Annotated in this window: 115 protein-coding genes and 4 pseudogenes; 35 read left to right on the top strand and 84 right to left on the bottom strand. The window is 39.4% G+C overall.

Annotated features, from left to right (window positions below; all coding sequences use genetic code 11):
* Nucleotides 1-783 precede the first annotated feature (783 nt).
* From rplQ to H5126_RS16380, 18 genes are all read right to left on the bottom strand, one after another.
* On the bottom strand, nucleotides 784-1,185 hold the full coding sequence (gene rplQ / locus H5126_RS16465; protein ID WP_002959450.1) for a 50S ribosomal protein L17: 402 nt from the start codon (nucleotides 1,183-1,185) through the stop codon (nucleotides 784-786).
* Between the two features lie 39 nt (nucleotides 1,186-1,224).
* Nucleotides 1,225-2,211, bottom strand: a complete 987-nt coding sequence (locus tag H5126_RS16460; RefSeq protein WP_002959452.1) for a DNA-directed RNA polymerase subunit alpha — start codon at nucleotides 2,209-2,211, stop codon at nucleotides 1,225-1,227.
* Between the two features lie 24 nt (nucleotides 2,212-2,235).
* A complete protein-coding gene (rpsD, locus tag H5126_RS16455; RefSeq protein ID WP_002959461.1) occupies nucleotides 2,236-2,856 on the bottom strand; it encodes a 30S ribosomal protein S4 in 621 nt (206 codons plus the stop codon).
* Nucleotides 2,857-2,877: 21 nt separating this feature from the next.
* Nucleotides 2,878-3,264, bottom strand: coding sequence for a 30S ribosomal protein S11 (gene rpsK, locus H5126_RS16450; RefSeq protein WP_002959471.1), 387 nt, complete (start codon nucleotides 3,262-3,264; stop codon nucleotides 2,878-2,880).
* Nucleotides 3,265-3,276: 12 nt separating this feature from the next.
* Nucleotides 3,277-3,633, bottom strand: coding sequence for a 30S ribosomal protein S13 (rpsM, locus tag H5126_RS16445; RefSeq protein ID WP_002959473.1), 357 nt, complete (start codon nucleotides 3,631-3,633; stop codon nucleotides 3,277-3,279).
* Between the two features lie 125 nt (nucleotides 3,634-3,758).
* Nucleotides 3,759-3,872 carry a 50S ribosomal protein L36 gene (gene rpmJ / locus H5126_RS16440; RefSeq protein ID WP_002959476.1) on the bottom strand — a complete coding sequence of 38 codons (114 nt, stop codon included), beginning with the start codon at nucleotides 3,870-3,872 and terminating at the stop codon, nucleotides 3,759-3,761.
* 22 nt (nucleotides 3,873-3,894) lie between these two features.
* Nucleotides 3,895-5,223: a preprotein translocase subunit SecY gene (secY, locus tag H5126_RS16435; protein ID WP_002959478.1), complete on the bottom strand. Its 1,329-nt coding sequence runs from the start codon at nucleotides 5,221-5,223 to the stop codon at nucleotides 3,895-3,897.
* 10 nt (nucleotides 5,224-5,233) lie between these two features.
* Nucleotides 5,234-5,668, bottom strand: a complete 435-nt coding sequence (gene rplO, locus H5126_RS16430; RefSeq protein ID WP_002959480.1) for a 50S ribosomal protein L15 — start codon at nucleotides 5,666-5,668, stop codon at nucleotides 5,234-5,236.
* A 4-nt stretch (nucleotides 5,669-5,672) separates the two neighbouring features.
* The gene (gene rpmD / locus H5126_RS16425) at nucleotides 5,673-5,855 is read right to left on the bottom strand and encodes a 50S ribosomal protein L30 (protein ID WP_002959482.1); all 183 of its coding nucleotides are present in this window, start codon (nucleotides 5,853-5,855) and stop codon (nucleotides 5,673-5,675) included.
* Nucleotides 5,856-5,857: 2 nt separating this feature from the next.
* A complete protein-coding gene (gene rpsE, locus H5126_RS16420; RefSeq protein ID WP_002959485.1) occupies nucleotides 5,858-6,364 on the bottom strand; it encodes a 30S ribosomal protein S5 in 507 nt (168 codons plus the stop codon).
* A 9-nt stretch (nucleotides 6,365-6,373) separates the two neighbouring features.
* Entirely contained in the window at nucleotides 6,374-6,724 is a 351-nt protein-coding gene (gene rplR, locus H5126_RS16415) for a 50S ribosomal protein L18 (protein ID WP_002959486.1), read from the bottom strand.
* A 9-nt stretch (nucleotides 6,725-6,733) separates the two neighbouring features.
* Complete coding sequence (rplF, locus tag H5126_RS16410) at nucleotides 6,734-7,267, bottom strand: 50S ribosomal protein L6 (protein WP_002959488.1); 534 nt, start codon at nucleotides 7,265-7,267, stop codon at nucleotides 6,734-6,736.
* Between the two features lie 13 nt (nucleotides 7,268-7,280).
* Complete coding sequence (rpsH, locus tag H5126_RS16405) at nucleotides 7,281-7,673, bottom strand: 30S ribosomal protein S8 (protein ID WP_002959491.1); 393 nt, start codon at nucleotides 7,671-7,673, stop codon at nucleotides 7,281-7,283.
* Between the two features lie 21 nt (nucleotides 7,674-7,694).
* Nucleotides 7,695-8,000, bottom strand: coding sequence for a 30S ribosomal protein S14 (gene rpsN, locus H5126_RS16400; RefSeq protein ID WP_006794245.1), 306 nt, complete (start codon nucleotides 7,998-8,000; stop codon nucleotides 7,695-7,697).
* Between the two features lie 10 nt (nucleotides 8,001-8,010).
* Complete coding sequence (gene rplE / locus H5126_RS16395) at nucleotides 8,011-8,550, bottom strand: 50S ribosomal protein L5 (RefSeq protein ID WP_010554915.1); 540 nt, start codon at nucleotides 8,548-8,550, stop codon at nucleotides 8,011-8,013.
* 16 nt (nucleotides 8,551-8,566) lie between these two features.
* Nucleotides 8,567-8,881 carry a 50S ribosomal protein L24 gene (rplX, locus tag H5126_RS16390; RefSeq protein ID WP_002959496.1) on the bottom strand — a complete coding sequence of 105 codons (315 nt, stop codon included), beginning with the start codon at nucleotides 8,879-8,881 and terminating at the stop codon, nucleotides 8,567-8,569.
* Nucleotides 8,882-8,891: 10 nt separating this feature from the next.
* On the bottom strand, nucleotides 8,892-9,260 hold the full coding sequence (rplN, locus tag H5126_RS16385) for a 50S ribosomal protein L14 (protein WP_002959498.1): 369 nt from the start codon (nucleotides 9,258-9,260) through the stop codon (nucleotides 8,892-8,894).
* A 272-nt stretch (nucleotides 9,261-9,532) separates the two neighbouring features.
* Nucleotides 9,533-11,503: an AsmA family protein gene (locus tag H5126_RS16380; protein WP_182721409.1), complete on the bottom strand. Its 1,971-nt coding sequence runs from the start codon at nucleotides 11,501-11,503 to the stop codon at nucleotides 9,533-9,535.
* Nucleotides 11,504-11,735: 232 nt separating this feature from the next.
* Between H5126_RS16380 and H5126_RS16375 the strand changes: the two genes are divergently transcribed.
* From H5126_RS16375 to H5126_RS16340, 8 genes are all read left to right on the top strand, one after another.
* Nucleotides 11,736-12,155 carry a hypothetical protein gene (locus tag H5126_RS16375; RefSeq protein ID WP_002959502.1) on the top strand — a complete coding sequence of 140 codons (420 nt, stop codon included), beginning with the start codon at nucleotides 11,736-11,738 and terminating at the stop codon, nucleotides 12,153-12,155.
* A gap of 8 nt (nucleotides 12,156-12,163) precedes the next feature.
* The gene (locus H5126_RS16370; protein ID WP_002959505.1) at nucleotides 12,164-12,364 is read left to right on the top strand and encodes a helix-turn-helix transcriptional regulator; all 201 of its coding nucleotides are present in this window, start codon (nucleotides 12,164-12,166) and stop codon (nucleotides 12,362-12,364) included.
* A gap of 155 nt (nucleotides 12,365-12,519) precedes the next feature.
* On the top strand, nucleotides 12,520-13,683 hold the full coding sequence (locus H5126_RS16365) for a hypothetical protein (protein ID WP_182716544.1): 1,164 nt from the start codon (nucleotides 12,520-12,522) through the stop codon (nucleotides 13,681-13,683).
* 276 nt (nucleotides 13,684-13,959) lie between these two features.
* Nucleotides 13,960-14,646 (top strand): TorF family putative porin, encoded by a 687-nt coding sequence (locus H5126_RS16360; protein WP_182693254.1) that lies wholly within the window; start codon nucleotides 13,960-13,962, stop codon nucleotides 14,644-14,646.
* Between the two features lie 192 nt (nucleotides 14,647-14,838).
* A complete protein-coding gene (locus H5126_RS16355; protein ID WP_182720094.1) occupies nucleotides 14,839-15,552 on the top strand; it encodes a YIP1 family protein in 714 nt (237 codons plus the stop codon).
* A gap of 55 nt (nucleotides 15,553-15,607) precedes the next feature.
* The gene (locus H5126_RS16350) at nucleotides 15,608-16,774 is read left to right on the top strand and encodes an efflux RND transporter periplasmic adaptor subunit (RefSeq protein ID WP_182693252.1); all 1,167 of its coding nucleotides are present in this window, start codon (nucleotides 15,608-15,610) and stop codon (nucleotides 16,772-16,774) included.
* Nucleotides 16,774-17,481 (top strand): ABC transporter ATP-binding protein, encoded by a 708-nt coding sequence (locus H5126_RS16345; RefSeq protein WP_024594267.1) that lies wholly within the window; start codon nucleotides 16,774-16,776, stop codon nucleotides 17,479-17,481. Before H5126_RS16350 ends, H5126_RS16345 begins: the two co-directional genes overlap by 1 nt.
* Nucleotides 17,474-18,712: an ABC transporter permease gene (locus H5126_RS16340; RefSeq protein ID WP_182720095.1), complete on the top strand. Its 1,239-nt coding sequence runs from the start codon at nucleotides 17,474-17,476 to the stop codon at nucleotides 18,710-18,712. Before H5126_RS16345 ends, H5126_RS16340 begins: the two co-directional genes overlap by 8 nt.
* Nucleotides 18,713-18,724: 12 nt before the next feature.
* Here the strand turns inward: H5126_RS16340 and H5126_RS16335 are convergent, their stop codons facing one another.
* The 4 genes from H5126_RS16335 to H5126_RS16320 form a co-directional block, all read right to left on the bottom strand.
* Nucleotides 18,725-19,054: a Bor/Iss family lipoprotein gene (locus tag H5126_RS16335; protein WP_182720096.1), complete on the bottom strand. Its 330-nt coding sequence runs from the start codon at nucleotides 19,052-19,054 to the stop codon at nucleotides 18,725-18,727.
* Nucleotides 19,051-19,362, bottom strand: a complete 312-nt coding sequence (locus H5126_RS16330; RefSeq protein ID WP_182693249.1) for a Bor family protein — start codon at nucleotides 19,360-19,362, stop codon at nucleotides 19,051-19,053. The genes H5126_RS16335 and H5126_RS16330 overlap by 4 nt, the downstream gene beginning before the upstream one ends.
* Before the next feature lie 183 nt (nucleotides 19,363-19,545).
* Entirely contained in the window at nucleotides 19,546-23,124 is a 3,579-nt protein-coding gene (locus tag H5126_RS16325; protein ID WP_182720097.1) for a M1 family aminopeptidase, read from the bottom strand.
* A 9-nt stretch (nucleotides 23,125-23,133) separates the two neighbouring features.
* Nucleotides 23,134-24,015 (bottom strand): ABC transporter ATP-binding protein, encoded by an 882-nt coding sequence (locus H5126_RS16320; RefSeq protein ID WP_002959519.1) that lies wholly within the window; start codon nucleotides 24,013-24,015, stop codon nucleotides 23,134-23,136.
* Nucleotides 24,016-24,202: 187 nt separating this feature from the next.
* On the opposite strand from H5126_RS16320, the gene H5126_RS16315 reads away from it, so the two are divergent.
* Nucleotides 24,203-24,880: a nitroreductase family protein gene (locus H5126_RS16315; protein WP_024604482.1), complete on the top strand. Its 678-nt coding sequence runs from the start codon at nucleotides 24,203-24,205 to the stop codon at nucleotides 24,878-24,880.
* On the opposite strand, the gene H5126_RS16310 is transcribed toward H5126_RS16315, so the two are convergent.
* On the bottom strand, nucleotides 24,873-25,181 hold the full coding sequence (locus tag H5126_RS16310; protein WP_182720098.1) for a helix-turn-helix transcriptional regulator: 309 nt from the start codon (nucleotides 25,179-25,181) through the stop codon (nucleotides 24,873-24,875). The two genes, H5126_RS16315 and H5126_RS16310, sit on opposite strands and share 8 nt — an antisense overlap.
* 285 nt (nucleotides 25,182-25,466) lie before the next feature.
* On the opposite strand from H5126_RS16310, the gene H5126_RS16305 reads away from it, so the two are divergent.
* Nucleotides 25,467-25,811, top strand: a complete 345-nt coding sequence (locus tag H5126_RS16305) for a rhodanese-like domain-containing protein (protein WP_002959525.1) — start codon at nucleotides 25,467-25,469, stop codon at nucleotides 25,809-25,811.
* 15 nt (nucleotides 25,812-25,826) lie between these two features.
* Here the strand turns inward: H5126_RS16305 and H5126_RS16300 are convergent, their stop codons facing one another.
* The 5 genes from H5126_RS16300 to H5126_RS16280 all read right to left on the bottom strand — a co-directional run bounded on the left by H5126_RS16300 (nucleotide 25,827) and on the right by H5126_RS16280 (nucleotide 28,094).
* Nucleotides 25,827-26,228 carry a DUF1801 domain-containing protein gene (locus tag H5126_RS16300; protein ID WP_182720099.1) on the bottom strand — a complete coding sequence of 134 codons (402 nt, stop codon included), beginning with the start codon at nucleotides 26,226-26,228 and terminating at the stop codon, nucleotides 25,827-25,829.
* Nucleotides 26,229-26,265: 37 nt separating this feature from the next.
* A complete protein-coding gene (locus H5126_RS16295) occupies nucleotides 26,266-26,811 on the bottom strand; it encodes a PH domain-containing protein (protein ID WP_182716547.1) in 546 nt (181 codons plus the stop codon).
* Nucleotides 26,812-26,877: 66 nt separating this feature from the next.
* Entirely contained in the window at nucleotides 26,878-27,495 is a 618-nt protein-coding gene (locus H5126_RS16290) for a LysE family translocator (RefSeq protein ID WP_182720100.1), read from the bottom strand.
* Nucleotides 27,496-27,678 (bottom strand): hypothetical protein, encoded by a 183-nt coding sequence (locus tag H5126_RS16285; protein WP_024599480.1) that lies wholly within the window; start codon nucleotides 27,676-27,678, stop codon nucleotides 27,496-27,498.
* A gap of 17 nt (nucleotides 27,679-27,695) precedes the next feature.
* The gene (locus tag H5126_RS16280) at nucleotides 27,696-28,094 is read right to left on the bottom strand and encodes a DUF3224 domain-containing protein (RefSeq protein WP_024604489.1); all 399 of its coding nucleotides are present in this window, start codon (nucleotides 28,092-28,094) and stop codon (nucleotides 27,696-27,698) included.
* Nucleotides 28,095-28,183: 89 nt separating this feature from the next.
* Between H5126_RS16280 and H5126_RS16275 the strand changes: the two genes are divergently transcribed.
* Nucleotides 28,184-29,962 carry an ABC transporter transmembrane domain-containing protein gene (locus tag H5126_RS16275; RefSeq protein WP_182695858.1) on the top strand — a complete coding sequence of 593 codons (1,779 nt, stop codon included), beginning with the start codon at nucleotides 28,184-28,186 and terminating at the stop codon, nucleotides 29,960-29,962.
* Here the strand turns inward: H5126_RS16275 and H5126_RS16270 are convergent, their stop codons facing one another.
* Nucleotides 29,963-30,595 carry an OmpA family protein gene (locus H5126_RS16270; RefSeq protein ID WP_002959537.1) on the bottom strand — a complete coding sequence of 211 codons (633 nt, stop codon included), beginning with the start codon at nucleotides 30,593-30,595 and terminating at the stop codon, nucleotides 29,963-29,965.
* Nucleotides 30,596-30,785: 190 nt separating this feature from the next.
* Here H5126_RS16270 and chrA point away from each other — a divergent pair, with 190 nt between their 5' ends.
* Nucleotides 30,786-31,940 carry a chromate efflux transporter gene (gene chrA / locus H5126_RS16265; RefSeq protein ID WP_182720124.1) on the top strand — a complete coding sequence of 385 codons (1,155 nt, stop codon included), beginning with the start codon at nucleotides 30,786-30,788 and terminating at the stop codon, nucleotides 31,938-31,940.
* On the opposite strand, the gene H5126_RS16260 is transcribed toward chrA, so the two are convergent.
* Genes H5126_RS16260 through speA form a run of 4 tightly spaced genes read right to left on the bottom strand, consistent with a single transcriptional unit; the run spans nucleotide 31,897 to nucleotide 36,918 of the window.
* Nucleotides 31,897-33,156, bottom strand: coding sequence for a mechanosensitive ion channel family protein (locus H5126_RS16260; RefSeq protein ID WP_002959539.1), 1,260 nt, complete (start codon nucleotides 33,154-33,156; stop codon nucleotides 31,897-31,899). The two genes, chrA and H5126_RS16260, sit on opposite strands and share 44 nt — an antisense overlap.
* A complete protein-coding gene (locus H5126_RS16255; protein ID WP_002959541.1) occupies nucleotides 33,153-34,073 on the bottom strand; it encodes an acetyltransferase in 921 nt (306 codons plus the stop codon). Before H5126_RS16255 ends, H5126_RS16260 begins: the two co-directional genes overlap by 4 nt.
* A gap of 25 nt (nucleotides 34,074-34,098) precedes the next feature.
* On the bottom strand, nucleotides 34,099-34,977 hold the full coding sequence (locus H5126_RS16250; protein ID WP_182720125.1) for an acyltransferase: 879 nt from the start codon (nucleotides 34,975-34,977) through the stop codon (nucleotides 34,099-34,101).
* Between the two features lie 60 nt (nucleotides 34,978-35,037).
* Nucleotides 35,038-36,918 (bottom strand): biosynthetic arginine decarboxylase, encoded by a 1,881-nt coding sequence (speA, locus tag H5126_RS16245; RefSeq protein WP_002959544.1) that lies wholly within the window; start codon nucleotides 36,916-36,918, stop codon nucleotides 35,038-35,040.
* Between the two features lie 198 nt (nucleotides 36,919-37,116).
* Between speA and speE the strand changes: the two genes are divergently transcribed.
* Nucleotides 37,117-37,980, top strand: a complete 864-nt coding sequence (gene speE / locus H5126_RS16240) for a polyamine aminopropyltransferase (RefSeq protein WP_010554937.1) — start codon at nucleotides 37,117-37,119, stop codon at nucleotides 37,978-37,980.
* Nucleotides 37,981-38,160: 180 nt separating this feature from the next.
* Here the strand turns inward: speE and H5126_RS16235 are convergent, their stop codons facing one another.
* The 3 genes from H5126_RS16235 to H5126_RS16225 form a co-directional block, all read right to left on the bottom strand.
* Entirely contained in the window at nucleotides 38,161-39,762 is a 1,602-nt protein-coding gene (locus tag H5126_RS16235) for a methyl-accepting chemotaxis protein (protein WP_182720101.1), read from the bottom strand.
* Between the two features lie 65 nt (nucleotides 39,763-39,827).
* A complete protein-coding gene (locus H5126_RS16230) occupies nucleotides 39,828-41,060 on the bottom strand; it encodes a hypothetical protein (RefSeq protein ID WP_182720102.1) in 1,233 nt (410 codons plus the stop codon).
* On the bottom strand, nucleotides 41,050-41,673 hold the full coding sequence (locus H5126_RS16225) for a methylamine utilization protein (protein WP_182716555.1): 624 nt from the start codon (nucleotides 41,671-41,673) through the stop codon (nucleotides 41,050-41,052). The genes H5126_RS16230 and H5126_RS16225 overlap by 11 nt, the downstream gene beginning before the upstream one ends.
* A 158-nt stretch (nucleotides 41,674-41,831) precedes the next feature.
* On the opposite strand from H5126_RS16225, the gene H5126_RS16220 reads away from it, so the two are divergent.
* Nucleotides 41,832-43,874 carry a glycoside hydrolase family 97 protein gene (locus H5126_RS16220; protein WP_182720103.1) on the top strand — a complete coding sequence of 681 codons (2,043 nt, stop codon included), beginning with the start codon at nucleotides 41,832-41,834 and terminating at the stop codon, nucleotides 43,872-43,874.
* A 19-nt stretch (nucleotides 43,875-43,893) separates the two neighbouring features.
* On the opposite strand, the gene envZ is transcribed toward H5126_RS16220, so the two are convergent.
* Nucleotides 43,894-45,210, bottom strand: a complete 1,317-nt coding sequence (gene envZ, locus H5126_RS16215) for a two-component system sensor histidine kinase EnvZ (RefSeq protein ID WP_182720104.1) — start codon at nucleotides 45,208-45,210, stop codon at nucleotides 43,894-43,896.
* Between the two features lie 5 nt (nucleotides 45,211-45,215).
* Nucleotides 45,216-45,935, bottom strand: coding sequence for a two-component system response regulator OmpR (ompR, locus tag H5126_RS16210; protein ID WP_002959552.1), 720 nt, complete (start codon nucleotides 45,933-45,935; stop codon nucleotides 45,216-45,218).
* Nucleotides 45,936-46,130: 195 nt separating this feature from the next.
* On the opposite strand from ompR, the pseudogene H5126_RS16205 reads away from it, so the two are divergent.
* A pseudogene (locus H5126_RS16205) lies at nucleotides 46,131-46,271 on the top strand (transcription elongation factor GreB); the annotation flags it as partial.
* Between the two features lie 95 nt (nucleotides 46,272-46,366).
* Here the strand turns inward: H5126_RS16205 and H5126_RS16200 are convergent.
* From H5126_RS16200 to H5126_RS16180, 5 genes are all read right to left on the bottom strand, one after another.
* Nucleotides 46,367-47,653 (bottom strand): hypothetical protein, encoded by a 1,287-nt coding sequence (locus H5126_RS16200; RefSeq protein WP_165724145.1) that lies wholly within the window; start codon nucleotides 47,651-47,653, stop codon nucleotides 46,367-46,369.
* Nucleotides 47,654-48,169: 516 nt separating this feature from the next.
* Complete coding sequence (gene hsdR, locus H5126_RS16195; RefSeq protein ID WP_165724147.1) at nucleotides 48,170-50,680, bottom strand: EcoAI/FtnUII family type I restriction enzme subunit R; 2,511 nt, start codon at nucleotides 50,678-50,680, stop codon at nucleotides 48,170-48,172.
* Nucleotides 50,680-51,867, bottom strand: a complete 1,188-nt coding sequence (locus H5126_RS16190) for a restriction endonuclease subunit S (RefSeq protein ID WP_240915905.1) — start codon at nucleotides 51,865-51,867, stop codon at nucleotides 50,680-50,682. Before H5126_RS16190 ends, hsdR begins: the two co-directional genes overlap by 1 nt.
* Nucleotides 51,867-53,333, bottom strand: coding sequence for an N-6 DNA methylase (locus tag H5126_RS16185; RefSeq protein ID WP_165724150.1), 1,467 nt, complete (start codon nucleotides 53,331-53,333; stop codon nucleotides 51,867-51,869). The genes H5126_RS16190 and H5126_RS16185 overlap by 1 nt, the downstream gene beginning before the upstream one ends.
* Before the next feature lie 151 nt (nucleotides 53,334-53,484).
* Nucleotides 53,485-53,721 (bottom strand): helix-turn-helix domain-containing protein, encoded by a 237-nt coding sequence (locus H5126_RS16180; RefSeq protein ID WP_004588153.1) that lies wholly within the window; start codon nucleotides 53,719-53,721, stop codon nucleotides 53,485-53,487.
* Between the two features lie 100 nt (nucleotides 53,722-53,821).
* Between H5126_RS16180 and H5126_RS16175 the strand changes: the two genes are divergently transcribed.
* The 3 genes from H5126_RS16175 to H5126_RS16165 all read left to right on the top strand — a co-directional run bounded on the left by H5126_RS16175 (nucleotide 53,822) and on the right by H5126_RS16165 (nucleotide 56,314).
* On the top strand, nucleotides 53,822-54,346 hold the full coding sequence (locus tag H5126_RS16175; protein WP_165724152.1) for a hypothetical protein: 525 nt from the start codon (nucleotides 53,822-53,824) through the stop codon (nucleotides 54,344-54,346).
* Nucleotides 54,343-55,776: a DEAD/DEAH box helicase gene (locus H5126_RS16170; protein WP_165724154.1), complete on the top strand. Its 1,434-nt coding sequence runs from the start codon at nucleotides 54,343-54,345 to the stop codon at nucleotides 55,774-55,776. Before H5126_RS16175 ends, H5126_RS16170 begins: the two co-directional genes overlap by 4 nt.
* An 88-nt stretch (nucleotides 55,777-55,864) precedes the next feature.
* Nucleotides 55,865-56,314 carry an antitoxin Xre/MbcA/ParS toxin-binding domain-containing protein gene (locus H5126_RS16165; protein WP_165724156.1) on the top strand — a complete coding sequence of 150 codons (450 nt, stop codon included), beginning with the start codon at nucleotides 55,865-55,867 and terminating at the stop codon, nucleotides 56,312-56,314.
* Between the two features lie 197 nt (nucleotides 56,315-56,511).
* On the opposite strand, the gene H5126_RS16160 is transcribed toward H5126_RS16165, so the two are convergent.
* The 10 genes and pseudogenes from H5126_RS16160 to gmtY form a co-directional block, all read right to left on the bottom strand.
* Nucleotides 56,512-57,528: a hypothetical protein gene (locus H5126_RS16160; RefSeq protein ID WP_138764487.1), complete on the bottom strand. Its 1,017-nt coding sequence runs from the start codon at nucleotides 57,526-57,528 to the stop codon at nucleotides 56,512-56,514.
* A gap of 358 nt (nucleotides 57,529-57,886) precedes the next feature.
* Nucleotides 57,887-58,084 (bottom strand): annotated as a pseudogene (locus H5126_RS21555) (protein CapI); the annotation flags it as partial.
* A 15-nt stretch (nucleotides 58,085-58,099) separates the two neighbouring features.
* Nucleotides 58,100-58,258 (bottom strand): annotated as a pseudogene (locus H5126_RS21550) (UDP-glucose 6-dehydrogenase); the annotation flags it as partial.
* The gene (locus H5126_RS16150) at nucleotides 58,258-59,979 is read right to left on the bottom strand and encodes a glycosyltransferase family 39 protein (protein ID WP_024603946.1); all 1,722 of its coding nucleotides are present in this window, start codon (nucleotides 59,977-59,979) and stop codon (nucleotides 58,258-58,260) included. The gene H5126_RS16150 and the pseudogene H5126_RS21550, both read right to left, overlap by 1 nt.
* 12 nt (nucleotides 59,980-59,991) lie before the next feature.
* The gene (locus tag H5126_RS16145; RefSeq protein ID WP_024603947.1) at nucleotides 59,992-60,645 is read right to left on the bottom strand and encodes a TVP38/TMEM64 family protein; all 654 of its coding nucleotides are present in this window, start codon (nucleotides 60,643-60,645) and stop codon (nucleotides 59,992-59,994) included.
* On the bottom strand, nucleotides 60,641-61,378 hold the full coding sequence (locus tag H5126_RS16140) for a glycosyltransferase family 2 protein (protein WP_024603948.1): 738 nt from the start codon (nucleotides 61,376-61,378) through the stop codon (nucleotides 60,641-60,643). The genes H5126_RS16145 and H5126_RS16140 overlap by 5 nt, the downstream gene beginning before the upstream one ends.
* A gap of 452 nt (nucleotides 61,379-61,830) precedes the next feature.
* Nucleotides 61,831-62,301: a transcription elongation factor GreB gene (gene greB, locus H5126_RS16135; RefSeq protein ID WP_039489102.1), complete on the bottom strand. Its 471-nt coding sequence runs from the start codon at nucleotides 62,299-62,301 to the stop codon at nucleotides 61,831-61,833.
* A 435-nt stretch (nucleotides 62,302-62,736) separates the two neighbouring features.
* Entirely contained in the window at nucleotides 62,737-63,342 is a 606-nt protein-coding gene (gene gmtX, locus H5126_RS16130) for a gamma-mobile-trio protein GmtX (RefSeq protein ID WP_039489168.1), read from the bottom strand.
* A gap of 2 nt (nucleotides 63,343-63,344) precedes the next feature.
* A complete protein-coding gene (locus H5126_RS16125; protein WP_039489104.1) occupies nucleotides 63,345-66,077 on the bottom strand; it encodes a VPA1269 family protein in 2,733 nt (910 codons plus the stop codon).
* Nucleotides 66,074-67,393 (bottom strand): gamma-mobile-trio recombinase GmtY, encoded by a 1,320-nt coding sequence (gene gmtY, locus H5126_RS16120; RefSeq protein WP_039489106.1) that lies wholly within the window; start codon nucleotides 67,391-67,393, stop codon nucleotides 66,074-66,076. The genes H5126_RS16125 and gmtY overlap by 4 nt, the downstream gene beginning before the upstream one ends.
* A 106-nt stretch (nucleotides 67,394-67,499) precedes the next feature.
* Here gmtY and H5126_RS16115 point away from each other — a divergent pair.
* The 4 genes and pseudogenes from H5126_RS16115 to H5126_RS16100 all read left to right on the top strand — a co-directional run.
* Nucleotides 67,500-67,838: pseudogene (locus H5126_RS16115) on the top strand (GreA/GreB family elongation factor); the annotation flags it as partial.
* Nucleotides 67,839-67,954: 116 nt separating this feature from the next.
* Nucleotides 67,955-68,266 carry a hypothetical protein gene (locus tag H5126_RS16110; protein WP_138489777.1) on the top strand — a complete coding sequence of 104 codons (312 nt, stop codon included), beginning with the start codon at nucleotides 67,955-67,957 and terminating at the stop codon, nucleotides 68,264-68,266.
* Nucleotides 68,267-68,316: 50 nt separating this feature from the next.
* The gene (locus H5126_RS16105; RefSeq protein WP_002959556.1) at nucleotides 68,317-68,898 is read left to right on the top strand and encodes a CBS domain-containing protein; all 582 of its coding nucleotides are present in this window, start codon (nucleotides 68,317-68,319) and stop codon (nucleotides 68,896-68,898) included.
* Between the two features lie 168 nt (nucleotides 68,899-69,066).
* Complete coding sequence (locus tag H5126_RS16100; RefSeq protein ID WP_182675475.1) at nucleotides 69,067-71,394, top strand: Tex family protein; 2,328 nt, start codon at nucleotides 69,067-69,069, stop codon at nucleotides 71,392-71,394.
* Between the two features lie 71 nt (nucleotides 71,395-71,465).
* On the opposite strand, the gene H5126_RS16095 is transcribed toward H5126_RS16100, so the two are convergent.
* The 3 genes from H5126_RS16095 to bioH all read right to left on the bottom strand — a co-directional run bounded on the left by H5126_RS16095 (nucleotide 71,466) and on the right by bioH (nucleotide 73,461).
* Nucleotides 71,466-72,320: a putative metalloprotease CJM1_0395 family protein gene (locus tag H5126_RS16095; RefSeq protein ID WP_182720105.1), complete on the bottom strand. Its 855-nt coding sequence runs from the start codon at nucleotides 72,318-72,320 to the stop codon at nucleotides 71,466-71,468.
* 4 nt (nucleotides 72,321-72,324) lie between these two features.
* Nucleotides 72,325-72,633, bottom strand: coding sequence for a hypothetical protein (locus H5126_RS16090; protein ID WP_002959563.1), 309 nt, complete (start codon nucleotides 72,631-72,633; stop codon nucleotides 72,325-72,327).
* Nucleotides 72,634-72,723: 90 nt separating this feature from the next.
* Nucleotides 72,724-73,461, bottom strand: coding sequence for a pimeloyl-ACP methyl ester esterase BioH (bioH, locus tag H5126_RS16085; RefSeq protein WP_182720106.1), 738 nt, complete (start codon nucleotides 73,459-73,461; stop codon nucleotides 72,724-72,726).
* A gap of 74 nt (nucleotides 73,462-73,535) precedes the next feature.
* On the opposite strand from bioH, the gene H5126_RS16080 reads away from it, so the two are divergent.
* Nucleotides 73,536-74,213 (top strand): ComF family protein, encoded by a 678-nt coding sequence (locus tag H5126_RS16080; RefSeq protein ID WP_182720107.1) that lies wholly within the window; start codon nucleotides 73,536-73,538, stop codon nucleotides 74,211-74,213.
* 223 nt (nucleotides 74,214-74,436) lie between these two features.
* On the opposite strand, the gene H5126_RS16075 is transcribed toward H5126_RS16080, so the two are convergent.
* The gene (locus H5126_RS16075; RefSeq protein ID WP_182720108.1) at nucleotides 74,437-76,992 is read right to left on the bottom strand and encodes a M14 family zinc carboxypeptidase; all 2,556 of its coding nucleotides are present in this window, start codon (nucleotides 76,990-76,992) and stop codon (nucleotides 74,437-74,439) included.
* Nucleotides 76,993-77,138: 146 nt separating this feature from the next.
* Here H5126_RS16075 and nfuA point away from each other — a divergent pair, with 146 nt between their 5' ends.
* Nucleotides 77,139-77,714, top strand: a complete 576-nt coding sequence (gene nfuA / locus H5126_RS16070; protein ID WP_002959571.1) for a Fe-S biogenesis protein NfuA — start codon at nucleotides 77,139-77,141, stop codon at nucleotides 77,712-77,714.
* Between the two features lie 9 nt (nucleotides 77,715-77,723).
* Entirely contained in the window at nucleotides 77,724-77,993 is a 270-nt protein-coding gene (locus H5126_RS16065; RefSeq protein WP_002959572.1) for a hypothetical protein, read from the top strand.
* 9 nt (nucleotides 77,994-78,002) lie between these two features.
* Here H5126_RS16065 and H5126_RS16060 read toward each other — a convergent pair whose 3' ends face one another.
* The gene (locus H5126_RS16060; RefSeq protein ID WP_182720109.1) at nucleotides 78,003-79,274 is read right to left on the bottom strand and encodes an MATE family efflux transporter; all 1,272 of its coding nucleotides are present in this window, start codon (nucleotides 79,272-79,274) and stop codon (nucleotides 78,003-78,005) included.
* A 42-nt stretch (nucleotides 79,275-79,316) separates the two neighbouring features.
* On the opposite strand from H5126_RS16060, the gene H5126_RS16055 reads away from it, so the two are divergent.
* Entirely contained in the window at nucleotides 79,317-80,354 is a 1,038-nt protein-coding gene (locus tag H5126_RS16055; RefSeq protein ID WP_182720110.1) for a polysaccharide deacetylase family protein, read from the top strand.
* Here the strand turns inward: H5126_RS16055 and H5126_RS16050 are convergent.
* The 13 genes from H5126_RS16050 to H5126_RS15990 all read right to left on the bottom strand — a co-directional run bounded on the left by H5126_RS16050 (nucleotide 80,344) and on the right by H5126_RS15990 (nucleotide 92,427).
* Nucleotides 80,344-81,375, bottom strand: coding sequence for a chemotaxis response regulator protein-glutamate methylesterase (locus H5126_RS16050; RefSeq protein ID WP_024596107.1), 1,032 nt, complete (start codon nucleotides 81,373-81,375; stop codon nucleotides 80,344-80,346). The two genes, H5126_RS16055 and H5126_RS16050, sit on opposite strands and share 11 nt — an antisense overlap.
* 8 nt (nucleotides 81,376-81,383) lie before the next feature.
* The gene (cheD, locus tag H5126_RS16045) at nucleotides 81,384-82,001 is read right to left on the bottom strand and encodes a chemoreceptor glutamine deamidase CheD (protein WP_039489124.1); all 618 of its coding nucleotides are present in this window, start codon (nucleotides 81,999-82,001) and stop codon (nucleotides 81,384-81,386) included.
* Nucleotides 81,991-82,815: a protein-glutamate O-methyltransferase CheR gene (locus H5126_RS16040; protein WP_033020851.1), complete on the bottom strand. Its 825-nt coding sequence runs from the start codon at nucleotides 82,813-82,815 to the stop codon at nucleotides 81,991-81,993. The genes cheD and H5126_RS16040 overlap by 11 nt, the downstream gene beginning before the upstream one ends.
* A gap of 83 nt (nucleotides 82,816-82,898) precedes the next feature.
* Nucleotides 82,899-85,205 carry a methyl-accepting chemotaxis protein gene (locus H5126_RS16035; protein WP_182720111.1) on the bottom strand — a complete coding sequence of 769 codons (2,307 nt, stop codon included), beginning with the start codon at nucleotides 85,203-85,205 and terminating at the stop codon, nucleotides 82,899-82,901.
* 45 nt (nucleotides 85,206-85,250) lie between these two features.
* On the bottom strand, nucleotides 85,251-85,736 hold the full coding sequence (locus H5126_RS16030; protein ID WP_002959588.1) for a chemotaxis protein CheW: 486 nt from the start codon (nucleotides 85,734-85,736) through the stop codon (nucleotides 85,251-85,253).
* Nucleotides 85,733-87,823: a chemotaxis protein CheA gene (locus H5126_RS16025; RefSeq protein ID WP_182720112.1), complete on the bottom strand. Its 2,091-nt coding sequence runs from the start codon at nucleotides 87,821-87,823 to the stop codon at nucleotides 85,733-85,735. Before H5126_RS16025 ends, H5126_RS16030 begins: the two co-directional genes overlap by 4 nt.
* A gap of 10 nt (nucleotides 87,824-87,833) precedes the next feature.
* Nucleotides 87,834-88,196 (bottom strand): response regulator, encoded by a 363-nt coding sequence (locus H5126_RS16020; protein WP_007584956.1) that lies wholly within the window; start codon nucleotides 88,194-88,196, stop codon nucleotides 87,834-87,836.
* An 8-nt stretch (nucleotides 88,197-88,204) separates the two neighbouring features.
* On the bottom strand, nucleotides 88,205-88,477 hold the full coding sequence (locus H5126_RS16015) for an STAS domain-containing protein (RefSeq protein ID WP_002959595.1): 273 nt from the start codon (nucleotides 88,475-88,477) through the stop codon (nucleotides 88,205-88,207).
* A 151-nt stretch (nucleotides 88,478-88,628) separates the two neighbouring features.
* Nucleotides 88,629-89,246: an SCO family protein gene (locus tag H5126_RS16010; protein ID WP_182720113.1), complete on the bottom strand. Its 618-nt coding sequence runs from the start codon at nucleotides 89,244-89,246 to the stop codon at nucleotides 88,629-88,631.
* Nucleotides 89,243-90,172, bottom strand: coding sequence for a heme o synthase (gene cyoE / locus H5126_RS16005; protein ID WP_182720114.1), 930 nt, complete (start codon nucleotides 90,170-90,172; stop codon nucleotides 89,243-89,245). The genes H5126_RS16010 and cyoE overlap by 4 nt, the downstream gene beginning before the upstream one ends.
* Before the next feature lie 12 nt (nucleotides 90,173-90,184).
* Nucleotides 90,185-91,174 carry a heme A synthase gene (locus tag H5126_RS16000; protein ID WP_024595086.1) on the bottom strand — a complete coding sequence of 330 codons (990 nt, stop codon included), beginning with the start codon at nucleotides 91,172-91,174 and terminating at the stop codon, nucleotides 90,185-90,187.
* Between the two features lie 28 nt (nucleotides 91,175-91,202).
* On the bottom strand, nucleotides 91,203-91,697 hold the full coding sequence (locus tag H5126_RS15995) for a hypothetical protein (protein WP_024595087.1): 495 nt from the start codon (nucleotides 91,695-91,697) through the stop codon (nucleotides 91,203-91,205).
* Nucleotides 91,687-92,427 (bottom strand): SURF1 family protein, encoded by a 741-nt coding sequence (locus H5126_RS15990; protein ID WP_182720115.1) that lies wholly within the window; start codon nucleotides 92,425-92,427, stop codon nucleotides 91,687-91,689. Before H5126_RS15990 ends, H5126_RS15995 begins: the two co-directional genes overlap by 11 nt.
* A gap of 14 nt (nucleotides 92,428-92,441) precedes the next feature.
* Between H5126_RS15990 and H5126_RS21670 the strand changes: the two genes are divergently transcribed.
* Complete coding sequence (locus tag H5126_RS21670) at nucleotides 92,442-92,750, top strand: DUF2909 domain-containing protein (RefSeq protein ID WP_182693455.1); 309 nt, start codon at nucleotides 92,442-92,444, stop codon at nucleotides 92,748-92,750.
* Here H5126_RS21670 and H5126_RS15980 read toward each other — a convergent pair.
* The 5 genes from H5126_RS15980 to lexA form a co-directional block, all read right to left on the bottom strand.
* The gene (locus H5126_RS15980; protein ID WP_002959610.1) at nucleotides 92,653-93,528 is read right to left on the bottom strand and encodes a cytochrome c oxidase subunit 3; all 876 of its coding nucleotides are present in this window, start codon (nucleotides 93,526-93,528) and stop codon (nucleotides 92,653-92,655) included. The genes H5126_RS21670 and H5126_RS15980 overlap by 98 nt on opposite strands.
* 35 nt (nucleotides 93,529-93,563) lie before the next feature.
* Nucleotides 93,564-94,094, bottom strand: coding sequence for a cytochrome c oxidase assembly protein (locus H5126_RS15975; protein WP_182693454.1), 531 nt, complete (start codon nucleotides 94,092-94,094; stop codon nucleotides 93,564-93,566).
* Nucleotides 94,094-95,686: a cytochrome c oxidase subunit I gene (gene ctaD, locus H5126_RS15970; protein ID WP_182720116.1), complete on the bottom strand. Its 1,593-nt coding sequence runs from the start codon at nucleotides 95,684-95,686 to the stop codon at nucleotides 94,094-94,096. Before ctaD ends, H5126_RS15975 begins: the two co-directional genes overlap by 1 nt.
* The gene (gene coxB, locus H5126_RS15965; protein WP_182720117.1) at nucleotides 95,686-96,828 is read right to left on the bottom strand and encodes a cytochrome c oxidase subunit II; all 1,143 of its coding nucleotides are present in this window, start codon (nucleotides 96,826-96,828) and stop codon (nucleotides 95,686-95,688) included. The genes ctaD and coxB overlap by 1 nt, the downstream gene beginning before the upstream one ends.
* A gap of 483 nt (nucleotides 96,829-97,311) precedes the next feature.
* Entirely contained in the window at nucleotides 97,312-97,929 is a 618-nt protein-coding gene (lexA, locus tag H5126_RS15960) for a transcriptional repressor LexA (protein ID WP_024595093.1), read from the bottom strand.
* Nucleotides 97,930-98,096: 167 nt separating this feature from the next.
* Here lexA and H5126_RS15955 point away from each other — a divergent pair, with 167 nt between their 5' ends.
* Nucleotides 98,097-98,537, top strand: coding sequence for a PaaI family thioesterase (locus H5126_RS15955; protein WP_149603343.1), 441 nt, complete (start codon nucleotides 98,097-98,099; stop codon nucleotides 98,535-98,537).
* Here the strand turns inward: H5126_RS15955 and H5126_RS15950 are convergent, their stop codons facing one another.
* The gene (locus H5126_RS15950) at nucleotides 98,538-98,918 is read right to left on the bottom strand and encodes a hypothetical protein (protein ID WP_024595094.1); all 381 of its coding nucleotides are present in this window, start codon (nucleotides 98,916-98,918) and stop codon (nucleotides 98,538-98,540) included.
* Between the two features lie 313 nt (nucleotides 98,919-99,231).
* Between H5126_RS15950 and H5126_RS15945 the strand changes: the two genes are divergently transcribed.
* The gene (locus tag H5126_RS15945; RefSeq protein ID WP_182720118.1) at nucleotides 99,232-99,957 is read left to right on the top strand and encodes a hypothetical protein; all 726 of its coding nucleotides are present in this window, start codon (nucleotides 99,232-99,234) and stop codon (nucleotides 99,955-99,957) included.
* Between the two features lie 62 nt (nucleotides 99,958-100,019).
* Here H5126_RS15945 and H5126_RS15940 read toward each other — a convergent pair whose 3' ends face one another.
* Nucleotides 100,020-100,340 carry a chaperone modulator CbpM gene (locus H5126_RS15940; protein WP_182720119.1) on the bottom strand — a complete coding sequence of 107 codons (321 nt, stop codon included), beginning with the start codon at nucleotides 100,338-100,340 and terminating at the stop codon, nucleotides 100,020-100,022.
* A complete protein-coding gene (locus tag H5126_RS15935; RefSeq protein ID WP_138489795.1) occupies nucleotides 100,340-101,308 on the bottom strand; it encodes a DnaJ C-terminal domain-containing protein in 969 nt (322 codons plus the stop codon). Before H5126_RS15935 ends, H5126_RS15940 begins: the two co-directional genes overlap by 1 nt.
* A 231-nt stretch (nucleotides 101,309-101,539) precedes the next feature.
* Between H5126_RS15935 and H5126_RS15930 the strand changes: the two genes are divergently transcribed.
* From H5126_RS15930 to H5126_RS15920, 3 genes are all read left to right on the top strand, one after another.
* A complete protein-coding gene (locus H5126_RS15930; protein ID WP_149603346.1) occupies nucleotides 101,540-102,193 on the top strand; it encodes an endonuclease in 654 nt (217 codons plus the stop codon).
* 100 nt (nucleotides 102,194-102,293) lie between these two features.
* Nucleotides 102,294-103,901, top strand: coding sequence for a S41 family peptidase (locus H5126_RS15925; RefSeq protein WP_182692764.1), 1,608 nt, complete (start codon nucleotides 102,294-102,296; stop codon nucleotides 103,899-103,901).
* Nucleotides 103,901-104,272: a hypothetical protein gene (locus H5126_RS15920; protein ID WP_024605009.1), complete on the top strand. Its 372-nt coding sequence runs from the start codon at nucleotides 103,901-103,903 to the stop codon at nucleotides 104,270-104,272. Before H5126_RS15925 ends, H5126_RS15920 begins: the two co-directional genes overlap by 1 nt.
* A gap of 71 nt (nucleotides 104,273-104,343) precedes the next feature.
* On the opposite strand, the gene hmpA is transcribed toward H5126_RS15920, so the two are convergent.
* On the bottom strand, nucleotides 104,344-105,525 hold the full coding sequence (hmpA, locus tag H5126_RS15915; RefSeq protein ID WP_182720120.1) for an NO-inducible flavohemoprotein: 1,182 nt from the start codon (nucleotides 105,523-105,525) through the stop codon (nucleotides 104,344-104,346).
* A 20-nt stretch (nucleotides 105,526-105,545) separates the two neighbouring features.
* Nucleotides 105,546-106,778 carry an NnrS family protein gene (locus tag H5126_RS15910; RefSeq protein ID WP_182720121.1) on the bottom strand — a complete coding sequence of 411 codons (1,233 nt, stop codon included), beginning with the start codon at nucleotides 106,776-106,778 and terminating at the stop codon, nucleotides 105,546-105,548.
* Nucleotides 106,779-107,057: 279 nt separating this feature from the next.
* On the opposite strand from H5126_RS15910, the gene norR reads away from it, so the two are divergent.
* Nucleotides 107,058-108,614, top strand: a complete 1,557-nt coding sequence (norR, locus tag H5126_RS15905; RefSeq protein ID WP_182720122.1) for a nitric oxide reductase transcriptional regulator NorR — start codon at nucleotides 107,058-107,060, stop codon at nucleotides 108,612-108,614.
* 21 nt (nucleotides 108,615-108,635) lie between these two features.
* Here norR and H5126_RS15900 read toward each other — a convergent pair whose 3' ends face one another.
* A complete protein-coding gene (locus tag H5126_RS15900; RefSeq protein ID WP_154904117.1) occupies nucleotides 108,636-109,535 on the bottom strand; it encodes a LysR family transcriptional regulator in 900 nt (299 codons plus the stop codon).
* A 119-nt stretch (nucleotides 109,536-109,654) separates the two neighbouring features.
* On the opposite strand from H5126_RS15900, the gene H5126_RS15895 reads away from it, so the two are divergent.
* Nucleotides 109,655-110,221 carry an NADPH-dependent FMN reductase gene (locus H5126_RS15895; RefSeq protein WP_008138682.1) on the top strand — a complete coding sequence of 189 codons (567 nt, stop codon included), beginning with the start codon at nucleotides 109,655-109,657 and terminating at the stop codon, nucleotides 110,219-110,221.
* Between the two features lie 21 nt (nucleotides 110,222-110,242).
* On the opposite strand, the gene H5126_RS15890 is transcribed toward H5126_RS15895, so the two are convergent.
* Complete coding sequence (locus H5126_RS15890; protein WP_154904115.1) at nucleotides 110,243-110,683, bottom strand: TerB family tellurite resistance protein; 441 nt, start codon at nucleotides 110,681-110,683, stop codon at nucleotides 110,243-110,245.
* 99 nt (nucleotides 110,684-110,782) lie between these two features.
* Here H5126_RS15890 and H5126_RS15885 point away from each other — a divergent pair, with 99 nt between their 5' ends.
* Nucleotides 110,783-111,163, top strand: a complete 381-nt coding sequence (locus H5126_RS15885; protein WP_039489163.1) for a hypothetical protein — start codon at nucleotides 110,783-110,785, stop codon at nucleotides 111,161-111,163.
* Between the two features lie 2 nt (nucleotides 111,164-111,165).
* Here H5126_RS15885 and H5126_RS15880 read toward each other — a convergent pair whose 3' ends face one another.
* Nucleotides 111,166-111,756 (bottom strand): hypothetical protein, encoded by a 591-nt coding sequence (locus H5126_RS15880; protein ID WP_182720123.1) that lies wholly within the window; start codon nucleotides 111,754-111,756, stop codon nucleotides 111,166-111,168.
* Nucleotides 111,757-112,148 lie beyond the last annotated feature (392 nt).

The following is a 112,148-nucleotide window of genomic DNA, read 5'->3' as shown; positions in this document are numbered from 1 at the left end:
CTAAAAAGATTCAATCTAAGTTTTACTTAACACCCTGAGTTGTTCGTGCCTCGCTATGCGTTGCTGTTTCCCGTCTCAGTGGGGTCGCATTATAGGGAGATCCGAAAACAGATCAACCCTTTTTTGAAGAAAACTTGAAATAATGTGTTGTTCGCTGAGTATTTGAGCTAAACGCTCAAAAACACAACTAAACCTCCTGTATTGAGGGGTTTAAAGAGCTATTTAAAGTCAAAGTTATGGTAACTAGTGATCAGTAGAGACATATTTGGATCATCAATGCTGAAAAAGCCAACCAATAAGTTAAGAGTCGTGTTACTAAAATCATTTGAAATAGTCAAAAGCTGAGATTTAAATTCATTGGGCTATATTTTTATTTGAGAAGTGAGTTTACTAAGGCCCCAATGGTTAGCTTTACTATGAGGTTCTTAGTACCGGTATATAGATAAGAGAGCGACCCCATATATCTTCTGAGCAGCTCTAATCACTAAAAACTTCGTTAGGGATTGCTTAATGGTAGTTAAATTCGAAGTGCTATTATTAATAACTGTAAATCACTATATAAAGTGAAAATACTCTTTAACTAAAACCGGATAGGCTATTTTGGATGAATGGTAAGTAAAGGTAACTAGGCTAAGTTATTAAAACAGCAGTCAAAACAACCTATCGATTCAGAATCTATGAGTCGATGCACATAATAGAAGGTAATTACTGGTTCATATAGTTTGACAAATTTTAGGCAAGAAAAAGCCGAGCATAAGCTCGGCTTTTAGGTTTCTTTAAGACTTACTCTGCAGACTGTGCGTCTTCTTGAACTGCTTCGCTAGTCGCTGGGCGACCAACTAGTTCAATATAAGCCATTGGTGCATTATCACCAGTACGGAAGCCACACTTAAGAATACGAGTGTAACCACCTGGACGATCCGCGTTACGTGGACCGATTTCACTGAATAATTTACCAACAACTTCATTATCACGCGTGCGAGCAAACGCTAAACGGCGATTTGCTACACTGTCAGTCTTAGCCAGTGTGATTAAAGGTTCAATTACACGACGTAACTCTTTCGCTTTTGGCAAAGTAGTTTTGATGATTTCATGTTTCACCAAAGAACCTGCCATATTGCTAAACATCGCTTTACGATGGCTACTGTTACGGTTTAATTGACGACCACTCTTACGATGGCGCATGACCCTATCCTTCTAACTAAACTAATATAGTGATTTAGATTATTCAGCTAAGCTTGCAGGTGGCCAATTTTCTAGGCGCATACCTAGAGAAAGTCCACGTGAAGCTAGCACGTCTTTAATTTCAGTTAGAGACTTCTTACCTAGATTAGGCGTTTTAAGAAGCTCAACTTCAGTGCGCTGAACTAAATCACCGATATATTGAATTTGCTCGGCTTTCAAACAATTTGCTGAGCGTACTGTTAATTCAAGATCATCAACTGGACGAAGTAGAATAGGATCGAATTCTGGCTTCTCTTCTTTCTCTTCTGGCTCAGTTACATCACGTAAATCTACGAATGCATCTAATTGCTCAGCTAAGATAGTAGACGCACGGCGGATCGCTTCTTCTGGATCTAAAGTGCCGTTTGTTTCCATATCAATGATTAACTTGTCTAAATCTGTACGTTGCTCAACTCGAGCTGATTCAACCGAGTACGCAATACGTTCAACTGGGCTAAATGATGCATCAAGCAACAATCTACCAATTGGACGCTCATCGTCATCAGAGGATAAACGACTAGATGCCGGCACATAACCACGACCACGTTCAACACGAATACGCATGCTGATCTCGCTGTTATTTGTAGTTAAATTACAAATAACGTGATCTGGATTAGCAATTGTTACATCGCCATCGTGCTGAATATCAGCCGCAGTAACAGGGCCTACACCAGATTTAGTCAGGGTCAGAAAAACTTCATCTTTGCCTTCTAACGTTACTGCTAAACCTTTAAGGTTTAATAGTATTTCAATGATGTCTTCTTGAACGCCTTCTTTCGCGCTGTACTCATGTAATACACCGTCGATTTCAACTTCAGTTACTGCACATCCAGGCATAGATGAAAGTAATATACGGCGTAAAGCATTACCCAGAGTATGGCCAAAGCCACGCTCTAATGGTTCTAAAACTATTTTAGAACGCGTTGGGTTGATAGCGTCGATGTCGACTAACCTTGGTTTTAGAAATTCTGTAACAGAACCCTGCATTTTATCCTCTCTTAACTCTTAACTTTACTTAGAGTAAAGTTCGACGATTAGTTGTTCATTAATGTCCGCAGACAGGTCTGAACGCTCAGGTAGACGCTTAAAGCTGCCTTCCAATTTCTTACCGTCAACTTCAACCCAAGTCGGCTTTTCACGTTGCTCAGCCAACTCTAGAGCAGCGATGATACGTGCTTGCGTCTTAGACTTCTCACGGATTACAACAGTATCTTCTGGAGTAATTACGTATGAAGGAATGTTCACAACACGACCATTAACTAAAATCGCTTTATGGCTTACTAACTGACGTGCTTCTGCACGTGTGCTAGCAAAACCCATGCGATATACAACATTGTCTAAACGTTGCTCTAAAAGCTGTAACAAGTTTTCACCTGTGTTGCCTTTAAGGCGAGCAGCTTCTTTGTAGTAGTTACGGAATTGCTTTTCTAATACACCGTAGATACGACGTACTTTTTGCTTTTCACGTAATTGTAAACCGTAATCAGATAAGCGACCTTTACGAGCGCCGTGCTGACCAGGTGCAGTCTCAAGTTTACACTTAGAGTCGATAGCTCTTACGCCGCTCTTAAGGAACAGGTCAGTACCTTCACGACGACTCAGCTTGAGCTTAGGGCCCAAATATCTTGCCATGTTATTTCTCCTAACCTATTGTTAAACGCGACGTTTCTTCGGTGGACGACAACCATTATGTGGTATTGGCGTCACGTCAGTAATGTTGGTAATACGGTAACCAGCAGCATTCAAAGCACGTACAGCAGACTCACGACCTGGACCTGGACCTTTAATGAAAACTTCTAGATTTTTTAAACCGTATTCTTGAGCAGCAGTACCTGCACGCTCTGCAGCAACCTGAGCAGCAAATGGTGTAGATTTACGTGAACCACGGAAACCTGAACCACCGGCAGTAGCCCATGATAGTGCATTACCTTGACGGTCGGTAATCGTTACAATAGTGTTGTTGAAAGACGCATGAACATGAGCCATACCATCAGCAACTTGTTTTTTAACCTTTTTACGACGAATTGGTGTCTTAGCCATAATACTATCCCCTTATCGCTTAATAGGCTTACGAGGACCCTTACGGGTGCGCGCGTTAGTCTTAGTTCTTTGACCACGTAATGGTAAAGAGCGACGGTGACGTAGGCCACGATAACAACCAAGGTCCATTAGGCGCTTGATATTTAAAGTAACTTCACGACGAAGATCACCTTCAACAGTGTACTTGCCAACTGCATCACGCAGTACGTCAAGAATTTCGTCTGAAAGTTCACCGATTTTTGTGGTTTCGGCGATACCAGTCGCTTCTAAGATAGCCTTAGAGCGAGTCTTACCTATGCCATAAATAGCTGTTAAACCAATAACTGCATGTTTATGATCAGGGACGTTAATGCCAGCAATACGGGCCACTAACACATCTCCTATATTCGAATTTGGTAATCAAAAGTTTGAAAAGCCCGTAAGGATACTCAAACGAAGACCAAATCACTACTAAAAACACAGGCCGAGAAAACTCAGCCTGCACGACTGTTTACTTAGCCTTGCCTTTGCTTATGCTTAGGCTCACTGCAAATTACGCGTACTACACCAGCACGTTTAATAACTTTACAGTTACGGCATATTTTCTTAACGGAAGCACGTACTTTCATTGCTCAACTCCGTAAACTGACCTTATCGACCGTAGCCTTTAAGGTTCGCTTTTTTCAGCACAGAATCATACTGATGAGACATCAGGTGAGTCTGTACTTGTGCCATAAAGTCCATGATTACTACAACGATAATCAAAACTGATGTACCGCCGAAGTAGAATGGCGTTTGCCACGCCATCGTCATGAATTCAGGCACCAGACAGATAAAGGTTATATACAAAGCACCTGCCAATGTCAGGCGTGTCATCACTTTATCAATGTATTTAGATGTCTGCTCACCTGGACGAATACCTGGGATAAATGCGCCAGATTTCTTAAGGTTATCTGCTGTTTCACGTGGGTTAAAAACCAACGCTGTGTAGAAAAAGCAGAAGAAGATAATGGCCGCAGCTAAAACAAGCGAGTACAACGGTTGACCTGGAGTCAACGTAGTAGCAACAGCTTGTAATACATCAGCGACTGGACCTTCACCTTGGCCGAACCAGCTAGCAATTGTACCAGGGAACAGAATTATACTGCTAGCGAAGATTGGTGGAATAACACCCGCCATATTTACTTTTAGTGGTAAATGCGTGCTTTGGGCAGCAAATACTTGACGACCTTGTTGGCGTTTAGCGTAGTTAACAACAATACGACGTTGTCCACGTTCGAAAAACACTACAAGATAAGTAACAGCGAATACGATTACCGCAACCATCAACAGTACAAAAACATTCAAATCACCTTGGCGCGCCATTTCGACTGTCGAACCAATAGCAGACGGCAAGTTAGCTACAATACCAACAAATATTAGAACAGAGATACCGTTACCGATACCACGCTCTGTTATTTGTTCACCCAACCACATAAGGAACATAGTACCAGTAACTAAACTCACCACTGCGGTGAAATAGAAACCCATACCAGGGTTAACAACTAACCCCTCCATCATGCCCGGTAAGCTAGTAGCAATACCGATTGATTGAATAGTAGCTAGCACAAGCGTGCCATAGCGTGTGTACTGGCTAATTTTTTTACGCCCTTGCTCACCTTCTTTCTTAAGCTCTATAAACGGAGGATACATATGCGTTAATAGTTGCGTAATAATCGAAGCCGAGATATACGGCATAATACCCAGTGCTAACACTGAAGCTCGCTCAAGTGCACCACCACTGAACATGTTGAACATTTCAACAATGGTGCCCTTTTGTTGCTCGAAGAAATCGGCAAGTACAGCGGCGTCAATCCCAGGGATCGGCACAAATGAACCTAGACGGTAAATTATGATAGCACCCAATACGAAGAGTAATCGGCGCTTCAATTCCGAAAGTCCACCTTGTGCACTTTTTGTATCTTGACCTGGTTTAGCCATTAGTACTTCCTTAGTCTTCTACCTTGCCTCCGGCAGCTTCAATAGCTTCGCGAGCACCTTTAGAGGCTTTAAGGCCTTTAACGGTAACAGCGCGTGAAACTTCGCCAGATTTAACAACTTTAACGAAAAGAACGTTCTTTTTAACTAGACCAGCTGCTTGTAACGCGCTTAGGTCTACCACATCGCCTTCAACTTTAGCGATTTCAAAAAGGTTTATTTCTGCAGATACTAAAGATTTGCGAGAAGTAAAACCAAATTTAGGTAGACGACGTTGCATAGGCATTTGACCGCCTTCAAAACCAACGCGTACTTTGCCGCCAGAACGTGATTTTTGACCTTTGTGACCACGACCACCAGTCTTACCTAGACCAGAACCGATACCACGACCAACACGTTTTGGAGCAGTTTTTGAACCTGCAGCAGGTGAAAGTGTATTCAAATGCATCGAATTAACCCTCTACCTTAACCATGTAAGAAACCTTGTTTATCATACCACGTACACATGCTGTGTCTTCTAACTCAACAGTGTGGTTGATACGACGTAAACCAAGACCGCGTAATGTAGCTTTATGTTTCGGTAAACGACCGATAGAGCTTTTTACTTGTGTTACTTTTACAGTTTGATTTGCCATGGTTACCCCAGTATTTCGTCTACGCGAAGGCCACGTTTTGCAGCGATTGACTGTGGAGAATTCATATTCTCAAGAGCCGAAATCGTTGCACGTACTACGTTGATTGGGTTAGTAGAACCGTAACATTTAGAAAGTACGTTCTGAACACCAGTCACTTCTAGTACTGCACGCATAGCACCACCTGCGATGATACCAGTACCTTCAGAGGCTGGTTTCATGAACACTAGTGAGCCAGCATGACGTCCCTTAACAGGATGCTGTAATGTATTGCCATTTAGGTCTACATTGATCATGTTGCGACGTGCTTTTTCCATTGCTTTTTGAATAGCAGCTGGAACTTCACGTGCTTTACCATAACCAAAACCTACTTTACCTGCGCCGTCACCAACTACAGTTAGTGCAGTAAAGCTAAAGATACGACCACCTTTAACTACTTTAGACACACGGTTCACCGCGATTAGCTTTTCAGCTAGATCAGGCTGTTGTTGCTTTGCTTCTACGTTAGCCATAGTCTACTCCTAGAATTGCAAACCGGCTTCACGCGCAGCATCAGCTAGCGCCTTCACACGGCCGTGATATTTAAAGCCACTGCGATCAAAAGCAATCTTTTCGATGCCTTTGTCAGCCGCACGTTCAGCAACCGCTTTGCCAACTGCTTGCGCAGCTTCAACGTTACCGGTGCCTTTAACTGTTTCGCTAATAGCCTTTTCAACAGTAGAAGCAGCAGCCAGTACATTACCCTCAGCATTTACAACTTGAGCGTATATGTGACGTGGCGTGCGGTGGATAACAAGACGCGTTGTGCCTTGTTCAATATAATTTCTACGAGTGCGTTTAGCACGACGTAGACGAGCTGTTTTTTTATCCATCGTCTTACCTTACTTCTTCTTAGCCTCTTTACGGCGTACATTCTCATCTGAATAACGAACACCCTTACCTTTATAAGGCTCAGGTTTACGGTATGCACGAATGTTAGCAGCTGTTTGACCAACTAACTGCTTGTCTACGCCCTTAACTAGAACTTCTGTTTGGCTTGGAGTTTCAATCGTAATTCCTTCAGGAACTGCGAAATTAACTGGGTGTGAGAAGCCAAGAGTTAAATCTAATGTTTTACCCTTCGCTGCAGCACGGTAACCCACGCCTACTAACTGAAGTTTCTTCTCGTAACCTTCATGCGTACCAACAACCATGTTGTTGATTAGAGCGCGAGCAGTACCTGCTTGTGCCCATGCATTTGCTACGCCATCACGAGGTAAAGTAGTAATAACGTTGTCATTTACTTGTACTTCAACAGCGTTGTTGATTGTACGAGTAAGTTCACCGTTTTTGCCTTTAACTGTGATTTCCTGGCCTTTTAATGTAACTTCTACACCGGCAGGAACAGTAATTGGTGCCTTTGCTATGCGAGACATAGTTCCCCTCCGATTAAGCTACAAAACCAATGATTTCACCACCAACACCAGCACTACGTGCTGCGCGGTCTGTCATTAGGCCTTTAGAAGTTGATACGATAGCGATACCAAGACCACCCATTACCTTAGGTAATTGGTCACGTTTCTTATAGATACGTAAACCAGGGCGACTTACACGCTGGATATTTTCAATTACAGCTTTGCCTTCGAAGTACTTCAACTCGATAGAAAGCTCAGGTTTAGTTTCGCCGTTAACAGCGAAATCTACGATATAACCTTCGTCTTTTAGTACTTTAGCTAATGCTACTTTCAGCTTTGAAGTTGGCATCGTTACAGATACTTTCTTCGCTGATTGACCGTTACGAATTCGTGTGAACAAATCCGCGATAGGATCTTGCAAGCTCATAGTCTTACTCCCATGATTCTATTACCAGCTAGCCTTTTTAAGGCCAGGAATTTCACCGCGCATAGCTGCTTCGCGAACTTTAATACGGCTCATGCCGAATTTGCGAAGGAAACCATGTGGGCGGCCCGTAATGTTACAACGATTACGTTGACGTGCAGGGCTAGAATCACGTGGTAAAGCTTGTAGCTTAAGTACCGCGTCCCAACGATCATCTTCAGATGTGTTAACATCACTGATGATAGCTTTTAGTGCAGCGCGCTTTTCAGCGTACTGAGCAACTAGTTTTGTGCGCTTTGCTTCGCGCGCTTTCATAGAATTCTTTGCCATAACCCTACCCTTATTTCTTAAATGGGAAGTTAAACGCTTCTAACAACGCACGGCCTTCCTCATCAGATTTCGCAGAAGTAGTGATAGTAATATCCATACCACGTACACGGTCTACTTTATCGTAATCGATTTCTGGGAAGATGATTTGTTCACGTACGCCCATGCTGTAGTTGCCACGTCCATCAAAAGACTTTGCACTTACGCCACGGAAGTCACGAATACGTGGGATAGCGATTGATACCAAACGCTCAAAAAAGTCCCACATACGCTCGCCGCGTAGGGTTACTTTACAACCAATCGGGTAGCCTTCACGCACTTTAAAGCCAGCAACAGATTTGCGTGCTTTAGTGATTAAAGGTTTCTGACCAGAGATTGCTGCTAGATCCGCTACTGCGTTATCTAAAATCTTCTTGTCAGCTAGGGCTTCGCCCACGCCCATATTCAATGTGATCTTTTCGATCTGAGGGACTTGCATGACAGAGCTGAAACCAAACTTCTCTTGAAGTTCAGCAACTACTTTGTCTTTATATACTTCATGCAGTTTCGCCATCATTCTACTCCAACTATTAGATAGTTTTACCAGTAGATTTAAAGATACGTAATTTCTTACCATCTTCAATCTTGAAACCTACACGATCAGCTTTACTCGTTTCCGAGTTGAAGATCGCAACGTTTGATGCATCCATAGATGCTTCTTTCTCAACAATGCCGCCAGCTTGGTTCAATTGTGGAACCGGCTTTTGGTGTTTCTTGATCAAGTTTATGCCTTCGACAAAGATTCGACCAGATTCAGTAACAACTGAAAGCACTTTTCCGCGCTTACCTTTGTCTTTACCTGCTAGTACGATTACTTCGTCATCACGACGTATTTTTGCTGCCATGATTGGCTCCTTACAGTACTTCTGGGGCTAGTGAAACGATTTTCATGAACTTATCATTACGAAGTTCGCGAGTCACAGGGCCGAAAATACGTGTACCAATTGGCTGTAAGTTATCATTTAAGATAACAGCAGCGTTGCTGTCAAAACGGATCAGAGAACCATCTGGACGGCGAACACCTTTTCTGGTACGCACAACTACCGCGTTTTTAACATCACCTTTCTTCACTTTACCGCGAGGAATAGCTTCTTTTACAGAAACTTTAATGATGTCGCCAATCGCTGCGTAGCGACGGTGAGAACCACCAAGGACTTTTATACACTGCACTTTGCGAGCGCCGCTGTTATCAGCAACTTCCAGCTGAGTTTGCATTTGGATCATGTTAATGACCTCCGGTGTAGTAATTACAACGTGTCTTAAATTTGTTTAAAATCAAGACATTTCGATTAAATCCCACTCAAAAACAAACGAGTTGTCTCTTAAGGGCGGGCAATTGTACCAGCATTGAGGGGGTAGCGATAGGTTATTTTTTAATTAATTTGGAGTGATGGGAAATTAAAGCTGAGTAATTACGGCTATGTAGCTATTTTACAGGTGGTTACAAAACAAACAAGGCACCTGTAATGTGCCTTGTTTGTTTAAAGTGTAATAAATTAACCAAATAAACCTTTTAATTTATCTTTAATTTTATCTTTTGCTTTGTCTTTGGCTTTTTCTTTTGCCTCATCGACCTTCTGCTTAGCTTCATCTTTGAGCGCATCACCAACATCTAGCTTTATACCTACATCATGGAAAGGCCCTTTTATACGTAGTGGTATTTTAAAGCCAGTGCTGTCATCGGTAGTTCCCTGACCTTCGATAGATCCAACTATACCTGTAACCAAACGATAGTTGACCGTTGTTTGCGGTAAATCAACGTCGCCTTCACCTGATATTCTAATAAGTGGGCTGATAAGTGATAGGTCGGTATTTTTGCCAACGCCATTAGTAAAGTTAAAACTTCCAGTTAATGCTGAAAAATCTGTTTGCTCAGATTCTTCAAATCCGGTATCAAGCCCTTCAGATGCAGCACCAAAGTTACCTGAAATGAGTTCCTTACCTTTACGAACCATCTCAGCTATATTTGCACCTTTTACAGCTCCATCAGCAAACTCAAATCCAAGCTTTCCATTAAGCGCACCAATAAACGACTTTTGACTTTGGCCAGTTGTGCTTAGGTTCCAATTTAAAGACCCCTTACCCATTAGCTTGTCAAAACCTGCCGCATCCGTTAATAAAGGCTGTGCATCTATTCCAGCTAAGTCAAAGTTAGTTGATATTTTATAAGGTACTTGCTGTGCGTTTACATTGATAACGCCTTTACCTGACCCTTCATAAGCAGAAAAGCTATCTAGGCTTAGTTTTGCAACGCTATTTTTTAAAGCAACAGTAAATTGATTTGCGCCTAATTTAATATCATTGGCTTTTAATCCACTTGAACGAATCACTACATTTGCATCTAGTGAATTTAATGCACTTAAATCAATTTTAGTGTCATCCCATACTATTGGCTCTGCAGGTTTATCTTCTTGCTCTTCTGGCTCTTCTTGTTTGGCCACTGCTTCAGGTAGATACGGGTTTAAGTCAAGCATACCTAAATCAATATCAGCATTTACTGCTAAACGCTTACCTAGGTTAAGCTCGCTCTTACCTTTTATTTCTAATGCGTCTAACGTCGCAACTAAATCTTCTAGATTAAATTTCTCACCTAGTAGGTGCATTTTACCGTTTACACTAAATCCGTTAAATGCATTGTCTTTAGCGTCTAGCTCTACACCTTGCCATTTCGCAATACTTTTAACAGACTCACCGCTTAGTGCTAACTGACCTTTAATATCTTGGCCTTGCTTAGCTATGCTCCCTTCGAACGTTAAATCAACTAAACGAGAATCTAAGGTTTGTTTAACATTAAAAGTAGCACCTTCAATTGCTTTAGCAGGAGTATCTAATTTTATATCAAGATCAAAACGCTCTTTCATATAAGTAATACCCCCTTTTACTTCTAATGTTTTACGAAGTGAAGGAAGTAAAATAGCGAGTTCTAAATCGCTAATTTGTTGTTTGGCACCTGTTTGACCATCTAGATAAGTAAATGTGCCGCCATAAATAGCAACCTCACCTAACTCAATATCAAAGTTATCTGGAAGCTTTATCGCTTCACCTGATTGGCTCTGCTCTTTTGGTTGCTCTGCAACTGCATCAAACAACTGCCAATTGGCTTTACCATTTTTGTCGGTTTCTAATAGGATATTTGGTTCGTTTATAACAAACTTATCTAATTTAAACTCACCACCAAATAATGAAAACCAAGGTATGTGTACAGCAAGCTGTTTCATACTCGCCATATCGGCGCGCGAACCTGATTCCATATTTGCAAAATGCACGTCGTTAAGTTCTAACTTTAATGCAGGGAATACGCTAAGTGTTTTATCACCTTTAATAGTAAGAGTGCGCCCAGTTGTTTGTTCTACCTGTTCTGAAACTTTGTTAAAAATAGTATCAGTAGGGATTAAAAACGGTGCGGCAACAATTAGTGCTATACATAGTAAAAGTATTACACCTACAATTTTAAGTAAGGTTTTCATGATCGTCCTTTCAAACGTGCAAATAATGTTCTTATCATAGCGAGTGTTAGCCTTAAAATCATTGTCGTTCTGATAAAAAAGCTTTTTATTAGATATTACATTCCCATCCTGAATCGCCCCTGAAACATTTTGATACCTTTAGGTTACAAATAAATATTGACCCAATGAAACCTTAAGGTTACATTGATACCTACAGGTTACATATTGTAAAAATTTTAAAAGGAAATGAGCTATGTCTAATTACGATATTAAAAGTGAAGAAAAATTTATGGGCCAAAATGCATGGTTTTCATTATTCATGGGGGTCACTTTATTAATCATTAGTGTTTACCCAATGCTTAATCAAACATCAGCCCCACTATTGTTTTTAGGAACTGCTGCTTTTTTAGGTTCATTCTTTATGTTTGTGATCAGAGGCGGGTTTACATGGAGAATGAAATACCACCTTACATATAAAGATGAGTATTTAAATACCATCGACACTATTGCCTATAAACATGTCGTGCTTGGCTTACTTTTTAGTATGGGTGGCGTGTACTTACTCTCCGATACTCTTGCTTTAGAAGTATCTCACAGCATGATGGCTACATTTTACCTTGCTGTAATGAGTTTAATATACGGCGTATCAATTCTTTGGCAAAGCAAAGATTAGGAGCAAAAGTGCAAAATAAAATTGCAAAATACCGCAAAGAAGCAGGCCTTTCTCAACAAGACTTGGCTGATCTAATTGCGGTTTCACGTAAGACTATTAGTACAGTAGAAACGGCACGATTTACCCCTTCGGTAATAATTGCTCTAAAAATAGCAAAGCATTTTAATACCTCAGTTGAAAGTCTCTTTGTACTAGATAAAAATGATTAATACATGTTAAAGCGTTAGTCTCATTCTATTAGCAAAAACACCGATTTAGCTACTTCAATTACAACGTATGGAGGACAGCGCTGTTGTTATTAGCGTAATTGCGCTAAAATAGACCAGCAAAAAAATATATATCTAAACCGGAGATTCTACAAGGCATGAAAAAACTGCTAATTTCACCGTCAAAAATGACGCTAGGCGAACAAGAAAATCAAATCTATCAGAACATTCTGAAGCAATCTTCAGAATTAAGCCTTAACCTTATGGCCGTGAAAGTAGAAAACCACCCTGATGATTTTTTACCTTGGTGTTACGAATTGCTAAGTGCAAGCAGAGATCGTATGAACTACGATTTACTAGAGCCGCAGCAATTACCAGTACTTAAGAAGCTACACGATCAGCTTATTTCAGCTATCAGCTTTTTACAGGTTAAAACTTTACGTATTGCTCCGTGGCCTGTAGTAAGTGTATTTGTAGAACAACACAAAGACGTTATTGCTCTTGATGAACAGCTTCGCTTAGTAGACTACATTAAGAGCATTCGTGAACAATCTCTTAAAGATATGATTCCTGAAGACTTACTTGCGTTTAGCGGTAAGCACATGGCATCACTTGATCCAAGCACATATAACTTTGACGTTGAATGGTTTGCATCAACAAAAAGTGCGAAGAGCTTTCATCAAATGCTTAGCGATTTACCAGGTGCCTTTGACGATGCACTAGTAAATATTCCACTAGAAGGTGACATTACTCAATACGAATATCAACAATTTGTTGCTGCTTATTCAAAAATATTCACCGACAATAATGAAAAACCAACACTTGCGCCTGCAACACGACTACTTGCAATGCGTCGCCCTGATATATTTACTCCGATCACAAACAATCGATTAGATGCATTATGCGGTGCCCTTGGTGTTTCTAAACTAAAAAATAGTGATTTTGAGCGTTACTGGCAAGATATTGTAAAAGGTATTCAAGCTATGTCATGGTACAAAATGGCTAAACCTAGTAATGAGTTAGAAGAACAATTAGTTGCTATTAAAGCACTAATCCCATGTTTCTTTCACTATGCTGATGCTAAAACACCAGATAACTCTAACTACATCAAACTGTTAAGTAAGCCTAAACGAACTACAACTACGACAGGTAAAACTCAGCGTAGAGGTAAAGAGTCTGCAGAAATTTTAGTAGACCGCGCACTTGCTGCTGACGATATTCCTGAGCACATTCGCAGTAAGCGCGATTCAATTGTGAGTGAAGTTCAAAAAGGTCGTAGTGTAAACGAAACAATTAGCCTTATGCGCACTATATTTGGCTAAAAACTTCTAATTTAGCCGTACTTTTATGGTGCGGCTAGGTTAATTTATGCACCAGCAGTGTGCGCAACATCTTCCTACATACCATATCTCTTCTCAATCTATAAAATACAAGCTCATGTTTTTAATGTATAAAAATAATTTTTAATAAAAAATAATGAAGCTGGCACATACAGTGCAATTATCTCGTTAGTTAAACAATAAAAAGCCGTCAGCCTAAAGGTTCCGAATACATAATAAAAACCTTGGCGAGCAAAAATCATATAACGGGAAATGGACATGCTAAAACTAAAAAAAACCATCGCTATAAGTGCTATAGCATTAATGGGCGCAACATCTTTAACGTCAACAGCCGTACATGCTGAAGTAACAGCAAACGCAGCGGCAACATCAAACTACTTATGGCGTGGTCAAGAGCAAACTGGGGGCGATGCAGCTATTTCAGGCGGTATTGATTACGCTAATGAATCGGGCTTTTATGCAGGTACTTGGGCTTCAAATGCATCGTGGGCAGATGAAATGACCTATGAGCTTGATTTATATGCAGGCTTTGGTGGCGACATTAACGAAAGCGTTAGCTATGATGTTGGCTATATTTATTACGCTTACCCAGATGCAGCTTCTGAAGCTGACGCAGATTTTTCTGAAATTTACGGTAGCATCAGTGTTGAAGGCTTTACATTTGGTGCTTCAGTACTTGCAACATCAGCTGCAAGTGGTGATGGTACAGACTTTGGTGATTCACTTTACCTGACAGCTGACTACGGTTTTGCTATTGGCAGTAACGGCACTGAAATGGCACTTCACTTAGGCCACTACTCTGGTGACTTTATTGGCGATGATAATATCTTAGATTACGGTGTATCAATTTCGAAAGATGGTTTCACTTTTGGTTTATCTGATACAGATATGGATGACTCAGATATTAAAGCTTACGTTGCTTATTCTGTAGACTTTAATTTATAAGAAAGAATGTGTTACTTGCTGCGACACGAAGGGCCTTTTGGCCCTTTTCTCGTTTTTGAACAAGACCCCTCACACCTGTTAACAAAACGTTACAATTGAATGAAAACAATACATACATTTTCCTTTATTCTATTACCTAGTCACTGGGCATTTATAACTGCCTAGCCATAAAATAGGTATAAAGGAATAATAATGAAATCACCTAACGCGTTTAGCGCCCTACTCGATATTTATATAAGTCCTAGTAAAGCTTTCAATGGTGTTGAACACGCCAAAGGTTGGTCATGGCTTGCTTTTATAGTCATGTCTTTAGTTTCAATGGCGAGTATTTATATTTTTTATTCCACTGTTGATATGCAGTTTTTGATTAATGAGCAAGTAGCAGCATCAACTATTGATGCGACGATTGGCGAGCAAAAAATGATTCGCCAAAGTATAGAGCAAAATGCAGAAGGCCAAATATGGTTTGGTTTGTTTGGCGGCGTAATTGCGCTGGCTATCATGAATGCATTAATGGCACTTTATTATATGCTTGTGGCTAAACAAGATCCTGAATCAGAACATAGCTACGGAGCTTGGTATGGATTCGCTACCTGGACAATGATGCCAGTTGTTATTTCAAGCCTAGGAACAATTGCTCTTGTACTAAGTGCAAGTACAGATCAAATATCTCAACAAGCCGTATATAGCTACGCATCTATTAACCAATTAATAATAGGACTTGAAATTGGCCATCCTTTTTATAGCTTATTAGAATCAATAAACTTATTTAGCTTTTGGAGCATTGCGCTGGGAATGATCGGCTTAAAATGCTGGACTAATTTTTCAACTAACAAAGCACTCCTATTCTCTGCTCTTCCTTCAATTATTATTTTTGGTATTTGGGCAATCATTGCAGCAAGTTAACTCTTAAGTGGAGGTAGATACTAGCTCCACATTACTTAATTCACGGATAGATAAAATGAAAAAAGCAATAATCATCACACTCGCTGTAGGCGCATTTATAGCCCTAATTGTGTCAAAGCAAATTTCTGGCGATGAAAAACAAGCCGAAGTAAATATTGCTCAAGTAGAGCTTGGCGACATTGCTGACTCAATAATGGCTTCAGGTAATTTAGTTTTTAATACACAAGTGCAATTACGCTCTGAAGTGACAGGCCGAGTAGATAAAATATTTGTTCAAGAAGGCCAAGGAGTTAAACAAGGCGATATGTTAATGCGCCTTGATACAACTGCTTTTGAATCAGAAGTTTCCCGTAGTAAAGCAATCCTTCGCGCCACAGAAATTGAAATTAAACACAATAAAACACGCCTTGCTAACCTAGAGCGCCAACTTAAAAGACAAAAAGACTTATATGATGTCGGTTTAGGTAATCAAGAGAGCTACGAGAACATTGAAAGCGCACGCGATCTAGCTAAAATCGATATTGAATCACGAATAGAGTCGTACAACCAAGCACAAGCGTCACTACAAATTGCGCAAGATCGCTTAAGTAAAAGTGTATTTAGAGCTCCAATGAGCGGCTTGCTTGCATCTGTAAATATTAAAGAAGGTGAAACCGTTATAGCCGGTACTACTAATATTATTGGCTCTGATTTAATGCTAGTAGCCGACCCAAGTGCTATTTTAGCCGAGCTACGTGTGGATGAAACCGACATTGCGAGTATTAAGCTTAACCAAAAAGCGAATATTTATGCGGCTGCATACCCTAATAAACCATTTAGTGGCACAGTAATCAATATTGGTACTTCAGCTAAAAACCAAGCCGGCTCTCAAGGTTTATCGTTTAAAGTAAAAGTATTACTCGACACTACTGAGCGCCAGCTATATGCAGGAATGAGTTGTAGAGCAGAGATCGCAACAAGCATTGCCGAAAACGGTTTAAAACTTCCAATAGAAGCAATCCAAAAAGAAGACGATAAAACATTTGTATGGCGACTAAATAGTGATAACACCGTTAGCAAAATTGCCGTAACTGTTGGAATATCATCTGATATAGAGCAAGCCATTACTGACGGCTTAAATGAGGGCGACAAAATAGTTATTGGCCCTGCGCGCCCAGTAAGTCTTCTGACTGAAGGTGATGTGGTAAAACTTAAATCAGATGCAGACAAGGAAGAAGCCTAATGTCTGCGGTAATCAAGCTAGAGCATATTAATAAACAATACAAAATGGGCTCAGAGGTATTTAAGGCACTTGATGATGTAAACGTACATATAATGCAAAACGAATACGTGGCGATTATAGGACCTTCTGGTTCAGGCAAGTCGACCTTGATGAACTTATTAGGCTGTTTAGATACACCCAGCAGTGGCGAATACTACTTAAAAGATAAACTAGTAAAAAGTATGACCGAGACAGAGCTTGCTCATCAGCGTAATGAAAGTGTCGGGTTTATATTTCAAAGCTTTAACTTAATACCACGTGCAACCGCACTAGAAAATGTAATGCAGCCTTTAGTATATCGCTTTATTCCTAGTAAACAACGCAAGCAACAAGCTCTAGAAGCACTAAAGCGGGTAGGTCTCGGTGATAAAGTTAATCATTTATCTAGCCAGCTATCGGGCGGGCAACGTCAACGTGTTGCTATTGCCCGCGCTTTAGTCACAAAACCACATATATTATTAGGAGATGAACCCACAGGTAATCTTGATAGTAAAACGACCCGCGAAATTATGGATTTGTTTGATGAGCTGCATAACGAAGGTCACACTATTATTTTAGTAACACATGAGCAAGAAATTGCCGATCATTGCCAACGCGTGATTCGTTTAGTGGACGGTAAAGTGGTAAGTGATGTAACTAAAGATGAAGGAATCAAGCAGCATGTTTAAATCAGCTATTGCCATAATGGAAGGCACTAAAGCGGCTTTTTCAGCGATTAAAGCTAATGCAATGCGCAGCGCACTGACCTGTTTGGGCATTATTATTGGTGTTGCCGCCGTAGTTACTGTCGTTGCAGTAATGCAGGGTTTTACAAAGCAAATAAACGATCAACTTGCTGATATGTCGCCAGATGTAACAACAATAAAGCCTTACACCAGTATTGAACTCGAAATGGTTGGTAAAAATGCCAAGCTTACCTACGACGATTTTTTAGCTTTAAAGTCGCGTATAAAAGAAGCTGAAACGCTAACTGCCCTAATGTTTACCTGGCGTTTTTCGGGAGGGGCTGAGTATGGAAATAAAAGCCATTCATCGCGTGTAATAGGTACTGAGCAAGACTATCAAAAAGCGTATCGTACTTACCCTGAACTTGGCCGCTTTATTCGTGCCGAAGATGATGATAAACGTAGAAGAGTCGCATTTATCGGCCCTTCAATCATAGAAAAGCTAAACCTTCCTGAAAACCCAGTAGGTGAATATATAAAACTAGGTGGTGAATGGTTTAGGATTATTGGTGTTGCTGAAAAACAAGGTAGCTTATTTGGTTTTGACCAAGACGATTACATTAATATTCCAATTAGTACTATGAGTGCTTTAGAAGGCGGAAGTACACAAACTAATGTGCAAATTATGTTTAGGTTAAATGAAGGTACTAACGAAGAACAAGTGCTTGCAAAAATAACCCGTGTATTACGCCAACTACATAAACTAAAAGAGAAAGATGAAAACGACTTTGAATTTGAAACCGCTGAAAAATCTCGTGCTCAAATAGATAAATTTACCAGCAGTGCTACCGCTATTACTGCAGGTATTGTTGGCATTAGCTTACTCGTTGGCGGTATTGGTGTTATGAATATAATGCTCGTGTCGGTAACTGAACGCACACGCGTTATTGGTACATTAAAAGCACTAGGCGCAACGCCTGGCTTTATTATGCTGCAGTTTTTAGTTGAAGCCGTTGTGCTTTCACTCTTTGGTGGCTTAATAGGACTCATTATAGGGTATGGCGCCGCAGGGCTAATTTCATTCTTAGTCCCGAGTATGCCTGATGCATATATACCAGCATGGGCTGTAATACTATCGTTCGGATTTACATCAATGATTGGAATTATATTTGGTTTAGCCCCCGCAATTAAAGCAGCAAGACTAAACCCTATAGATGCACTACGTTACGAGTGATAGTGATAATAATTACTCAGCTTTAAATGGTACCTTATTACATTGTACTTCTACTGTTTTAGGGTACCAAGCTGGGCCAATTTGATTCACAACCACCTCAGCTAAACCATTAGTAAACGATTTATACGTATGAACGCTTTGCCACTCCCCTTGTGGGCAATGTTTTGTTAAATCTAACGGCTCTGATCCCTCGTACAACGCAAGTGCAAAATTATGATGCCACTGTGAACTTTTTAGCGTCTTATTGCTTACTTTGCTCTGCATACCGTTATCAAAGTAAATATTTGTACACCCCGTTAAAATAATCAGTGTGCAACCGGCTGCAAATAGCTTGATGCTCATAATGCCTCCCCTAGTACTTGCTCTTGGCACCACACTTTAATGGTATGAGGCGAGTATATTCCAAGCGTAATTAAACTCAGCGCTCCATCACTAAACGTTTGCTGTGACTGCATTTGAATAACCGGTGTATTTGAACATATTTGTTTTACGTCTACCCGCTGCTCACCCACTAATCCCCATAAATAAAATGGGCGGCTATCTTCGTAATTAGCTTGGCTCGTTATTTTTGCTGTTGCCCGTGGCTGAATGGTTACCGCAGAACAAGCACTGAGGCTTAATGCTATCGCCCCTATAATTAATGGTTTCATACTCTTCCTTATAAACTAAATACCAGTAAGGTAACTTTATAAGAGAACATAAAATATTAGCGTAAAAAGCTGTGGGGAATATGTAGAAACGCTATGAAGTTTTATACAGTTTATTACACATAAAGGCCGCATAAATGCGGCCTTTAAAGTAGTCAGTTTAAGTGGTTAGTAAATAAATAGACTTTAAAACTTAGCTAAGTTGTTTTTACTGTCTTTGTCGACCAGCTTAATGTAAGGATCAACCCCTGCAAATAATGGTTTTTCTTTTACTTTTAGCTCAATAGTATTGGTACCAGATACTATTTGATGCTTTTGCGAGTAAATAACAAAGTCTTCAGCGAGTAAGTTTTCAGGGTCGTCGCTAAATAATGCAATATCAATTAGCTCATCGAGCGGCTGCTCAGTTTCTTCACCTTGTCCATCGGCATGCTGCTTAGTTGCTTCAACGCTCAGTGTTACTGTATAAAAACCTTCGCCATCAACATCATCTGTAACCGACACTTCTTTCATTTCAAGCTCATAAAGCGTTATATATTTAAACTGATCATCAATAAAACGTTGTTCAGCTTGTGTTGCATCTCGCTTTAAATAACTAAGTAAATCAATTGTGGTTGGATATGGCGTTGATTGATATTTAAACTCATTCAAAAACGCTTTAAGTGCTGCATTTAAGCGTACTTCACCTAAACGATCATAAATCGCCATCATCGCAACTGAGCCTTTATTGTAATGAAGGTATTGTTGAGCCTGCGTTTTATATAGTGGCATTTCTTCAAAGGCTTCGCCAGTACGGCCCATTAAGTATTTATCTAACTCGTACTTTAAGAATTTACGAAGTTTCTCGGCGCCAAAGCGTTTTTTTAGCACCATAAGCGCACTGTACTGGGAAAGTGTTTCAGAAATAACAGCACTGCCCTCTACATTAGCCCCCGATACTTGATGCCCCCACCATTGGTGTGCAACTTCATGTGCGGTTACATAGTAAGGGTAGTCAACTTTACTCTCATCTCTTAAGTCTGTAATAAAGCCCATACTTTCTGAGTAAGGTACCGTATTGGCAAAACTTTGCGCAAACGAGCGATACTTAGGAAACTCAATAATACGAAGCTGTCTATGCTGATACGGGCCAAAGGCTTGCGTGTAGTAATCTATTGAGTCTTGAACTGACTCAATCATGCGGTCAACATTCCATGCATGATCTTTGTGGTAGTACACCTCAATATTTACCCCATTATGCTCAACCTTTTTACTTTCAAGCTCTGCCGAAAGCACAGAGTAAAAATTTATAATTGGAGCATCCATTTCATAAACAAAGGTGCGGCGTCCATCTTTTACACTCTCATTTTTTAAGTAACCTGGAGTAATCGCAAATTGTGACTCATCGGTGGTTACGGTTGCCTTGTAGTTTATAAATCCATTAGCAGGCCCAAACTCATTTTGCGTATAATAGCGGCTGTCTTCTAGTTTATGTGCGCGCTCAAGTTCAGGTAAATCGTGCTTGCGGCGCTCATACTTATCGGCAATTTGAAAATACTTTTGATAACCAAAATTTGGTAATAATTCTCCATTATTTACAAATGTACCGTTGTGCACGAGTTGAGTATCAGATCTTCTATCAACAAAACCGTCGTGTTCACGAGAAACTGAGAGCTCGCCTTCTCGTACTTCATTGGGCATTAGCGGTTGTTCAAACTCAAACCATACCATGCCAAAATCGGTTAAACGCTCTACTATTTTTCCGCCCGCCATTTTTACATCCCAGCTTTTAGATTGGCTAGGCTCGTTGATTAACACACGGGTTATTGGCTCGTTTGCGGTATTGGTAAACTTAATTTTAGCCACGGCATTTAAAGCACGCTTTTTAGGATAAATATCAATGTGTAAGTCAACATCAGTTATTATAGGCAGTGGCAAGTCTTTGTATTGTGAAAACTCTTGCTCATACCTTACTTGTAGCGCTTCGTTATCATCACTTGTTACAAACTCGTTGATTACACGGGTGTTGTAATAAATGTTATAACCCGCGCCCACAAATACCAATAAACTTATAACGGCTGCAATCTGGCCTTTTAAAGACATATTGTAACGCACTAAAGATAAACGAGTACGCAATGATTGCGACGGGCCGCGATGCCATAAAGCAAACCCTACAATAGCTAAAAACACACTCAATGCCCCCCAATATAGGGTATACCAATGCGCGCCTTGTAAAAAATGTCCATAACCATTTATATCAGAATACGGTACGCTACTGCTTTGAGAAAAATGATACATATGATGCTCAAACCCGTAAGCACCCATTACCATTTGAGCAATGTAATACAGAATAAATAAACCCATACCTATGTATTTATTAGGGCTAATTATTTGTAAAAAGAACGCCAATATAGCCATCATAATTAAAGGCAGTAATGTAAGGTAACCCAACCTAAATAAGTACTGACCAAGCTCTAGGTTAAATTGCCCCTTAAATAGCTGCACTGCAATGGTAAACATCATGCCTACTAAATAAAGGCCACAAACTGCAGTGATTAACGCAATAATTTTAGATACCCAAAACACACTGTTATGCACCGGGAAACTGTCAACAATATCACCCATACCACTTTGGCGTTCTCGCCAAACCAGCTCTGCGCTGTAATAAGCAATAATGATAAACATAAACAAAGCGGAGGAGTTTTGAATAATGCCCACCATGTTTTGTGTGAGCGGCCAATCCGTTGTGCCATATGCGCCAATAGGTGCAAAAAGTGGTGCGAGTAACATAGTAATACTGACACCCGCTAAAATCATAAAAGGGGCACTTAATATAACTTGCTTAAGTTCAAATAAGCTGCGCATTACTAATTGCGATTTCGTATTTACCCCTTTTGACTTGTAATTTTTAGCGCTGCTAATAAGTGCTGCTTGTTTGTTTTTTACAAACGTTGAGACAGCAAATTGCTTTTTCTGTTTTTTAGTGACTACGCGATTACCTAACTTTCCGAGGCCAAAAAACATCGCTAAACTTATTGCTACCCATAAAATACGGTTAATTAAAAAATCGCCCGAAAGCGTTAACACTTCAGTATTTTTATCACTTACAGTCCAGTAACGGGTTAAGTCAATTAACGACCCTGTGCCAAATGGGTCTGCGTAAACAACAATATTTCTAAACGCTAAATCGTCAAAATAGATACTCGCCAATTGGTAGGTTATATAAACCACCACGGCCGTTACATATACCGCCATCATGGTTTTAAAATAGACCGCCACACTATTAAAAATAGCACTGAGGACCAATAAGCTTGGCACTGCTAAATATAAAAAAGGCGCTGCGTAATATATAAACTTATTGGGGCCTACTAGCTCGCTATCGAGCCAGCCAACCAACAAGCCAAATTGAGATCCCAAAAATACGCCTAGTGGCACGCTTAAAAACACAATAAGTACAACTAAGTAAGAACCAAAAAAACGCCCTGATTGATAAGCAAGCGGGTTAACGGGCTTACTAAACACCAGCTCATCCATTTTGGTCTCGCTGTTGCGAATCGCTGAGCTTGCAACAAAGTTAACCACTAAAAACATAGCAAGCGTACAAAAGGTAACCGTTAAAACCATAATGGTATAAGGCGAGTTCATATGAACATTAGCCCCACCTAACGGAAACTTACTACTGGAGCTTATAAAAAACGCCATAAAAAAGAATATTAATGAGGTCACATAAAACGAAGGCTGACGCATAAAATAGCGCAGCTCAAACGCTAGCATATTAAAAAACATAGCGCCCCCTTATGCTACTTGGCTGTTACGATGATTAAGCAACGTAGAAAAATACACATCTTCTAGGTTTGCACTGCTGAGCTCAAAACCTTCAGGGGCTTCATTGGCTAATACATGTAATATGGTTTGCCCAGCAAATAAGCGTTTTGAAATAACAGGCAGCTGCGGTTCAAGCTCTAGCGCTTCTTCTTGGCTCATGGCTTTGCGCCAAATTTGGCCTTGGAGTTTATCGGTAAGGGCAATTGGATTGCCCTCTAATAGTATTTTACCGCCTGCCAGCACCGCCATGTTTGGGCAAAGCTCTGCTACATCTTCAACAATGTGGGTCGATAATATAACGACTTTTTGCTCGCCTAAGCTTACTAACAAGTTATGAAAGCGATTTCGCTCTTCAGGATCTAGCCCTGCGGTAGGTTCATCAACGATAAGTAAGTCGGGGTCGCCTAGTAAGGCTTGTGCAATACCAAAACGCTGGCGCATACCGCCCGAAAAGCCACTTACCGCTTTTGAGCGATGTTGATATAAATTAGTATGTGCAAGTAATCCTTCAACCGACTCTTTACGCTCTGCTTTATTATGAATTCCCTTTAAAACAGCCATATGGTCCAGTAAGTCGTAAGCACTAACACGCGGGTACACACCAAAATCTTGCGGTAGATAACCCAAACGTTGGCGCAGAGCCTGTGGGTCTTTAAAAACATCAATACCATCAAAAGTGATTGAACCCGAATCAGCCGACTGCAGTGTTGCAATGGTACGCATTAGCGATGATTTACCTGCGCCATTTGGCCCAAGTAATCCAAACATCCCTTTGCCGATAGATAAATCAACACCTTGTAGTGCATGTACGCCATTATCGTAGGTTTTAGATAACCCTGTTATTGATAGCATTTTTACTTCCTTGAATATGAGTAATTATTTTTATAATGTTTTATACCACAAGGAAAATAGGAACATAAGTTACTTGCTGGTTAAATTTGTAACAACAAATAAACATAATTTAAACTCATAACACTTGCCTGCACTGTATTCACTCGGTATAAAAACCACATATACTTTTTATAAGAAACGAAAAGCCATGCAAGATCACCAAAGCCAGCCGTTAAATGACTTTATAGAATATCCACATGAAGAAATGCTAAATCGTGCTAACGAGTTTTTACAAACCAGCCAACGCCGCCATAGCATTCGCAGCTTTAGCGATCGCCCAGTACCAAAAAATATTATTGAAGCATGTATAAAAGCAGCTGGCACAGCACCAAGTGGAGCGAATCATCAGCCTTGGCATTTTGTGGCTATAAACAGTAGCGATGTAAAAAAACAAATAAGAGAAGCCGCAGAAAAATTAGAGCGTTCTTTTTACGAAGGCAGAGCAGGTGAAGAATGGTTAGATGCGCTAAAACCGTTAGGTACCGACGCCAATAAACCTTATTTAGAGCATGCACCTTGGCTTATAGCTGTATTTAGTCAAAAAAAGGGCGGCGTAAGCAGCGATGATAAAAATACGAATTATTATGTGCATGAGTCTGTTGGCTTAGCTACCGGCTTTTTAATTCAAGCTTTGCACCGCAGTGGTTTGGCAACCCTTACTCATACTCCAAAGCCAATGAGTTTTTTAACCGACATATGTAATCGCGATAAAGATAACGAACGCCCATACATGCTACTTATTACAGGCTACCCAAGTGATGATGCAACAATACCTGCTCATGCACTGGATAAAAAATCACTCGATGAAATAGCTACGTTTATTTAGTATTTTCTTGTCGGCAAAACCACTCATATAGCAAAGCAATGATCGACTCAACTTTTGGATCGATCAATGAGTAATAAATAGTGTGCCCTTCTCTGCGAGTAGCAACCATATCTGCCTTGCGTAAACTTGCTAAATGCTGAGATAACGCTGACTGTGCTAAAGGTACATTTTTATTTAGCTCACCTACACTTTGCTCACCTTGTAATAAACTACATAAAATCATTAAGCGATTTTTGTTAGCCATTAATTTTAAAAACTGTTCGGCTTGCTCTGCGTTGACAGCTAGTTGTTCAATATTCATTTTTATTATTTCTCTTTTTGATACCTTTTTAAGTATAGACTTTTACATTAGTAGGTTCTAATATAATTAACATTAGACTTTACTAATATTAAGGTAATCACAAAATTAACGATGCCGTTTTATTAATCGGCGGAAGTGCTGTAGCAGTATCCGCACTATTAAGTTACTTTATATAAAGTAACTTTCAGTTTTTAACGTTATTTATAAGTATTAACTCAATTAACCTACTTATACCAAGTAGCACTCATTAATGTCTTTTTTAAGAAAAAGAGGATTTACAAACTAATGCTTACATCAATCCCTGATTTACTAAAAATTATCACACCTAACCAACGCCGTATTGACGCAGCGCAAGCGAAACTCGAACTTGAACAAAATAAGGGTTTACTTATTGATGTACGAGAACCTGCAGAGCACGCTACAAAAGCAGCTACTGGCGCTATAAATATTCCGCGTGGATTACTCGAGATGAAACTGATGGAAATAGAAAAAGACGCAGCTCGCCCTATTTACGTGCACTGCGCAAGTGGTGCGCGCGCAACGTTGGGAGCAGAAGCGTTAACGCGTGTGGGTTATGAAAACGTAACCGTTATTACCTGTGACGCAAACCAAATATGTAGTGTGTTTTAAACATCAACTGAATACTTATAATGATGCGCCTAGTAAAGGTAGGCGTTTAACTTTGTGATAAGTCAGTGCTAATTTAATACGCTCTTTAACTGGGTATTCTGGTAATGGCTTTTCACTATTTAATACAATTGCCCGGTTACCTTCGAAAGTGAGAGTGTGGGAATACAACTCTCTAAATGTGCTTACTAGCTTTGATTGGCAATGAAAAAACAAATAACACGAGGAGCCCTTAAAGCCTACGCGAATGGGGCTGCCATTTATTGTGTTATAACTTGGCTCTCCCCACTTTAAAGACTCTTCAACAGCTCCTAAGTTTTGCTCTTGTGCTACGGTATAAATTAACTCTCGTAATTTTATAAGCTTACTTTTTGCTATCTCAGGATAATTATTAAATATATTTTCTATTTCCGTATTCATAAAAATACCCTTATAAGCTTTACAATTTTAAAACAGGCTACTTTTGCTGCCTTTCATCAAGTAAAACAAGTAGCATCTGCTCAATATTTTTAACACTATAAGTAAGTGATCTCAGTAGCTCTTTCTCACTTTGCTCTGTTGCCTGCTGCGACGCTTTACCTTGGTTTGCCAATACATCTTTTTGCTCAAGTATCGCCTCTCTAAACTCACTCGCATTAACTACACCAAGCAAAGACACTAAAGCACCATTTCCTGACTGCCCAGCTGTTTCAAAGCTTAAACGATATAATCCAAAAATTCGCATGAGCGGCCCTTGGCTTAACCCTACATCTGTTATTTTTTCAAGCGGAATAGATTTTTCTTCTTTAAATAATATGCCACGTTTAACTACCAATTTTTGTGGTAATAAGTCAGCAGACATAGCTGCGAGTATTCGCCCGCCCACTAGCCATACAATCGCCAAGACAATGGGTAACAACGGAATAGTCACCAGCGCTAGTACACTAAAAAAAGCGGCCATTAGCATCCAGTATTGCTGAACCTTCGGGTCGAAAGATGCACTTTTTAAAATATGTTTTGTCATTGTTTTAATCCTTTATCTATATAACTAAAAATACACTCTGCAAGCTTCAATAATCTCTACTCAATCTTACAAGCTAATAACAACTTTTATAGCAAGAGCAATAAACACAACACCCAGTATTTTATCAAGCCATGGGTTTTGCTTAGTAAAGCCAAAGCGGGTTTTAGAAACCTCGGTCAATAATGCCACCAGCAAATACCAGCCGGTATCAATGACAAACACCGTTAAACACATAATCATGCCCACACTTAAAGTAAGTGCCTGAGGGTCTATAAACTGTGAGAACAAGGCTAAAAAGAAAATAGCGAGTTTGGGGTTCAAAAAAGCAATGGCAAAACCATCTTGTAATGCTTTAGCTGCACTTACCTCACTTTTTTGTACTTCAAGTTCGTTATTGCTGGGTTTTGCTAGCAATATTTTTATACCTAAATACGCCAAATAGGCTGCGCCTAAATACACGAGTATTTGATAAACAGTTGGAAACTGCGTCATTAAAGCGCCTAACCCTAATAACGATGCACCAGCATACAAGCCAACGCCAGTACCATGACTGAGCGCGGCAAGCATACCGTTTTTCATACTGCCGTTAAGTGAGTGCTTTAAAACCACCGCTAAACTTGGTCCTGGCGACATTGCGCCCATCATACAAATAGCCGCTAGGCTTAACCATACTGTAAATGTCATTTAAAGCTCGTCAGTTTCAATAAACAAAGTATAACCATGCACTTGGCCATAAAAGCCTGTCAATGGCACTGCGTTTATTACTTTCCAGCCATCTTGGTTTAATTCCTGTATGCGGTCATTCAGTGCGACTATATCTACCCCACCCAAAAAACGGGTCTTTCTAAATTCGATTACTTTTTGCATTTTAATCCTTGTGTATCTTATAACGTGTATTCAAAATCGTAGTAGTGAATCCCTTGCTCAATACGTATTTTCATACTGCCCGTTAACCCTTCTAGCTCATTAGTGCCTGAGTCGGGAATTACATTTAAAATTAGGCTGTCTTGGCCTTTATCCATAGTGCCAAAATGCTGCAGTACAAAACTGCCTTTTTTGCCGTCAAGCTCGCCTATTACTTGCTCTATGGCAACATAACCGGCACTGCCTTGTGTGGGTGTCATGGCGCTTAGCATTTCGCCTTGGCTGGTGGCATTTAAGCTACCTTTAAATGTTTTATCTATCGACATACGCCCTAAATTAACGCCGTTTTGGCCGCTTGCGTAACCTTCAATTGGGGCTAGATTTACATTAAATTCTCCACTTACGGTTGCAGTAGTCATAACGTTTCCTTATTGGCTAATATTTAATAGTATTGATTTTTATTATCTTAGTGCCATATCTATACCTTAACCTTTAAAAAGAATCCACTATGTCAAAAACAAGCCCTAAGCCCGAAAAAGCCGCTTTTAGTAGTTTATTACCTATTTTTGCTTTTATTAAACCGTATAAATGGATGGTAGTAGCGGCGCTTGCTGCCCTGTTAGTAACAGCAGGTGTTAACTTATCCTTAGGGCAAGGGGTTAAGTTTGTCATAGATCATGGCTTTATAGCTGGCTCTAAAGATCAGCTACAACAAGCTGTATTGGTGCTTATTGGTTTAATTAGTTTATTGGCTGTAGGCACCTTTAGCCGCTTTTATTTAATGTCGTGGATTGGCGAGCGAGTCAGTAACGATATTCGCAAAGCCGTGTTTAATCGCATTGTTACTTTGCACCCAAGCTACTTTGAAGAAAACCGCAGTGGCGAGCTTATGTCGCGTTTAACAACCGACACAACATTACTGCAATCAATTATTGGTTCATCATTTTCTATGGCGTTGCGCAGTGTACTTATGCTGGTTGGTGGACTTGCTATGCTGTTGTTTACTAATTTAAAACTTACTTTAGTGGTTGTTGCTTGTGTGCCGTTGGTACTTGTTCCTATGATGATATTTGGTAAAAAGGTGCGCAAACTTGCAAGCTCCAGCCAAGATGCCATTGCCGATATAAGCACCTATGCCGGCGAGATCATTCAAAATATTAAAGTTGTGCAAAGCTATAGCCACGAAGAGCAAGAGCAGCACGCTTTTGCACTTGAAACCGAAAAAGCCTTTAATGTGGCTAAAAGCCGCATTAAGCAACGTTCGTTTTTAATTGCAGCGGTAATATTTTTAACTTTTAGCGCTATTAGCGCAATGCTGTGGGTCGGCGGCAGCGACGTATTAGCAGGTACCATGACTGGCGGTGAGCTAGGAGCCTTTGTGTTTTACGCTATTATGGTAGCAATGTCGGTGGCAACCGTTGCTGAAGTATATGGCGAACTACAACGCGCAGCAGGCGCAGCTGCAAGATTACTTGAGTTACTTGCTGTTAAAAGTGAGATAGAAAACCCACTAAATCCACAAGATAGTTACTTACTAAAAAATAGTAACAGCCCTGCTATTACGCTTGAGAATATAAGCTTTAACTACCCTTCTCGCCCAGACGTAAGCGCACTTAATAAAATAAGTTTAAATATACTTCAAGGCCAAACTGTGGCTATTGTTGGCCCTTCTGGCGCAGGTAAAACAACCTTATTTGAATTACTACAGCGCTTTTACGATCCGGCTAGCGGAGCCATTAAATTTAAAGATATAAACATTAAAGAATTATCGCTTAATACCCTCAGAGGTAAAATGGGTATGGTCGCGCAAAACCCTATCTTGTTTAGCTCCGATGTAATGCATAACATTCGCTACGGCAACCCAAAAGCAAGTGACGAGCAAGTATATGCCGCTGCCAAACATGCTCATGCAGATGAATTTATTAAACAATTACCGCAAGGTTATAACAGTTTTTTAGGTGAGCAAGGTGTGCGGTTATCGGGTGGGCAAAAGCAACGTATTGTGCTTGCGCGTGCCATACTAAAAGACCCTGAAATACTCCTTCTTGATGAAGCCACCAGCGCACTCGATGCTCAAAGTGAGCACCATGTACAAGCAGCGCTTGAGCATTTAATGCAAAACCGCACCACGCTTATTATTGCCCATAGACTAGCAACGGTTAAACATGCCGATGTGATTGTGGTAATGGAAAATGGAGAGATTATAGCAACGGGTACCCACCAAGAATTAGTAGCAAGTAACCCGTTGTATCAAAAACTGTGTGAATTACAGTTTAATAAAGACTAATTATTCTTCAGTGTTTGGTACTATTTGAATTTCTACACGGCGGTTTTGAGCACGGCCATTTGCACTATCGTTAGTCGCAATTGGACGTGTTTCGCCATAACCCATAGTACTTACACGCTCAGCCATGATTTGCTGGTTCACTAAGTAGTTTTTAACGCTTTGAGCACGTTCACGCGATAGGTTCATGTTGTAGCTGTCTTTACCTGTGCTATCTGTGTGGCCTTCAATACTTAGGTACGTTTTTTCGTATTTGTTCATCACTTTAGCAATCGCATCTAAGGTATCGTTAAAGCCAGACGAAATATAAGATTGGTCGGTCGCAAACGTAATATTAGATGGCATAACTAAACGCAAGTTATCTCCTTCACGTACAACTTCAACACCAGAGCCTGCAAGTTCATCACGAAATGCTTCTTCTTGCTTATCCATGTAGTTACCCACTGCAGCGCCAGCTAGTGCGCCGATAGCAGCGCCTATAAAAATACGCTTATCTTTATGGTTACTTGTTGCTTTACCTAATACGCCACCCGCTGCTGCGCCAATAGCCGCACCTTTGCCGGTGTTATTCATTTCACAACCAGAAAGTAATACAGCTACTACGGTTACGCTTAAAAGTGATTTAGTTAAAGTCATGGTGATACCCTATTCATTAAGAATTTAGCAAGAGTATGCAAATACATGTATGAACAAACTATGAAGAGAGTGTTAAAAGCAGCGCATCTTGCTTGATTGTTAAACAGACCTCAAACTAATGTGCCGTTTTAATAAAAATGTCATACTACGCTGTGACAATTTAATGAATTTTACAAAGGATATTGGCGCAATGTTAATTGCTATTTTTAGACAATTTTTTTTACTAGGGTGCATGAGTTTTGGTGGCCCCGCTGCGCATTTAGGCTATTTTAAGCGCCACTTTGTAGACTCGTTAAATTGGCTAACTAACACGCGTTACGCACAACTTATTAGTTTAAGCCAAGCATTACCAGGGCCAGGCTCTAGCCAAGTTAGTTTTGCTATTGGTGTTGAGCGTGCAGGAGTACTGGGTGGTATAGCTGCTTTTGTAGGCTTTACCCTGCCTTCGTTTTTAATAATGGTGCTGCTTGCGGTTAGTGCCCATCAGTTTGACGCTGTTTACTTTGCTATTATTGCAGGCTTAAAGTTATTTGCCGTTGTTATAGTCGCTGATGCAACACTTAGTATGGCTAAAAGCTTTTGTACAAGTGCTGCGCTTAAGTTACTTGCGATAATGAGTACACTTGCCTTGGTGTTATTTCCAATGATGGGAACTCAAATAGCGATTTTAATCACTGCTGCAACAGTAGGTGCTATATGGCCTTTATTAAAACTTGGCACAGTAGCAGACGATGTTAGCAGTAAAAACAGTAATATTAATTGGATTGCACTGGGGTTATTTGCGCTCTTACTTGGGGTTAGCTTTATTCCACTAGGGCATGAGTTTGCTTTGTTTACCCCTTTTTACCAAGCGGGTGCAATGGTGTTTGGCGGCGGACACGTAGTACTGCCGGTACTTCAAGCTGGCGTACCAGCATTGAGTGATGATCAGTTTTTAAGTGCTTACGCGAGTGCACAGGCAGTGCCAGGGCCAATGTTTACTATTGCTACTTACTTAGGCGCACAACTTACTACTGAGCAACCTTTAGTGGGTGCCCTTATAGCTACACTGCTTATATTTATGCCTGGTTTTTTACTTATACTGGCGTTTCAGAAGAGTTGGATTAATTTGGCAAGTAAGCCACGTTTTGCAAGTTCAATAGCGGCGCTTAATGCAGCGGTAGTCGGTTTTTTAGCGGCCGCATTGTATTCACCAATTTGGACATCGGCTGTGCATAACCTTTGGCAGGTTGCGTTAGTAATAATTACATTTGCATGGCTGCGATTTAAAAAGCCACCTATTTGGTGGCTCTTAGCTTTATTTATTGCTGTGGGTCTTTTGCTGCACTATTTGCCATCACTCTAAATGTTGGCTTATCTGTTTGTTGCTCGTTAGGAGGGCTTAATTGCCCACTAACACTTTGATATGCCCTAAGCCCAAACACTGGCAATACTGCAAGTAAATGGTCCATTATTTCGGCTTGTAAATGCTCGTACGAAATCCAGCGTTTGTCTTCACTAAAGCAATAAAACTCAATCGGTAACCCGTGGTTCATTGGTTGTAGCTCTCGTACCATTAACGTAAGCGACGTATTAATTTTACTGTGCTGCTTTAAATAGCCCTCAGCATAACGACGAAACAGCCCTAAATTAGAAACTTGAGCGGGTAATGTCGTCACTCGAATGTAATCATGCAACGGAATAGCCGCATCTATTTGCTTTCTAAATTCATCACTTACTAAACAAATACTGTGCATATCTATATTAAGTGAACGTTTAATACGTCTACCGCCCGACTCTTGCATACCGCGCCAGTTTTTAAACGAACCCGCAACTAGCATATAAGTTGGAATAGTTGTAATGGTGTTATCCCAGTTACGTACCTTTACAGTGTTTAAACCCAAATCAATTACTTCGCCATCGGCGCCATAGTTTTCTACTTGAATCCAATCACCATAGGTTACTAGGCGATTTGCTGCGATTTGAATACTCGCTACAAAGCCTAAAATAGTGTCTTTAAATACTAATAACGTAACAGCAGCAATAGCACCAAAGCCAGAGAGAATATAAGTGGGTGACTTCTCAAGGAAAATACTTACAATTAAAATAGCACACACAATAAAGGTGATTAGCTTAACAACCTGAATTAAGCCCTGAATAGGGACTTCGCGTGCAAACTCCAATTGGTTATAAATAGAACCCGCAATGCTTACAATACTGCTAAAAATAAAACCTACATGAATAATTAGTATGGCTTGGCCAACCGTTTTCAAAATTTCAGCGGTCAGCTCATTAACCGGATAAACACTGTCAAAGGTCGCCAAAAATAATACGCAGCAAAGCATACCTGCAATACGTCTATTAAGCTTATTAAGCATAGGCGACAACGAACCAATACGTTGAGGCGAAAGCTTAGTTACCACTTTTTGAATGCCTGGTAACATTAACCTACGAGTAAATAAGTAAACAATTAATAAAGAAAAAATCCCTATTGAAACTGCGGTAATAGAACTAAGAAAATCCGCATCGGGTACTTTTTCAAACCAAGGAGCGATTAACTCCTGTAGGTGGGTGTTGGTCATAGTGTTTCAATTTCCTTACTGATTTGTGGTTCAGGTAAATCTTGTTGAGCATAAATATCGGCAAGCTGCTGATCTTTCGCAACCCATAGCTCATTCACATAATGTTGAAAATTAGCTTTAAATACGTCATCGGTTTGATAGCTGCCCTGCATATTGTCATTAATGGGCGTTACGTCTATTGAAACATAAATAGAATCTAGCTCGCCTTTGAGTAAGTTCCGACAAACGTGATCTGTTTTACCGCTATACACTAAACTTGTATTTAGCATGGCATCAAATTGGTTGGCTAGCACTTCAAGCGCAAAAGCAATGCCACCCGCTTTGGGTTTTAATAAGTGCTTAAAAGGACTTTGCTGCAGATTATGCTTAGCTGGCGTAAAGCGTGTGCCTTCAACAAAATTAACGATAGTAGTAGGATAGTGACGAAAATTGCGACAGCTGTGCTTTGTGCGCTCTACATCCAACCCTTTCAACTTTGGGTTTTTAGCAAGCTGTGCTTTGCTTACCCGTTTCATAAACGGCATACCCATAGCCCACGCACCAGTGCCAATAAAAGGCACGTATTTTAATTCATCTTTTAAAAAAAACTTAGGGGCTGGTAATGCATGTAATGAGCTAAGCACGGTTATATCTAACCAACTCGTGTGATTACATATAAGTAAATACCAACTTTTTGAATTTAAATCGCCACTTATATCAACCACAATATTAGGACAACCTAGCCACAAGCCAAACCGATTGCCATTACACCACCCTCGATAAGCGCTGTGCAATAAAGAGTTAACAACAGACAAAGGCAGTAATAACTTAATAAGCCCTAGTACAAATACTAGTGAGCCAAAAAGCATTACATTAGAAAACAATACGCAGCCCACAATTAAGCCGTTAAGCCAATTTGGTAACCACTTTTTTAGCATAACTGTAAGCTCATATTTTTGCCTTTTATTTGGGGTGTTTTTCGAGCGATTGTAATGTTTGCTCTTTATTTTCCCATAAACGATTTAGCTCGCTTTGAAAGCGTACTCTAAATTCAGAATCGCCGGTGTAGTCACCAATAAGCTCTTCGCTTACAGGCCTTACATCCACGTGTACGTTGATATTTTTTACCTTACCACCTGCAAAATCCATGAATGTAGGAATGCCATTAGGGTAATGAATTGTAACGTTAACCACTTTAGTAATTTGCTCGCCCATTGCTTGCATTACAAAAGCAATACCGCCCGCTTTTGGTTTTAATAAATGTGGAAACGGACTATTTTGGCGCGCGTGCTTTTGTGTAGTAAAACGAGTGCCTTCTACAAAGTTAACCACACTTACTGGCATCTCTTTAAATTTTTCGCAGGCTTTACGCGTGGTTTCTAAGTCTTTGCCACGCAGCTTTGGGTTCTTTTTTAATTGGCTTTTACTCGTGCGAGTCATAAACGGAAAATCAAGCGCCCACCAACACAAACCTAGAATAGGCACGTAAATAAGCTCTTTTTTCAAAAAGAAGTTTAAAAATGGAATTTTACGGTTAAACACGCGCTGCAATACTAAAATATCGACCCAGCTTTGGTGATTTGCAATTACTAGGTACCAATCCTTTAACTTAAGGTCTTCAAGGCCAGTTACATTAAGTTTAGTTGGCGTAAATAACTTTTGATTTAAGCTATTAAAGGTCACCCAAATAGTTGCAAATTGCTTTGCAGCCCAGCTCATAATCTTTTGTAGAGGCTTAATAGGTATAAGCTTTATAAGCCCACAAATAAAAATAGGCACAAACCAAAAAAGTGTGTTTATTGTGTAAAAAATAATACTAAATACACCGCGAATAACTGACATTACTTCCATTCCTTTAAACATTGCGCAGCCACTAATACTGCGCTTTCAGTTGCTTACAAATTAATCTTCAAAATAGGTATAGCCTTCAAGGCCTGCATTAAGCTCAGCTAAGTAACCTTCTTTACACTGCGCTGATACATCAAGCTTATTAACTTGGTACGCAAAGTTGTCAGCTAAAATGGCGCTATCATAGTCAACAAACTTTAATACATCCTTAACGCTATCACCTTTTATAGCATTGGTTAACACATAACCTTCATCGTTAAGCTCTACATGCACAGAATCAGTGTCACCAAATAGGTTATGTAAATCGCCTAAAATTTCTTGATATGCACCCACCATAAACATCGCAATATGGTATTGCTCGCCGTGTTTATATTCTGGTATTGGTAGGCTGGTTTCGATACCAGCGCCTTCAACGTATTCACGGATTTGCCCGTCAGAGTCACAGGTAATATCTTGAATAATCGCACGCTGAGTCAATGGTTGAGTTAAGTTTTCGATTGGCATAACCGGAAACAACTGCTGAATACCCCATACATCAGGCAATGACTGAAATAATGAAAAGTTAACAAAGAGTTTATCGGCAAGCTTTTCGTTTAAATCGTCGAGGACTTCACGGTGCGCGCGCGCATTATTACTAAGCGATGCACGTACACGATGTAAAATAGTAAAGTAAAGCTGCTCTATTTTCGCCCACTCTAGCATGCTTACTAAGCCATGCACGTACTGATCGTGCGCTTCGCTAAATAAGTGCATAGCGTCGTGATAAATCTCAAGTGCCATACGCGGGTTTAAACGCTGTAAACACTGCCACATTTCATCAAGCACTAACGCGCTATTTTCAAGCGGTGGCTCTGGATTTAAATGATTGGGCGCTTTTTCTACGTCAATTACATCGGTAATTAATACCGCATGGTGAGCGGTTAAAGCGCGCCCCGATTCGGTGATAATGGCCGGATGCGTAAGGTTATGCTGATCGCACACTTCTGCAAATGCATTCACTACGTTACGCGCATACTCTTCTACGGTGTAATTCATTGAACACGCGCTGCGCGAGCCAGAGCCCTCGTAATCAACGCCTAATCCGCCACCCACATCAACGGTATTTAACGGTACATTTAATTGCGTAAGTTCAGCAAAGTGGCGTGCACATTCACGCAAAGCACGGTGAATATCACGAATGTTGGCAATTTGAGAACCAATATGAAAATGCACCATTTGCATTAAGTGCAGCTTATTATGCTTTTTCAGCACTTCAACAGCACTTAGTACTTGGCCTGCCGTTAAACCAAACTTGCCTTTTTCGCCGCCCGTGTTTTGCCACTTGCCTTTGCCTACTGAATTTAGGCGAATACGAATACCAATAGCAGGTTCAATGCCTAGGTTGTCTATTTCTTCAAGTAGTGTGGTCAGTTCTGAAAGCTTTTCTACCACAATTTTTACGCTGTGACCCATGGCTTGACCAATACATGCTAAGCGTAAAAACTCACTGTCTTTATAGCCGTTACACACTATTGTGATTGGCTCTTTTGCTACGCCCAAAATAGCCATAAGTTCTGGCTTTGAGCCTGCTTCTAGGCCAACAAGCCCGCTTGGATGCGCTAATAGCTTACTTACTACAGAACGTTGCTGATTTACTTTTATTGGGTAAACACAGGTGTATTTTCCGTTATATTCACGATTTGCTCGCGCTTGCGTAAACGCGTTAGTAAGTGTGTCTACACGATTTTTTAAAATATCAGTAAAGCGTACTAAAACCGGCAACGTTAAACCTTGTTGCTTAAACTGCTCAGTTAATTGCGTTAAAGAAATGGCCGGTTTTGTTTGGTCGCCATCTGGGTAAGCCACCAGTTCGCCTTGTGCGTTAATATCAAAATAACCATCACTCCAATGAGCAACGTTATAAGTGGCGCGTGCTGTTTCTAAACCCCAGGTCATGGCAACTCTTCTTTAGTCAATTAGGTATAAAGGCGCATTTTAATACGTCACTATCCACTAGGCTAACAAAAATTGAACTTTCACTCACTCCTAACTAACTTTATTCGTCAAATCAGTTAAAATGTCATTGAGCAAAACGCCAAGCACTGGCAGAATTGCCCCTTTTTCATACTCAACCTAAAAAGTGTAATAGTAACTATGGCAAATTTAGATCAAAGTAAGTGGTTTACTGAAATTAGCGACCGCGATGGCAGCGCATTTTCATTACGTATTAATAAAAAGTTAGATGAAAAACAGTCTCCTTTTCAAAAGGTAGAAATGTTTGAAACCACAGACTTTGGTAATTTAATGATCATCGACGGGTGTACTATGGTAACAACCCGCGAAAACTTCTTTTATCATGAGATGATCAGCCACCCTGCACTTTTAGCGCATCCAAACCCTAAAAACGTCGTTATTATTGGCGGCGGCGACTGCGGTACTTTACGCGAAGTATTAAAACACCCAGGCGTAGAAACTGTAACGCAAATAGATATAGACGAAGTAGTAACGCAAATGTCGTTAAAATACTTCCCAGAGCTTTGTGAATCTAATAACGACGCCCGTGCAACGGTTATGTTTGACGACGGTATTAAATACATGCGCGAAGCCGCTGGCGAATCTATCGACGTGGTTATTGTTGATGGCACCGATCCGGTAGGTCCGGGTGAAGGTTTATTTAACCATGCGTTTTACACAAGCTGTTTAGATGCACTGCGCCCAGGAGGTATTTTAGTGCAACAAAGTGAATCGCCACTTATGCACATGCCATTATTAGTTGAAATGCGCGAAGCAATGCTAAGCGTAGGCTTTAACGATTTACAAACATTACCATTCCCACAACCAATTTACCCAAGCGGTTTATGGTCAGTAACACTTGCACGTAAATCACAAGCATTTGACGGCTTTAGAGAAGATGGCGCGGCACAAATAGCCGAGCACAGTGAATACTACAATAGCGGTATTCATCATGGCGCACTCGCTACACCTAACTACATGAAACGCGCTTTTGATAAAAAATAATACTAATTCACTTTAGGCTTTGTTGACTTCTCAAGGTTAAAATTGCATTAAAAAAGGGACTTTTAAAGTCCCTTTTTATATTTATAATGACTATTCAAACTGAGCTCGAGCTAACAAACAACATAAGTACAGTTATATTTTAAAACCTTAAAGAGCTATCTAACCAAATAATCAGCTTATTTAAACTTTAAATCGATGCACTAAATGATTTAGCTCATCAGTCAATTGTTCCATTTTTTTAGATACATCCTCAGTAGTTCGAGCAAGCGCCCCCCCTTCTAAAGTTTGATCGTTTAATGATGATAGGTTTTGACTTATTTCATCTGCAACCGTTGTCTGCTCTTCAGTCGCTTGCGCTGTTTGCATCGCCATATCATTTACTTTAGTAGACGAGCTTTGCATTGCATTAAGCACATCATTAGTTTGACTAAACGAGCCAACCGCATCATCTGCAAATTGCTTACCTTCATCTATCGCTTTAATTGATTGTTCTACGCTCGTTGCAAATTGCTCTATCATTTTTTGAATATCGTTTGTGCTTACTTGCGTGCGTGTAGCCAATGTTCTTACTTCATCTGCTACCACAGCAAAACCTCTGCCATATTCACCAGCTCGCGCGGCTTCAATAGCAGCATTAAGCGCCAGCAGATTTGTTTGCTCTGCAATTGCACGAATAACCTCAAGTACTTTGGCAATGTTATCAGAACTTTGTTGTAGTTCTGTAGAGCGCGCCATAGCTTGCTCCATATTTTGCGACAAAGAAATAATACGAGAACTAGAGTGCGCAACCGCTGTTAGTCCTTGCTGAGCTAAATTTAACGATTTATCAGCTTCTGTTGATGATTGCTGAGCAACACCTGCAACTTCTCTACTTGCTACACTCATCTCATGCACTGCACTTACTATTGACTCAGAGGCTTGGCTGAGCGTTTGATTTACAGCATTGTTTTTATTTGCAACCTGACTTAACTCACCTCCTAATTCACTTAGCTCTTTTGATTGCTCTAAAATATCGCGAATTAATTGCTGTAAGTTGTCGAGAAATCGATTGAACTGCGTTGCAAGTTCAGAAAACTCATCTTTAGACGTTATAGCGATCCTGCCAGTTAAATCGCCATCACCAGAGGCTATATCGTTAATACGAGAAGTTACATAGTTAATTTGCTGTGTTAATTGCTTAGGAATAAGGTAACTAAACCAACACGCCACTAATAAAATTAATATGACAAAAATAAGCATAGTTAACTTAGTTGAAGCAATTGTGTCTGATAGCTTTTGAACTTCTTCAACCGATGTTTGCTCTGCTAATTCACCAGCTTGATCAAGCGTAGCTCTTAATTCGTCAAATGCTTTTTCTGATTGAGACTGTTTTTTTAGATTTGTTTTATCATTCATATAGGCCAGTGAAGCGTTTAACCAAGTATTATAAGTATCATCAAAACCGCGAAGCCCATTTATAGCTTTTGGATAATCCGATAACAAAGCTAAGTACTGCTCTAACCTTTGCGTTACTTGCTCAGCATTTTCTTTATGCTCTTGCAAATAAGCTTCTTTATTGTCGTTATGTGCGACTAAATTTAACTCAGCAACCTTTGCTTGATACAAATCCCTGTCTGCACTCAAAGCAAGAGACACAGCCTTAATAAATTTATCGGATTGCACATCTAATGCATTTTTTTGTAAGTTAATTAAGTATGAATACCCAATAATTAACGACAAGATAGCAATACCTAAAATAACAATAGGAAAAGAGACTTTGACGCGGATACTATTCAAATTCATTACTTACTCCAAAAAAAACCATATTTAATACCTACCTTTTTGATAATAAATCTAGTTTATAAAACCTAAAATCGCCATTGAGCGTTTAGCATTATTTGCTGCTGCGAGATTCGTTCATTAAATCCAATTGGCTCTCTATTTTTTGCAACACTTTTAAGTGCAGAACCTTCAACCCCTATTTGTAGTTTATTAGTGAGCTGGTAGCGCCATGTTGCGGTTAAACCTTCCCCATTGCTTGCATTAGGATCAAACGCAGTAGTGTCGTTATCTGTCACTTTAAAGTAATCGTAGCGTACAGAAACTCGATGCTTGCCTTCTTTATGGCTTAACATTAAATAATGGCTGTAAAAGGCATTATCTATTAAAGCATTAGCGCCCATTTCGGTTTTACCATTAAGTACCTGTGCTATAAAGCGGGTTTTATTATTAAACTTATAAAGCCAAGCGGCGCTTGTAAAGCGAGTATCCCAAGCATACTGCCCTGTACTAATATTAAGTGTGGTTGGGTCACCGTTATTGTTGTAATAATAAATTCGAAATTGTGATTTTTTTAAGTAATCCCAGTGTACGCCAGCGTAATAGCCAAAACGTCCGTCTACTTCTTCAAACGGTAAAACCTGATTAGCTTGCCAGCGTAATTCATACGCATTTAATGCCGCTACAGGCGCAAATTTAACACTTTCGCTAAATGTAGTTTGCCTATCGTGTAATGCAAAACCACGCCAAGCAAGTAAAGTACCGGCAGGGTCATTGCCTTTAAATGTAGCACCTACAAAACTAAAGCTATGAGCGCTGTTAAAACGTTTTGCTGGGCGCTTAATAGTTATCTCTGCGCCAACAGTGCGTACTTCCTCGCCAATCCAGCTATTAATAGCTGAGTTTGTATAGTTATAAGGAGAAGTCCACCCTATATCAGGGTTTTCAAGCGACATAAGTGGATAAAAGCCCCCTACACGCACATGCCATTTATAGTTGCTGTTAGATAGCGGCTGATACTTTACATAAGCTTGCGTAAAACCAAGGCCAACGTCAGGATCTTGATTCGCATTTAACACCCCATGAGCCGACCAACTAGATGCTAAATCAACATTAAAATCTAAAATACCTTGGGATAAAATAAGTTCGTCGCTTTTAGTATCGTGTCGATATAGCCCAAGGCCGCCCTCTTGGAAGCTACGTGTATCGTCACCCTGCACGGCTCTAATTTGTATCAAGCCTTTTACTTGTGCATACAATGCATTACTAAAACATAAAGCACCGGCTAAAAATATCAGCCTCGTTAAGCGATTAATAGTCATCAAATTCATCCGTAGCAAAGTCAATTTGCTCCGCAATTTCCTGCTTTACCTTATAAGTGATCGGGTTAGTAGCCACAGTAACAGTTTGAGATTCAACCTTACTAATATCACTAAACCCAGAATGCCAAACACTTAATGTGTATTCGCCTACATTGGCATTTAAATCAACATGACCATTTTCATCAGTGATTGCAAAAATAGTACTATCGACCACTACAATATAACCTAACATCCAATCATGAATGTTACAGCCAAGCTCAACGACCCCTGTTTGATCAAAAGTAATGGGCGCTTTTGGGTGCTCCTTATATAGCTTTAATTCAAATGTTTTAGCTTTAGAAAATGAATAAACGTGATGCATGATTGAGTCCCCATTCGGAAACTCTACCTTTGCATTTTGTGGGACAACTAAAATACGCGGCTTAAATTCTCGATTTTGCTGGGTCATCGCATAAGGTGCTTCTGGAGGAATAACGCCATAGGAATCTCCTGCAGTTAGCCACACAACAGCATTAGGTAATGGGCCATTATTAGCATTTTTAATTGTTATATTTGCTGCAAAAACTCCAGTACTAACACTTAGTAAAAATACACAAAGTAAGCTTTTTATCATTTTCTTGTCGCTATTATCAATTTGTTTACATTATAGACCGATTAAACCACTAAATTCTTTCTATTTTTTAAAACATTGAATACGTATGTAGGCAGTCGTATTAATCATCAACAGTCATTATCCTTAAATGTCACCACCGACTCATCTAAGGACACACCATGAGAATCCCTGCACTTGTGCTTTTAGCCTTTGCTAGTAATAGCTACGGACAAACTGTAGAGCTAAAATCGCCAGACACACAAATAACAGTAAGCATCTCTGACGAAAACAACACGCCAAGCTACGCAATAAAATTTAAAAACAAAGCGGTTATAAACAAATCTTTACTGGGGTTTGAATTTAAAACACAAGCGGCCTTTAGCGACGGTTTTAAAATTAAAAGCATTGAACAACAAAGCGTTAACTCGCAGTGGCAACAACCTTGGGGCGAACGCCAAAACGTTGTTGACGAATATAACGAAGTAGCCGTTACCTTTACAAAAAACGAGCCAAATAAAGGTACCTACACTATTCGATTTAAAGCATTTGATAGTGGTGTAGGTTTTAGATACGAAGTGCCACAACAAACCGGCTTCGAACATACAGAAATAACCAAAGAGCTGACTGAGTTTGCAATAAACAATAGCCATGATGCAACAGCATGGTGGATACCTGCTCGTGGCTGGAACCGCTACGAATATGTTTACAACACTACTCCACTTAACGAAGCTCCACTAGCTCACACACCATTTACGTTTAAAACAAGTGACGGTACTCATATTAGTATTCATGAAGCCGCTCTTGTTGATTACGCGGGTATGGTGCTTAATCAGCGCCGTCCAGGCACATTTACAGCAGACTTAACCCCTTGGTCAGATGGTGTTGCCGTTAAAAAACAAGGTGCTTTTAAAACACCATGGCGCACCATTCAAATAGCCGACAGCGCTGTTGGCCTAGTTAATTCAGATATAATACTAAATTTAAACGAGCCTAATAAACTCGGTGACGTGTCGTGGGTTAAACCTGGCAAATACGTCGGTATTTGGTGGGGTATGCATATAAACACGCAAACTTGGGGTAGCGGTAAAAAACACGGCGCCACTACGCAAACCACAAAATACTATATGGATTTTGCAGCGCAGTATGGTTTTGATGGCGTACTCGTTGAAGGCTGGAATATTGGCTGGGATGGCGATTGGTACTTTAATGGCGATGTATTTAACTTTACCAAACCGTACGACGATTTTGATATAACAGCGCTTGCTCAATACGGCAAAGAAAAAGGCGTACATCTCATTGGCCATCACGAAACATCAGGCAATGTAAGCAACTACCGAGACCAAATGGAAGATGCCTTTACACTTTACGAAAAGTCAAACGTCAGCCAAGTAAAAACAGGTTATGTAGCCGATGGCGGAAATATAAAACGTATAGACAAAAACGGTATTGCGCGCCATGAATGGCATGACGGCCAATTTATGGTTAACGAATACCTTCATAACGTAAAACTTGCAGCTAAACATAAAATTAGCATCAATACGCACGAGCCAATTAAAGATACAGGCCTGCGCCGTACTTACCCAAACTGGATCGCGCGCGAAGGTGCACGCGGGCAAGAATATAATGCATGGGGTTCGCCTCCTAACCCACCAGAACACGTACCAATGCTTGCCTTTACCCGCATGCTCTCTGGCCCTATGGACTTTACGCCAGGTATTTTTGATATGAGCTTTAATGGTTTAGGAGGCGATACAAACCGCCCACAAACTACACTTGCCAAACAACTTGCACTTTATGTTGTGTTGTATAGCCCAATTCAAATGGCTGCCGACTTACCTAAAAACTATTTGGCTAAGCCCGACGCATTTCAATTTATTCAAGACGTACCAACAGATTGGCAGCAAAGTATTGCCCTTGATGGCGAAGTAGGCGACTTTATTGTATTTGCCCGTAAAGAACGTAAAAGCACTAAATACTCAGGAAACGATTGGTACCTAGGTGCTGTTACTGACGAGAAAGCCAGAACAATTGAGGTGAAACTCGACTTTTTAGAGCAAGGCAAGAAGTTTGAAGCACAAATTTATAAAGATGGTAAAAACGCAGAGTGGAAAAACAATCCGTACGATATAGCTATCGAAAAACGTATTGTGACTACAAACGATAAACTTACGCTTAAACTGGCCACCAGTGGCGGTACTGCTATTCGCTTTAAAGCACTTTAATACAATAAAACCCCTGCATTTATTGTGCAGGAGTTGATACCTTGATTGGCAAATATACTTGTGCACTTAAACCGCCTTCTGGGCGGTTTTCTAGTTTTACTTTACCGTCGTGCATATCAACAATGCGTTTAATAATGGCAAGGCCTAAGCCACTACCTTCACTGCCACGTGCAGCATCGCCTTGCTTAAAGGGCTCAAACACAGACTCTAATTCGTTTTCAGGGATCCCAGGACCACTATCGTTTACAGCGATAACTACATATTTTTTGTTTAAATTAAAGTAACTAAGTACTTCAACATCGCCCTCAGAATAACGCAGCGCATTACCAATCATGTTGGTAATTACACGTTTAATAGCCACAGAGCTTAAGGGTATATTGCCTATATTTGGATTACTTTTAAACGTAATAGTACGTTGATGCTGAAGCTCAGAATTAACAACCTCGGCAACTAAAGCATTTATATCTTCGCAACTTAGTTCTTCACGTTTATGGTGGCGTAAATACTCAATAAACTGATCGATAATCCCGTTCATATCTTCTATATCGTAAATAATACCTTCACGAAGATAGTCATCTTCATCAACCATCATTTCGGTGGCTAAACGGATACGCGTAAGCGGCGTACGTAAATCATGCGATACACCAGCCATTAGTAAACGGCGGTCGTTTTCAAGTGCGGCAATTCCGCGCGACATTTGATTAAACGCGCGCGTTACTTCTATTACTTCTGTTGAGCCTTCTTCTTCTAATTTGGTAGAAAAATCGCCTTTACCTACTTTTACTGCAGCTTGTTGCAGTGCTTTTAATGGCCTATTAAGGTGCCTTGCAAACAACCACCCACCCAGCACACTTAAAAAGCCAATACTTGATAAGTAAAAAGTTAAAAACTCTAAGTTATTCTCTTTAAAGCCTTTAAGCGGTACTTTTACCCAATAACCTGGCGCTTGCGGTGCTTCAACCCAATAAATTAATGGATCAGTTTGGCTAATACGTACACGAGAATAACCACCAAGTTGCTCAGTCATACTACGCGATAGCATAGAATATTCGCGGCTTTGTCCAAGCCCTTGACGCATTGCTTCGCGCTGCGTCATTACTTCAATGCCGGTAATTTCAAAAAACTTCGCAGATACTTCGTCGTTTATCTCAACGCCATCTTCCCAGTCAATAAATACCGTTTTAATTTGCTTAGCAAGCATCAAGTTAACTTGCTCAATAGTTGGTTTTACAACATAAAAACTAACCGTAACATAAGACACTATTTGATTTATTAGCAACAAAGCCGCCACTAAAAAAACAGTTTGCCCAAAAGCACTGCGCGGAAACATGCCCATAAATATTACTTTTCACCGTCGGGAACAAACACATACCCCAAACCCCAAACGGTTTGAATATATCGAGGATTAGCAGCATCTACTTCAATCATGCGGCGAAGTCGCGACACTTGCACATCAATACTTCGCTCAAGCGCACTGTAATCACGTCCACGCGCCAAGTTCATTAGCTTATCGCGGCTAAGTGGCTCACGCGGATGCGAAACAAGCGCTTTAAGCACTGCAAACTCACCACTGGTAAGCGATATTGTTTTATCCCCTTCACTCATTTCGCGCGTTGCTAAATTAAGCGTAAATTTACCAAAAGCGATTAAGTTTTCTTCAGCAGCTGGAGCACCTGGCACTTCTTTTGCGCGGCGGCGTAAAATTGCTTTTATGCGAGCAAGTAGCTCACGTGGATTAAATGGTTTTGGAATGTAATCGTCAGCGCCAAGTTCAAGACCAATAATACGGTCTACTTCGTCGCCCTTTGCAGTAAGCATAACAATAGGAATTTCATTTTCTTTTTGGCGTAGTCGGCGGCAAATAGATAAACCATCCTCGCCTGGAAGCATTAAATCGAGAACCATTAAGTGAAAGTTTTCTCGCTCTAGGAGTCTATCCATTTGCTCCGAGTTTCCTGCGGTTCTAACAATAAAGCCTTGCTCTACTAAATAACGTTCAAGCAAACTGCGTAAGCGCATATCGTCATCAACAACTAATACTTTTGTGGTCTCGTGTCCCATAATCTCTTTCTTATTTTTATATCCAATTACTAGTTAATATAAATGAAAAACTTAATAATCAAAAACTAATTACTTGCTTAGATTGTTACTGAACATTTCAAAGCTTCCTTACTCGTACTTTATTACATTTTACGCTCGACAAGTTTTGGCAAATTTAATAACGTGCACACCATTAGAGTTAATAAAGAATTGGCCATGAAAACAAATTTAGTTACCCGCGAAGGTTACTTGCAATTACAACAAGAGCACGATCAACTATGGAACGTAAAACGCCCAGAAGTAACAAAAATAGTTAGCTGGGCAGCCAGCCTCGGAGATCGCTCTGAGAACGCAGACGATAACTTATAACCCCAGAAAACATACTATGCATACAAAGTTCACATTAAAAACAACAACTTATAAATAGTACACGTACTATTTTAATGTACTCTTCAACTTAGTAAAGATGGAACATTAAACTCAATTGTTGCACCTGATATCCAGGAGTCCAAAACCTCCTCATTTGTTAAATGAAACCAGTTAAAGCAATCTTCATTAAATTCCCTACAAAAAAAAGCCTCCATTTCTGATACTCTAATATTTTCAGGCAATCTACGAGTGTAAACAGCAGAGTAATTCTTTCTTTTTATTAAGTCTAAATACTCTTCTATTCTCTTTGTTAAAAGTTTATCAGATATGTAACTGGGGATATTTCTGTTATATAAATATGCACTTAAATTTCTTGCTTCTTTGTATACAACATAGCTAATAATCGGTAATGAATAATTTTTGGCAAGGTACTGTAAAAGATTCCCAAAACGGAGTGATTTTTGCACTGTAACTTTAAAGTCACAACAAGCGTCTTCTATAATCAACAGGATGTTGTATATCCTATTTTTTTCCAATAGTTCTTGAATCTCCTCTACATCATTCTTACTAACTTTGCGAGCGCAAATATCATCATATAACCTCTTAGTTAATTCGCTAACTGAGCTATATTCCTCAGAGTAGCGTAAGTACAATCCAAAGGAGTTGATGAATGAAGTCGAATAAGTTGGCAATTCAGATAAAATATTATCTTCGCGAATAAATAGATGCAAACAAGCGCCTAGAAAAGATCTTATAGATTCACGACCTTGAGCTTGAGCCTCCCTAAAGTCATGCTCAGTGATGCGGACTAAAAAACCTTTGGAAATTAAGCTTTTCATCATTCTTTTTTCTGCTTCTTCGCAACCGAGAGTTTCTGAATGAGCATCGTAATGATGCTTAATCGGCGCCTTATTGCCATCATTAAACCGTGTAAGTAGAAGAAATAAATATAGTTTTTCGATATATGTTAAACAAGAAATTGTACTTTCAGACTTTAGCCTCTGCTCAATATACTCACCTAACTTTTCTATTGTTAATTTTCCATCTTTTAAATAGCACTCAACAAGGCAACTTTTACACACATATCGCTCAGACTCAAACTGCTCAATGCACTCTTTACGAGTAGAAAATAGTTTTTTTTTATTGCAGCTATCGCAGTTAAATGCTGAATGAACATTGGTACAGCTACTTTTACTTTTTATTATTGACAAAGGCTTATCTAGTTTGCTTTTAAATTCTTTAAATACATTTTGAGCATTATTTGCAAATTTAATATTCTCACCTTTCTCTAATTCCCAAAATTGATTTATTAGTTCAACTTCAGCTTCACTAACCGCTTGTTCATAACAAATATAAGCGTAATTTTTCATTTTTTTCCAGACAAAGAAAGCCTAAAGAATTGGCTTCAATTAGTTTATTAGTAATTTATTACTATTCTAAATGTAAAACACCTAAATTCAAACAAAGTTAACAATATACATTTTTACTTTCATTTTTATAAACTAAGACTGAACTATTACATCTATAACTTGCTTTTATGCTATGGCTGGGTGCAACAGTATTCCCTATTACAGCAAATTAAGTAGAGAATGATATGGGTATCATGATGTGTCTGGATTTAAACGAAAATGTTTAATTAGTCATTAGAAATTCGATAAACAAAATAACGTAAGTGCATAGCTAAATGAATTTAAAAAATTCCTGAGGAAAATTTGAAACTTATGCTCAAACGCGTTGGCTACAGTATAATATTCTGAGTATCAATGTATGAGTAAACGCTATTAAAGCAGTATTTATTTGAACCTGTTATATGTAGTAGCTCAGAGACATCAACTTGAGAAAGTTAATTCGTTGTTCCTCCGCTTACAGATAGTTATATAATTTAACTACCTTGCATACAAATACTTCTGAAAACCAATAAACGTATCGCGTATCGCTGTCGGTGATCCAAACTCAATGGCGGCGTCGTTAATGGTGTTGTATTTAAGCTCTACTAAACTGCGCATTTTTTTAGGTGCGAGTTCTTGCACGCCATCTTCAATGTATTTACTTAATATAAAGTTTATAAACTCTTGTTGTTTATAATCGCTAAAAGCAGAGTTTATTTTAGGTTTTGCTTGTTGAGCTCGTTCAGTGCGTGTTTGTGCCTCTGAGGCATACGCTACGTAGGATAAAACATCGTATACATCGCTGTCTTGTGCATCAATTACGGCTTTCATACTATCGAGTTTTTCGCTATCGTAGCCCGCTTCGGTTAAATCTTCTAATAGCTTTTCGCGAGTGGTTGGATCGCTCCAGATTTCGCGTAGTTGGTCTTCATTTTCAAAAAAGCGCGGTAAGTCGTCAAACATACGTTCAACAAATTCTTTTGCTGTAATGGGCTTGCCTTCAGCATTCCAGTACATTGCTGAGGAAATATGCTTAATTTGTCGTGTACGGCCGTCTGAGAGCTTTATTTCAAGCTTTTCACATACACATGGTCTTTCGCCACATTTATCACAGCCTTCAGGCTCTGGTTTTTCACAAATACATAGTTTTTGTTCACACACCTTGCACGGTTTCTTTTCACCGGCTCCATCCCCGCCAGTGTCTTCACATTGGCATGGAGTTGTGCCGCACTCTGAGCATACTTCGCTGGGTATTGGCTCGCCATCCCAAGCAGGGTCGGCAAAGTTATGGTGCGCTTTTACAAAGTCGTAAATTGTAAAGTAGTCTTTGCCATCGTATGTGCGAGTGCCTCGCCCTATTATCTGCTTAAACTCAATCATATTCTTACAAGGGCGCATAAGCACAATATTGCGTACATTACGTGCATCTACACCGGTAGAGAGTTTGCGTGAGGTGGTTAAAATTGTCGGAATGGTTTTTTCGTTATCACAGAAGGTTTTTAAATCATTTTCACCCGCGACACCATCGTTAGCGGTGACACGAACACAATAGTTAGTGTTGGTAGTCCAGCCTTTTTTAACTGCGTACTGATTAATAAAATCGCGTACCATACCGGCATGAACTTGTGTTGCACAAAACACGATGGTTTTTTCTTTAGGATTAAAGTGATCCATCCAATAGTGCACACGGCGCTCTTCGCGCTGAGGTATGGTAATAATACGGTTAAAGTCACCTTCTTTATATAGTTTACCAGGCTCAGGATCGCCTTTTACAACAACACCATCTCCCTCTATGTACTTGTACTCATCCATAGTGCCAACAATGGGTAACACTTTAAATGGCGTTAAAAAACCATCGTTAATGCCTTCTTTTAATGTGTAGCTGTAAACGGGTTCGCCAAAGTAACCATAGGTATCAGCGTTATCGGTACGCTTTGGTGTGGCAGTTAAGCCTAGCTGAACTGCGGGTTCAAAGTGTTTAAGAATATCGCGCCAAGCACTTTCATCATTCGCGCCACCACGGTGACATTCATCAATAATAATTAAATCAAAAAAATCAGCTGGGTATTGTTCGTAATACGGGTTTTCTGCCTTTTTGAGTGGCGCATTTTCATCTTCTTCTGTTGTGGCTTCTTTTAATTCAGTTTTAGGCCCACACATAAGAGTATGAAAAATTGTAAAAAATACGCTAGCATTTTTCGGCACACCGCCTCGTTTACGTATATCTTCAGGGGTGATACGCACAATGGCATCATCACCAAACGAATAAAAATCGTTAAACGCCTGATTAGCTAATATATTACGGTCGGCCAAAAATAAAATACGGGGGCGCTTTTTAGCAAGGCTAACGTCTTTTTGTGCAGTTAAGCTCCAACGAGTTTTAAATAACTTCCATGCGGTTTGAAAGCCAATACAGGTTTTACCTGTACCTGTGGCCAATGTTAGCAGGATGCGATTTTTACCTTGGGCAATGGCTTCAAGAGCATTATGAATGGCGTTTTCTTGATAATAACGCGGTGCCCAATCGCCTTTGGCCTCAAAGGGAATAGTAGAGAACGCATCACGCCAAGCTGTCGTATAATCCGCTTCTGGTGCATCGCCTTTTTGCTCAAAGGTTAACTCCCAAAGCGCTTGGGGAGACATATATTCATCTACCAGCGTCTCAATACCTGTGAGCATATCAATCTGGTAAATCTCATGGCCGTTGGTGGCATATGCAATACGGCATTGCAGGCGTTGTGCATAGTCTTTCGCTTGGCGCACACCTTCGCTATAAGTAAGGCTTTCTTTTTTTGCCTCTACTGCGGCAAGCTTACGGCCTTTATATACCAACACATAATCGCAAGGCACTTTGTTAGCGCGTTTGCCACCCGCCATAATTTGGCCTGGGCAAATAAGCTCACGACGAATAAAGCTGCTATCAACTTCACCCCAACCTGAAGCAACCAATTTAGGATCAATTAAATCCGCGCGTGTATCTGCTTCGTTACGCATCCTTGCTTGTGACATTAGGCCACTGCTCCTTTGTTTGTATCAACCTCAAGCGTTTTCGTTAACTTACCTGAAAAGGCTTTTTGTAGGATAGATTTTTTGAGTTCTTCGATATTTGTAAGTTTTTTCATGTAAAGACTTTCTAGTGATTCGATCTCTTTCTCTAGAATTTTTAGGTTCTTAATAACCTCATGTTGTCCATCTAAAGAAGGCATTGGAATTTGAAGGCTTCTCACGTTGTCTTTAGTAATTGTTTGTGTTGCTGCACCTTTTAGTCTTGGCGCTATTTGGGCTTTCCCACTACTAGAGTTTAAATAGCGGTAAATATATTCATTATTCGCTTTGGATGGATCCAAGCGAATTAAAAATAAATTCATTGCTAAAGAACAAGGCCGGTCAGTTTCAGGCATAAAATACACCTTTCCAGCATTTCCTATTTTACTCATAATAATTTCGCCACCGAACAATTTACTCTTTGTTAAATAGTTATAAGCATGCTCGGTAATATATCGCTTTTCATTTTTGAATTTCTTTTCAAAGTCAGTACTTCTAACCATCCAAGCAAAATCTTCCTGCTCTTTTAGTTCTACATGTTGCTTTAAAACTTTATAACTACCATTAGCATGATAGTCAGTCAGCACATCTACCACATCTCCCAACTCAACACTCTGAACCTTTTTACCACGCTGGCTAAACACTTGCTGCAAGTAGCTTTCAAACAGCTCGCGGGCGTTTTTGAGGTTTTGCTCAGTCTTGGCGCGGGCTTGTTCTATGTCGGCAAAGGCCTGTTCGAGTATGGCGACGATGCATTTTTGTTCTTTTATTTCGGGAATTTGAACACTAATCGAATAAACATTATTTCTATTTATTCCTGGCTTTACACCAGTTGCTAAACTAGGTAAATCTAAACGAGATAATAAGTGATAAATAAACATTAAATCGTATTTCGTAGCATCAAAATTCACAAAATAAGTGACGTCTAAGGGCCAAAACTTCTCTTCTGTTAGGGTAATTTCTCCAGCCGATCCTTTACGCCCAACAATAATAGTTTTTTTATCAAAATAGAACTCATCACTTCGGCACTTAACTCCATTAGCTCCATATGCTGGGTATAACCCATCAACCTTTCTTTTGACCTTATCCAAAGGCTTTCCATACTCAAGAGTAAGAAAGTCACCTATTTTCTTTTTCCTCCAACCTTCCATCACAACAACTCCTGAATTTTACCCAGAATTGCTTCGCTTTCTTTATCCAGGGCGATGATTTCTTCAATGATTGCTTGCGGTTCACGCAGTGGGGCTTCTTCTGCTTGATTGGGGTTTTTAACCGATAAATCCCATGTTGCCTCATCCAGTTCAGTTGTTGTTAATGACCAAGACTTAGCACTATCTGCAAAGTCTTTTTGTAGCTCGATAAATTCTTTTAAGTCTTTGTCGTTTAGTGGATTGGTTTTACCCAAGCTGCGGCCAGGATCTAACTGATAGAACCAGGTTTTTTGTGTCGGCTCGCCTTTGGTGAAAAACAACACCACAGTTTTTACCCCTGCGCCTAAAAAGGTTTTGGCTGGGCAATCGAGCACGGTGTGTAAGTTGCAGTTTTCTAATAGCTCTTTGCGTAAGGCAATGGCGGCGTTATCGGTATTCGATAAAAAGGTGTTTTTAATAACAATAGCTGCACGGCCACCAGGCTTTAGCATTTTGATAAAGTGCTGCAAAAACAAGAAGGCAGTCTCACCGGTTTTAATCGGGAAATTTTGCTGAACTTCTTTACGCTCTTTACCACCAAACGGTGGGTTAGCTAATACAATGTCGTGCTGGTTGCTTGGGGTAATGTCTTGTAGGTTTTCGCCCAGGGTATTGGTATGAATAACGTTAGGTGCTTCGATGCCATGTAGAATCATGTTCATAATGGCAATAACGTACGCTAACGACTTTTTCTCTTTGGCGTAGAAAGTGTTTTCTTGCAGGGTTTTTAAGTCACTGGTTGAAAGCTGTTTATTGCTAGCACCACCTTGGCGAAGGTAGTCGTAGGCTTCACATAAGAAACCCGCCGAGCCTGCGGCACCGTCGTATATGGTTTCGCCAATTTGCGGCTGTAATACATCGATCATGGCGCGAATCAATGGGCGTGGTGTGTAGTATTCGCCCCCGTTACGGCCAGCGTTACCCATGTTTTTGATTTTAACTTCGTACAGGTGTGAAAGCTCGTGCTTTTCTTCTTGTGAGCGAAAACGTAATTCGTCTACTTTTTCGAGTGCGTCGCGAAGTGAGTAGCCACTTTGAATTTTGTTTTTGATCTCGCTAAAGATTTCACCAATTTTGTATTCAATAGTGTCAGGGCTTTTAGCACGTAACTTAAAACCTTTGAGGTAAGGGAATAACTCGCCATCGACAAAATCCATTAAGTCGCTACCTGTTAAGGCGTTATCGTGATCAAACTCACCATTAGCGGTTTTAGGTGCAGCCCATGAACTCCAGCGGTACTCTTCATCAATAATATATTGGTAGTCTTCTGCCATTAACTCGGCTTCTTGAGACTTGGTAAACTCTAAGTCATCAAGGTATTTTAAAAATAGCATCCACGACGATTGCTCGGTGTAATCTAGCTCACTAGAGCAGCCTGCATCTTTATGAAAAATGTCGTCGATATTTTTAAAGGTTTGTTCAAACATGTAAGTTAAGTCCTTGCTAGCCAGAGAGTTAAAGATGATTTATTTTACTTAAAGCAACTCACTCGCTTATTTATATTCCTGAGGTAATAGTGATTAATATACCCTAATTAATTAAAAAATTAATAATATATTGGTACCAAGTAGTTTTTGGTTAATCTAGGTCAATTTTATACTTTTGCCTTGCCGGTAGTATCTCTTCAAACTCGCAATTTAATGCGTTTACTAATTTATATAAGGTTTCGAGCTTAATATTAACATTACCTCTTTCCATTTTTCCGTAATTACCGCGCTCTATACCGACATAGGCAGCAAACCCTTCTTGCGAATAGCCTGCTTCTTTGCGTTTTTCTCGTAGCTTTTCACCAAAATGTTTAACTAAATCACTCACCTGATTTTCCTCAAGGCAAAATGATTAGATTTTCATGTTGAGGGCTTAACTACCACGCCCTATAATACCCATTATTATATGAAGTTTATTAGGATTTACTTTGAAATTTGACCCTCTCGTAGCTCAAATTATTGTTGCACCAAATTTTGATAACTTCACAACAAGTGATGTGCGTTCGGCGTACTTAGCATTAAAAAGTGATTCTTCTTTAGTACCTACAGCAGTTAGGCGAAGTATATACGCAGAACTGATCAAGCTTGTTAAAAAAGGCTGGCTGAAAAAGGTGGTATCAAATAAAAAAGGATTTACGCGATTCAATAAAACTGAGAGCTTTAACGTTGAGGCAATTACTCATTTAGCTAGTGCCATACCTATTGCAACAACAGAAAAGGCAGATGATAAACACGCACTGTTACTTAGTAAGTTAAATCACTACAAAGCCGAGCTATTATTGAATATGGGTGAATCTGAGGCATATAAAGAGCTTTATTTGGAGTCACCCGAATTAGTAGATGAGCTTCAGCCACAATACAACAAAGCGAGAGACAACAATACAAGAATACTTGGCAAGATTAGAGCGATTGAAGGCTTACTGAAGCAAAACGAAGCATTAGAGAAAATATGAAACTAAGACTATGGCAAGCCGAGTGTATTAATTTAGCGCTTACACAATACCAGAACGGCAATAGCCACTTTTTAGCCTTGGCAACTCCAGGGTCAGGTAAAACTTTGATGGCCTCAGAATTAGCCAATCAATTATTAAAAAATAATATGGTCGATTTAATCATTTGTTTTTCACCGTCGTCTATTGTTTCTCAGGACTTTAAGGAAAGCTTACAGCTAAAAACGAATGAACGATTTGATGGGCTTATTGGCGCTAAAGGTAGAGCTTTAACCTATCAAAGCTTACAGTATTTAGATGTGCACTTTTGGCAGCTATTTGAACGGTATCGTGTTTTTGTAATATTTGATGAAATTCATCATTGCGCTGGCTCTAATATTGACAATGCCAATGCATGGGGTGAGCAGATAATTCTTAACATTCAAAATAAAGCACAATACACATTAGCCTTAACAGGCACCCCTTGGCGTTCTGACGCTGCTCCTATTGTTCTTTCATCATATCAGCAGCCTAACAATAAAATAGCGTGTGATTACGTTTACGGGCTTTCTGAGGCTATTGGAGATAATGTTTGTCGGGTTCCACAAATAGTAGCTGTTGATAATAGCCGCATTACAGTTGTAGATGACGCTGAAACCAAAACATTTAACTGCTTTAAAGCGTTATTAAACGACTCTGGCGTTTCTTATCAAGAAATTATTGAAAATGAAGCGGTAATAAAATACATGATTTCTTCAGCTCAAAAAAAGCTTACTTCAATCAGGTTGAAAAACCCCGACGCAGCGGGGTTGATTGTTGCATCATCTGTTGAGCATGCCCATCAAATCTCTATGTTAATGCGAACTCACTTTGACGAGGATAGCATTGTTGTAACCTACCGAGAAAATGAACCTACAAGTATTATTCAGCAGTTTAGGTATGCACAAACTAAGTGGATTATTTCTGTTGGTATGATTAGCGAAGGTACAAACATCCCTCGTTTGCAGGTTTGCTGTCACCTTACAAACATAAAAACAGAAATGCATTTTAGGCAAATATTGGGCCGCATACTGAGGGTAACAAACTCTAAAAACCAAGAAGCGATTATGTACATGCCCGCCGAACCTAAGCTTTTAGAGTATGCGTATAGGGTTAATCAAGATGTTCCATTTGAAGCTGATGTAGTTAAGTTTGAAAAGATTGAGACTGCTGCTGGAAATAATACCGTAGATGAAAATTCAAGCGATATTACTTTTAATAAACAAAGTAAAAAAACTTCCAAAACCCAGTTCGATTTTGATAACTTTGCTGACTTTTTTGAGCAGCCAGCTATGAGCAATAGATCTGAAGCGACAGAGGAGCATTTTTTAACCGACGCCTATGAGCGAATTATTAATATATCAGGCCGCTTTCAGCAAGAGGCTATTGCTTTGGGGTTAAGTGAATTGCGGTAAATACACTAGAATTTACCTCAAGTAGACCTCTACAGGTAACATCGATTTCAGTTACACGAGGAAACATAATTTAATTTAAGGTGTTGCTATGTATAACTTCTCTGAAATTCATAAACAAATAGACCTTACAGAGATTTTAAGCAATAGAAATATCAGTGAAAAATCTAGTCATCTAGAACAAATTAACTTTATACATCAAGGTGTAGATATCAAAAATGCTGAGCGTTTAAGGATAGAGCTAGGCTGGGATATACGAGCATTTTCTTCAGCTATTAGAACTAGCAAGAGCTCATATGTACGCTATAAAAAAGAATTAAAGCCCTTAAATACCACTTTAAGTGAAAATGCATTTGAAATTGCAAAAGTCTGCTCTTTTTGTCTTAATTACTTTGAAAATATAGAACGTTTTAATATTTGGTTAAATACCTCGTCACTCCAATTCGACTCTAAAAAACCTTTAACATTTATAGATACAATAGCTGGCCGTGAATTAATTAAAAATACCGTAAACAGGCTCAAATATGGCTATAACGCCTAAGAGTAAAGTGTCTTAGGACGTAAAGCGCACGATCAACAGACTGCCAACATGAAACCAAGTTCTATCCTTTTCTTAACTTAACAAGAAGCTATCACTTTAGAGATTAAAACGTTGATTTGAGCTTATTAATGACTCAATTTTCTCTGATAGTCGCATTTGTGCCAAAAGCGGACGTTAAAAACATTAATAAGGTGAAATTACAACTCGGATTTCTTTGAGTCACTCATGGCCTTCATAAAGGCTTTCATATTGGCGTTGGGTTGCTCCACATCAAAATTGCCATACGTATATTTTAAGTCTGACCATAAATTTTTGAGCTTACCTTTGCGTCGAAAAAGGGGGTGGAGCCACACTGTTGATAAAAGAGGTAAGCATCCTTCATTTATATTCATTGTTACTAAACCTATTAAACAATCTCTTTTTTCGCTTGTGCCCGGCACTAGTAACTTTTCAGTAAAAGGATAAGCCTCAACGTTTTTCCACCCTTCATCAGAAATATCCCAATTCATACCATCTCCGCATTCCCTGTGTTGGTATCTTCTAAGCGCGACGCACGCTAGCTTCTCCCACTCCGGCGATGAAATCGTTATTTTTGAACTATACTCAGCCCCTTTTGGGGCGGGAATAGGACGGATTATGCATGCATTACATTCATCAAATAGTAAATTAGAAGCTTCAGTCGCATCTGATACCTTAATCTTTTCACCAAATGCGACTAGGTCAAATAACCCTGAAAGGTAGTCGTCAGCGCCATATTCATCCACGTACTTTTTCTGTGGAACATCCCCTTTTCTAGTATTCTTGTATCGCGTAACGTTCTTGTATTCAATGTCTACAATATGAAATAAGCCTGATGGTAAGTTTTCAAACGAAGTAGGGCTATCAGCTAAATAAATATAGCTTTGCTCATATCTACGCATATTTCTTATCAATGAATCACATGTACTTTCAAAATCAGTGCCGAAGAGAAAGAGGTTATGAGCCTTGAAAGAAATACCAGAATTTGGATAAATTTTCTCGCAAAAGCTCGTCAAGAGGTGAGAAATTTGATCCTTGCAAATATCATCATAGCTAGTTAAAACGATCGGCAGATCCTGACCTTCAGATTCGTTGTCAATTACACAATCGATGGCAAGGCTAAGCGCCCTTTTGTGCAGTTCATTTATGTCTATTAACTCATTTAAATAAGTTTCTTTTGATTCAATTAAGTTCATGCAACCTCCTATTGCCAACGTTAATAATATTATGCCGCCGCACGATACATAATCCTATTAAAAGTGTAGTATTTCCATTAGATTTGTTGTTCGCTATTCGCTCAATGCTGCCCGTCAACATTCAAGTTTGTAAATTGTTTCGGGGCAATGGCGAGTAAGAGGTTAACTCGCCAATGGACAAAAATGAGTTAGAGACTGAGGTCGGTTTTGTGCCATGAACGGACCTTGATGAATAGTATTGGATAATATTCCATTATCAAAGTGTCCTGTTTGATTACAGCAGATAATTACTGATATTAGAAATATAGGCGGACATCTCTAGATGTCACTATTATGCAAAAATGGATAGATAAATCACTTAACCATAAAATTCACGATACCAGTCAACAAAGTTATTAACGCCCTGTTCAACACTCATTTTAGGCTTATAGCCAGTAACATTAAATAAGTCATCAATATCTGCAAAGGTTTGGTAAACATCGCCCGCTTGCATCGGCATAAAATTTTTCTTGGCTTTAATTCCTAACGCGCTTTCAAGTGACTGAACAAAATCGAGATCATCTTTAAATAAAAAAGCTTCTATTTCTTTATCGACAAAGGGAGATTTACGACTATTAATTAAATCTACTTTCGCTGGAACGATATCGTAGATAACCACCTTATTATGCTGAGCAAGTAAAATGGCATTAGACAAACCAACAAAACCTGCTCCTACTACAGCTATTTTCATTAATACGCTTCTCTAGGAACACTAAAACGCTTAATAACTTTTGGCGCTTGGCAGTTTTCTGCCATTTGCTTAGCACTTAATAATAACCAGTGCTGCCTGTGAGCGTAGCCCATATCTTGCCCGTTAGACACATCGAAACACGTTAAGTTGGCATCATCTGGCACTAAAATAAATCGACCCGCCTTCTCGCCCATCCATAGCCATGCGTTACGCTCTTCTTCTTCATCCGTTGCTAGGTAACTAAAATGCGTTATTGGTAATTGTGAAAACAATAAAAATTGCTCTTTAAATTTCACTAACCCAAGTTCACCGCGCTCACCATGCTGACCTAAGGTGTTTTCCACTTCTTCAATAACATGTTTGGGTGTGCGCAGGGGCTCGGCTAGCCAATATCCTAAGGTACTCACTATTAACCAAGAAGCGACAATTACCATTCCTAAATTAAAAAAGGCGTTTTTCGACCGTAATCGCCATAAACTAACTAACCATATCGCTGCTAAAATAAACGCTAAACCTGCCGCCCACGGGATCATTTCAGGGTATGCGGTTAATGGTTTCACTAATTTTTTATGACCCGTTAATAAACCAATGCAAGCGACAACAAGCACAATAGCAATTAACCATAAAATGCTTTTGCTGATGCGGTTAAACCATAACGGTAGTTTAACTTCATGGTAAGCAATGGTGGTAAACAGCGACAACATCGGCAATGCAGGTAACACATAAACCCCGCGCTTGCCCGGACTAATACTGAAAAAACACACCACAAGCACAACCCAAGCAAACAATATCATCAATACTGGATCTGTTTTTAATTTGTGATAAACATGCTTTAGCGAGCTCAACAATAAAATTGGTAATGGAAACCACATCACGGGAATTACACTAACAATAAAATAATACCAAGGCTCAAGGTGATGCCAGGCATTGGCGTACCGTTCGCCCGTTTGCTTGAACAGAATATTGTTTTTGTACTGAATTAATTCAGGGGTCGCTTGCTCTGCCACCGTAATCATCATCGGTACAAACCAAGCCGCCAACACCAAGAAAAAGGGCACAAAACCTAACCAACAAGCGAAGGTGAGCCTGCCTTTAAAATAGTCTTTATTCGCCAAGCGATAAGCAATGATGGGAATAAACATGAGTACAGGTAAAAAACCTACCCCTTTAGTAATAATGCCGAGCGCCATAAATGCCCACGAAATAAAATACCAGCGCCAATTGGGCCCTAAAATGAAATGACGGATAAAGCCATAACAACCAATCGTTATCCAACACATCACCATCGCATCAATTTGGGCAGCTTTAGCTTGGATCAAAAATTGTGGTGTAATTAATAAAAGTAAAGCGGCATTGCGACCCACGCGAACACTATGGAGTTTTGCCCCAAGATCATACACCAAAAATAAAGTGATCAAGCCACAGATGGCGTTTGGCAGTAAAAATGCCAGTTTTAGGTTGCCAATAAGTGAATAAAAAAGAGCGATTGACCACATAAAAACTGGTGGTTTATCAGGATAAAATTCACCGCCACGCATTGGAAATAGCCAATTGCCAGTGGCAACCATTTCTCTGGCTACTTCAACAAATCGAGGTTCATCAGCAGGCCACGGTGAACGAATACCAATACCTAATAAAATAATAACAGCGGCAAAGGCCAGTAAGATTTTTAAGACGGCGTAATAATCATCTTGTTCGAAGGTTTTTATTATATTTTTCATAACCTAACTTCTTTATAGTTCTTGTACTTTACGACGAAATTGACTGCGATAAAGCAGTGAGCCAATTACCGATGAAACAATAAACAGCGCAATACTGATGAGTATTTTTTCGTGCTCTGATAAACCAATTCCAGCGCCAGCGTAGGCAAAAATTAAGGTTTGTGGAATGTAGCCAATAAAGCTACCAAGAAAAAACCCCTGAGCCGGTACTGTAGTTGCTCCAGCTGCGACATTAGTAAACAAGTTACTGCCGATAGGTAACAACCGAATCATCAATACCTTTAAGGTGGTATTGTCTTTAACCAAGCGTTCAAATTTCATTAAACTTTTATTAAATTTGCGTTGCAAGCTTGAGCGAAACAACCATTTGGCGGCGTAAAATGACAAAATACAACCGAGCTCTGTTGCTACTAACGCTAAAAGTGCCCCTTCAACAGCCCCAAAAGCAAAACCAAACGCAAACGCTAACAATTGGCGTGGCGCACCAAGAGCGGCATAGGCAGCCCCCATCGCCATCAATACAACAACGGCTTGTTTGCCTTGTTCTTTAACAAACTTAGCGACCCAGTTACTGTCAGCGATATGTTCAAAAAAACCTTGTTGAACTGCAAACGCTATCGCAATAAATAACGACAAACTAACAATAAATTTAGCGAGCCTGTTAATCGTCACTAGTGTTACTCGTTTGAATTTCATTAACCATTGGCACTTTGCCACGACGAATAAGCCACATCATGCCTAATACATCAACAATACCGACCCAAGCTCGATTCCAAGCCGTGTATTTTGATAGACCATGTTCACGATCGCGGTGGTTCACTTCTTGCACTTGCACTTCGCCTCCCATACGTTTGACCAAAGCAGGAATATAACGGTGCATATGGTTAAAGTGTGGTAGCCTTAGGTATGTGGCTGTGGGCACTACTTTCAAACCACAGCCGGTATCTGGCACACCATCATGTAAAATAGCATCGCGGAATTTATTAGCAAAACGCGACTGAAAACGTTTCCAAGGCGTGTCTTTTCGGTTTTTACGGTAGCCAATTACGCAAAAATTAGCGGCTTCTATTTGTTGAGCGCGCTCAACTAATTTAGGCAAATCAGCCGGATCGTTTTGTCCGTCGGCATCAAGGGTCGCCATCAAGGTGTATTTCGCCTGTAACACACCCGACACAATCGCTGTGCTTTGTCCGACACTGTAGGCATGTTTGATAGCTTTTACATCACAGCCTAATGTTCTTCCAGTTTCGAGGGCGGTTTCAAAGGTACTATCACTACAGCCATCATCGACAACGATAATCTCAAACGGGTATAAATCAGCAAGGCTGGTATGAATTTCTTCAATAAGATGGCCAATATTTTCGGCTTCGTCTTTGGCAGGAAGTACAACTGATAACATATATAAATCCCTGTTTTTTAGTTATTAGCGATAATAAATTTGCAAATTAATCACCGATAAGTCAAGCAATTAAAGAAACCTATCGGCTAAATAAAAAGTGTCTTAATAAAATATCAGGCAAACCTTAAGATTTACTTAAGAAAAACTGAAAAAATGATTTACAGCACTACACGCAATATTACTCTGAATATTAGGACTCTTTTCTCGGGTAGATTTCATCATACTTTAATGGCTACAAGTCCATTAGTTTTGTTGAGACATTTTTTTTTAACTGTAAAATATTAGAATATCCACGTTCACCAGCATATGTTCAATGTCCGTAACTCGCTCTAAGCAGACTAACCGTCTTTATACCAAAAGAGATTTTGATGACTAAAGCTCAGAAGGCTGAAATATAAATACTCTCTTTCGGAGTTTTTCAAGTTAGTTGTTGCATAAGCTGTACTAGCTCTTTACTTGTACTCAATTTTGTTAATAAACCACTCTTTTATCCCTACTGGCGTTTTAACTTGAAAATCATCATCAACTTCCTTTTTTAGCATCGCTCTGGCCATAGGAGAGTCAATAGAAATGTAATCGTTACGACCATAGATCTCATCAGGGCCAACTATGCGAAAAGCTTTTGTTTCACCATTATCATTTTCAACCTCTACCCATGCCCCAAAGAAAACCTTGCCGACTTGTTGAGGAGAGTAGTCAATAACTTTGACTGCTTCGATGCGCTTTCTAAGGAACCTAATTCGAGAATCTATCTGTCTAAGTAATCTTTTATTTTCTTTATAATCGGCATTATCTGAACGATCGCCAAGGCTAGCAGCCCAAGCTACTTTTTTTGTTATTTCAGGTCTGTAGTCGCGCCAAAGGTAATTAAGCTCTTTATTTAGCTTGTCTAATCCTTCACGCGTTATTAGATTGGTATACAATTAGTTTGCCCCATCCCAATATTACAAATACTGCAATGCTTTTTTAACAGCATCTAAAGTTGCAACCGGGAGAAAGTTATCTTTATCATTACTTGATAATATACTACCGTTTGGCCCCACTTCCAAACCTGCTCGGCGCATAAACTCTTTAGATATGAGGTATTCAAGATCTTCTACTTCTAAGTCAGTCTATTTTGAGTTTGGTGACGAAGACTACCCACCTCCATAAAATTCTATGACTGGACCAATCGGTACTATATCTCCTTTGCTAGTTTTTCAGCTGCTAATGCTTGAGAGGAGAAAATGTTATCTTGAAGCCTAACTATAGGGTCTTTTAATTTTTCTATCCAAATGAAGCTTTCCTTTATTGAAACTACAAAGATTATAATAACCAGACAGCAAATTAAATTTTAGCGTGTGTTATAGATATTACGGCTATAAAAAATCTAAAGCTTTTTTTATAGCGTCAAGGGTAGCCGCTTTAAAAACAGCATGCTTATTTTCATCAATAAGCTCCCCATAATCCGTTGGCGTTAATTTCCATTTGCTTTGAAAGCTATTTGATAATAAATATTCTAATGCTCTGCGCTCTTGATTCGATAGTTTATGCTCAGAACCAAGCCCAGTAGACTTGTAGTCATAAATATCAATTTGAAGGTTTGGTGGAATAATTTCTTGTAGCTTTTTTCGAGTCGCAATTAGCTCGGAAGCTTGAATTTTTGCTAGTAATCGATGCTTTGGATTGTTTATTTCATCTATCCAGTCTAACCCTTGATGCTTTTGCTTACCAAGATCTTTTACTGGGCTGTTCTCTGCAAATGATGCAATAAGTGCTCTATACTTTTCACCCGATTTATTACGAATACTTTGTGCTTTTGGAACCCCTCGTTGAGTGCCTAACTTTGATATTGTAGAAATAGAATAGTCATCAACACCTCTTTTTCTTTGCTCCATACAAACCCTATAGATTGCTTCGAGGGTTTCACTAATCTTAGTAGAGCAACCTTTTTGTAATTCAGTTAGTAGATCTTCAGGTGACATACTCATAACTCACTATTAATTAACGTATTATTTTTATTAATAAATTCGATTTCAGACTTTGAAATCTGTTCATCACCAAGAAGGTCGGAGAGCTTAATATCACAATTAATTACACGACTAACTTTTGACCATGTTTTTAAACGAGACTTTAAAAGGCGCGCTAATTGATTTCCAGCGTGCAATTGTTGCTCTTCTGTGAGTAAGAATAAGCCGGGAGATATTTCATTGAATACAGCCATTTTATCCAACTGTTGAGATCTTGGAATTATGGCATGCGATGCATTGGCCGACTCATAAATCGTTGCATTCTCACAAACCTCTTGAAGTTGCTCAAATGAAGATGTCTCTTCTAAAGATATTTCTATTTCTGAATCACTCATTTTAACGAGGGACAAGCTGTCTTTTTGATTAGCTATTGATTGTGTCATTTTAATTAGCTTGTAGGACGACTGTAAGTCACATAAGAGCATATCCATTTTTTTTGCTGCACTTTCATATTCTGACTCAGTTTTTCTTATTTTTAACTCAAGAATTTTACGCTCTGATAAGTCAATTTTTTCATTTTTTAAATTAGCTACGTATTCTCGGCGATCTAATTCGTCTAAACTTTTCTCAAGCATAGTAATTTTACTTTGTAACTTTGTGCATTGAGATGACTGGGTGTTAGAGTGAAATAATATTTCGTTAGTGATGGATAGCAACCCACCAATAAATGCGGGGCCTGTAATAAAATGACGACAGCGAAGACAATTTTGCGTCCCTAGATAACCAGATGGAGCCGGTACACGTAATGATGTACCACTACCATTAAGTTCTCCGCCATCTTCACAGCGAGTTGCGGCATATGGGCAGATACCATAATCCCTGAAAATGAAGTTCCCTGCTGGAATAGAGTTTGTTAATGAATTTAGTAACTCTTCATTATTTGATACCAATTCATTTTTTACTTTCTCTATTTTATTTTGTTCAATTAAACTCTGAGTAGCGTCAACCCTCGTTTTTAATGCTTCTTTCTCGCCCTGCTCTAATCGCTTTCTAATATCGCCTTGCGTAATTTTGCAGTAATAAATAGACATTACAATTGATGAGTGCCCCACAACTTTCATAACTATTTCAATAGGCATCCCCATTTCCATTATATAAGCCGTTATAAGGCTCACACGCATTGAGTGAGGGGTATACTTAGACTTATACTGATTTAACGTTGCTTCCTTCCCTGATAGCGTTGCAAGCTCTAAATTTGATGGTTGAACATTATAAAGTGCGGCAGCTAACCTTGGTGTTAGGGAATTACCAACACTTTGTGGCTCAATATCCTGATACGCCCTAAATAAAAAACAATTTATTCCTTTAGCCTTAAGTTGCAACTCATTTAAATTTGTTCTTTTACAACTAGACCAGTTCGTAGGGTTATCTATAGGATTATATTTTTGCTGCCACTTACGAAGTTTTACTAACCAATAAATAAGGTCTTCAGGTATCCAAGGTATTGAATAACCTTGACCATTATTACTTGTTTTGTTTGTAGTGATAAACATCCCTGCGTTTTCGTCAGGCATTCTTTTAATAAACGCTTGGTTTTTTGTTAACCCCGAAAAAATAGATTTATTTTTTTCCCAAATTATTTTTCCATTTTGATCAACATTAGCTATTACATCATCTGCTTCACCTGAATCATTATATGCAATCTGACGACCCCGCAATGGAACTTTTGTTAAAGTGAACGTATGCAACCAATTTATTGGAGACCACATATAAAGCTGATCTCCAATCTTTTTTATCACGCAATCAGGGTCACTTCGATCTACTTCCTTCGATGATACTTTCAGCCAATCAGCATCAAATTTTTGCAAATGCTTTAGGTCTTTAAAAGTTTTTGCATTAGCTGGAATTATCCACTCTTGGGCCTTTTTAACAAAGTAATACTGCAAGCAAGGTTTAGTTGACTCAGCGCGTTGCGGAGACATCACACTTGCTGAATTTGATAGCAGCGATAAAGGATTTCTAGCATCCATTACACGAATGATCTCTCCAGTCTCCTCATCTTCACTAGTTAGATCGTTGGTAATTACAAAGTCTAAAAATTCATTCACTGCAATTATCAAGTTACGCCGCATATTATCGGTATTCAACTTTTCTAATTCTTGCTTTAAGGGTCTAATATTAACCTTTTGCTTTGTAAGAAATGCTTCTGGAGTTAAGCTTTTATCGTGTTTTTCTATATAAATTCGAACGAATCGACAAAGCAAAGAGTTTTTAGAACCTCCGCCTAATGCTTGGGTCATAAATTCTTCTATTTTTACAGCCCAAGCTATATATGGTTTTGCAATAAATTTTAAATTGTAAGGCTCTTTTTTACCTAAAAATTTAAACCAATTTTCCCATTCACTTTCCCATACCCCCTGTGGGTCATTTGGTATTTGAGGGTCATCTTGCTTTTTAACAAATGCCCTGTATTCCTTTTGTGATTTAAGAGCTAATGGCTTAATAATACTCTTTAACTTTTTATAGGAATAAAAATCAGGGACATCAAATGTATCTTTATAGCTCACCCACTCATCCTTAAAAACCCTCTCTGGATGTGCAATTAGGCCTGGTATGCTTTTGTAATTTTCTAAATGTAATCTTGAGTTAGTAATACCGTTTTTTTTGCATATTGCTTTGTATTCACCCAATGTTTTTATTGATACAGGTATATTTAATGGAAGGCTCGAGTCACCTTTAAGTTTGCTCATTTAATCTCTCTCATCTTACTACGAATATCTTCTGAGGTTGGTTGTATATATACCAAGCAGGATAGAGAGCTCTTATGATGCATTGCTTTTTGAATTTCAACTTGGCTTAAACCAAGTTGTCGTGCGCGATAACCATATGCATGCCTGTGTCCATGCTCTGTAGTTCCAAGCTCTTTTTGAACTTCCAACCCAATTTTTTTTACTGCTCTTTTATGAATTCGCTGAAAGTTTTTTATCGTTTCAGGCGCTCCTGTGGAGTTGGTAAATGCAAATGGGTGAGTGTCTGTTTTTGCCGGCTCTACCCGTTGATATTTAAGATAGTTAACCCAAGATATTAAAAATTCTTTTGCTTTTTCAGGCGGGTTAAATATCACTTCAAAATAGCCGTCTTTATTTGTGAGTAAAGGTGACTTCCAACCCGCATATAGTCTTTCTGATAATCGGTATGTATTTCTTGGTTTATAGAAAGTGCTTTCGAGTAAGTATTCTCGCCTATTTGCAAAACTACTGTCAGGTGAGCGGCCTATTTCTGGATGATAGACCCTAACTAATGCTTCATCTCGATATATTGGGTGTAAAGTTATATCTGAAACATAAAGGTGAAATAGCTCACTTTTACGTAATCCACCATAATTTAATAACATGGTCATAGCTTGAGATTTATAGTCTGGTGTTGAGCCTTTTACCATTCCAATATAAAGAAGCTTTTCAAAGTGCTCATCGGGGAATTTCATCGCTTTTTCATTATTTATTTTAGGCTCTAATAACCGATCAATGAATCTTACTCTCTTCGCATTAAAGGCAGCGTCATTTTGATTAGATAAATGATTTAGGAACACATTTGCGTGCTTATGATAATATGCACACCAATTTAATCTCTCTTCATAACTGGTTGCTTTTCTGAAGGGGTTTATCCTTGATGAGTCAAACCCTTCCTGTAAAGCTAAAAAATCAGAGTAATGCGTTATATGAAATAATATATTATTTGCATCTCTAGGCTTTCTTGCCTTCCAATACAATCCAAGTTCGTCATCCATTTTATCGTAATCGATTGTTCCTACTAATAGTGCTTTAGTAAAACCTTTTAATAATAAAGTTGAGTTTTCAAAGTTTGGTACGACATCAATATATGTGAGTAGGAGCTTTAAAGAAAATATAGAGCGCTCTTTCCATGACTCACTTTTAGAGCTGTACCAAGCAAGATATCTTATATGTGATATCACGACACCTTTCTCTGTATAAAGAGCTGGTAACTCACAAATACTACCAGCCTCTTTATCATGATACTTTACGTTTATTTTTTGGATGTATGCCATACTTTTTATTATATAGTATATTTACTTTTCCTTAATACTAACTCTTTTCTATCATCTAACAAGTATTAAAGTAGTGATTTTAGTATATATTTGGGTGGGGTTATAATATCAGTATAATAAGCGATTGCTGCGCCAAATTGACCGCCGGGTACGCTACTTACGCAAACGCATACCTGATTTAAAAATTATTGACTACTCTCCCGTGCAAGATGGAAAAGTATTTTTTGGTGCATGGGTTGAAATTGAAAACGAAGAAGGTGAAGTTAAAAAGTTCAGAATTGTAGGTCCTGATGAAATTTACGATCGTAAAGATTACATATCAATAGACTCACCTATGGCGCGTGCGTTGATTAAAAAACAAGTAGATGACGAATTTGAAGTGACCACTCCTCAGGGAAAAAAGCAGTGGTATGTAAACAGTATCGATTACCAAAAAAAGAAATAAAAAGTTTTGATTCAGATCATGTTAACTTTTGATTGTGTAAATTAAAGCAATAAGCTATAACTGAATTATTCAAGTTGATTTGTTTAATTTGAAAGCAGTTAATTAAGGTCGTGATTATGTCAAACATGGTACAGCGCATATTTAGTAATGCCGTATTGTTTGCACTTTTAATGAGTGTAAGTTTGACGCTGCATGCCAGCAACACTGACGTAAACCTTGATAACGCTAAACTATCTAATCACTTTATTACTTGTGATATTCCTGACCAAGCAAACCTCGATTTTGACGTGGACTCTCACGTTAACACTATTACCTTTAGGTCGCCTCAACCACTTCCTAATGTCGTAGATTCTTTTTATAAGAGCACTAATCTAAACAGACCTTTTAGCACTGCATACCAACGCGGACCACCTAGCTATTTAATTTAATTCATTATTTTACAACTTAATTAAATTTTATAACTACTAAGGTGACTACTATGTCTAACTTTAAAGAATTACGTACCCAAAATATTTCTCATGGCGTTATTGCTAGCACATTTGCAGATGATCAACCATTAATCGATTTATCTTCTCCAGCGCTAAAAATGGTGAATAACTTTACTCAAAAAACACCTATTCGTGCAGAGCATGGAACAACGATTACAGAGGCACTTAAACAAGTAAGTGCACAACAATCTGACTTTGTTTTAGTAACAGACGAACACCAAAAATTAATTGGCCTAGTTTCTAGCGCCGATTTACAAAGCTCTAAAATTACTATTATTGCAGAGCGCTTAAATATGCAACGAAGCGAAGTAAGCTTACGTGACATCATGACACCAGTTAACCGCCTTACAGGTGTAAGTATGCAAAGCTTAAGCTACGCATGCATTGGTGATGCGCTGCAAACGATGGAGCATCAGGGCACAATGTTTTTATTAGTTACAACAGCGAGTAACGAAATTTGTGGTTTAATTTCAGCTCGCCAAATAGCTAAAACATTACATATTCCTGTACATATCTCACCTATTGCTCACTCTTTCAGTGAGGTATTAGAAAACATTGAGCACCCTCACTAGGGCGCTCTTTTAGTTGAATTGATTTGCTCCCGACCCAACCATCTTAAAGCAAGTAAAATAGCTTGCTTTAAGAGCTTTTCATTACTACCTCCTGTGATATTATTCAAGCAATTAACAGCGCCAGTAACACGCTTCTGGTCTTATTTTATTGTATAAAAAGGTTTTTGCATGAGCGATATCTCTGCACGTTTAGCCGGTGAGTTAAACGCACAGCAGCAACAGGTTGTTGCTGCAACAAAGTTACTTGATGAAGGCGCAACTGTTCCTTTTATTGCCCGCTACAGAAAAGAAGTTACAGGCGGCCTAGACGACACCCAATTACGCCTTTTAGAGCAGCGTTTATCGTATTTACGTGAACTAGAAGAGCGCCGTAGTTTTATTTTATCGACAATCGAATCGCAAAATAAATTAACGCCAGAGCTAAGTGCCGATATAACCAATGCACAAAGTAAAACAGAACTTGAAGATTTATACCTACCATATAAAGCTAAGCGCCGCACTAAAGGCCAAATAGCAATTGAAGCTGGTTTAGAGCCTCTTGCAGATGCACTATTTAAAGATGCTAACCTTGACCCAGAGCAACAAGCGGAACAGTTTGTAAGTGCTGAAAAAGGTTTTGCAGATACAAAAGCGGTACTTGAAGGCGCTAAATTCATCTTAATGGAACGCTTTGCTGAAGACGCAAAATTACTTGCTAAATTTAGAAGCCACATTAGCCAAAATGGCGCAATTGAAAGTACTGTGATTAAAGGCCAAGAGCAAGCCGGTGCAAAATACCGTGATTACTTTGAGCATCAAGAACTTCTTAAAAAAGTACCTTCTCACCGTGCGCTTGCAATGCTTAGAGCTCGAAATGAAGGTGTACTTCAGTTAAATATAAACCCAGAGCCTAGTGCAGAAAATTCAGCACAATTATGTGCAAACATGATTGCTGAGCATTACCGTTTAGATATTAAATATAAAGCGGCAAGTCCTTGGTTATTAAACGTTGTTCAATGGGCGTGGAAAGTTAAGCTAGGGTTACACCTAGAGAATGAGTTTTTTGCAGCAATGCGCGAAAAAGCAGAAGCCGGTGCAATAGATGTATTTGCTAAAAACTTAAAAGATTTATTAATGGCTGCACCTGCAGGCCCTCGTACTACTTTAGGTCTTGATCCAGGCCTTCGTACTGGCTGTAAGATTGCCGTTGTTGATAGCACAGGTAAATTACTAGCTACACAAACTATTTTTCCTCATGCACCACAAAATCATTGGGATAAATCAGTGCGTACGTTAGAGCAACTTTGCCGTCAGCATAAAGTTGAGCTAATTGCGATTGGTAACGGTACTGCATCACGCGAATCAGATAAGTTGGTTGCAGAGCTTATCAAAGCAAACAGCGAACTTAAACTTAGTAAAATTATGGTTAGCGAAGCAGGTGCATCGGTTTACTCAGCTTCTGAATTTGCAGCTAATGAATTTCCAGATTTAGATGTTTCTATACGAGGGGCTGTCTCTATTGCACGCCGCCTTCAAGATCCTCTTGCTGAACTTGTTAAAATTGAGCCAAAATCAATTGGTGTTGGCCAATACCAACATGATGTATCGCAAAGCCAATTAGGCCAGAGCCTTATTTCAGTAGTTGAAGACTGTGTAAACTCAGTAGGCGTAGATTTAAACATGGCCTCGGTACCCTTACTTACACGCGTATCTGGCTTAAACAAAACATTAGCGCAAAATATCGTTAATTATCGCGATGCTAACGGCACATTTACTAAACGTAGTGAGCTTAAAAAGGTTGAGCGTTTAGGGCCAAAAGCATTTGAACAAGCGGCTGGTTTTTTACGTATTAACAATGGTAGCGATCCACTAGATAACTCATCAGTACACCCTGAAGCTTATCCTGTTGTTAAACGCATTTGTGAACGCAATAGCTTAGATGTCAGTAACCTAATTGGTAACAGCGACTTTTTAACTAAACTTGCTGCTAACGATTACACTGACGAAAAGTTTGGCTTACCAACCGTTACCGACATTATTACTGAGCTTGATAAACCTGGTCGAGATCCTCGACCTGAATTTAAAACAGCTGAGTTTAAAGCCGGTGTTGAAAAAATTAGTGACCTAAAACCAGGTATGATTTTAGAAGGCGTGGTTTCAAACGTTGCTAATTTTGGTGCGTTTGTTGATGTAGGTGTTCACCAAGATGGTTTAGTGCATATTTCAGCAATCACGAATAAATTTATATCAGATCCGCGTGAAGTTGTTAAAGCTGGTGATATTGTAAAAGTTAAAGTTGTTGAAGTAGACGCTGCACGTAAACGCATAAGCTTTACTATGCGCTTAGATGACGATATTGACACAAGTAATAAGTCAGCAGCTCCAGCTACGCAAAAGCCACAAGCACGTGCTAATAATTCGCAACCTCGCGCTGCAAAGCCTAAACGTGACAACGGTAATGCGTTAATGGGCAATGCATTTGCCGATGCGTTCGCTAATGCTAAAGTAAAAAAATAATACTTGTACAACTAAGCTAAAACGAAAAAAACCGCGTAAGCGGTTTTTTTGTGGTTATGTTTTGCTAATTATTAACTTAACGCTGAAAAACTACTTTGGCTCGCTGGCGATGTAGCCATTTGATAAAAGTTAGCAATACGCCCCGCCCGTGCTTCAACATCGGCATCACGTGTTTGCTCGTCACTTTTAGCTGTTTTTGTATCGCTGCTTTCATCGCTAGAGAATGACGCTTCAAGTTTACTTTTTGCGTCTTCGTCGTCTTCTTTTTCAGGTTGTGCAAGCTCAGCTTGAGCCGCTGCTAGCTTTTGCGTAGCATCTGCAGCAATAGAGCGATCAGCTCCCGAAGGCTCTGCAGGCGCTAATGCGGCAGCGCGTACCGTTTGCATTTTGTCTATAGTCGCTTGCGGGTCACCCGGAATTTCTGATACATCTATTTGTACTTCTCCGCCAACTGCGTAGTTAGTACCATCTGGGCCACGTTGATACTCATAACTTGGCGAGCCAGCATATTGCCCGCCTACAGAAGCGTGTGCTTGTTCGTGTATTCGTACTTCAGTATCCCGTGCTTTTAGTTCTGTAATTTGTTGTTGTTCTTGTTCTAATTGCAGCTCTTCTTGCTCAGATTCTTTTTTCTCAATTGCTTCACTTTCTTGCTCAGTGCCCTCAGGGTTTTCTGAGTTTCCATCGCGCTGCTGAACTGACTTTTCGCCTGCTATTTTTCCCGTTGCGCTATACGTCGCACCATCGCTACTACCTGGCAATTTTGCTTTTTCAGCATCACTTTGCGCTTTGGTTTCTGTGTTGCTTGCGCTACTAGATGCGGGAGCCGGAATAACTTCGCGTAGTTGGTTGTCACGCCGTGCGGTTTCCGTATAAACATTTGCGGTGTTTATATTGATAGACGGAAATGGCGTGACAATATTCATAATACTAAACTTTAATATCGATTAACGTGCCAAGTACATCATCGGCCGTTTGAATTGATTGCGTGTTTGCCTTGGCATTAAATTCTTCAACTTTTAAGTTAACAAGCGCTTCATCAACACGAGCTGGTTGTGCTACTGGTGCAGTAATCGCCTCTTCAGGGCGTGCTGCCGTAAGCTGACGTTGCTGCGCTAATTGCGCGTCATCTTGTTGTTCTATACTGGCACGGTTAATCTCAGCACTGGCTTTTTCAATACCTTGGCTAGCTCGGTTAAACCCTTCTATACCACTATTAAATACTGATCCGATTGGCATATTAAAACCTCCACCAAATAAACATTGTTTAATTATCGCTCAGGTTCTGCTCAAAATAAAGCTTTAAACAGCGCTATTCTTAGCTCTATTTTAAAGCATTGATTTAACGACAGATAAAAACTCACTTTTATGAGAAATAAATGGTGCATGGGATGCTTTATCTAGTACTTCATATTCAAACTCAGTATTTAGTGCTGACATTTTGCTAATAGCTTTATAAGGTACTAAAGCATCAAGGCGGCCAAATACTCCTCTAATAGGGACTGGGCAATGAGTAAATAAGTCACGTAAATCGTCGTTTTGTAAAATATCTAAACCAGCACTCAGGGCATCGCTTTGGGGTGCGCTGTACTGATTTAGCAATTGTTTAAGCTGCTTTATATCATCACGCGCCGACTCGCTACCCATTGCTTGAATAGCTAAGAAGCGCTCTATTGTTTTTTCTCGATGATTAACTAACTGCTCTTTAAACTGCGCCAATACATTCGCTTTTATTCCAGGCCAGTTATCTGCCTCAGCAAAAAAAGGAGTCGATGCTATTAAAATAACCTTAGATACTTTTTCAGGCCAATGCTTAGCAATATAAAGTGCAAGTAAACCACCTAACGACCACCCCATTAAAATGCTCTTCGGCTTTAATTGCTTACTTAAAATTTCTGCTGCATCATGCAAAGTATAAGGGCTTGGGCATACATCGCTATTACCAAACCCAGGTAGGTCAAGGCTACGTACATTTCCTGAATATAAAAACTCAAGTTCTGGCTGTACTAACTGCCATACGCCCTGATTCATTCCCCAACCATGTAATAACACTAACTCATTTTGCATATTTGCTTAACCTTTACCAAACTTAGGCTCATCATAACGTTTAGAAAGGCGATTGCAATGCAAGGAGCGAGTCTGTGAAACAAGCCGTTTTAAATTGGTTATTTCCCTCTTATTGCGTGCAGTGTCAAAGCTCGATTACGACCTCTTTAGGGCTATGTGATTATTGCCTTGAAGATTTACCATTGTTTGATTTTAGTAAGCATACGAGTTTATTGCATCGACCTGATATTATTGAGATGTTTCCTAATTGCGAGTTTGATAAATTATTTGCATGCGCTTTTTATCAGCCTCCCTTTGAGCATTGGCTTAAAAGGCTAAAATTTAATAATCAAATTCATTATAAAAAGGCATTGCAGCAAATTATACAAAAACAGTTAACGCAGTTTTTTGAGCAAAGCCCTAACTTGCCAGATACCTTTATTATTTTACCTCTTCATAAAAGCCGCTTTATTACTCGTGGATTTAATCAGGTAAGCCAAGTTTGGCAACCCTGTTTAGCTAATTACGCCCCACTAAGTAATGTTCTTATTCGCGATAAAAAAACACAAGCTCAGTCGGAGCTATCCAAAGCAAAGCGTATAAGAAACTTAAAAAATGCCTTTATTTGTACACAGGATATGGCCGGTAAAACAGTCGCTATTGTTGATGATGTGATGACGACAGGGGCAACATTAAACGCAGCTACTAGTGCACTAAAACAAGCAGGCGCTAAACAAGTGTGGGCTTTTACAACTTGCTTAACGCCTATTTAATTATTAAAAAGTATTAAACCAATCCGCAATAATACTTAATCATTTTGCGGGGCTAAACGTGTCGCTACCTGTGTTAAAAAATTCTCATTTACGACTGCATGGATGCAGAAGGTAGAGCAATGCAGAAGAAATTGCCGAGAACAACTAAATAGCGAATTTTTTGCCTAGCTATCAACGCGTTTTTCCATCCTCAAAATAGATTACTTAATTAAGCGAATTGGTATTATTCGCCATTTGCACGAAACGTATGACCAAAAAATAACGCATTGCTTAGTAGTCGACTAGTCCCATACCAGTAACCCCTAAATACAGGGTCGTCAGTCATACCAATCACAGTGCCTCGTCCATATGAGTGCGCAATTAAGCCAGCACCACCAGCAACTTGATCAACATTAACGGCATCAGTAAAACCCGCTAACAATGGGTTTTTAGTGTAGGTAAGTACATTTACGAATGGCGCATCGGAAACTTCTAGCAACCAAGTACTGTTTTTGAATACGGGCAATGTATTGCGCTTAAGTGAAAATGTAAGCGGATGAGTTAAATCTACATTAGTATTAAAAATAGCACCTGCAATACGTTGACGTCCTGCTAAATGGTCCTTATCGGCGTAGCTTAAACCTTTTGTTTTAAATGCACTTGCTACATCTTGGCGTGATAGATAGCTTGCTTTAAGTAATTGCTGATCAGCTAAAAATTTAGCACCGCCTTTATGGCCCCAAATAACGCCGCCTTTTCTTACCCAGCTTTTTATAGCCACTTTGTCGGTATCAGATAAGCTGTTGTAGTTACCATGAGCAAGTACTATATGGCTGTAATTACTGAGTTCAATAGAGTTTAAACGCTCCATTTCAACAATTGTTGGCGCAACACCTACAAAGCGATCGAGGTAATACCATACTTCCCCAGCTTCGTACTGGCTTACGCCTTTACCACCTACCAATAATACTTTTGGCTCGCTAACAACCGCCATTGTACGAGACCCTAAATCGGCTCCTTTGCTTGTAAGACCTGAGTTAATAGGCTTGATTGCAATTCCAAACTCGTTTTGTGCTTTATTTAATATTCCAACCCAATCATTATTCGTTTGTAAGCCTGCTGGCACAATAATACTACCAGCATCAAAGCTTACTTCACTTGAGTTTGATTTGGCTGTTAATGGGCTTAGCGCTACACGCGCTTTAATACCTTGCTTTAAAAGGCTGTTTAGCATTTTAGGTGCTAGGTAATCATCCCACGAAAAGCCAAACGCATAGCCTTGCTCAAGTGAAGCAAAAGAAGGTTTTACCGCTTTTTGCCACGGTGTACTTGCAACCTCTAAACCCCAACTGCTTTTTACTTTTGCAAAAGGTAAGTTAAACGCATGCGCTAAAGTCCAGCCAGATACGTCATAAAAGGTGTTATCAGCAAAGTTTTTTTGCTCGCTAAAAATAGCTTTTATTAGGCGGTACTGTGGCTGGGCTAAGGGCACAAAGTAACTATTGGTTGTATAGTTGTTGCCATTTGCCTTGAGTGATTTAGTAAGCGAAAAAGCATCTATTTGATGTTGTTTCAACAACCCTAAAAAATCTTTAATACGAGTGTTGTCATCCGCGCCCTCAATTACATAACCTTCAAAGCTTTCATCACTGGCTAAATCAGTAGCTTGATTATAAAACTTAGCTTGGTAATCAAGTAATGCTTGGCGGTTATCAACAGCGGCTTTAAAGGTAGATAAACTCGTTAATAGTTGATTTTTAATAGTAAAGGGAAAGCTCAAAGGTCCATTTATAGTGTCTTGGATATGCCCGCGAGAACTTGCTTGCTCAAATAAAATACCTACACCACCATTTACGTCGGGATAAGTTGAGCCTTTACCGTAATAGAAGTCGTCAAAGCTTTCTTCGGTAAAGTACAGTGCGTTGTTTTCATCTAACGTTTTTGCGTGATAGTTAGCAATCGCTTTAGTTAACGTTACATTTTCATCCGGTGTTATTGGGTGTTTACGACTAGGGATACCTGGCTGAAAAAAGTAACTGCTGTTTGGTCCCATTTCATGAAAATCTGTTAAAACATTTGGTTTCCACTGATGAAATTTAGTAATACGCGCGCGCGATTCAGGATGTTGTAGTAATAACCAGTCACGATTTAAATCAAACCAGTAATGATTGGTACGACTGCTTGGCCAGTTTTCAACATGTTCACGAGTTTTAGGGTCGCTTGATAAATTCATACCTCGGTTACTGTTGGCCCAATTAGCAAAGCGCGCTAAGCCATCTGGGTTAAGTGAAGGATCGAGTAAAATAACCGTGTTGTTTAATAGCTCATCTATTTCAGTACCTTGTGCAGCAGCTAAATAATATGCCACCAGCAAAGATGAGTTACTACCTGATGACTCATTACCATGCACACTGTATCCCATCCATACAACGGCAGGCTGTTTTGTAGAATTAGCATCTGATCCATCGTTACTTAAGCGTGCTAAGTGAGCTTGGCGTGTCTGCTCTATGCTTGATAACTTATCAGCTGCTGTAATTGTTAGCATGACAAGGGGGCGTTGTTCATGTGTGCGGCCAATCACTTCAAAATTTATACGGTCGCTTTTATCAGCAAGTATTTCCATATAACGTACGAGCTGATCATGTCTCACGTGCCACTCTCCTACTTCGTAACCGAGTACTTGCTCAGGAGTAGGAATTGAAGGGTCAAATTTTACATCTTGTTCAAAATAATACGAAAGTGGCTTAGCTACACTTGAAAAGCTAAGCAACACCACCATTAATGTTAATACCAAACGCATATAAATCACTCAAAAAATGTTCGTTGTTTGCACGCTACCATTGCTTAAAATAGATGCCAACTTTTTACGCTCAACACTAGCCGCAACACGATGAGCGGAGTATGATACGCAGTATCCGAGTAATTTAGTCAAGTATAGATGGTTTTATGATTTCTATTTCCGAAACAGCGCAAGCGCATTTTGCTAAACTATTAGCAGATCAATCACAACAAACCAATATTCGTGTGTTTGTTGTAAACCCTGGTTCATCACAAGCGGAATGTGGTGTGTCTTATTGTCCAGAAGACGCTGTAGAAGCGAGCGATATTCGCCTAAACTTTAACGGTTTTGATGCCGTTGTAGATGCAGAAAGTGCTCCATTTTTAGAAGAAGCTGAAATCGATTTTGTTACCGACAAAATGGGTACTCAGTTAACGCTAAAAGCACCAAATGCAAAGGCGCGTAAAATAGGTGACGATGCATCGTTAAACGAACGTGTACAGCACATGCTAGAAACCGAAGTAAATCCACAACTTGCTAACCACGGTGGTCAAGTAAGCCTTGTTGAGATTACAGCTGCAGGTATAGCTATACTTCAGTTTGGTGGTGGTTGTAACGGTTGTTCTATGATCGATGTAACACTAAAAGAAGGCATTGAAAAAGAAATGATAGCTAAGTTTGAAGAAATCACCGGTGTTGCTGATATAACAGAGCACGAAGCGGGCGATCACTCTTACTATTAGGCCTTGTAAATGCTAAAGCAGCTTATCTATCGCTTAGGGAGCAATCCTAAGCTGAGCTTAAAGCGCTTTTTTCGCGGCTTAGCACTGTTTGTGCTAGCCGTGATATTCATATCTATTGGGTATTACACCCACTACAGCTTACAAATAATTGGCGTTATAATTTTACTCCCCGCATTATTTTTTGCCGGTTGGGGCTACTGCGGTATTTTTGCTAATCGTTTTTCACAAGTTTTAAAAGATATGGGCCCTAAACACCATGACCCCGATCTCTGGAAATAAACCATTTATTTAATCTAATAGCTGATTATTTATTTTTAAGTGGTGATATTTAATTATTAATGTAACCCCGCGCATTAACATAAAACAGCTCATAGCCAGCCATAACCCGTTATTTTGCAAGTCTATAAACACCCAAAACACACCAAAAAAGCCAACTCCAGCTGAAAGTATCATACTGTTACGCATGTTCTTTGCTCGCGTAAGCCCTACAAAAACACCATCAAACAAAAAGCAACTCATGGCCAAAATTGGTAATACTATTATCCATGGTAAATAATACGTTGCCTCTTGAATAACCTCTGGCACATTGGTTAAAAGCTTGATTATGGTGTTGCCAAATAATGCAAAAAATAGGCTATATAACACACCAAAAAGCATACCCCAAAATACGCTTATTTTAACCCACAGCTCTATGTTTTTAACACTTCCTTGGCCTTTCGCTTGCCCTACTTTTGCCTCAGAGGCGTAAGCAACGCCATCAAGAGCAAAGCTCACCAACATTAAAAAGTTAAGTAAAACAGCATTAGCAGCTAATGTGGTTTCGCCTATACGCGCCGCGTAAAATGTCATAAAACTAAAGCATAATTGCAGTATTAAAGAGCGAATAAATATATCTCTATTCAAACTCAATAATTCAGCCATTTTGCTAATACTCAACCAATTCGGTACATTTAGATCAATGTCTTGTTTTTTAGCTAGTTTAGCCACTAAAAACAGTGCAAATACTAGTGCTGTATAGTCAGCAATAAGTGACGCCCATGCAGCGCCTGCAACTGCCCAATCTAAATAAACAACAAAATAAATATCGAGCACTATATTAACGATATTAGTGACGAGTAATAAATAAAATGGACCTCGACCATAATGCACACCGAGCATCCAACCCAGTAACACTAAATTACATAATGCTGCTGGAGCACTAAAAATACGAATGCTAAAATACTGATAAGCTTGGTTAAGTACGTCGCCATTGGCTGCGGAGAGGTAAGCAATAGCGTGCTTTATTAATGGGGATAACACAATTAATAGCACGGCCACTGCGCTTGCAAGCAATAGGCTTCGTTTAAGTAAAGCGGCAAGTTGGGTTAAATCGTTTTTTCCGTATGCTTGTGCCACGAGTCCCGTGGTGCTCATTCTTAAAAAACCAGCAAGCCAAAATAAAATAGATATAACTGCAGAGCCAAGGGCAATTCCAGCTAAGTAATGAGCGCTTCCTAAGTGCCCAATTACAGCAGTATCAACAATTCCTAACAACGGCACTGTGATATTTGATAGTATCATCGGACCCGCTAACAACAGCAAGCTTTTATGGTGTGCCTTATTATGTATAAGAAATTGTTTCATTTAGTGTTATTTATCCTCATTAGTGTATCTGTACGGGCTCAAGCAGCCATTATTTTACAGTATCATCATGTTAGTGAAACCCTACCCGCTGTCACGAGCGTTAGCGCCAATACATTTGCGGAGCACTTAAGCTATTTAAAAGAGCACAACTTTAACGTTATTCCTCTTAATGAGTTAATTAGCGCGCTTCAACAAGGTGAAACTTTACCTGATAAAACTCTCGCCATCACCTTTGATGATGGCTATAACAATAACTATGAACAAGCCGCACCTATTTTAGAAAAGTTTGGCTACCCGTACACTATCTTTGTAAATCCTAAATTAATAGACGAAGGTATGAGTTACGTAATGGGGTGGGATAAGCTCAAAGAATTATCTAAAAAAGGGGCATTAATAGCCAATCATAGCGGACAACATGATTACTTACACCTTAAGCTTGAAAACGAAACCGATGCACAATGGCAATCACGTATTAAGCAAGATATTCTTAACTCTCAAAAGCGCATAAAAGAAGAAATAGGCCACGACTATAAATACTTAGCATACCCGTATGGTGAGTTTAATAACGAGCTGCAAGCACTCGTGACAGAGCTTGGTTTTGTGGGTATTGGCCAGCACTCAGGCGCTGTAAATAAAGATTCTAATTTTAGCCGCTTGCCGCGTTTTCCTGCATCAGGCTTTTACAGCAAGCTAGAAACCCTTATTACTAAGCTCAACTCACGCGCGTTTAATATCACCAATTTAACTTATCAAGATAGCGTTACACAGCAAAATCCACCCACGCTCACAATGGAATTTAAGATGGGTGATTTTCATAAGAGCCAATTTGCCTGTTATGTATCAAGCGTAGGCCAAGCAGATTTAAAATGGATAACTAAAAATACTGTCGAAATCACCTCACCAAAGGTGCTTAATAAAGGGCGTTCTCGTTTTAATTGCACGGCCCCTTCTATTTCAAGCCCTGGCGATTACTTTTGGTTTTCGCAGCCTTGGGTAATTGAAGCATCTAAACCTTAACGGCCTGATGTAAAAGCCGCTGGGTTATTTTATCCAGCGCAACTATCTCGTCAGCTGCATTTAGCTCAGCAGCTGCTTTAGGCATACCCCATACCACAGACGAATACTCATCTTGAGCCAAGGTATGTGCTCCGTTTTGTTTTAGTGCAAGTAAACCTTTTGCGCCATCACTCCCCATTCCTGTTAGTATGGCTGCAACTACGTTTTTAGCCCCAGTTTCAACTAATGAGTTAAACAACACATCTACCGCAGGTTTATGTCTGTTCACCGGCTCGCCATCATCAAGCTGGCAATACAAGCTAACACCTCGTTTTTTAATACTTAAATGAAACCCACCCGGTGCTATATAAGCCCAGCCTGCGCTAAGCTTATCGCCATGTTCAGCTTCTTTCACATTTATCGTGCATGTACGATTCATTCGCTCAGCAAATGAAGCGCTAAACACAGGAGGAATATGCTGAGTAATTACAATTGGCGGGCAATTTTGTGGCATTTTAATAAGCACTTCTTTTATAGCCTCAGTCCCCCCCGTTGAAGCACCTATCGCTATTACTTTATTAAGTAAAAACTGAGAATGAGTATTAATAGGCTCATTTGTGACGACCGTTTTTTTATAGCTTCTTACTCTTGCTCCAGCTGCTATTCGCACCTTTTGTTGGACAAGTGATGCATATTGGCTCAATTGCTCTCTTACGTTATTAGTGGGCTTAGCTATAAAATCAACAGCTCCTAATTCGAGTGCTTCTAGTGTGATAGGAGAGCCTTTTTGTGTCAGTGTTGAAATCATCACTACTGGCATTGGTCTTAATCGCATTAGGTTTTTTAAAAAACTAATACCATCCATTTTTGGCATTTCTACGTCGAGCGTTAATACATCAGGACTGAGTTTTTTTATCATTTCGCGAGCTTCATAGGGGTCCTCTGCGCTCCCCACTACTGTAATGTCTTTAGCTTGTTGTAATATTTCAGTGAGTAAACGCCTAATTAAAGGGGAGTCGTCAATTATTAATACTTTAATCATGCATACTCCTAAAACAGCTCTATATCGGTTACTACTTCTTGCTTTTTAAGGTTTTGTAAGTAACGGACTTCGCGTTTTTCAATCGTATTATTATGTAGGTTTTTAAGTTTTTTCATGTGAACTTTACCGGTGTTCGGATGAAAAAATATTTTTCGCGGCCACGGGCCCCCCATATCATGGGCAACTAGATTTAATGCCTCTTCTTTAATATACGCTGCTGCAAAACTAATATTACCCAGCCCTATATCAGTCATCGCACTAATAATTTTCCCCCCGCCAAAAAGTTTTACTTTCAGGTTACACCGAGACGCGCCATTTTTTAAAACTTCGTTTATAAGATACTCCATAGCCCAATTACCGTAGCGACAACTTAAACTATGCGCATTTTTAAGTTCTACTCCCTTTTGAATTGGTAACATAAAGTGATTCATCCCGCCAATACCAAGTACTTCATCGTATACACAAGCCGCAATACACGAACCCAGAACTGTAGAGATCAGTTCATTATTTTTAGAAACATAAAACTCACCCGGAAGTACTTTAGCAACAACGCTACCTCGGCCCGAATCCCAATATCGTTTAATATGTTCAAAGTTAGGTAATACCGGCCTAAACTCAGCGTGCATTTTGTCCCTTTTGGTACATAGTTTTCCCTAAGTTTTTGAATTGCGAATGCTCTTTACCCATACTTTCTGAGTGACCTAAAAACAAATAACCTTGTTCATTTAATATATTGGCGTAACGCTTAAAAAGCTGATCTTTTGTTTCTTTATCAAAGTAAATAACAACATTACGACATAAAATAAGATCAAATGATCCTTTCATTGGCCAGTCTTGTAATAAGTTTAAACGCTTGAAAGAAATAGACTCTTTTAGTTTATCTCTAACTTTATAATTTTCACCGTCTTTGCTTTTTAAAAACCAACGCTTAAGTTGCACGTCATCTAAGCCATTAACATTCGCTGCGGTGTAAATACCTTTTTGTGCTTTTGCCAATACATTAGAATCTAAATCGGTTGCTAGTATTTTTACATCCCAATTGCTCGGAAATGCGTTATTTAAAGTCATCGCCAAACTGTAAGGCTCTTCCCCTGTGGAGCAACCTGCAGACCAGATTCTTACTCGCTTACTGTTTTTATTTGCCTTTAAAAGAGCAGGTACAAGCTCAGATTTTATAAATTCAAAGTGATGTATTTCACGAAAAAAAGACGTTAAGTTCGTTGTTATTGCATTAATAAAGGCATCAAATTCCTGATCTTTATGGCTATTTAAATACTCTAAGTAAGCTTTAAAATCAGTTAATTTACGCTCCCTAATACGTCTTGCTAAGCGTGAATAAACCATCTCTCGCTTATGATCCCCTAATACAATTCCACATGCGCTGTAAACTAAACTGGCAATTTCCTTAAAGTCGCGGTCGGTACACAAAAACTCTTTCATTGTCCGCTCCCAATTAAACCTAACGCTAACAAGTAGTGCCTCGCTGTAACTATTTATTAGACGAGGCATAAAAAGGCTAAATATTAAAACTCTTCCCACTCATCAGCTGAGTCTACAAAGTTATCGCCCCTTGGCTTATTACTCACAAAACGACTTTGCGGCTTATGAGATAGTTCAGGGGTTCGCATAGTTGATGACATCATTGTCATCTCTTGCTGATCTACTGAGAAAAAGTTAAGTAATCGGCGCATCTCATTAGCTTGCTCAGCCATAGACTCACCAGCAGCAGAGGCTTGCTCTACTAGAGCGGCATTTTGTTGCGTCATTTCGTCCATTTGAGAAATAGCTTTGTTAACTTGCTCAATACCCGCACTTTGTTCTTCAGATGCCTCCGTAATATCAGAAATCATTTGCGTCACTCTTTGCACCGACACAACAATCTCTTTAAGTGTAGCGCCCGACTCATTAACTAATTGAGAGCCATCAGCTACTTTGCCTACACTATCTCGTATTAACTCTTTAATTTCTTTCGCTGCGCCCGCAGAGCGCTGCGCTAAATTACGAACCTCACCTGCAACAACCGCAAAGCCTCGACCTTGCTCACCCGCTCTTGCTGCCTCTACAGCGGCATTAAGCGCTAATAAATTCGTTTGAAACGCGATTTCGTCTATTACACCGATAATATCTGCAATTTTTTTGCTCGACTCATTAATTGCCGACATGCTCGTAACTGCTCTATTAACAACTTCACCACCTTGAATCGCTTTTTCACAGGTTTCTTCTGCCAAGTCGTTTGCTACTTTTGCGTTATCAGCATTTTGACGAACGGTACTGGTCATTTCCTCCATACTTGAAGCTGTTTCTTCAAGTGACGAGGCTTGCTCTTCTGTACGTTGGCTTAAATCAGCATTACCTTGAGAAATTTCTTCTGCACCACTGGCTACTAACGTTGCCGATGAATTTATGCGATTAATCACTTCTGTTAATTTATCTGCCGTAGCATTTGCGTCGCGTTTAAGTTTATCAAATGAACCTTTGTATTCTTTTTCAATACGTTTTGATAAATCACCACTTGCCATCGCATCGAGCATATTGCCAGTGTCGGCAACGGCATCATCAACTATTTTAACTAAGCTATTTAATCCTTGAGCCAAACGTAAAAAGAACCCTTCCTTCCCATCTTCCGCAACTCTTGTATCTAATTCGCCCTTACCTGCAGCACCAATAAGCTCAGCGATTTCTTTTTCAAGCGCAACTTCATTGGTTCTATCTTCCCACTCAACAATGGTGCCTAAATGCTTTCCGTCTTGACTGATCCAAGGTGAAGCAATCAAGGTAAAAGTGACACCTGCTAACAGTAGCTCGGCTTTATAGGGCTTATCTAGGTTTTTTAATAAATCACGTTGATGATTAGGGTGCTTATGAAAATCATCAACACAGGTGCCAATTAAATTATCAACAGAAAAGCTTGGCAATACGGTTTGTAATTCTTTTTCGCGGACTTTTAGCATTTGCTGAACACGGTCGTTCACAAATACTATTTTAAGGTTTTCATCAGCAATCATTACGTTTGCTTGGCAAACTTTAAGCGCATTTGCTAAATCGGCTGCTTTGCGAGATGCCTTTTCAAGCTCTTTTTGTTCAGTAATATCAGATGCATATTTAATCACTTTAAACGGCTTGCCGTTCATATCATAAATTGGATTATAAGATGCTTGGATCCAAACCTCCTGACCCTGCTTTCCTATTCTTAAATATTCCCCTGAATCAAATTCACCGCGACCTAGTTTGGCCCAAAATTCTTTATATTCGATACTATTTGCAAGTTCGGGATCAATAAAAAGCCTATGGTGCTGACCTTTAATCTCGCTAAGTTGATAGCCAAGCGCATTTAAAAAGTTATCATTGGCATCAATAATAGTGCCATCTAAATTAAATTCGATAACCGCTTGAGATTTACTTATAGCACTAATTTGCCCTGAAGCTTCTGCTGTTATTAACTTTTGCTCAGTCACGTCGGTGGCAAACTTAACTACTTTTAATACTTGCCCTTGCTCATCAACAATTGGGTTATAAGTTGCTTGGATCCATACCTCAGTTCCACCTTTAGCATTACGCTTAAACTCATCTGAGATAAACTCGCCATTACGCAGGCGTTGCCAAAAGTTTTTATAATCGTTGCCCTGAGCTTCATCTGGGTCAACAAACATCGAGTGATGCTGACCTTGAACCTCCTCAAGACGATAGCCCATCGCGTTTAGAAAATTCATATTTGCAGTAATTATTTTTCCGTTAGGTTCAAATTCAATCACCGCTAATGATTTATTCAATGCGTCTACAATTAAATCATTACTTGATTTTGACTGCTTTGGATTACTAAACCATCCCATGCTCATCACCACCTTTAAGTTTATTATTCATTTAGTTTCTATTTGCTAAATATTCATTGTTTTTTGCAGGTCAATTAGCGCTACCATTTTTTCACCAACATTCACCAACCCAGCTACATATTCACAATTACTCGATTCAGACAAACTAGGAACCGCTTTCGCATCTTGCTCCGCAATACTGTAAACATCAGAGACGGCATCAACAGCAACACCTATAATTTTACTACCTAGTTCAAATTCTATTTTGACAACGATAACCACCGTTAATGGTCCATAGTCGACACTTGGTAATCCAAAACGCAACCGTAAATCAATAATTGGCACTATTGTTCCGCGTAAATTAATAACGCCTTTTACAAATTCAGGTGCATTGGGCAGTACTGTAATTTCTTCCCAACTGCGAATTTCTTGTACTGTTAAAATATCAACGCCATATTCTTCATCAGCCATAATAAAAGTTAAAAACTGTTTTACACCTTGCTGTTGCTGAAGATTTAATTGGTTACTTAACTGGCTTTGATCTGAGCTCATAACGCCTCCAAAGTGGCTTGCGTTTCAATAGTTAGTTCTTGGCTACCTGGCTTTTTTAAGCCTGAGAGCTTTATTAAGCCGCTAATGTCCACAATCAGCGATACACGCCCATCTCCTAAAATGGTAGCACCCGATACGCCATCCACTTTATGGTAGTTTGCCTCTAAACTTTTAATAACAACCTGCTGTTGAGACAGTAAATCATCAACTAATAAACCCACCTTTTGGTTATCTGTTTCTACAACAACAAGCAGCGTTTTATCGAGTGATTCAATAGCATTTTTATGATTAAAAATATCGTAGAGTCTTAATATAGGAATGTATTCGTCTCGAAGCCTCAATACATCAAGGCTTTTACCCACTCGACTCACTTTTGCAATATCAATTTGCAGTGACTCCACAATAGAAATGAGCGGAATAATATAAGTATGCTGAGCCACCTTAACTAATTGCCCATCTAAAATAGCGAGAGTAAGGGGTAATCTAATAGTAAACGTAGAACCAACACCGGGCGCTGAGGTTACTTCCACTGAGCCATTTAATGATTGGATATTTCGCTTAACAACATCCATCCCAACTCCACGACCAGATAAGTCACTTACCTCATCCATTGTCGAAAAGCCGGGCATAAAAATAAGCTCATTTATTTCATCGTCACTGAGATGGTTATCAGCTGAGATTAATTCGTTAGCGATGGCTTTTTCTTTTATTTTTTTTGTATTTAACCCTTGCCCATCATCCATTATTTCAATAACGATGTTTCCACCCTGATGAAATGCATTTAAGGTTACTGTGCCAACGGGATCTTTACCTGCCGCCAGTCTTTGCTCAACAGTCTCTAACCCATGATCAAGTGAGTTTCTTACTAAATGCACCATAGGGTCAGATATTTTTTCCATTACTGTTTTATCAAGCTCGGTTTGCTCTCCGATCAGCTTTAGCTCAACCTGCTTATTTAGCTTTTGTGCTATATCTCGTACTAATCGAGGAAAACGACTAAATACAAAATTAATTGGGAGCATACGAATACGCATCACATTTTCTTGTAAATCACGCGTATTATGTGCAAGTTGTGCTAAGCCTTCTTGTAGTAAAGTGATTGTGGCTGGTGTGATTTCTTGTTCGCTGAGTTGATTTAGCATGGCTTGTGTAATAACAAGTTCACCTACCATATTTATTAACGAATCAACTTTATCAATGCCAACACGTATAGAGGTAGACTCTGGTGTACTTGCAGGTTTTTTATCTTTATTAGCAACGGGTTGCTGTGGCTTACTTGGTAACTCAGCTACTTTTATTGAATCTGGTTCTTCAAGCTCAACAGCTTTAGGTATCTCATCTTGATTAGGTTGTATTGGCTCATCATTGCCAAATAAGCCGCCACATAATTCAACTTTTATGTCGGCATCGTCTTCTACCCATTCAAATACTTCTTTTATGGCTTTTTCATCATGGCTAGTATCTAAAAAAAAGCGCCAATGTAAAAAGCATTCATCACTGCTCAAATCTGTAATTTCTGGAACTTCATCGTAAAATACTGTGGTTTCTAACTCACCTAGCTCTTCAAGCTCACTGATCATATACAGTGGCTCGTTTCCTGTTTTAAATAAATGATGATGAGGTTTAAAGTCTATTTGATAGGTATTACTACTTGTTTGCTCGCCAAAGCTTTGAGGTTTATTTTCTTGTGTTTCGTTTTTCATTCCAAGTACATGTTCAAATTGTACTTTTAACAAATCTGCCTCAGTTAAATCTGGCTCTTGCTCACCTTGAAGTGCAGCAAGTAAAGCGCGCAAGCAATCCACAGCTTTGAGTAATAAATTAACATGCTCGGTACTAAGCTCTCGTTCACCTTGGCGAATTTGATCTAGTAATGTTTCAAGTACATGAGTAAAGTCAGCAACGGAGCTAAAACCAAATGTCCCACTGCCTCCTTTTATTGAGTGAGCAGCTCTAAAAATAGTGTTGATAGTTTCTAAATCTTCCTCACCTGGCACTAAGTTTAATAGCTCAGCCTCCATGGTATCTAGGCCTTCAAAACTCTCTTCAAAGAAAACTTCAAAAAATTGACTTAAATCTATACTCACACTGCGCTCCTTAGCGAATAACTTTTTTAATTACCGCTAGTAGCTGATCGGGATTAAATGGTTTTACAATCCAGCCTGTTGCACCAGCAGCTTTACCCTCTATCTTTTTTTCTAAGCCCGACTCTGTAGTAAGCATTAGTAATGGTGTAAATTTATAACTCGGTAAAGTACGCAGCTCTCGTATTAATGTAATTCCATCCATTATTGGCATGTTTACATCTGAGATCACGGCATCAAAATCTTGTTGCTTGGCAATAGCGAGAGCTTCACTGCCATCCTTAGCTTCGGTTACATCAAACCCGGCCGTTTTTAATGTAAAGCTCACCATTTGACGCATCGATGCTGAATCATCAACCGCTAAAATTCTTTTCATATATACCCCTAACTTTTACTTTCGGTTGTTAAGTATTGGCTTAAGCCAAGTTTATTAATTGTATGCGTTAAGGCCTCGCTACTGCCTACCCATATTATTTTGTGCTGTATAGTAAGTAGGTGTTTTTGTAAGGCGCATAAAAGTTGAATTGAGGCAGTATCAGCAGAAATCACATCGTTAATATCAAGACAGATATCATCGTTGCTATTGAGTTCGTGCAGTAAATCTTGATGTAGTGTTTCAACTTGCGTAATAGCAAGTTCGCTTGGAAGTTTTAGCATTTAGTAGGTGCATTCCCTGTCAATTCAATTCATAACAAAAGCTTAGCCCTAGTTATTAAAATTGCCATAAAATGCTTAATTAAATTTAAATCATCGTTAAAAAACAAAAAAAGGAGCCTAAAGCTCCTTTCAAATTAGTAAAAAGTAAAAACTAGTTTTTGTAGTAATCAGCTATTTTTTTAAACTCTTCAGTTAAAGTAGTCGCATTAATTAATGGCACACTACCTTGTTTAAATTCTGGTTTAAAAATAGCTCTAACGGCTCCATTTTGATCAACCATAGCGACCGAGGCACTATGATCAACAGCATATTCTGATTCACTACTATCGCTAATGGCGTAAATTAAACCAAGCTCTCTAACAACAGGAAAAAGGTGTTTATGTTCCCCTGATACAGCTAAAAAGTCAGGGTTAAAGTAATCTATGTATTGCTTTCGTTTAGCTGGCGTATCGCGTTTTGGATCAACCGATAAAAACCAAACTTGCAGCGGATAATCTGCTTGTAAATTTTTATAAACAGCATTTAACTTAGCAAGTGTTAATGGGCAAATATCTGGACAGCTTGTGTAGCCTAAAAATACTAAATTCCACTGTCCTACAAATTGTTGCTTAGTCACTAATTCGCCGCGCTGATCGTTTAACGTAAAATCAGACAATGGCTTTGCATTTTCGTAAACTAATGCATCTACATCTGGTGGACTATTTTCATTTGAACATGCTGATAAAAACAAAACAAAAACAACAATTAATCCAAGCCATAACTGCTTCATAAAGGGAGCCATTTATCTATAAATAAGATTACAAAGAGTACCATTAAATGAATAATCGAAAAACGAAATAAGTCCATTGCAGTCTCATCATTTCCAGCAATTTTTAATTTGACGGCTTTATATATAAACACTGCATTTAATACACACGCACCTATTAAATATATTAATCCAGACATACCAATTAAATAAGGTAATACGCAAACTACAGCGAGTAAAACGGAGTAGGCAACGACGCACGTTTTACAAAAGTCGATTCCATGGGTTACTGGTAACATAGGAATTTTAGCGCGTTCATAATCACTTTTTCGTGCTATAGCCAGTGCCCAAAAGTGTGGTGGGGTCCAGGTAAATATTATCATTACGAGTAACCAAGGGGCTGCTGCCATTTGGTTTGTTTCTGACACCCAACCTAATAATGGAGGCATTGCGCCAGCCAACCCACCTATAACAATATTTTGCGGTGTAGCACGCTTTAAAAATGATGTATAAACAAATGCATAACCTACCAATGCAAATAACGTTAATATAGCGGTTAAGGTATTAGCCCACACCATTAGCATAATAAAACCAGCAACCCCAATAACAGCTGCAAAACTAAGCGCATGTGTTTTACTTAAACGCCCTTTAGCCACAGGACGATGACGAGTCCTTGCCATTTTTGAGTCTATCTCACTATCAACCACATGATTAATAACCGCTGCAGCAGCAGAAAGTAGCCCTATACCTAACAAACTAATAAACTGTACGACCATACCGCGCCCTACATCGGGAGCCAGTGCTAAACCAACCCAAGCTGTTAGCACCAGCATAGCTACCACTTTAAATTTACTAATTGCTAAGTAGTCTTGTAGCAAATTATGAGTACGCGAAATTAGCGATTGAGCATTAACGGGTAGCAGTATTTTTTTATCAATTATAAGTGCCATTATATTTCCCCTTTATGTGCGTGATTTTAGGTAATAACACAACCTAACCATGCTTAGTAATAGTATGGCAGCCATCAAGTTATGCGCCAGTGCAACTCCCAACGGAATATGCCAATGTACTAAAATAAGCCCTAAGCTAATTTGGCAAAGCAGGGTAAGCAATACGCTCACCACGCAATTTTTAATTTTTTTAGAGTACGCTTGGCTGTATATTTTCCACATAATTAGCGCCAGAACGATGCAAGTAACCAGTGCCCAAATGCGGTGTAATAAATGAATAGACATACGCGCTTGCTGCGATAACACACCAAATTCATAATTACTGTGCTCAAGTGGTAATTGAAATACGCTACTCAATGAAAACGGTTGTGCGTAATTACACAATGGCAAACCACTACAATGAGGAGCGGCGTAATTTGCAGCCAGCCAACCACCAAGTGCAATTTGGATAATCAATACACTGAGCGCTACTAAACTTAAACCAAAATAGCGTTTTGCGCCGCTATCACCACCCATAATAGGTTTTGCGGTTAGCCGTAAATATAAAAGCGTTATAAGTGACAAAATACTAAAGCCACCTAATAAGTGGCCCATTACAATAAGCGGCTGAAGGTTCATGGTTACTGTCCACATACCAAGGGCAGCCTGAAACACCACTAGTAGAAGTAAAGCCAAAGGCAATTTAACTGGCGTAGTTGGATATTGGCGCTTTAAAAAAGCCAACACAAATAAACCTAAAATAAGTAAACCTAAAGCACCTGCAAAGTAGCGATGAATCATTTCTTTCCACGCTTTTGCGGTTTCGAACATCATATCGGGGTAGCTTTGAGCTGCTAAGGCGATGTCAGCCTCATGCTTAGGTACCGTTAAAAAGCCATAACAACCAGGCCAATCGGGGCACCCTAATCCTGCATCACTTAAGCGGGTGTACGCACCTAAAGCAACTACAATCAAAGCGAGTAATCCTGTTATTAATACTAAGTTTTTATAATTTTTATACATCAGATACTCCAACTTAAGCTCAACTTAATTAGCTAGAACGAGAATAGTTAAGTAATTTTTTTAGATCTTTTAATAACCCTTTTTGTACTAAACGGTTTTCTTGTGGCTCGACCTTAAAGGGATATTCAAGTACCACTAACCCCATATGATCAATTAAATATAAACTTGCAGGGTTTAAACTCTGTTGTTCGGTAATAATTTTCCATGGTAGATTTTTATTGTCGGGGCTTCCCATTACAGCCATATCAACCTTGCCTTGGTTTTTACCTAGTGCCACATATAAGTTATTAAGTGCATTGAGCTGTTCGCTGCATGGGGTGTTACATTCGTTTGAATAATTAAGTGCGATAGTCCATTGTTTGGGATTATTTTGCGGCCAATTTTTAAGTTTTATTTCTTGGCTTAAAAACTCGCCATTATTAGTAATTGCAGTAGGCAACCAATCAAACTTTAATGCGCCATATGCCAAAATTAATGGGATAGCGCAGCAACCCACAAACAACAAAAGGGGATTATTTTTCATTATGTGTCCTTTTTTTACTCGCAAAAATAGCCACAACAGCACATGCAACAGCAATTAAAAACCATTGCAAAGCGTAGGCATTATGCTTTTGAGGGCTCATAACAACGGCCTCATAATGAGGTGTTGCAATCTCATCACCAGTACCTTGTCTGTAAGCCATAAAATTAATTAATGATTGCTGGCTTTGAGTGCTCAGCATATTCAAGTCGATAGATTGGATTCTTGTAGGTAAGTCGTTATTTGTCGTTTTATCTTCAAGCGTAAAGCTACTTAAGTTATTTTCTTTTATTTGCGCTTTAAGAATAAAAACACCTGTAGGCAGAGTAACCTTTGGCAGTGCATCTCTAGATATAGGCGCTTTTACCCATCCTAAATTAACTAAAATCACTTTTTCTTCGGTGTCAGGCTTTAGTAAAGCAAGTAGGTCGTACCCTACTTGTCCGTTATAAACTTGATTATCTAAAAGCCAATATTGGTTTTGTACAAACCGCCCTTTTAACTCAACCAATACACCAGTTTTGTTCCAGCTATCAGGCAAGTTAAGTAATTGAGACCAGCTCATCACACCACGAGTCTGTTGCTTAGCAATGGCGGTTAGTTGTTGCTGCTTTTGCTCACCTCGCTCCAACTGCCAAAACCCCAATCGCACACACACAAGTACAACAACCACAACCATACAAAGTGTGATTAGTGAGCTAAGCTTTTGTTTGTGCCATAAAACTAACTGCATAAAGGGTCAACTCAGTGATTATTAAAATTATTATCGTACTGTTGTTAATATTTATACTTTTTAACTTATTTAGAGCATTGTTTATTATGGTGTCAGGGAAAACAGGGGGACGACCTATGTCTCACTTTTTAGGTCGTCGCGTATTGTTTTCGTTCGTTGTTTTAATTGTTGTTATTGCAGCGCTTAAACTTGGTTTTATTAAAGCAAATAATTCGCCAATAAACGCTACAGCACATATACAAATACAAACAAACACAGCCACACCACATCAACAAAGTGCCAATACCAAGCAGCTGCTTGAAAAGCAAAGTGCTTATCTTTAGTAAAGTGCCCTTTTAATATCCGTAAAAATATTACAAATAAAAGTACGGTTCCTAGCGTTACATGCATGCCATGAAAACCAGTTAACAGAAAGAACGTATTACCGTAAATACCCGCATCTAGCGTTAGATTAAGGTCATTATATGCATGCATGTACTCCTCAACTTGCAGCCCTAAAAAGCAAACACCCAGTAAAATAGTAGCGCCTAAAAAAACCTTAAGTGGAGTACGTTTATTGTTTTCCATCGCTACGTGGGCAAAATGTAAAGTAACTGAGGAAGTAAGCAGTATTAAGGTATTTATAAGTGGTAAGCCTTGCCAGCCCATAGCCTGAGTAGTTTCGCCAGCAGGTGTTGAAACTAGCGGCCAAACAGCTTCAAAAGTTGGCCATAAAACCTCGTTAGTCATTGCATTATTGCCTGCACCTCCAAGCCAAGGTACCGACAATACGCGTGCATAAAAAAGCGCACCAAAAAAGGCCATAAAAAACATAACTTCAGAAAAAATAAACCAGCTCATACCTTGTCTAAAAGAGCGATCCATTTGTGCTGAGTACAAACCTTGGTCCGATTCACTAATTACATTTTTAAACCAGCTAAACAACATATACACAAGCACAGCAATACCGGCATAAAGCAGATAAACCCCGCTACCACCTTCTTTACCTACACTCATAACAGTCAAGCCTGCCCCTACTGCAATAAAAAACAATGCAACTGCACCTACAATAGGCCACGGGCTTTGCTCAGGTACGTAATAATGCTCATATTCTTGATTCATTTTATTTACTCCTAGTTTCACACTAGTTTAAAAAGCTAGTTATTACTTGCCACCAGCTGTTCACTAATATCAAATACGGTATAAGATAAAGTTAATTCTTCAATGTCGCTTGGCAATGCGGTATCAACATAAAAAAGTAATTTAAATTCAAGTTCTTCACCTGCTTTTAGAGGTTGCTGATCAAAGCAAAAACAAGCTATTTTATGTAAATACTTTGCCGCTTTACCTGGCGAGACTGATGGTACAGCCTGCATTACTTTATCTAGATTGCTGTTATTTTTAGCACTAAACATTACTTCACGCATTGCACCGGGTTTTACCACTACACTGTATTCTTTTGATTTAACTTTAAACGGTGCACCACTTTGTGCGTGAGTAGTAAAGCTAACGCCGACTTCTCGGTTTTGTACTATTTGTGTACTTTGCTCTGCTTGCTCAAGCGAAGGCTTTCCATTAAGCCCTGTTACATCACAAAACACGTCATACAAAGGTACTAAAGCAAAGGCAAAGGCAAACATGCCTATGCAAATAAGTACCAAACGTTTGAGTAGCGGTGCGTGTGTCATTACTTAATTACCGGCGGCGTAGAAAAGGTATGATATGGCGCTGGAGAGTCAACTTCCCACTCAAGGCCTTCTGCCCCTTCCCATACTTTTGCAGGCACTTTATCACCGCCACGCGCGCATTTAATTACCACAGCTACAAACAACAATTGCGATAAACCAAAGGCAAACCCACCAATACTTATGATTGCGTTAAAGTCGGCAAATTGAAGAGCGTAATCGGGAATTCGACGCGGCATACCAGCAAGCCCTACAAAATGCATAGGAAAAAACAGTACGTTCACGCTCACCAGCGATAGCCAAAAATGCCATTTAGCCAATGTGATATTAAACATATTGCCCGTCCACTTGGGCAGCCAGTAATAAGCCCCCGCCATTATCGAAAATACAGCTCCTGTTACTAATACATAATGAAAGTGCGCCACTACAAAATAAGTATCGTGATATTGAAAATCAGCAGGTGTAATTGCCAGCATCAATCCAGAAAAACCACCCAAGGTAAACAGCACAATAAACGCAATACTAAAAAGCATTGGCACTTCAAAAGTTATTGAGCCTTTCCACATTGTGGCAACCCAATTAAATACTTTTACTCCTGTAGGTACCGATATAAGCATGGTCGCGTACATAAAAAACAACTCGCCAGCGACCGGCATCCCAGTGGTAAACATATGATGAGCCCATACAATAAAGCTCAATAGTGCTATGGAGGATGTGGCGTATACCATTGAGGCATAGCCAAAAAGTTTTTTACGAGAAAAGGTAGGTACTATTGTAGATATAATGCCAAAGGCAGGAAGAATCATAATGTATACTTCGGGGTGACCAAAAAACCAAAAAATGTGTTGGAACATCACCGGGTCGCCACCGCCTGCGGCATCAAAAAAGCTGGTCGCAAAATACTTATCGGTAAGTACCATAGTGACAGCCCCTGCAAGCACTGGCATTACGGCTATTAATAAAAAGGCAGTAATTAACCACGTCCATACAAATAAGGGCAACTTCATCCATGTCATGCCTGGGGCACGTAAGTTCACTATGGTTACAATCACATTGATTGCGCCCATTATTGAGCTAATTCCCATAATATGTACGGCAAATACAAAAAATGCAGTATTGTCATTACTGTATGTTGTGGACAGTGGTGCATAAAAAGTCCAACCAAATGCAGGCCCCCCACCAGGCATAAATAACGATGCCAATAGGATTAAAAACGCAAACGGTAAAATCCAAAAGCTCCAGTTATTCATTCTTGGCAATGCCATATCTGGCGCGCCAATCATGAGTGGTATCATCCAGTTAGCAAGGCCTGTAAAGGCGGGCATAACCGCACCAAACACCATAATTAAACCATGCACTGTGGTCATTTGATTAAAAAAGTGAGGGTCGACCAACTGTAAACCTGGTTGAAATAATTCAGCCCTGATCACCATGGCCATTGCGCCACCAATTAAGAACATGGTCAGCGAAAAAATTAAATATAAACTACCTATATCTTTATGATTAGTTGTGTAAAGCCAGCGTTTAAAACCTTTAGCTGGGTGATGAGCATGATGAGCTTCATTGGCGTTAGGTTGTTCTACTATGCTACTCATTAGTTCGCCTCCACTTTGGCATCAAGTGCTGTCTGTATTTGACTCGGTTGAATAACATCACCCGTATCATTACCCCACGCATTACGTTTATAAGTAATAACCGCAGCTAATTGCTTTATAGATAACTGCTTGGCAAAAGCTTGCATTGCCGTACCGGGTCGTCCATGGATAACTACATTAATGTGATCTTTTATATCGCCAAGCACTATCGGGCTGCCTTTAAGTGCAGGAAATACGCCCGGTAACCCCATGCCAGTAGGTTGATGACATGCAGCACAATTAGCCATATATACTTGTTCGCCTAAAGTCATTAATTCTTCTTTTGGGAGGGTTTTATCAAGTAATGCGGCATCTGCTAATGCTGCTTTTTGTTTAGCCTGCTTTGCATCTGTAAGCCATGTTTTAAAATCAGCCTCAGATTTAGCGACCACCACAACGGGCATAAAGCCATGGTCTTTACCACACAACTCAGCACATTGGCCTCGGTAAGTACCTTCTTCGTTTATGTTCGTCCATGTTTCGTTTATAAAGCCGGGGTTCGCATCTTTTTTAACTGCAAAATCAGGTACCCACCAAGAGTGAATAACATCGTCAGAAGTCATTAAAAATCGTACTTTTTGATTTATTGGCAGTACAAGAGGCTTATCAACCTCAAGTAAGTAGTTAGGATTTTTATCTGCAAGATTCGCGATTTCATCTTGCGGGGTAGATAAAATAGAGTAGAACTCTACATCTTCACCCATATATTCATAATGCCATTTCCATTGCGAACCCGTAATTTTAATAGTGAGATCAGCTTTGCTGGCATCTTCCATTGCAATTAGGGTTTTAGTGGCTGGTACTGCCATAGCAATTAAAATAACAAACGGAATTGCAGTCCAAAGTATTTCTACTTTAGTGCTTTCGTGAAATTGGGCAGGTACAGCCCCTTTAGATTTACGGTGATGAATAAGTGCCCAAAACATAATTGCGAACACTATCACCCCAATCACACAACATATTATAAATATGGTCATGTGCAGCTGATATACATTATTGCTTATATCGGTTACGCCTTTGCGCATATTGTATTGGCTGTTAGCCAAAACTGGGTGCGAAAAAACACATAATATAAGCCACAAGGTAGAGGTCAGTTTACCCATGTGACGGCTCCTTTGATGCTATTGCGAATGCAAAGCGAAGAGGCATACGGCTTAAACGCCAATTCGTTATTTTTATTTTTTTAGCCAATCTAATTTAATATTGATTGGTTTTGCTGCGCCAACAACGGGTTTGTGTATATTGTGTGTTCTCAAAACTAAAAAGCTGTGAGTTATTATTAGCTCAGCACATTAACAATTAGCTAAAAAACGAACAACAAGCAAGTTTTAGTATAAAAAACAACCAGGTGATATTGAATAATTAATAAAAAATCGGTAATCAACTGGGCAACAGAAAGTTCAAAATATGAGCAAGGCAAAGGGGTTTAACGCATTCGGAGGGGGAAAATATAAGTGCAAAAAAGTTTACAGCTTAAATAGTCAGTGGGCTGTTTACGCCCTATTTTTAGTACAAATTTTAAAACAAAAATGCGTACTAGTTAGTACGCATTTATAAAACTGCTTGTTTAAAAGCTATTTTTAAAGTCACATCCAATCAGCGTTTCTTATAACGCCAACGGCTAAGCCTTCAATATTAAAAGACTCATTCTCAAGATCTACTTCAATAGAGTCAAAATCGTCGTTTTCAGCATGAAGTAATACTTTACGACCCGCTTTCTCAAGACGTTTTACAGTTACGTCTTCGTCTAGGCGGGCAACAACAACTTGCCCGTTTTCAGCGGTTTGAGTACGATGTACAGCAAGTAAATCACCATCCATAATACCAATATCTTTCATGCTCATACCGTTAACGCGTAGTAAAAAATCTGCAGCCGGTTTAAACATTAATGGATCGATTTTACAGTGACTTTCAACGTGCTCTTGCGCCAAAATAGGTGAACCAGCAGCAACACGCCCTATAAGCGGTAAACCTAATTGTTCTGGCTCTTCTTCTTCAATTAATTGAATACCACGGCTTGCACCTGGTTTCATTTTAATTGCGCCTTTTTTAGCAAGTGCTTTTAAATGTTCTTCAGCAGCATTGGCACTTTTAAAACCTAATGTTTGCGCTATTTCAGCACGTGTAGGAGGCATACCAGTGTCTTTAATAAAAACTTTAATTAGTTCGAGTATTTGAGCTTGGCGGTTCGTTAATGGTCGCATACAACTGGTTTTCCATACAGTACATTTAACTGTGAGTATATACAGTTAAATAAAAATCGCAAATTTAAATTAAGCCTTAAAATAGCTAAAGTAATTTCACTTGTGTACATTTTAGGGATATAACTAAAGCTAAGTTTATAAATGATTAAAAATGCAAAGGAGACATTATGAGTATTTGGTACCAGCCCATCACCTTAGAGCTGTGCAAGCAGTTAGAACAAGGCATTAATGGCCAAGGAACATTAATGAAAACTATGGGGATAGAAGTCACAGAAATTGGCGATGATTATTTGGTTGCCACAATGCCGGCAATTCCTGAGCATCATAACCCAATGGGCATGGTTCACGGCGGTGCTAACGTTGTACTTGCCGAAACAGTCGCCAGCTATGCCGCTAACTTTGTTGTCGATTTTACTAAATTTTACTGTGTAGGGCAGGAAATTAGCGCAAGTCATTTAAAAGCATCTCGCAACGGCACTTTAACAGCAACGGCTAGAGCGTTTCATATTGGCAAACGTAGTTCAGTATGGGAAATAAAAATTACAAATAGCCGCAATGAGCTGTGCTGCGTATCAAAAATGACCGCAGCAGTCGTAGAGCGAAGATAGTTACTTTTCGATTGGGTAAATGGTAATTTCCATACCCGCACCAATCGCAGATATACGCAATAATGTATCTGCATCTAAGGCTTGATTAAAGCACTTAGGAGAAGTCCCTGATTCAAAACCAATATCAAACGTTCTACGTGAACAGCTTAACCATTGCTTTAGCGCATTACGCGAACACGATTCAATAAGCTCACATATATGGTTTATGGCTTTATCAGGTGTGCTCACCTCACCTGTAGCTTCAATACGCGCTAGTTGACGGTATTCGTCTTTGTCATAATGTAAAATCGTCGCGACTTTTTTCAAGTCCGCCACTAGCAAACTAATATCTTGCTTTGATTCAAGCTCAAGATCTACATTTAAAAATTGAATTTCCGACATCGTTTCGTATTTATCCTCTAATAATTTCATTGCAAACTTTAACGCAGTTTTACCGTTATACCAAATCAACTATGCTCTATTAACCACTTTATATGGATATTTCGCAGCTTTTAAGTATTTTTTAGCATTTAAAGCTAGCTGGATATCAAATATTCAGCTCAATTAAACAGATAAGTCATGTTAGGAATTTAAGTGTAATCTTTTTTATTTTTAAATGATTACAGTAAGCTATAGTTTAAACTGCGACAAAATGTCGCAGTAACTTATCCTATTAATGTAATAAACTAGCTTCTAAAAATAATAAGACTAAAACATGAATAAAAAAATATTTAAACATGCTCGCAAGTTACATAAATGGTTAGGATATTTATTAGCACTACAAATTTTAGCATGGTTACTAGGTGGTTTAATTATGAGTGCAATCCCTCTTGATAAAGTTCATGGGGAGCATCTTGCAACACGTACTCTTAATAACCCATTTACGCAGGCTGATTATGTTGCCTCACTTGACGATATTGCCTCTCAGGTGGTTAATCCAACACAAATAATTTTTGAGAACTTCTTAACTACACCACTTATTACTGTCTTTAGTAATAACGAGCAGCAAAGCTTCAATGGAATAACAGGCCGACCATTTGAACCGCCAACTAAAATACAAATTACCGCAAATGCTAAAGCACACTTACTTATTGACGCTCAAGTAACAAGCGCTGTACTACTAAAGCAAGGTATGCGAGAAGTAGGATATAAAACCAATGTTTGGCAGGTACAATTTGACGACACATTTAACACAACACTGTACTTGTCAGAAAATAACGGCAAAGTTGTTACCGTTCGCAGCACGCTATGGCGAATATTCGACTTTTTTTGGATGTTACATATTATGGATTACGATGAGCGAGAGAATTTTAATAATCCACTGCTTATTAGCTTTTCAGCAACCAGTGTACTTTTTTGTTTAAGTGGAATATTACTACTTATACAAAATATACGACTAAAACGATTTATCCGAATTAAAAATAAGAATAAATCAAAGTAGTCATATTGGTTTTTGAGAGCTAGCGCCCACTTATCAAAGAGTAAATAAGCCTAGGGCTTATTTTATTCCAAGTGCTTAAATCGACTCAAATGTCGCTTTAACATTTCGTTTTCGAAAATCAACTCATCACGCTCATCCAGCAATTGTAAAACTAAAGCTATTGCCGACCAATCTAACGAAAAGTCATGTTGGATACGGGCCGCTTTTTTAACTAAGGTCACTGCAGATACCGTAAATTGCCACTGCGTAACATGATCCCCATCAATTGGAACCGCAATATTATGCTCAACTAGCTCATATAAAATTGCTTCGCTAATATCACTGCTCAAACATAGCTCTTTGCTAGTAAGTAAATCGTCTTTTTGTGTCACGATAATTTGCATTATGGCTTGCTCCAGTTATTACGGGGATTAAAGTGAGCTTTTTCGGCTAATTCTTCCCACAGTTTTTTACTGGTATCATCAACAGATGTTGGATTAACAATTTTAAGCACAGCAAATAAGTCACCTTTAGCTTTTTTACTCATTAATCCCTTACCTTTAATACGCAAGCGTTGACCAGACTGACTATTAGAAGGAATAGTTAATTGGATGTTTCCTGTCAACGTAGGTAAATTTAGCTTTGTACCAAGAGCCGCTTCCCATGGTGCAAGAGGGACAACTATATTTAGGTTATGACCTTCAACATCAAATAATGGGTGAGGCACTAAACTAATTTGTAAATACAAGTCGCCATTTTGCCCATTAGCTGACCCTAATCCGCCTTGTCCTTTTAGTCGAATTCGCTCGCCATTTACTGAGCCTGCAGGAATTTTCACTTTAAGTGATTTTTTAATTTCAGTGACACGGCCACTGCTGTCTCGCTGCGGTAACATAAACTCAACAGGCTTAACGGTATCAACTAAAGTCTCTTCAAGAAAAATTGGGAACTCTATTTCCACATCTTGTCCTTTTTGCGCGCGAGCGGCGTTACTTCTGCTCTGCCCGGAACGATCGAATCCACCAGCTCCGCCAAACATTGAATTAATAAAGTCAGAAAACTCTTGGTCGGTTTGAGGATCGCTTTGCTGATAATTACTTTGCGAAGAGGCATTGTTACCACCATAATGGCCTTGCTGTTGACGAGCACGATTTTGTTGGTGACGACGTAACTCGTCGTATTTAGTGCGTTCTTCTTTGTTATGGATGACTTCGTAAGCTTCTGCTATTTCTTTAAACTTATCTTCTGCTTGAGGCTCTTTGCTTACATCTGGGTGATATTTTCTGGCTAACTTTTTATAAGCTACTTTAACCGCTTTATCATCTGCATCAGGCGATATTCCAAGCACTGCATAATAATCAACAAATTTCATTTGCAATCCAAATCCTCATATTGAGTAAGCTTTAAGCATACTCCTTAACGGGTAACCTTGTGTGGTTAAAATACGATAAATAGTGAGAAATAAATGAATAGTGAAAATAACTTTGAGTAAAAAATTAATCAGGCACTTTTTATTAATATAAGCGTAGGCCTTAAGTTAACTTTATCTTTTATCTTCAAGGCTTTAAACTGCCTATTCCTGTAGTTCACATTTGTGATGGATATGACTCGATTTATTCTGGCCTTATTGGCTTGTTGTGTGTGCGTTTCGGTATCAGCCGAACAATTTACCCGTTTTTCAACGGCTAAAAGACATTTAATTAAAACCCTACCTGACAACGCCAAAAGCATTTACTGCGGCTGTGATATTAAAAAAGAAGGCAAAAAACTCGTTCCTGACCCGTCTAACTGTGGTTACATTCCTCGAAATACCCTTACCCGCTCAGGTAAAGTAAATGTGCGAGCACTACGCATTGAGTGGGAGCACATTGTTCCGGCGTGGGAATTTGGTCACCAGCTACAATGCTGGCAAGATGGCGGGCGTAAAAACTGCCGTAAAGTAAGTGCTAAATTTAGAAAAATGGAAGCTGATATAAATAACTTAGCGCCAGCTATTGGCGAAATTAATGCCGATCGCTCTAATTATCGTTTTGGTATGCTTAGCGAAAACGCCACACAATATGGTCGTTGCGAAGTAAAAGTAAACTTTAAGCAACGTGTAGTTGAACCGCCTGTTTATGCACGAAAACGTATAGCTGACACCTACGCTTACATGCAAAAAACATACGGTTTAAAAATCTCTGATAAACAGCAAAAGTTATTTAATGCATGGCAAAAGCAAGCATTCGCAGATACAAGTAGTGCGAGCAAGCTCTAAGCTTTAACACTCATTTACATAAATCAAAGTTATAAATGTTGAATAAACGAGCGAGTGTTGTAATATTTTAAACAACTTATTTACAAAAAAGCCCTTAACTATGTTTAAAAATAATAAAACCTCGCTTGCCATTTTCACTGCATTTGCGGGCTTTGCTTTGACCGGTTGTGGCGGCGGCGGTAGCGGTATCGACTCAGCCCCTGTAGTTACAACACCTGTTAGTAGCAGTCCAACATGGACTGCGGGTGTATTTGAACCCTCTAACGATTTAAAAAACTTTTGCGAAACCCCGCGTACGGGTAACGATCCCTTTAATAACAACGAGCCTTACCCAGATCAAGCCGGTTCTGCCCTTTACGAAAAACTCTGGCTTCGTTCTTGGAGCGACGAAACCTACCTTTGGTATGATGAGATTGCCGATAACGATCCTGAAAGCTTTGCCACAGTAGCCGATTATTTTGCCCAATTAAAAACAGAGCAGCTTACCGACTCAGGAGCAAAAAAAGATAACTTTCATTTTTCAGAACCTACTGAAGATTACTTTCAAGAAGCGCAATCGGGCGTTACTTCTGGTTACGGTATAAATTGGGCGTTTATTGGCGATACAGCCGACCGTATTTTACGCGTCGCTTATCTTGAAGATGATTCACCTGCAAGCCAAATAGGCTTTCAACGTGGTGATACTGTACTTTCAGTTGACGGTGTTAGCATTAATACCAATACACAGTCGGGTGTAGATACGCTTAACGAAGGTTTATTTAGTCCTACTAACGGCGACTCACATACTATTGTTGTACGCAGTAACGATGGCGCCGAAAAAACATTTAATGTAACCGCTGGCAATATTGAACAAACACCGGTTCAAAATGTTAAAACGATTACAACCGCAAATGGTTCAAGCGTGGGTTACATGCAATTTAATAGCCATATAAGCATTGCCCAAGAAGGGCTTATTGATGCAGTAAATAAGTTTAAAACCGATGGTATTGATGAGCTTGTAATCGACTTTAGATATAACGGTGGTGGTTTATTAGCACTGTCGGCACAATTAGCTTATATGGTTGCCGGTAATGCCAACGTTAACAACCGCTTTTATTATCAAACTCAACAAAACGATAAACAACCCGTTGATTCACCTTTTCCATTTATTGATGAAGAAATAGATTACTCTACTTTTTTTAGCACAGGTGAAAACCTACCTGATTTAAACTTATCGAAGGTTTATGTATTAAGCACATCAGGCACCTGTTCGGCATCAGAAGCTTTTATTAATGGTTTAAAAGGTATAGACGCAGAAGTTATTTTAATTGGCGATACAACCTGCGGTAAGCCCTATGGCTTTACCCCAACTCATAACTGCGCAACAACCTATTACACTATTCAATTTAGTGGGGTAAATAGCAAAGGATTTGGCGAATACGCTGCGGGTTTTACACCAACCCCTACGCCACAATTTGATGCTGATGTTCAAGGTTGTGAAATTGAGGACGACTTTGATCATCAGTTAGGCGACAGTGACGAGGCCGTTTTAGCCACCGCATTGTTTCATGTTGAAAATGGCAATTGCCCAATTAGAACGGCTGCTGCAAAAGCAGAGCCAGCTAATTTTTCAAGCTCTCGTGAATCTCTCATTCCTTTAAATATGCCTGAGCAATTTACCCAGCGTAATATGGACTTAACTTGGCCAACACTGAGTGAGGAAAGGTAATGGCTAAATTAGTACTCCCATTAGCTACCTTATTCGCTTTAGGTGGATGCCAAAGTGTAAATAGTGATCCCGCTAAACCCGCTATATTAACGAGCGTTAATCCTAGCGTTATTGCAACACTACAACAGGCAATTCAACAAGCTAAGGGAGGCGCATTAGTAACACTTTCCGATTCCGTATTTACTAAACGTAGCGAACTGCTAATTGATCATGCAATGAGTAAAGGGTCTGATGGCAGAGTAATTATGGGCGCGCATAATATAAAATCTGAGAAGTTTATTTTGCAACTACGTAATAACCAATGCGAGCTTTACTATCCTAAAAAAGAGCTTACTACAGTACTTGAAGGTGTGACCTGTAAAGAGTTATAAGGCACTTTATTAGCGTTTATAAAAAGGCGCGCAGCACATCGCTGTACGCCTTTTTCTATTTTAAAGCGTTATTACAAGTCTTCATGCGGACCAAACACTTCATAATGAATCTGCTCGTTTTTAACACCTAATTCAAGTAACTGCTTTTTTATAAATGCCATAAAACCGGCAGGACCACATAAGTAAAAGTCGCCATTACTCAATGGTAGCTGTGCTTGTACTGCATTTAGGTTCATTAACCCAGTAAAGTCAGCGCCCTCTGTCGCTTGGTTAAACCACGTTATTGTTTTCAAGTGGTTATTCTGCGCTGTTAGATCATATAAATATTTTGAAAACGAATGTTGCTGAGTATTTTCGCAAGCATGTAAATACATAATCTCTTGATTAGAATTGTCACTTAATAACGTTTCAAGCATAGCCAGCATTGGCGTTTGCCCAACACCTGCTGAAATGAGAACCACTGGACTTGTGTTATTGCGTAAAAAGAAGTCTCCTGCCGGCGGGTATAACTCAACAATAGTGCCTTGCTCTAATGAGTGTAAATAATTAGACACCATGCCAGGCTTTGGCTGTAGCTCTTTTTTAACACTAATACGGTAGTTTTTAGCGTTACTTTTTTGTGAAATAGAATACTGGCGAATTTCCTCATATTCAGCGCCCTCTGGCTTAACTTTAATACCTAAATACTGCCCTGGTTTATGTGTAATAACAGCTTCGCCATCAACTGGCGTAAGTGTAAAACTCGTTACTAGTTCTGATTCGGCCTGTTTGTTGGTTATTTCAAATTGCCGAGTTCCCGCCCAACCACCGTGTTTATTTTTACTGTGCTCATACAAAGCAGCTTCTTCGGTTATACAAATATCAGCAAGTACGCCGTAAGCTTCGCGCCAAGCGTATTCAACATCGGGAGTAAATTGCTCAGGAAGAAGCTCTTTAAGCGTACCAATTAAGTGTGCACCTACAATAGGGTAATGCTCAGGTAAAATACTCAAGCTTGTATGCTTATGATTAATACGTGTTAGCGCTTCTTTTAATACGGCTAAATTATCAATATTTTGTGCATACGCAGCCAATGCATTAAAAAGTGCAAATTGCTGACGACCTGTATCTTGGTTCGCCATATTAAAAATATTTTTAAGCTCAGGATTATGACTAAATAAACGCTTATAAAAATGATCGGTAACAACCGTACCCGCCTGCGCTAATAGCGGAACTGTGCTTTTTACAATCTCAATGGTTTTATCAGATAACATATGTGTTTCCTATGGGTAAACTAACCACGACGCCCATCAACACGACGCCGCGTTAATATAGGTGTGCAGTGAATTAAAAATAATGAAAAAGCCACTAACCACAGCAAAGCACTTATTTGCCAAGCAAGGTGAGGCCCAATAATAAAAGGGAGTAATGAACGAGTAATAGCGGCCACAAGCAAAAACGTAAAAGCAACAGCCATGTAATGAGGAATAGCGAGTGTCCGCCCTGTATGACCATGTGATACACGCGTCATCATTGCTAAAATCATCATACCTATTGTGCCAATAGTGATTAAGTGCAGCGCATCTTTAAATTGTATTGCACTGCTATAAAAGCTAAATGCAACCATCATTAACCCTACGCCTAACGCTAAGTAGGAAAAATGTAAAGACCATAACAACGGCACTCTCAATACCTTGCTATCCCACCAACAACCAGCCCTAAGCAGGTGAAGCGCAGCAACAATTGCAACAACTAACGCAGGATTAATCGTGTTCAAAAACAACTTGTTGATGAAAAATAAAGTGATAGCCACAATAGATAAATACATAACAGCTTTATCTATTTTAGGAGTGCGAACTTGTGCGGCTAACCCCAGACCTTTAGCGGTAAAAAATGGTAAAACGCGGCCCGCAACAATGCCAACTAGTAAAGTAATAACCAGCACTGCGGTATCAACCACACCAAGTGCAAGCTGCATGTTTTGTTGTAAAACAAGTATTAAATACAATACATTGAGCCCACAAAGCACAGCTAAAATAGCTAAAAACGGATAGTTACTTTTGCTATTGGCTTTTAATAACATATTAGCCAACGCGGTTATGGCGCCTAGCCACCAAATAACTTGTAATGTAAGTGCAGCATATAAATTAAAATGAGCAATATCTGGCAGTACTACAAAAAATGCTAAGCGCGCTGCAAGCCATATAAGCGTAAGCCACATAAGGGCTTTGCCACTTATGCTCGGCACGCCTGTCCACGTTTGTGCTGCGGTAAGTAAAAAGCCAACAGCTACAACTCCTGCAAAGCCAAACAGCATTTCGTGCGCGTGCCATAATGTCGCAGGTATCGATAAGTGCCAACTTGCATGGCCTGTTAAAATAAGTAGCCAATACCCCACTGACAAAAATGCCAATAAGCCACCGCCTAAAAAGAAAGGCCTAAAAGCTAGCATCCATAACGGCCATTGAGATACTTGATGAATAGCAACGCGTGCTGGCATTGGCTCAGTTAAGTTTATAGGGCGCATTATTTTATTTCCTGCCCTACACCATACTGAGCAAAAAAGTATTCAGCGCACGCTAGTGCCCCATGCAGTGAACTAAACTGTGTTTGATTATTTAAATTATTCAGCATTAGTGTGTTCATAGCGATCTCTGTAACTAACTACGTTACTTAGCTATTACACATACTGTGCCAACAAGTTTAATTAATTAAATTCAACAAGTTAAATTAAATCACTTTACAGTGTGAGTCTTTATGACCTACTATAAATTAACTCATAAAAACACAAATAGGTCATTTTGACGTGAACCAGCAATTCAACCTTACACAAGTTGCTCTAGAGCTTGCTCAGAGTACACTACACGAGCATAGCTTTGATCAATTACTAGCAACGGTTGAGCGGGTTATTCCAAGTGATGCAAGTGCGTTATTAGTGCTTCAGGGCGAACAATTAAAACCACTGGCAATTAAAGGATTAATGCCCGACAGTTTAGGCAGACGATTTAAAATAGTAGAACACCCTCGCCTAGAAGCTATTTGCAAAAGCGCACTCGCGCTTCAATTTGCGCACGACTGCCCACTACCCGATCCATACGACGGATTACTATTAGCTAAAACCGGCGACATACCGGTACATGCATGTTTAGGTTTACCTCTTTATGATAAAAACGCGCTACTTGGCGTACTTACGTTTGATAGCCTTAACGCCAATGCATTTAACAGCATAAGCGCTGATACACTCAATACCTTACAAACGCTGTGTAGCGCGCACTTTAAAACGGCCTTAGAACTTGCCCATTACAAACAGCATGCACAGCACTCAAGTGCATTAGTACAAGAACTAAATCGTGAAGCATTAACACGTGACGGCGGTGAAATTATTGGTCAAAGTCCACTAATGCAAACACTTAAAAACGAAATTAAACTCGTTGCAGCATCTAACTTTAGCGTGCTTATATTAGGTGAAACAGGGGTAGGGAAAGAGCTTGTTGCGCGTAACATTCACTTAAATTCAGCTCGAAAAGATCAACCGCTTATTCACTTAAATTGTGCATCGCTTCCCGAAAACCTCGCCGAAAGTGAATTTTTTGGTCATTCTAAAGGGGCTTTTACAGGCGCACTAAATTCGCGCCAAGGTAAATTTCAATTAGCTGATGGCGGCACGTTATTTTTAGATGAAATAGGCGAACTGCCCCTGGGCATGCAAAGTAAACTATTACGAGTGCTACAAAGTGGCGAAATACAAACGGTAGGAGAAGACACGCCAAAGTACGTAGATGTACGCGTCGTTGCTGCAACCAACAGAAATTTAAAAGAAGAAGTAGCTCAAGGTCGCTTTAGAGCCGATTTATACCATCGCCTCAGTGTCTACCCTATTACTGTGCCACCACTTAGTAAACGCGAGCACGACATAACACTCTTAGCTGGTTATTTTATCGAGCAAACAGCCCGTAAATTAGGGATAAAACAATTAAAACTAAGCCCTGAAGCGCAAGTATTGCTTAATCAGTACAACTGGCCAGGTAACGTTCGCGAGCTTGAACACGTCATTAGCCGCAGCGCCCTTAAAGCAAAACAAAGCCAATGGCAAAATCCAATAATAACCATTACAAGCGAGCACTGTGACTTAACACCGAGTGCGCCGCAAAACTCTCTAGTAGCAAGCCAAAGTACAACCAACACCTTAATCAACCAACCTTTAAAGCAAGCTGTAGAATCGTTGCAATACAACGTAATTACCGAGCAATTAAAGAAGCATAACTACAACTGGTCAGCAGCAGCAAGAGTACTTGAATTAGATAGAGCAAACTTAGTACGCTTGGCTAAACGCCTAGGGATAGAAGTAAAAAAAACACTATAATCATTTAAAATACAGCTAAAACTATTGATTAGCAGCTAACTTACTAAAGTGTGTTTTTAACAACCCTGCAAAAGCTTGTACTTTAGCAGTACGATGCACTAAGTGATGCGTGACTAACCATACATCGGTAGGCCAGCTTAACTCACTGTGTAATATAGGCACTAAATCAGGATATTGCGCCGCTACGTCATGTTGTAATCCGCCAATGCCTAGCCCTTTAATGATTGCACGAGTCGCTTCTGCAGTTTCAGATACTCGCAGCTTTATTTGCGATGCAGGAATGTGCTCATCAGCCCATGCAAAATAAGGCACGCGGGCATTAAAACCAGCCACGCCCGATACAAAGTTATGTTGTTGTAAATCACTTAATAATTTAGGCATACCGTATTTATTAATGTAACGTTTATTAGCGTATAAACCCGATGAAAGCTGCGCCAAATGCTGAGCAATATAATCGCCTTCATCAGGCCTTGGGCCTGCACGCACTGCAATATGTGCTTGTCCGTGATCGAGCCTTAGCCTTTTTTGTTCTAAAATAACCTCAAGCTGCACTTGTGGATGTAGCGCCTGAAATTGCTCACATACATCACCAAGGACATCCATAAAGCCACTTACCGTCGTTAGCAACAAACTACCTCTAAGGGTGCTATCGGCCGCTACTATATCGTTATGTAACTGCTCTAAGGAGCTATGGATTGTTTGTGCTGTTGCAAATAACTTGGTGCCAATTTCAGTAACCTTGTAGCCACGAGCATGGCGATGAAAAAGCCGTGCATTTAAGTTTTTTTCAAGATTATTAATTCGCCTAAGCACTGTGCTGTGGTGCACATTAAGCTCCTCGGCCGCTGCTGTTAGCGTGCCTAACCGTGCTACTTCGAACGCAACTTTAACGTCTTGCCAATCTTCAAATTTTATCGCCATGCTGCCTACCTTTTACTTATGTGCATATACGCACACAAGTGTTGCGTTTATTAGGGTTTTCTACAAGTGAAATTTTGCTACATTAGTCATGTAACTTAAAACATTAAAAGGCCACTACCATGTCAGCACCAAAAATTATCGCCCTAGCTGGAAGCCTTCGCCAAGAAAGCTTTAACCAAAAAATTATTAATGAGGCAGCACGTTTTGCTCTACAAACAGGTGCTGAAGTAGAAGTAATAAAACTAAACGAATTAAACATCCCACTATTTAACGAAGATATTGAAGCGCAAGGTACACCAAGCGATGTACAGCTTTTAAAAGATAAGCTACGTACAGCCGACGGTATTTTACTAGCAAGCCCAGAGTACAACGGCTCTATTACCGCAGCACTAAAAAATGCGATTGATTGGGCATCGCGTACAGAGCAAGGTGCTGTTCCTGCTTTTCGTAATAAAGTGGTTGCTTTGTTTGCAGCATCGCCTGGTGGGCTTGGCGGCTTACGCGGTTTAAATCATGTGCGTGATATATTAAGCGGCATTGGATCGTTAGTACTTGCCGATCAACTTGCAGTACCCGCTGTGCACACACTGTTTAATGAGAATGGGCAAATAAATGAACCTGTAACGGCTGAAAAAGTATCAGCCCTCGCTCATCAGTTAGTAAGCGTTGCAAGTAAGTTAAGATAACTTGCACGCCTAAATAACTAATTACTTTGTCGCTGCTATTTTGGCGGCGATAAAGTCGGTATGCGTTACATATAAAAGCCCTGCTACTTTACGTATAACGTAGTCTTCTTGGGGATCTATTTCTCCATCGGCATACGCTAAGCGCCATAATAACTCTATTATTTCTATTCGCTGCTCCGCGCTACAATGCTCATTAATCTGTTTTGAAAACTGAAAGTAATCTATCGAATCATCTAAGCTACTTGCCGCATTATTAGTAAGCTCATTAACCTCAGTGTCTGTTAAATTAAAGTACTTTTTTAAGGTTACAGTCAGGGTTCGTTGTTCATCATGTTCAAGCTTGGTATCTGCGCGCATAACTTCAATTAATAATGCAGCAACCGCTGTTTTTAAGTCGTGCTCTTGCATACTTGGCTGCTGTTCATCGAATACAGCAAAAAGTTGTTTTATTTGTTTGAACATCACACTTTCCCTTTTTGGGTGTTAGACTAATACGTAAAGAAATCGACCTTATTACTCTTATTAATGGGTATAAAGTTCGCAAATTAAAGGATACATTTTATGAAAGGAATAAACACACCACGCTTATTTATAGGCGCTACGCTGGTGGCCCTTTCGAGTGCAAATACTGCACTTGCTGAAAAAGCCGAAACCGAGAAGCTCTACGACTTTGATAACAAAGTACATTACTACCAAACACAAATTGGCGAAGACAACTATAAAATAGAAATCCAGTCAGACGATTACAAACACTTTACCAATCAAAGTGTATTTTTGTTACGTCATGCTGACCGTCTATGCCGAGGCAATACCTTTATGTTGAAAGTACTTGAAGGCGTGCAAGAGTACGAACGCTTTCCAACAAAACCACGCGCTTACCAACCTGATTTAAGTGTTTTACTCCAATGCGAAACTAAAGAAGATACAAGTAAGGGTAAGTAACCTTATTTATAACCCCAAGGTGCTGATGGTGGAGTAATCGGTTTAGTTAAATCAAAATCCACCTTAAACTCACGTCCTTGGCGAATTAATCGATAAGTAAATACTTCTGGGTAAATATACATTTGCCATGTATTACCTACAGACTGCGCAAGACCTTGTTTTACAAATAACTCTTTAGAGTATTGGTCTGCTGGAAACGACTGTATCTGCGCAGACCCTGCATCAAGCGTATGGCCACCATACATAGTTGATGCGTCGTCTGTTCCATCTTTATGACGATGATCGTGCTTTAAACTCAAGCCGCTACCCGTTTTAGTTATGATCCACGTACGTGATGCATCGTCTCCTACATGAAACGGTACTTGTAACTCAGTCTCACTACATTTACGTACATGCATAACCAGTTTTTTATCTGTAAATGAGCTTGGGCCTTTCGCGTTATCTACCGCTACTTCACCTTCAAAAGCTTTACCGCAATGCGCTGCAATACTATTAAAAAAGGCATCATGAGTAGGAATAGACACTAACGGTGCAGGGCGTGCAAAAGCTGTCGATGAAGCAACTATTAAAGTTGCTACAGTTAATAATTTCATTTGTTTCTCGTTATAGTTATTTTAAAACACCTGTAATAGTACAGTTTTCTTAAGTACTTTATTAGAAGTATCTATATAAAAATGAGAGCGGGACAACTAGATAAAATTTTAAGTAATGATTAACGACTAAATACCTCTGCACTCATTAACAATCCTACTTTTATAAATATTAATTGCACACTTCTAGATGTGATTTTAACGTCGGGAGTCGCTACGCTCGCCCGGCCTACGTGATAGGTGTTGATGTGAGTGTGTGTTAATTGCGCGTATTTCACTTTTCTGCAGACGTAAAAAAGCCCGACTATTTCTAGTCGGGCTCTCTACAATTTGAAGCCTGGTAATGTCCTACTTTCACATAGCAAATGCTACACTATCATCGGCGCTGTTTCGTT

The sequence above is a fragment of the Pseudoalteromonas sp. SG45-3 genome, assembly GCF_014164075.1.
GTDB lineage: Bacteria > Pseudomonadota > Gammaproteobacteria > Enterobacterales > Alteromonadaceae > Pseudoalteromonas > Pseudoalteromonas distincta.
This window is presented reverse-complemented; position numbering and strand designations above follow the sequence as displayed.

Bases quoted from the DNA above. Each gene is read 5' to 3' on its own strand.
- rplQ (WP_002959450.1), bottom strand. From the start codon at position 1,185: ATGCGCCATCGTAAGAGTGGTCGTCAATTAAACCGTAACAGTAGCCAT.
- H5126_RS16460 (WP_002959452.1), bottom strand. From the start codon at position 2,211: ATGCAGGGTTCTGTTACAGAATTTCTAAAACCAAGGTTAGTCGACATC.
- rpsD (WP_002959461.1), bottom strand. From the start codon at position 2,856: ATGGCAAGATATTTGGGCCCTAAGCTCAAGCTGAGTCGTCGTGAAGGT.
- rpsK (WP_002959471.1), bottom strand. From the start codon at position 3,264: ATGGCTAAGACACCAATTCGTCGTAAAAAGGTTAAAAAACAAGTTGCT.
- rpmJ (WP_002959476.1), bottom strand. From the start codon at position 3,872: ATGAAAGTACGTGCTTCCGTTAAGAAAATATGCCGTAACTGTAAAGTT.
- secY (WP_002959478.1), bottom strand. From the start codon at position 5,223: ATGGCTAAACCAGGTCAAGATACAAAAAGTGCACAAGGTGGACTTTCG.
- rplO (WP_002959480.1), bottom strand. From the start codon at position 5,668: ATGCATTTGAATACACTTTCACCTGCTGCAGGTTCAAAAACTGCTCCA.
- rpmD (WP_002959482.1), bottom strand. From the start codon at position 5,855: ATGGCAAATCAAACTGTAAAAGTAACACAAGTAAAAAGCTCTATCGGT.
- rpsE (WP_002959485.1), bottom strand. From the start codon at position 6,364: ATGGCTAACGTAGAAGCAAAGCAACAACAGCCTGATCTAGCTGAAAAG.
- rplR (WP_002959486.1), bottom strand. From the start codon at position 6,724: ATGGATAAAAAAACAGCTCGTCTACGTCGTGCTAAACGCACTCGTAGA.
- rplF (WP_002959488.1), bottom strand. From the start codon at position 7,267: ATGTCTCGCATAGCAAAGGCACCAATTACTGTTCCTGCCGGTGTAGAA.
- rpsH (WP_002959491.1), bottom strand. From the start codon at position 7,673: ATGAGCTTGCAAGATCCTATCGCGGATTTGTTCACACGAATTCGTAAC.
- rpsN (WP_006794245.1), bottom strand. From the start codon at position 8,000: ATGGCAAAGAATTCTATGAAAGCGCGCGAAGCAAAGCGCACAAAACTA.
- rplE (WP_010554915.1), bottom strand. From the start codon at position 8,550: ATGGCGAAACTGCATGAAGTATATAAAGACAAAGTAGTTGCTGAACTT.
- rplX (WP_002959496.1), bottom strand. From the start codon at position 8,881: ATGGCAGCAAAAATACGTCGTGATGACGAAGTAATCGTACTAGCAGGT.
- rplN (WP_002959498.1), bottom strand. From the start codon at position 9,260: ATGATCCAAATGCAAACTCAGCTGGAAGTTGCTGATAACAGCGGCGCT.
- H5126_RS16380 (WP_182721409.1), bottom strand. From the start codon at position 11,503: ATGAAAACCTTACTTAAAATTGTAGGTGTAATACTTTTACTATGTATA.
- H5126_RS16375 (WP_002959502.1), top strand. From the start codon at position 11,736: ATGTCTAATTACGATATTAAAAGTGAAGAAAAATTTATGGGCCAAAAT.
- H5126_RS16365 (WP_182716544.1), top strand. From the start codon at position 12,520: ATGAAAAAACTGCTAATTTCACCGTCAAAAATGACGCTAGGCGAACAA.
- H5126_RS16360 (WP_182693254.1), top strand. From the start codon at position 13,960: ATGCTAAAACTAAAAAAAACCATCGCTATAAGTGCTATAGCATTAATG.
- H5126_RS16355 (WP_182720094.1), top strand. From the start codon at position 14,839: ATGAAATCACCTAACGCGTTTAGCGCCCTACTCGATATTTATATAAGT.
- H5126_RS16350 (WP_182693252.1), top strand. From the start codon at position 15,608: ATGAAAAAAGCAATAATCATCACACTCGCTGTAGGCGCATTTATAGCC.
- H5126_RS16345 (WP_024594267.1), top strand. From the start codon at position 16,774: ATGTCTGCGGTAATCAAGCTAGAGCATATTAATAAACAATACAAAATG.
- H5126_RS16340 (WP_182720095.1), top strand. From the start codon at position 17,474: ATGTTTAAATCAGCTATTGCCATAATGGAAGGCACTAAAGCGGCTTTT.
- H5126_RS16335 (WP_182720096.1), bottom strand. From the start codon at position 19,054: ATGAGCATCAAGCTATTTGCAGCCGGTTGCACACTGATTATTTTAACG.
- H5126_RS16330 (WP_182693249.1), bottom strand. From the start codon at position 19,362: ATGAAACCATTAATTATAGGGGCGATAGCATTAAGCCTCAGTGCTTGT.
- H5126_RS16325 (WP_182720097.1), bottom strand. From the start codon at position 23,124: ATGTTTTTTAATATGCTAGCGTTTGAGCTGCGCTATTTTATGCGTCAG.
- H5126_RS16320 (WP_002959519.1), bottom strand. From the start codon at position 24,015: ATGCTATCAATAACAGGGTTATCTAAAACCTACGATAATGGCGTACAT.
- H5126_RS16315 (WP_024604482.1), top strand. From the start codon at position 24,203: ATGCAAGATCACCAAAGCCAGCCGTTAAATGACTTTATAGAATATCCA.
- H5126_RS16310 (WP_182720098.1), bottom strand. From the start codon at position 25,181: ATGAATATTGAACAACTAGCTGTCAACGCAGAGCAAGCCGAACAGTTT.
- H5126_RS16305 (WP_002959525.1), top strand. From the start codon at position 25,467: ATGCTTACATCAATCCCTGATTTACTAAAAATTATCACACCTAACCAA.
- H5126_RS16300 (WP_182720099.1), bottom strand. From the start codon at position 26,228: ATGAATACGGAAATAGAAAATATATTTAATAATTATCCTGAGATAGCA.
- H5126_RS16295 (WP_182716547.1), bottom strand. From the start codon at position 26,811: ATGACAAAACATATTTTAAAAAGTGCATCTTTCGACCCGAAGGTTCAG.
- H5126_RS16290 (WP_182720100.1), bottom strand. From the start codon at position 27,495: ATGACATTTACAGTATGGTTAAGCCTAGCGGCTATTTGTATGATGGGC.
- H5126_RS16285 (WP_024599480.1), bottom strand. From the start codon at position 27,678: ATGCAAAAAGTAATCGAATTTAGAAAGACCCGTTTTTTGGGTGGGGTA.
- H5126_RS16280 (WP_024604489.1), bottom strand. From the start codon at position 28,094: ATGACTACTGCAACCGTAAGTGGAGAATTTAATGTAAATCTAGCCCCA.
- H5126_RS16275 (WP_182695858.1), top strand. From the start codon at position 28,184: ATGTCAAAAACAAGCCCTAAGCCCGAAAAAGCCGCTTTTAGTAGTTTA.
- H5126_RS16270 (WP_002959537.1), bottom strand. From the start codon at position 30,595: ATGACTTTAACTAAATCACTTTTAAGCGTAACCGTAGTAGCTGTATTA.
- chrA (WP_182720124.1), top strand. From the start codon at position 30,786: ATGTTAATTGCTATTTTTAGACAATTTTTTTTACTAGGGTGCATGAGT.
- H5126_RS16260 (WP_002959539.1), bottom strand. From the start codon at position 33,156: ATGACCAACACCCACCTACAGGAGTTAATCGCTCCTTGGTTTGAAAAA.
- H5126_RS16255 (WP_002959541.1), bottom strand. From the start codon at position 34,073: ATGCTAAAAAAGTGGTTACCAAATTGGCTTAACGGCTTAATTGTGGGC.
- H5126_RS16250 (WP_182720125.1), bottom strand. From the start codon at position 34,977: ATGTCAGTTATTCGCGGTGTATTTAGTATTATTTTTTACACAATAAAC.
- speA (WP_002959544.1), bottom strand. From the start codon at position 36,918: ATGACCTGGGGTTTAGAAACAGCACGCGCCACTTATAACGTTGCTCAT.
- speE (WP_010554937.1), top strand. From the start codon at position 37,117: ATGGCAAATTTAGATCAAAGTAAGTGGTTTACTGAAATTAGCGACCGC.
- H5126_RS16235 (WP_182720101.1), bottom strand. From the start codon at position 39,762: ATGAATTTGAATAGTATCCGCGTCAAAGTCTCTTTTCCTATTGTTATT.
- H5126_RS16230 (WP_182720102.1), bottom strand. From the start codon at position 41,060: ATGACTATTAATCGCTTAACGAGGCTGATATTTTTAGCCGGTGCTTTA.
- H5126_RS16225 (WP_182716555.1), bottom strand. From the start codon at position 41,673: ATGATAAAAAGCTTACTTTGTGTATTTTTACTAAGTGTTAGTACTGGA.
- H5126_RS16220 (WP_182720103.1), top strand. From the start codon at position 41,832: ATGAGAATCCCTGCACTTGTGCTTTTAGCCTTTGCTAGTAATAGCTAC.
- envZ (WP_182720104.1), bottom strand. From the start codon at position 45,210: ATGGGCATGTTTCCGCGCAGTGCTTTTGGGCAAACTGTTTTTTTAGTG.
- ompR (WP_002959552.1), bottom strand. From the start codon at position 45,935: ATGGGACACGAGACCACAAAAGTATTAGTTGTTGATGACGATATGCGC.
- H5126_RS16200 (WP_165724145.1), bottom strand. From the start codon at position 47,653: ATGAAAAATTACGCTTATATTTGTTATGAACAAGCGGTTAGTGAAGCT.
- hsdR (WP_165724147.1), bottom strand. From the start codon at position 50,680: ATGTCACAAGCAAGGATGCGTAACGAAGCAGATACACGCGCGGATTTA.
- H5126_RS16190 (WP_240915905.1), bottom strand. From the start codon at position 51,867: ATGGAAGGTTGGAGGAAAAAGAAAATAGGTGACTTTCTTACTCTTGAG.
- H5126_RS16185 (WP_165724150.1), bottom strand. From the start codon at position 53,333: ATGTTTGAACAAACCTTTAAAAATATCGACGACATTTTTCATAAAGAT.
- H5126_RS16170 (WP_165724154.1), top strand. From the start codon at position 54,343: ATGAAACTAAGACTATGGCAAGCCGAGTGTATTAATTTAGCGCTTACA.
- H5126_RS16165 (WP_165724156.1), top strand. From the start codon at position 55,865: ATGTATAACTTCTCTGAAATTCATAAACAAATAGACCTTACAGAGATT.
- H5126_RS16160 (WP_138764487.1), bottom strand. From the start codon at position 57,528: ATGAACTTAATTGAATCAAAAGAAACTTATTTAAATGAGTTAATAGAC.
- H5126_RS16150 (WP_024603946.1), bottom strand. From the start codon at position 59,979: ATGAAAAATATAATAAAAACCTTCGAACAAGATGATTATTACGCCGTC.
- H5126_RS16140 (WP_024603948.1), bottom strand. From the start codon at position 61,378: ATGTTATCAGTTGTACTTCCTGCCAAAGACGAAGCCGAAAATATTGGC.
- gmtX (WP_039489168.1), bottom strand. From the start codon at position 63,342: ATGTCACCTGAAGATCTACTAACTGAATTACAAAAAGGTTGCTCTACT.
- H5126_RS16125 (WP_039489104.1), bottom strand. From the start codon at position 66,077: ATGAGCAAACTTAAAGGTGACTCGAGCCTTCCATTAAATATACCTGTA.
- gmtY (WP_039489106.1), bottom strand. From the start codon at position 67,393: ATGGCATACATCCAAAAAATAAACGTAAAGTATCATGATAAAGAGGCT.
- H5126_RS16110 (WP_138489777.1), top strand. From the start codon at position 67,955: ATGTCAAACATGGTACAGCGCATATTTAGTAATGCCGTATTGTTTGCA.
- H5126_RS16105 (WP_002959556.1), top strand. From the start codon at position 68,317: ATGTCTAACTTTAAAGAATTACGTACCCAAAATATTTCTCATGGCGTT.
- H5126_RS16100 (WP_182675475.1), top strand. From the start codon at position 69,067: ATGAGCGATATCTCTGCACGTTTAGCCGGTGAGTTAAACGCACAGCAG.
- H5126_RS16095 (WP_182720105.1), bottom strand. From the start codon at position 72,320: ATGAATATTGTCACGCCATTTCCGTCTATCAATATAAACACCGCAAAT.
- H5126_RS16090 (WP_002959563.1), bottom strand. From the start codon at position 72,633: ATGCCAATCGGATCAGTATTTAATAGTGGTATAGAAGGGTTTAACCGA.
- bioH (WP_182720106.1), bottom strand. From the start codon at position 73,461: ATGCAAAATGAGTTAGTGTTATTACATGGTTGGGGAATGAATCAGGGC.
- H5126_RS16075 (WP_182720108.1), bottom strand. From the start codon at position 76,992: ATGCGTTTGGTATTAACATTAATGGTGGTGTTGCTTAGCTTTTCAAGT.
- nfuA (WP_002959571.1), top strand. From the start codon at position 77,139: ATGATTTCTATTTCCGAAACAGCGCAAGCGCATTTTGCTAAACTATTA.
- H5126_RS16065 (WP_002959572.1), top strand. From the start codon at position 77,724: ATGCTAAAGCAGCTTATCTATCGCTTAGGGAGCAATCCTAAGCTGAGC.
- H5126_RS16060 (WP_182720109.1), bottom strand. From the start codon at position 79,274: ATGATACTATCAAATATCACAGTGCCGTTGTTAGGAATTGTTGATACT.
- H5126_RS16055 (WP_182720110.1), top strand. From the start codon at position 79,317: ATGTATAAGAAATTGTTTCATTTAGTGTTATTTATCCTCATTAGTGTA.
- H5126_RS16050 (WP_024596107.1), bottom strand. From the start codon at position 81,375: ATGATTAAAGTATTAATAATTGACGACTCCCCTTTAATTAGGCGTTTA.
- cheD (WP_039489124.1), bottom strand. From the start codon at position 82,001: ATGCACGCTGAGTTTAGGCCGGTATTACCTAACTTTGAACATATTAAA.
- H5126_RS16040 (WP_033020851.1), bottom strand. From the start codon at position 82,815: ATGAAAGAGTTTTTGTGTACCGACCGCGACTTTAAGGAAATTGCCAGT.
- H5126_RS16035 (WP_182720111.1), bottom strand. From the start codon at position 85,205: ATGGGATGGTTTAGTAATCCAAAGCAGTCAAAATCAAGTAATGATTTA.
- H5126_RS16030 (WP_002959588.1), bottom strand. From the start codon at position 85,736: ATGAGCTCAGATCAAAGCCAGTTAAGTAACCAATTAAATCTTCAGCAA.
- H5126_RS16020 (WP_007584956.1), bottom strand. From the start codon at position 88,196: ATGAAAAGAATTTTAGCGGTTGATGATTCAGCATCGATGCGTCAAATG.
- H5126_RS16015 (WP_002959595.1), bottom strand. From the start codon at position 88,477: ATGCTAAAACTTCCAAGCGAACTTGCTATTACGCAAGTTGAAACACTA.
- H5126_RS16010 (WP_182720113.1), bottom strand. From the start codon at position 89,246: ATGAAGCAGTTATGGCTTGGATTAATTGTTGTTTTTGTTTTGTTTTTA.
- cyoE (WP_182720114.1), bottom strand. From the start codon at position 90,172: ATGGCACTTATAATTGATAAAAAAATACTGCTACCCGTTAATGCTCAA.
- H5126_RS16000 (WP_024595086.1), bottom strand. From the start codon at position 91,174: ATGTATAAAAATTATAAAAACTTAGTATTAATAACAGGATTACTCGCT.
- H5126_RS15995 (WP_024595087.1), bottom strand. From the start codon at position 91,697: ATGAAAAATAATCCCCTTTTGTTGTTTGTGGGTTGCTGCGCTATCCCA.
- H5126_RS15990 (WP_182720115.1), bottom strand. From the start codon at position 92,427: ATGCAGTTAGTTTTATGGCACAAACAAAAGCTTAGCTCACTAATCACA.
- H5126_RS15980 (WP_002959610.1), bottom strand. From the start codon at position 93,528: ATGAATCAAGAATATGAGCATTATTACGTACCTGAGCAAAGCCCGTGG.
- H5126_RS15975 (WP_182693454.1), bottom strand. From the start codon at position 94,094: ATGACACACGCACCGCTACTCAAACGTTTGGTACTTATTTGCATAGGC.
- ctaD (WP_182720116.1), bottom strand. From the start codon at position 95,686: ATGAGTAGCATAGTAGAACAACCTAACGCCAATGAAGCTCATCATGCT.
- coxB (WP_182720117.1), bottom strand. From the start codon at position 96,828: ATGGGTAAACTGACCTCTACCTTGTGGCTTATATTATGTGTTTTTTCG.
- lexA (WP_024595093.1), bottom strand. From the start codon at position 97,929: ATGCGACCATTAACGAACCGCCAAGCTCAAATACTCGAACTAATTAAA.
- H5126_RS15955 (WP_149603343.1), top strand. From the start codon at position 98,097: ATGAGTATTTGGTACCAGCCCATCACCTTAGAGCTGTGCAAGCAGTTA.
- H5126_RS15950 (WP_024595094.1), bottom strand. From the start codon at position 98,918: ATGTCGGAAATTCAATTTTTAAATGTAGATCTTGAGCTTGAATCAAAG.
- H5126_RS15945 (WP_182720118.1), top strand. From the start codon at position 99,232: ATGAATAAAAAAATATTTAAACATGCTCGCAAGTTACATAAATGGTTA.
- H5126_RS15940 (WP_182720119.1), bottom strand. From the start codon at position 100,340: ATGCAAATTATCGTGACACAAAAAGACGATTTACTTACTAGCAAAGAG.
- H5126_RS15935 (WP_138489795.1), bottom strand. From the start codon at position 101,308: ATGAAATTTGTTGATTATTATGCAGTGCTTGGAATATCGCCTGATGCA.
- H5126_RS15930 (WP_149603346.1), top strand. From the start codon at position 101,540: ATGACTCGATTTATTCTGGCCTTATTGGCTTGTTGTGTGTGCGTTTCG.
- H5126_RS15925 (WP_182692764.1), top strand. From the start codon at position 102,294: ATGTTTAAAAATAATAAAACCTCGCTTGCCATTTTCACTGCATTTGCG.
- H5126_RS15920 (WP_024605009.1), top strand. From the start codon at position 103,901: ATGGCTAAATTAGTACTCCCATTAGCTACCTTATTCGCTTTAGGTGGA.
- hmpA (WP_182720120.1), bottom strand. From the start codon at position 105,525: ATGTTATCTGATAAAACCATTGAGATTGTAAAAAGCACAGTTCCGCTA.
- H5126_RS15910 (WP_182720121.1), bottom strand. From the start codon at position 106,778: ATGCGCCCTATAAACTTAACTGAGCCAATGCCAGCACGCGTTGCTATT.
- H5126_RS15900 (WP_154904117.1), bottom strand. From the start codon at position 109,535: ATGGCGATAAAATTTGAAGATTGGCAAGACGTTAAAGTTGCGTTCGAA.
- H5126_RS15895 (WP_008138682.1), top strand. From the start codon at position 109,655: ATGTCAGCACCAAAAATTATCGCCCTAGCTGGAAGCCTTCGCCAAGAA.
- H5126_RS15890 (WP_154904115.1), bottom strand. From the start codon at position 110,683: ATGTTCAAACAAATAAAACAACTTTTTGCTGTATTCGATGAACAGCAG.
- H5126_RS15885 (WP_039489163.1), top strand. From the start codon at position 110,783: ATGAAAGGAATAAACACACCACGCTTATTTATAGGCGCTACGCTGGTG.
- H5126_RS15880 (WP_182720123.1), bottom strand. From the start codon at position 111,756: ATGAAATTATTAACTGTAGCAACTTTAATAGTTGCTTCATCGACAGCT.